Origin of the sequence: Spongiactinospora sp. 9N601, assembly GCF_044326295.1 — a bacterium.
GTDB classification, from domain to species: domain Bacteria; phylum Actinomycetota; class Actinomycetes; order Streptosporangiales; family Streptosporangiaceae; genus Spongiactinospora; species Spongiactinospora gelatinilytica.
Map to the genome: position 1 here is coordinate 281511 of NZ_JBIRBB010000010.1, position 96754 is coordinate 378264.

Consider the following 96754-nt stretch of genomic DNA (forward strand, 5'->3'; position numbering starts at 1 on the left):
GCCGGAGCCACAAGGGAGAGCAAGCGCCTTGAGCAGACTCTACGGAGACCCTATCGAGGTCTGGACCCGAGACGGCGCACCGAGCCAGTTCGTCTGGCGGGATCGGCTCTATGTCGTCCACGGGGTGCTCGACCACTGGGTCGTGGCCCGCGAGTGGTGGAAGACCTCGGAGAACGACCCGGGCGAGCGCAGGTTCTGGCGGGTCGAGGCCCGCGCGGGCGACCAGGGCGGCACCTACGAGCTGCGCTACGACACCGCGAGCGACGGCTGGCTGATGATCAGGGCGTGGGACTGATGTTCGCCCACCTGCACCTGGCCTCCGCCTACTCGCTGCGCTACGGCACCGCCTTCCCGCAGGCGCTGGTCCGCCGGGCCGCCGAGCTGGGCATGGACATCCTCGCGCTGACCGACCGCGACGGCCTGTACGGCGCGATCAAGCACGCCCAGGCGTGCCTGGCCGCCGGCGTGTCGCCGGTCATCGGCGCCGACCTCGCCCTTTCCGCAGACGAAGGCGGCGGGGGCAAGGGCGAGCGGCGGATCACCGTACTGGCCCGCTCGGGCGGCTGGGCCGCCCTGTGCCGTCTGGTCACCGCAGCCCACTACTCCGGGGAGCGCGGTGAGCCCCGGGTGACCCGCGAGATGGTCGCGGCCCACGCCGAGGGCCTGGTGGTCATGCTCGGTCCCGCCTCCGACGTGGGTCACGCCGCCGCGGCCCGGCGCGACGACCTGGCCGCCGGCCTGCTGGCCCGCTGGCGCGCCGCCGTTCCCGACCTGGTGGTCGAACTGGTCGACCAGTACGGCTACCGCGAGGCCAACACCGCCGCCCGGATGCTCGGCCTGGCCGGCGCGGCCGGGGTGCCCGCCGTGCTCACCAACGCCGTACGCCACCTCGCGCCGGCCGACTACCAGGTCGGCGACGTACTCGACGCGGCCCGCCAACTGGTCCCGCTGCACCCCCGCCACCTCCCGCACTCCACCTCGCACGCCTACCTCAAGAGCCCGGAGGAGATGGCCCACGTCGCCGCCCGGATCTGCGGCGGCGACGAAGAACAGGCCGCCCGCCTGCTCGCGACCACCCGCCAGGTCGCCGAGCGCTGCGTCCTCGACCCATTCGACCTGCTGGTCCTGGAGAACGACGAGCCCGAGCTGCACCTGCCCGAGATCGGCAGGAACCCGGTGCCGCTGCTGCGCGACCGCTGCGCCGACGGCCTGTACCGACGCGGGCTGGACCGTTCCAGCGATGCCAGGGAGCGCCTCGCCGCCGAACTCGACGTCATCGAGCGCAAGCGGCTGTCCGGCTACTTCATCGCGGTGGCCGGGATCACCGACATGATCCGCGGCATGGGCGTCCGCTGCGCGATCCGCGGCTCCGGCGCGGGCAGCCTGGTCAACTACCTGATCGGCATCGGCGAGGTCAACCCGCTCGACCACGACCTGCTGATGGAGCGCTTCCTGTCCGAGGGCCGGGTCGGGCTCCCCGACATCGACGTGGACGTGGAGTCCGCCCGCCGCCTGGACTGCTACCGCGCCATCTACGAGCGCTACGGCGAGGCCCGGGTGGCCTGCGTGTCGATGATGGAGACCTACCGGGCCCGCAGCGCGATCCGCGACGTGGGCGGGGCCATGGGGCTGCCCCCGCACGAGATCGACGTGATCGCCAAGGCGTTCCCGCACGTACGCGCCAAGCAGATCCGCGCCGCCCTGTCCGACCTGCCGGAGCTGCGCGAGAGCGGGCTGAACGACCGGGCGCTGGCCACCGTGTTCCGGCTCGCCGAGAAGCTGGACGGCCTGCCCAGGCACATCGCCCTGCACCCCTGCGGCGTGCTGGTCGGCAACGCCGGGTTGCGCGACCGCACCCCGGTCGAGCGCAGCCTGCTGGACTTCCCGATGTCGCAGTTCGACAAGGACGACGTGGAGGAGGCGGGCATGCTCAAGCTGGATGTGCTGGGCGTGCGCATGCAGTCGTCCATGGCCTACACGCTCACGGAGATCGAGCGGGTGGACGGCGTTTCGGTACGGCTCGACGAGGTGTCCCACGACGACACCGAGACCTACGACCTGATCGGCACGGGCCGCACCATCGGCTGCTTCCAGATCGAGTCGCCCGGCCAGCGCGAGCTGGTGGCCAAGATGATCCCCCGCACCATGCACGACCTGATCATCGACATCTCGCTGTTCCGCCCGGGGCCGGTCAACTCCGACATGGTCACCCCCTTCCTGGAGAGCAGGCACGGCTGGCGGCCGGTCCGCTACCCGCACCCCGACCTGCGAGGGGTGCTGGCCGAGACCAACGGCGTGGTCATCTTCCACGAGCAGATCCTCCAGGTCGTGCACGCCATGACCGGCTGCGGCCTGTCCATGGCGGAGAAGATCCGCCGCACCCTCGACACCCCCGAGGGCAGGTCCAGGGTCCGGGTGTGGTGGGAGCTCAACGTGCGGCCGGAGTACGACAGGGAGACCGTCGAGCGGTCCTGGGAGGTGCTCGACGCGTTCGGCGCGTTCGGGTTCTGCAAGGCGCACGCCGCGGCCTTCGCGCTGCCCACCTACCAGTCGGCCTGGCTCAAGCGGCACCACACGGCGGCCTTCTTCGCCGGGGTGCTCACCCACGAGCCGGGGATGTACCCGCAGCGGGTCATCCTCGACGAGGCCCGCCAGTGCGGCGTGTCGGTGCTGCCGCTGGACATCAACCGCTCGGGCCGGCAGTGGCTGGTCGAGCGGGTCGGCCCGCGCGCCGGCCCGCCCGCCGCCGACCCCCAGGGGCCGGCGAGGATCCGCGTCCACCCGGCCGGGCTGGAACCCGCGGGGCGCAGGGCCCCTGCGCCCGCGTGGGTCGGCGAGATGGGCCGGGGGTACGGCCTGCGGGTGCCCTTCTCCGCGGTCAAGGGGGTCAGCGAGGCCGAGGTGGACCGCATCGTCGAGGGCCAGCCGTACACCTCGCTGGCCGACTTCTGGGACCGGGCCCGGCCCTCGCGGCCGATCGCCGAGCGGATCGTCCAGGTCGGCGGCCTGGACGCGCTGCACCGGCTGCGCCCGGGCGGCCCCCGCTGGCGTCCCGGCGAGCTGACCAGGCGCGACCTGATCGCCCAGGTCGGCGTGCTCGAACGGGGCATGCGGTCTGCGGCGCAGCTCCCGCTGGGCTTCACCGAGCACATCGTGCCGGGGGAACTGCCGGAGATGACCGAGAGCGAGATGGTCGAGGCCGAGCTGAGCATCCTGGGCATGGACGTCAGCCGCCATGTGATCAGCTTCCACGACGACCTGCTGGACGCGATCGGCGTGGTCCGGTCGGCGGAGCTGCTGTCCCTGCGCAACGGCGCGGAGGTGCTGGTCGCCGGGGTCAAGGTGGCCACCCAGACCCCGGCGGTGCGGTCCGGCCAGCGGGTGATCTTCACCACCCTGGACGACTCGACCGGCCCGGTGGACCTGACGTTCTTCGAGTCGGTGCAGGGGCACTGCGCGGCCACGGTCTTCGGGTCGTGGCTGCTGGTGGCCCGCGGGGTGGTCAGGCGGACCGGGCCGCGGGCGGTGTCGCTGCGCGCGCTGGACTGCTGGAACCTGCTGGACGTGGACCAGGTGTGGCGCGAGGAGGGGATCGCCGGGGCGCGGGCGCTGCTCGGCGCGGCCCCGGTGTCGGCGGGCGCGGTCGGCGGGCGGCGCATCGAGTACGCCAACGGCTTCCGGCTCTCGCCGTACGCCGACATCGGCCCCGCCCCCGGCGTGCAGGACCCGCCGCGCCGGCTCTGGCACGCCAGCGGCGGAAGCTCCGGGCCCGCGCCGACCCGGCGCAGCGCCTAGCCGCTCGCCTGGTCGCCCGCGGACTGCGGTTGCAGGACCGGGCCGCCCAGCGGGGGCAGGTCGATCACCCGGGCGTCGTGGCCCGCCTCGGCGTACGGGGCGAAGCGGCCGGGGCGCGGCCCGGCGGGCCGGGTGCGGGCGATCTGCCTGATCGTGGCCGTGCACAGCAGCGCGGCCAGGGAGAAGGCGGCGAGCTGGACGAGGCCGACGCCGGTGACCCCGCCCCGCGCGGCGAACCCGGCCCCGATGCTCGCCAGCGCGCCCAGCCAGGCCAGCCACCATGCGGCGAGCAGGGCCAGCCAGCGCCGCCGCCGGGCCGCGGGCAGCCGGCCGCGGGTCTCCCGCCACACGCGGTCGACCAGCAGCGGCGGGACGATCAGGTTGAGCCCGGGCACCAGCCAGCCGGCCAGCACCCCGCCCGACCCGCGGACGCCGGGAACGCTCGCCCGCCTCGCCCTGACCAGCCAGGTCAGGTAGGCGCAGGCGGCGATGACCGCGGTCGCGGCCACCGTGAGCAGGAGCACCGCGAACAGGGTGACGTCGCCGACCAGGGCCTGCCTGCCGGAAGCGTCGGCGCCCAGCAGCGCCAGCCTCCTGGCCAGCCGTTCGCCGCGGGTCGCCTCGAAGATCACCAAACCGGCGAGGGCGGCGAGATGGACCAGGAAGGCCGCGTGGACGGCCAAGGCCGCTCGGTGCGGTGGTGGCGGGGCAAGGCGCATGAGATCTCTCCCCCCGGCATGCGCGCTGAAGGACCTTGTCCTTCTTCTATCCCGTACGCCACTCCGCTAATCCGGGCTGATCCGCGCTGATCCGGGCGGACCCGAGCTTGTCTCACCCCACGATGCCGGACTCCCAGGCCCAGGCCGCGATCTCGACCCGGTTGCGCACCCCGAGCTTGCTCTGGATGCTGCCCAGGTGGGTCTTGACGGTGGACAGCGAGACGAACAGCTCCCCGGCCACCTCCAGGTTGGTGCGGCCCCTGGCCACCAGGCGGACCACGTCCAGCTCCCGCTCGGTCAGCGGCTCGCGGGCCGGCCGTGCCGTACTGGGACGCGGGCGCGCCAGGTGCTCCAGCAGCCGCACGGTGATCGACGGCGACACCAGCGCGTCGCCCACCGCCGCCGCCCGGATGGCCTCCACCAGCAGCGTCGGCCCGCTGTCCTTGAGCAGGAACCCGCACGCGCCGGAGCGCAGCGCGCCGTACACGTATTCGTCCAGGTCGAAGGTGGTGACGATGACCACGCGCAGCGGATCGTCCACCCCGGGGCCCGCGAGGATCCTGGTCACCTCCAGGCCGTCGAGCCGGGGCATGCGGATGTCGAGCAGGCACACATCCGGACGCAGCCGCCTGGCCTGCTCCACCGCCTCAGCACCGTCCGCCACCGCCGCGACCACTTCGAGGTCGGGCTGGGCATCGAGGATCATCTGAAATCCGGTCCGCACCAGCGCCTGGTCATCGGCGATCAGCACCCGAGTAGTCACCCGACCGATTGTGCTGGACCGGCGAGCCGAACGCACATCGCCCGCCTCCCCGGCCCTCGCGCCGGGAGAGCACCGGAGAGCACCGGAGAGCACCGGAGAGCGCCGGGCGTGTGTCGAAAAGACCCGAGGCGGGAAACCTATCCCATGTGAAGAAGGTCGTCGGCTGGCTGGCCTGCGCCGCGATGCTGTTGCTCGCCGGAGCCGGGCCGATACGCGGCGTGCCCGCCGACGCGGGCGCCGCGCCGCGCCCCAACATCATCCTGATCGTCGCCGACGACCTGGAGGCGAGCGACCTGCGCTCGTTTCCCAACATCTGGTCACAGCTCGTCCGCCAGGGCACCTCCTTCGAGCGGTACTTCGTGACCGACTCCTGGTGCTGCCCGTCGCGGGCGTCGATCCTGCGCTCGCAGTACGTGCACAGCCACGGCGTGTTCACCAACACCGCGCCGGAGGGCGGGTTCGCCCGGTTCTACAGATCCGGGCTGGAAAGCTCCACGATCGGCACCTGGCTGAAGGGCGCCGGATATCGCACCGCGCTGATGGGCAAGTACCTCAACCACTATCCGGGCAGGGCCGCGCCGCCCACCCATGTGCCGCCCGGCTGGGACGAATGGTACGTACCGGTCAGGCGGCTCTACGAGGAGTTCGGCTACACGCTCAACGAGAACGGCACCCTGCGCGCCTACGGCGACGAGGAGTCCGACTACCTCTCCGACGTGCTGGCCGCCAAGGCGTCCGCGTTCGTCTCCCAGCCGCGCAAGGAGCCGTTCTTCCTCTACCTGGCCCCGGTCGCACCGCACCTGCCGGCCAACCCGGCCCCCCGGCACGCCGATGCCTTCGCCGAGGCGCGGGCGCCCCGCCCGCCCAGCTTCAACCAGGACGACGTCTCGGCCGAGCCCGAATGGCTGCGTTCGGCCCCCCGCCTGGACGACGACGAGGTGGAGGAGGTGGACGAGCGCCACCGCAGGCGGCTGCGCGCGATGCTCGGCGTGGACGACATGGTGGGCGCCCTCGTGCGGGCGCTCGGCCAGTCCGGGCGGCTGGGCCGGACCTACCTGTTCTTCACCTCCGACAACGGTTTCCACCTGGGCACGCACCGGCTGCCGCTGGGCAAGACCACGCCGTTCGAGGAGAGCATCAAGGTGCCGCTGGTGGCCAGGGGGCCCGGCGTGGCGGCCGGGCGCACGGTCACCGCCATGACCGCCACAGTGGACCTCGGGCCGACGTTCACCGAGCTGGCGGGCACGCGGGTGCCCGGCTTCGCCGAAGGGCGTTCGCTGGTGCCGCTGCTGACCGGGCAGACGCCCGCGGCGTGGCGGAAGAACGTGCTGGTGGAGTTCTACCGGCCGCCGGACTGGTCGCCGGTGCCGGGGGAGGCGCCACCGTATCGGGCGCTGCGCACGGCCAGGCACACCTACGTCGAGTACGCGGGCGGCGAGCGCCAGCTCTACGACCTGACCGCCGACCCCTACCAACTGGACAACATCGTCACCCGCACGCCCGCCGAGGTGGTCGACTCCCTGGCGCGCACCCTGCACGAGATGGCGGCCTGCTCGGGCGCGAACTGCCGCGTCGCCGACACCCGATGACGATCGTTTAGTGTGGTCCGGGTGCGGGTCGCGTTGTTCATCACATGCGTCAACGACACGCTGTTCCCGCGGACGGGCCAGGCGGTGGTGTCGCTGCTGCGCCGCCTGGGGTGCGAGGTGGAGTTCCCCGCCGGGCAGACCTGCTGCGGCCAGATGCACCTGAACACGGGATACCGGGCCGAGAGCACTCGTCTGGCCGGGCGGTTCGTCAGCGTGTTCGCCGGGTACGACGCGGTGGTGGTGCCCTCGGGTTCGTGCGCGGCCATGGTACGCGAGCAGTATCCGCGGCTGGCCCCGCCCGGCGCGCCCGCCCGCGCGGTGGCGGCGACCGTGCCCAGGGTCCATGACCTGTCGGAGTTCCTGGTGGACGTGCTCGGCGTCACCGACGTCGGCGCGTACTTCCCGCACCGGGTGACCTACCACCCGACCTGCCACTCGCTGCGCGGCCTGCGCCTCGGCGACCGCCCCGCCCGGCTGCTGCGCCGGGTCCGCGGCCTGGACCTGGTGCCGCTCCCGGACGCGGACCAGTGCTGCGGGTTCGGCGGCACCTTCGCGGTCAAGAACCCCGCGGTGTCCGCCGCGATGTGCGCCGACAAGGTCCGCGCGGTGCTCGACACCGGCGCCGAGGTCCTGTGCGCCGCCGACAACTCCTGCCTGATGCACATCGGCGGCACCCTCACCCGCCAGCGCGCCGGAGTGCGCACCATGCACCTCGCCGAGATCCTGGCCGCCACCGAGGCCCGCCCGTGAGTTTCGCGGCGAACGCGGGGCGGGCCGTGCGGGATTCGCAGTTGCGGTACAACCTGCGCAAGGCCACCGGCACGATCCGGAGCAGGCGCGCCCAGGTGGTGGCGGAGCTGCCGGACTGGGCGGAGCTGCGGGCGACCGCCAAGGCGATCAAGGACCACACCCTCCGCAACCTGGACACCCACCTCGTCGAGCTGGAGGAGGCCGTCACCCGGGCCGGTGGCCGGGTCCACTGGGCGGAAGACGCCGAGGAGGCCGGCCGGATCGTGACCCGGCTGGTCAAGGCCACCGGCGAGACCGACGTGGTGAAGGTCAAGTCGATGGCCACCCAGGAGATCGGGCTCAACGAGACGCTCGCCGCGCACGGCATCACCGCGCACGAGACCGACCTCGCCGAGCTGATCGTGCAGCTCGGCGACGACCTGCCCTCGCACATCCTGGTCCCGGCGATCCACCGCAACCGCGCGGAGATCCGGGAGATCTTCCTGTCCGAGATGGGCCGCCGGGGCCGCCCCGCGCCCGCCGGCCTCACCGACGACCCCCGCGCCCTGGCCGAGGCCGCCCGCCTGCATCTGCGCGACCGCTTCCTGGCCGCCAAGGTCGCGATCTCCGGGGCCAACTTCATGGTCGCCGAGACCGGTACGCTCGTGGTGCTGGAGTCGGAGGGCAACGGCCGGATGTGCCTGACCCTGCCGGAGACGCTGATCAGCGTGGTGGGCATCGAGAAGGTGGTGCCGTCCTGGCGGGATCTGGCGGTCTTCCTGCAACTGCTGCCGCGCAGCTCCACCGGCGAGCGGATGAACCCCTACACCTCCACCTGGACGGGCGCGGTGGAAGGCCAGGAGTTCCATCTGGTGCTGCTGGACAACGGGCGCACCCGGGTCCTCGCCGACGAGGTGGGCCGCCAGGCGCTGCGCTGCATCCGGTGCTCGGCCTGCCTCAACGTGTGCCCCGTCTACGAGCGGACCGGTGGCCACGCCTACGGCTCGGTCTACCCGGGGCCGATCGGCGCGATCCTCACCCCGCAGCTTCGCGGCATGGAATCCGACCTCGACCGGTCGCTGCCGTACGCCTCCAGCCTGTGCGGCGCCTGCTACGACGTGTGCCCGGTGGCCATCGACATCCCCGAGGTCCTGGTCCACCTGCGGGCCAAGGCCCCGCACCCGCTCGCCGAGCGGGCCGGCATGCGCGCCGCGGGCTGGATCCTCGACCGCCCGGTACGGCTGGCCCGCGCCCAGCGGCTGGCCGCCCGGTTCCGCCGGCTCGCCCCCGGACGCCTGCCCGGCCCGCTGGCGGGCTGGACCGACACCCGCGACATCCCCGACATCCCGCCGGAGTCCTTCAGGGACTGGTGGGCCAGGACGAACGGAGGCCGCCGATGAGCGGGTCCAGGGAGCGCATCCTCGCCCGCGTCCGCGCCGCCGTACGCGACGCGCCCGAGGTGGAGATCCCGCGTGCCCATCACACGGCCGGCAGCCCCGAGGGCGCCGCCGCCGAACGGTTCGCCGAGCGGGTGGGCGACTACCGGGCGTCCGTCCACATCGCGCCGGAGGCCGACGCGCCCGCGCTCATCGCCGAGGCGCTGGACAGACGCGGCGTGCGGCGCATCGTCGTGCCCGGCGGCCTGGACGCGGAGTGGGCCGCGGCAGTGCCGGCCGCCGCCGTGCTGCGCGACGAACCACCGCTGGCCGCGTCGGCCCTCGACGTCGCAGACGGCGTGATCACCGGATGCGCGGTGGCCGTCGCCGAGACCGGCACGATCGTGCTGGACGCCGGTCCCGGGCAGGGCCGCCGCGCGCTCACCCTGATCCCCGACTACCACCTGTGCCTGGTGCGCGCCGCCCAGATCGTCCCCGGCGTGCCCGAGGCGATCGCCGCGCTGGACCCGGCGCGCCCGCTGACCTGGATCAGCGGCCCGTCGGCGACCAGCGACATCGAACTCGACCGGGTGGAGGGCGTACACGGCCCGCGCACCCTGGAAGTCGTGATCGTCACTCAGTAACGCAGCAGCGCGGCGACGTCCGTGCCGAGCGCGTCGCGCCCGGCGAACCACAGCTCGGCGTCGGTCGTCGCGGCGGCCCGGACCAAGGCCGCGTCGGCGCGTTCGCGCACCGGCTCGGCCACGCCGTACGCCCGCAGGTGGCCGGCCTCCAGGGCGAGCTGCGCGCCCTCCTCGCCGATCCACAGCAGGTCGTCGGCCGACTGCTCGTCGGCGATCAGCAGTACCTCCACCCGGCCGTCGCGCAGCGCCGCCACCGTGTCGTCCAGGCCGCGGGACGACGGCCCGACGCCGTAGCGGTCCAGCAGTTCGGCGCGCCTGCCCTCGACCAACGCGTCCACCGCGGCGTCGGCCGCGGCCTCGAAGGCCGCCGGGTCCGCGCCCTCGGCCCTGCTGCCGTGCTCGGCCATCACCACGCGTTCGGCCGCCGCGGCGCCCAGGTGTTCGCACACCAGCGCCCGGGACCTCGGCGCGCCGCCCACCACGACCAGCTCCGCTCCGGTCCTGCGGACCTCATCGTCCACCGCCTCCGCGACCGCGATCGCGTTGCGCTCCCAGGTCTCCTCGACCCCTCGTTCGTAGCGCTTCTGCGACCAGCCGCCCTGCCCGGTCTTGGTCAGCGGCCAGTCCTGTTCCTCCCCGACCGCCGTACGGCGGGGCGCCCCCTGTCCGGCCACGATGACGTCGGCCCCGGTGTGGTCGGCGATCACCCGGACGTGCGGGACGCTCTCGCCGCGCTGGGCCAGCAGCGGCATCAGGTGCGGCAGGGCCGCCCAGCGGGCGATCTCCCGGCGTGGCGGCTCGGGCAGCGCCTCATCGTGCGCCACCTGCCCGTGGGTCGCGAACAGCGCGCGCCCCGGGGCGGCCTCGCCGGGGTCGGTCACCCGCTCCTCGATCGCGTCCAGCGACGCGCCGTCGCTCTCCCCGGCGAGGTGGCCGCGCAGTTCCCGCCAGCGCAGCGCGACCTCCTCCGCGCCGCTCGCGTCGGACCGGCCGGCGTACAGGTAGACCGAGGCGAACGGTCCGGGCTGGTCGTAAAGCGGACGGATCGCGTCGAGCTTCATCTTCCACCCCCAGGATGTCGTTCACGTGCGGCGGGTCTCGACGCCGAGCCCCAGCGCCTGCGCCACCTCGGACACGTTGGCGTACTGCAGGTCGGGCAGTGCCCGCACCGCCTCCAGTACGGCGTCCGGCGCGCCCGCTCCTTCCGCGTGGGCGAGCAGCGCGTCCCGCCCGGCGGGGAAGCTCGCGTTGCTCAGCCATTTGGCCAGGTTGCTGCGCCGTTCCACGTCGGCGGGGCTGATCCCCTGCGGGCTGCCGCGCTCGTGGCCCGGCGGTTCGGGCGGCGGGGCGAGGTCCTTCTCGCCGGGGCGTTCGGTGGGCTCGGGCTCCTTCCACTCCTCCGCGTGTGACGTGCCGCCGCCCCTGACGATGCCCTCGCTCTCCTGCTTTTGATGCTCGTCCAGGCGCGGGCCGTGTTTCGCGCTGCCGCGTTCCATGGCGTCACCCCCTACGCCGAAGTTGTCCGGAACCGGCCCCCTACCCCCGCGCCCGGTGCCAAACCTGGGCCGCCGTCAGCCGGCCGCCTCCGCCGTCGCGAGGCGCGCCCGCACCGCCGTACGGGCCGGGATGGGCCCGACCGCGCCGGGGCCGGTGGTGGTCAGCGCCGCCGCCACCACCGCGTACCGCGCGGCCTCCACCGGGGTGGCCCCTTCCAGCAGCAGCGCGGCGAACGCCCCGTCGAAGGTGTCGCCCGCGCCCGCGGCGTCCACGGGCGTCACGGGGTGGGCGGGCACGTGGGTCGCCCGGCCGTCCGCGCCGACCAGCGCGCCGTCGGCGCCCATCTTGAGCACGACCACCCCGCGGCACCGGGCCGCGAACGCCCCGAGCACCGCCTCTGGATCGCGCTCCCCGGTCAGCAGCCGGCCCTCCTCCAGGTTGGGCAGCGCGATGTCGGCGAGTTCGACGCTGCGGGTCACGATGGCCCGCGCCCGTTCCTCGGGCCACAGCGCCGGGCGGTGGTTGGGGTCGTAGGACACCAGGGTGCCGTGCGCCCTGGCCACCGTCATGGCGTGGAACGCCGCGTCGCACGCGCTCGCCGAGATCGCCTGGGTGATGCCGCTGACGTGCAGCACCCCCGCGCCGGCCACGGCCTCCTCCGGCACGTCCGCGGGTGACAACCGGCTGGCGGGGGAACCGGCCCGGTAGTAGGTGAAGGCGTGCGCGCCGCCGCCGTGCCTGGCTACGAAGTAGATCCCGGTACGGCCGTCCGGCTCGACCACCACATGGCCGGTGTCCACCCCTTCGGCCCGCCAGAGGTCCAGCAGCCTCCTGCCGAACGCGTCGCCGCCGACCCGCGTCACGTACTCCGCCCGCGCCCCGGTGCGCCGTGCGGCGATCACCATGTTGGAGGTGTCGCCGCCGTACCCGACCGCGAAGGACTCCGCCTGTTCCAGCGCTCCCTCCGTGGCCGCGTTGAACTCGACGAGCGGTTCCCCGAGCGCCAGCACCCCGCCCGTTTCGCCGGTCATATCCGGTTGTACTTCGCCAGGCCGTCGCGCAGCGAGCCGGTGTCGAGGATGAGGCGGGTCTGCTCGCGCTCGCGCCGTTCGATCTCGGTGGCCGCGTCGAGCACGGCGGTGATCAGGCGGGCGGGCACCCGTACCACGCCGTCCCGGTCGGCCACGATGAGGTCGCCCGGGTGGACCGACACGCCGCCCAGCACGACGGGCTCGTTCAGCGACACGGTGCGGTAGCGGCCGACCGTGGTGGCGGGCACGCTCCACCGGGAGTAGACGGGGAACTGGGGGTAGTCGCGCTGGATCTCGGTCACGTCGCGTACGCCCGCGTCCAGCACGGCCCCCGCGATCCCCCTGGCCACGGCTCCCGCCGTCATCAGCCCGCCCCAGACAGCGACGTCCGCGCCGCCCGCGTCGATGCACACGACGCTGCCGGGGTCGGACTCGTCGATGGCGGCCAGCGCGTGCGTGGGCGGCTCGGCCTCCTCGGTCGGCACCTCCCGCACGGTCACCGCGGGGCCGGCCAGCGTGCCCGCGCCCGGCGTCTGCATCCGGATTCCGCCGCTCATGTAGCCGCGGACCCCCTGCAGTTCCACCGCGTCGGCCACCGACGCGGTGGAGACGATGCGGAACGCCGCCAGGACATCCTCGGCGATGCTGGTCATACCGGCTGTTCTCCTTCTCTAGGTGTTGGGTCAGGTTTGCTGGGGGGTGGGTGCGGCGTCCGCCGCCGGGCCGGTGGCCGCGCCGCCGAGCGGTGCGATCTTGCCGATGACGAACGCGTAGACGAGGGCGCCGACCAGGGCCACACCGCCGGCGACGGCCAGCGGGGCCACGTACGACCCGCCGGTCGAGTCCAGCAGGATGCCGACCACGAGCGGGCTGACGAACCCGGCGGCGTTGGAGGCGAAGCCCTGGATGCCGGCCAGCGAGGCCACGTTGCCCGGGGCGGGCGCGACGTCGGCGGGCAGCGCCCACAGGCTGGAGGCGGCGAAGCACAGCGCGCACTGGGAGAGGGCGAGCAGGGCCAGCGCCGCGGCCGGGCTCTCCACGATCCCGGCGAAGACGATCACCGAGGACACCACGAGCCCGCTGATGAGGGGCACCTTGCGGGCGTAGGAGACGCTGCGGCCCGCGTTGATCAGCCGGGTCTGCAGCGCCCCGCCCAGCCACTGCGCCGGGATGGCGAGCAGCGCCGGGAGCATGCCGAAGATCCCGAGCTTGAGCAGGTCGAACCCGCGGGCGTCGACCAGGTAGGACGGGAACCAGGTGATGAAGAAGTAGAGCACGAAGGACAGGCAGAAGAAGCCCAGGATCATGCCCCAGGTGGTGCGGTAGCGCAGCAGCCTGCCCCAGGCCATGGGGGGCACGTCCGAGCCCGCGTCGGCCCCGCCGCCCTCCTTGATGTAGGTGTGCTCCTGCGCGGAAAGGCGCGGGTGCGTCTCGGGGTCGCGGTAGACCCGCAGCCACAGCGCGCAGAACAGCAGGCCGAGCAGGCCGGCCGCGACGAACGAGCCGCGCCAGCCGACGACCGCGATGACCACGGTGATCAACGGCAGCGCCAGCGCGGTGCCCGCCCTGCCCCCGCTGTCGAAGATCGACGCGGCCATCGCCCGTTCCCTGGAGGGGAACCAGCGGGCGACGATCTTGGTGCTGGACGGGTAGGAGGGGGACTCGGCCGCGCCGAGCAGCAGCCGCAGCAGGAGCAGCACCAAAAAGCCGCTCGCCGCGCCGATCAGCATGGTCACGATCGACCACCCGGCCACCGCGATCACCATCATCCGGCGCGGCCCGATGCGGTCCACCAGCCATCCAGACGGCAGCAGGGTCACGGCGTAGGTCCAGAAGAACGCGCCGAGCAGCACGCCCGCGCCGGTCTTGGAGAGGTTCAGCTCCTCCGTCATGTACGGGAGCGCGACGCCGAGGTTGGCACGGTCCAGGTAGTTGATCGTCGTGGCGCCGAAGGCCAGCCAGATCATCGTCCAGCGGACGCGTCCCGCGGGTTTGGCCTGGTGGTGGGGGGTCGGTGAACCGGAAAATGCGGTCATGAGCATGACTCCTGCGCGAATGCACGGACGTCGGCGCCGTGAAGGGGGCGTAGGGGGGTGTAGGGGGCGGGCAAAAGGTCACGGGCCTGTCGTTTCCGCGAGCTTATGGTCCATACCGGTCCACTGTTAAGCGCGAATTATGGATGGGATTATTCGGAAGACGGATCAGCGGGCATCCGGTTCACGGCAAGATCTTGTCGCGCTGCGAACGGCGGGGTAAAGCGGATCCATGTTGCGACCGGATGTCCGTCTGGAGTGGTTCGTTTCGTTTCTCGGGGTCGTTGACACGGGGAGTTTCAGTGCGGCGGCCGAAGCCGTGCATCGCTCACAACCCCGGGTGAGCATGCACGTCGCCGCGCTGGAGCGGGAGGCCGGCCTCCCGCTGTTCGATCGGAGCAAGCGGCCGGTCGAGCTGACCGAGGCGGGGGTGGTGCTCGCCGACCACGCCCGTTCCATCCTGCGCGAGCTGGCCTTCGCCGAGGCCGCGATGGCCGACCGGCGCGGGGCCGCCAGGGGCGTGGTCACCCTGGGCAGCTATCCGAGCGCGGGGGCGGCGTTCGTCCCGGCCGTGCTGGACCGGCTGGCCAGGCACAGCCCCGCCATCAAGGTGGTGCTCGTCGAGCGGGCCACGCTGGAACTGGACAGCGCGCTGACCTCAGGGGAGATCGACGTCTACCTACGGCCGATGACCCCGCCGCCGGCGCCCCCGGTGCGCAGCCGCCCGCTGTGGCGCGAACCGCTGGTGGTCGTCCACCCGCCCGGCCACCCGCTGGCCCGCCTGCCCGACCCGCTGCCCGTGGCCGCGGTGGCCGCCTACCCGCTGATCACCATCGGCCGGCTCGGATCGCCGACCGCCATGGGCTTTGAGACCTACAAGGTCTTCCGCAGGCACGGCTTCGAGGTCGAGGCGGTGCAGGCCACCAACCAGCCGCAGACGCTCGTCTCGCTGGTACGGCACGGCCTCGGCGTCGGCGTGACCAACCAGCTCGCCGTCTCCACCGCCGACACCGGCGGCGTCATGGTCCGCCGCCTGGCCGACACCTGCGGACGCCGCGTGGCCGTCCACTGGGACTCCACCCGGCCGCTCACCCCCGCCGCGCGCACCCTGCTGGAGGAGATCCTGGCCGCACCGCCACCGCTCGGCACCGAACCACTGTCCGACCTCGCGGAGGTCCCGCATCCCGGCGAAGTGGTGCCGCTCCGGGCTCCGCATTCGCTGACCGGCGCGTGATACGCCTACCCGAATAGTGGTATTCGGGCACTTTAATACTGATATGACACACCGAAAGGCCGCCGCGTTTCGTCTCCCTCTTCCACCCGCCGGACCTACCGGTTGAGCCCGCCATCGGTAACTGTGGGAGAGGGAGGCGGTGAGCACTGATGATCACTGTGATCGGCAGCGACGGCTCGGAGCTGTCACCGGGGGCACGGGCCAAGGTGGACCAGGCGGCGCTGGTCACCGGCCCGGAACGGGTCATCAGGCGGGTGCGGCCCGATCCCGGCGTGCCCAGGGTCGTCGCCGGCGACGTGCTCCGCGCGCTGGACGAGCACCTGGAGGGCTCGGCGGGCGGGCCCGCCGTCGTACTCGCCGACGGCGACCCCGGGTTCTTCGGCCCGGTGCGCGAGCTGCGCGCGCACGGCCTCGCCCCCGAGGTGCTGCCCGCCGCCTCGCTCGTCTCCCGTGCCTTCGCCCACGCCGGCCTGGCCTGGGAGGACGCCCTGGTGGTCGGCACCCCCGAACTGCGCAGGGCGGCCAACGTGTGCCGCGCCCACCACAAGGTCGCCGTGCTGGCAGCGCCCGGTGTCGGCCCCGCCGAACTGGCCAGGGAGCTGGCCCCCACCACCCCGCGGGCGCTCATCGTCTTCGAAGACCTCGGCGGCCCCGACGAGCGGATCATCCACAGCCGGATGGGCGAGGCCACCACCCGCCCGTGGAAGAACCCCGGCATCGTCCTGGTCGTCGATCCGCGCCACCGCCGCCCCGGCGAGGTGTGGCTCGCCGGGGCCAGGCCGGGGCCGGGGGAGTGGGCCGCCGAATCGCACGGGTCGCCGGGGATCGGCGCCGAGGCCCGCGCGTTCGTGCTCGCCAGGCTCGGCCCGCGGCTCGGCGACCTGGTGTGGGACATCGGCGCGGGCCACGGTGAGGTGTCCGTGGACTGCGCCGGGTTCGGGGCGGCGGTGTTCGCCGTGGAACGGGACGCCGGCCGCTGCGAGGTCATCAAGCGCCGGGTGCTCGCGCACGGTGTCAAGGTCGCCCTCACCCGCGGGCAGGCCCCCGCCGCCCTGGAGCCGCTGCCCGACCCCGACGGCGTGTACGTCGCGGGGGGCGGGCCCGAGGTGGTGGCCGCGTGCGCCAAACGCGGTCCGGCCGCTCTCGTGTGCGCGCTGCGGGAGGCGGAGCGGGCTCCGGCCGTACTGGCGGTCCTGCGGGAGTACGGCTACCGCGCCGAGGGCGTGCGGATCCACGCCGAACGGCTCGCCGAACGCCCTGACGGGACCCTCGCGGCGGCCCCCGCCGACCCCGTGCTGATCCTCCACGGGACCCGCCGCTGAGGCTCACAAGGACCGCATGATCTCCGCCGTCCCACCAGCACCGCCGGTTCCGACATGGCCTGTCAGAACCGTGTCTTTTCGGATATCCTCGCGTGACTTGTCCGAGCATTCGCAGGTCACGCCTGTAAAGAACGATGGAGATTCGTGGATGAAGCCGCCACTGCTGCTCATCGGTCATGGCACGGGCGATGACAGCGGGGCAGCCGAATTCGGCAGATTCGTACACCGGCTGCGGTGCCGGCTCGACCGCAGTACCGACGTCGCCGCAGGCTATCTGGAGCGCGCCCGGCCCCGGCTCGGCGACACCGTCGCGTCGCTGGTGGGCAGGGGCCACCACCGGATGATCGCGCTCCCGCTCACCCTGAACGGCGAGCGCCGCGCCGGGCTGGACATCCCCGCCCACATGGCGGCCGAACAGCAACGCCACCCCACCCTCCTGTACTCCTGCGCCCGCCCGGTCGGCCCCGACCCCCGCATCCTCGCGCTGCTGGGCGACCGGCTCGCCGACGCCGCGACGGAGATGCCCCGGCTGCGCGCGGTCCCGGCCGCCGCGCCGCACGACGAGGAGCCGGAGCCCGCCGGACCCCGCGAGACGGCCGTCGTCCTGGTCGGCGACGGCTCCATCGACGCCGCGGCCAATGCCGACGTCCACCGGGTCTCCCGGCTGTTCTGGGAGACCCACGCCTACGACTACATGACCGTGGAGACCGCCTTCGTCTCCCTCACCCCGCCCGGCGTGCCCGGCGGCCTGGAACGCTGCCGCCGCCTCGGCGCCCGGCGCGTCATCGTCGTGCCGTACCTGCTGTTCGCCGGGGGGCTGCTGGAACGCGTGTGGGCGCAGGCGCTCGCGTACGCGGCCGGGCACCCCGACCTGGACATCCGCTGCGCCGAGGTGATCGGCGACTGCGAGGTGCTGGCCGACGTCGTGCTCGACCGCTACGAGGAGGCCCTGGGCCTCGCCCCCGACCTTGCGCCCCCGCGCCTTTCCACCCCGCTGGCCGTGGCGGCCCCCCGCCTGGCCTCCGGCCGCCCCACCGCCGTGCGATGAGGATGGTTGATGAGCCCCCTGCTTGACGCGACGATCGCCGCCGTACGTCCCGCCGACCCCGCCGTGCTCGCCGAGGCGGCGGCCCACCAGGACCGCCTGACCAAGCCGCGGGGCTCGCTCGGCGTCCTGGAAGAGGTCGCGGTACGGCTGGCCGGCTCGGCCGGCGTCAGCCCGCCCCCCATGCCGGTCCCCGCCGCCCTCGCCATCTTCGCCGCCGACCACGGCGTCTACGTGCGCGGCGTCAGCCCGTGGCCGCAGGAGGTCACCGGCCAGATGGTGGCCAACTTCCTGGCCGGGGGAGCCGTCGCCAACGCGTTCGCCGCCCAGATGGGCGCGTCCGTCACCGTCGTGGACGTCGGCGTGGTGGGCGACCTGCCGCCCGCCGACGGCCTGCTGGTCCGCAAGGTCGCCCGGGGCACGGCCGACCTGTCACGCGGCCCGGCCATGACCCGCGAGCAGGTCGTGACCGCGCTGGAGACCGGCATCACGGTGGCCGCCGACCTGCTGGCGGCCGGCGCCCGCTGCCTCGTCGCGGGTGACATGGGCATCGCCAACACCACCGCCTCCGCCGCGCTGATCTGCGCCTTCTGCGGCGCCGACCCGGCCGTCGCCACCGGCAGGGGCACCGGGATCGACGAGGAGACGCACACCCACAAGATCGACGTCGTCCGGGAGGCCCTGGACGTCAACCGCGCGCTGTGCGAGGCCGGGCCGCTGGACACGCTGCGCGCGCTCGGCGGCCTGGAGCATGCGGCCATCGCCGGGTTCGTCCTGGCGGCGGCGGCCTCGCGGGTCCCGGTGATCTTGGACGGTGTGATCGCCGGGGCCGCGGCGCTGGCCGCCGCCGCGCTCGCCCCCGCCGCCGTGGACCACTGCGTGGCCGGGCACCGCTCGGCCGAACCGGGCCACCGCCTGGCCCTGGACCACCTCGGGCTGCGCCCGCTGGTGGACCTCGAACTCCGCCTCGGCGAGGGGACCGGCGCGCTGCTGGCGCACCCGCTCGTGTGCGCCGCCGTACGCGTCATGCACGACGTCGCGACCTTCGACTCTGCCGGAGTGACCGACAAGGAGGCATGACCCCTTCGCGGGGAATGAGACGCGCGCGCCCGGGAAGGCCGGGAAGGTAGGCCGGTGGCCGGAAGGAGCGCGCGGTGGCCAGATATGGGCCGATGTACGGAGCCGACATCACCTTCCTCGGCGTCGATCGGTGCGATGTCACGGATCCGGGCACGTTCGCCGACGCCGACGTGGTGATCCTCGGCGCGCCGTTCGACGGGGGCACCGTCAACCGGCCGGGTGCCCGGTTCGGCCCCGCGGCCATCCGCCAGGCGTGCTACCTGCCGCACGACGGTTCCCGGCCGAGCCTCGCGCTGCGCGTGGACGCCCTCGCCGACCTGCGGGTGCTCGACGCGGGCGACGTGGAGTGCTACTCCGGCGACGTCGAGGGCTCGATCGCCGCCATCGAGGAGGCGGTGCGGCGCATCGCCTCCAGCGGCGCGGTCCCGGTCGTGCTGGGCGGCGACCACACGATCGCCCTGCCCGACGCCAGGGGCGTGGCGCGGGTCCGCGGCCTGGGCCGCGTCTCGATGATCCACTTCGACGCCCACGCCGACACCGGCAACGTCGCCTTCGGCCACCTGTACGGCCACGGCCAGCCGATGCGCAGGCTCATCGAGTCCGGGGCGGTCCGCGGCGACCGGTTCCTCCAGATCGGCCTGCGCGGATACTGGCCCGGCCCCGAGACGCTGCGCTGGATGGCCGATCGCGACATGCGCTCCTACGAGATGACCGAGATCGGGGCGCGCGGCCTGGGCGAATGCCTGACCGAGGCGTCCGCGGTCGCGCTGGACCAGTGCGAGGGGGTGTTCCTGTCGGTCGACATCGACGTGTGCGACCCCGCCGCCGCCCCCGGCACCGGAACCCCCGAGCCCGGCGGGCTTTCCGCCCGCGGGCTGCTCGACTCCGTGCGCCGGATCTGCTACGAACTACCCGTGGTGGGGATGGACGTCGTCGAGGTCGCGCCGCCGTACGACCAGGCCGGGATCACCGCCGCGCTCGGCAACCGCATCGTGCTCGAAGCCCTGTCCGCGATGGCGCGCCGCAGGCGCGACGTGTCCGGGCACCCGCCGTGGGACCCACGTCAGCCACTGCTGGACGGGCGTTAACGCACGGGCAGCGAAATCCGGCGGACTCAGCCGGTAGGTTTACCTCCTAACATGCAAGTCTCGCGAATGGGAGATCGGCCGCCATGTCCCCCTACCTGCTCGGTCTTCGCCTCTCCGGGCGGCGGGTGCTCGTCGTGGGCGGGGGCCGGGTCGCCCAGCGGCGCATTCCCGCCCTGATCGAGGCCGGCGCCGAGGTCACGCTGGTGTCCCCGAGCGTCACGCCGGCGCTGGACGACCTGATCGCCGCCGGGCGGGTGACCTGGCTGGCCAGGCCGTACGCGGTGGGCGACTGCGACGGCGCCTGGCTCGTGCACGCCTGCACCGACGACCGCCCGGTGAACACCGCCGTGGCGGCCGAGGCGGAGGCCAAACGCGTGTGGTGCGTCCGCGCCGACGACAGAGACGCCTCCGCCGCCTGGACTCCCGCCTCCGGCAGGGTCGGCGAGATCACCGTCGCGGTCACCGCCGGCGGCGACCCGCGCCGGGCCGCCGGCATCAGGGACGCGGTGACCGGGGCGCTGCGCGACGGCACGGTCGACGCCCGGCGCAGCCGTACCAAGCCCGTCGGCGTCGCGCTGGTCGGTGGCGGCCCCGGCGACCCGGGGCTCATCACCGTGCGCGGGCGGCAGCTCCTGTCCCAGGCCGACGTGGTGGTGGCCGACCGGCTCGCGCCCCGCGTGCTGCTCGACGAACTGCCTGCCGATGTGGAGCTGATCGACGCCGCCAAGATCCCCTACGGCCGGGCGCTGGCTCAGGAGAAGATCAACGAGCTGCTGGTCGAGCGCGCCCGCGCCGGGAAGTTCGTGGTCCGGCTCAAGGGCGGCGACCCGTTCGTCTTCGGCAGGGGCGGGGAGGAGATGCTGGCCTGCGCCCGCGCGGGCATCCCGGTGACCGTCGTCCCCGGCATCACCAGCGCCGTCGCGGTGCCCGGGGCCGCGGGCGTGCCGGTCACCCATCGGGGGGTCAGCCAGGAGTTTCACGTGATCTCCGTGCACGTCCCGCCGGGCGACCCGCGCTCCACGGTGGACTGGGCGGCGATGGCGAGGTCGGGCGGAACGCTGGTGCTGATGATGGCCGTCGAACGAATCCGCGACGTAGCCGACGCATTGCAACAAGAAGGACGTTCGCCGGAAACTCCCGTAATGGTGGTACAGGACGGTACTCTTCCGACGCAGCGCGCTCTTTTCGCCACACTGTCCACTGTGGCCGAGCGCGTGACCGCGGCTGGAATACGGCCGCCGGCGATCGTGCTCGTCGGCGATGTCGTGAAGGTCGGGCAGGAGGTCGAGATGGTTCGAGCGGAGCGGATTCCGTGAAGTCAGCAGCCAACAGGCCCCCCGGGCTCGGGGACTCCGCCGACGACGACTCCGGCGTGCCCGAGACGGCCGAGCCGGAGAACGTCGGCGAGCAGACCGTGTCCTTCCGGCCGATCCGCGACGACGAGCCGGACCCGGGAGCGCAGGGCGCCGAGACCGGCGATCCCGCCGAGGCCCCCGACGACGGTGCCGCCTCGGACGAGGCTGACGAGACCGGCGGGGCGGGCTCATGGGGCGACGTGTGGGCCGCCGCCTCCGGCGTCGATCCCGGCGGCCCAGCCGACCCCACCGGCCCCACCGGCCCCACCGGCTCCGAGAAGGAGATCCCGCTGCCCGACGAGGCGGCCGAAGTCCTCGCCGCGGCCCTCGGCTCCCTCAAGGAGACCATCGCCGGCCTGCGCTTCGGCGCGAACGCCCCGGGCGCGCAGGAGGCCGCCAAGGCGCGCGAGGAGATCATCGCCCAGCTCGACAACTACGTCGTGCCCCGGGTGCGGATGAGCACCGCCCCGGCCCTCGTGGTCGTCGCCGGGTCCACCGGCGCGGGCAAGTCCACCCTGGTCAACTCGCTGGCCGGGGCCAAGGTCAGCGCGACGGGCGTACGCCGTCCCACCACCGGCACCCCCGTGCTCGCCTGCCACCCCTACGACCGCGGCCGGTTCGACCAGGGCGGTCTGCTCGGCGGGCTCACCAGAGTCGAGGCCCCCGGCCCCGACACCGGCCCCGGCGACCTCGTCGTGGCCTCCAGCGAGCGGCTGCCGCAGGGCATCGCGCTGCTCGACAGCCCCGACATCGACTCCGTGCGGGAGACTCACCATGACGTGGCGCAGCGCATGCTGGACGCCGCCGACCTGTGGATCTTCGTCACCACCGCCGCCCGCTACGCCGACGCGCCCGCCTGGCGGCTGCTGCGGATGGCCAAGGAGCGTGGCGCACGGCTGGCCATCGTCCTTTCGCGGGTGCCCCCGCGGGCGCGCGAGGTCGTGGTCAAGCACTTCGTCCGGATGCTCACCGAGTACGGCCTGGGCGACGCCGACCGCTTCGTCATCAGCGAGTGCGCGGTCGAGGACGGACGGCTGCCGGAGACCGAGATCGCCGAGCTGCGGATGTGGCTGACCGGTCTGTCGGTGGACGAGGAGCGGCGCGAGCAGGCCGTGCGCGCCATGCTGGGCACCGTCCTGGACAGCTTCCGCACCCGCGTCCCGGCCCTCGCCCGCCACGTGGAGACCCAGGTCGCCTTCCGCGCCGGGCTGCGCGCCGACGTCGACGACGCCTACAGCGGCGCGCTCGCCGAGATCGACGAGGTCACCCGGAACGGCGCGCTGATGCGCGGCGAGGTCCTGGCCCGCTGGCAGGACTTCACCGGCTCCGGCGACCTGGTGCGCACGCTCAGCATGCGCAAGCCCGGCAGGTTCGGCGGCAAGGCCGCCCGGCAGGCCCCCGAACGGCAGCGCGCGCTGAAGTCCGCGCTGCGGGCCGGACTGGAGGCCGTGGTCATCTCTTCCGCGCAGCGCGCCGCGGAGGGCGTGGCCGGGCGCTGGGCCGTTCGCGGCCCGCACGGCGAACGGCTGGCCGCCACCCCCGGCCTCGGCGACGCCACCGACGATCTCGCGCGCCGCACCGGGCGGGCCATCACCGCCTGGCAGGACCACCTCGTCGCGATGATCCGCAAGGAGGGCGTGACGAAGCGGACGGTCGCCAAGACCACCTCCTTCGACGAGGAGTCGCTCGGCCTGGTCTTCACCGTGGGCTTACTCGGGTACGGCATGCCCGAGATCGAGGGCGGTCCCGGCCCGATGCCGCAGCGGCTGCTGCGTGCCCTGCTCGGCGCCGAGTCGCTGCGCAACATCAGCGTCAAGGCCCGCAACGACCTGCGGGCGAGGATCAACACATTGTTCGACGAGGAGACGCTGCGCTACGCCAGGGCACTGGACGGCGCGGGCATCCCCGACGAGACCGCCGCGTCACGTTTGTACCAGGCGACGTACAACCTTGAGGCCGCACGATGAGCACTGCTACCACCGGCACACCCTCGATCCCCGCGGGCGGCGGACGCGCCAGGCCCGGCCTCGGCTCCCGCCTGGCCGCCCTGTCCCGCCTGGTCGAACTCGGCGCGGGCACGGTCGATCCCGGACTGCTCGAAGACGCGACGCAGGTCCTGCTGCGCGCGGGCGACCGGCTGAAGCTGTCCTCCGAGCACACCGTGGTCGCGCTCGCGGGCGGCACCGGCAGCGGCAAGTCCTCGCTGTTCAACTCCGTCTCGGGGCTCGAACTGTCGCCCATCGGCGTACGCCGGCCCACCACGGCCCGCACCCACGCGTGCGTGTGGGGCCTGGAAGGCGCCGGCCCGCTGCTGGACTGGCTGCAGATCGAGTGGCGGCACCGCTTCGCCCGGGCCAGCGCGCTGGACAAGGGCGACGGGCACCTGCACGGCCTGATCCTGCTCGACCTGCCCGACCACGACTCCATCCGCGCGCTCACCGACCACGAGGCCGACCGGCTCATCGGCGTCGCCGACCTGGTGGTGTGGGTGCTCGACCCGCAGAAGTACGCGGACGCCTCCACCCACCTGCGCTACATCGCCGAACTGTCCGGCCACGACGCGGTCACCGTCTACGCGCTCAACCACGCCGACCGGCTGACCCCGGAAGAGCTGACCGAGTGCGTCGCCGACCTCACCCGGCTGCTGGAGAAGGAAGGCGTCAACAACCCCCGCGTGGTCGCCACCTCCGCGGTGGTCCCGCGCGGCTCGGAAGACCTCAAGGCCGTGCTCGCCGACACCGTCTCCCGGCGCAGGGCCGCGATCCAGCGCCTGGAGGCCGACGTCGAGCGGGTCACGCGCGCCATGAACGAGCTTTTGCCGGAGAGCGACCCGGCCGCGAGCCCGGCCACGGTCGACGCCGCCCGCCGGGTGGGGCTGACCGACGCGCTGTGCGACGCCATCGGCGTCCCGGCCATCGGCGAGGCCATGGAGAACGTCTACGCGGCCCGCTCGGCGACCTGGGTCGGCTGGCCGTACGCCCGCTGGGCCGCCCGGCTGCAGGGCGACCCGCTCAAGAACCTCCGGCTGGGCGAGCTGCGCGCCGAGATCGGCGGCGTGCCGGGCGGCGAGGTTAGCGCCCAGCCCGCCGAGGTGGACAACGCCGTCCAGGCACTGGCCGACGGGCTGTCGGCGGGCATGCACGAGTCGTGGCGCAGCCGCGTACGACAGGCCGCGCGCTCGCACGTGCGGGACATCCCGCGCGCGATGGCCGACGAACTCTCCCTCATCGCCCCGCGCCTGGACCGCGTCCCCGGCTCCTGGCGGCTGCTGCAACTGTGGCAGTGGCTGCTGGTCGTGATCTTCGTCGCGGGCCTGGCCTGGTGCGGTGCGAGCCTCGCGTACGGCGAGCTGGGCGCGGGCGCGCCCCCGTCCGCCCTCGGCGCCCTGTCCGATGCGAGCACCCTCCCATGGGTCGGCCTGATCATGGTCTCCGCCCTCGGCCTCGGCGTCCTGTCCGCCGTGGCCGCCCGCAACTTCGTGGTCCTGGCCGCGGGCAAGGAACGCGAACACGTCGAACGCGAGATGCGCCGCCGCGTCGCCGCCCTGTCGGAAAGCCTGGTCATCGCCCCGGTGGAACACGAGCTGCGCCGCCACCACGACTTCTACGAGGCCCTTCGCAGCCTTGAACCATAGCTGTCGTACGGGTGTCAGCGGGGGCCGAAGGCCATGAAGACCGCGCCGTACGGGTTCGGGTAGGTGGGCAGGGGCCAGGGGCCGTAGCCGGACTGGACGTACAGCATGCCGTGCGCGACCACGACCCCGCCGGCCGCGGCGATCTGCCCGCCGCGGCCGGTCAGCCCGTTCACCCCCTGGACGACCTGCATCGTGTCGTACGCCCACAGCACCTCGCCGGTCTCCGCCGAGTAGGCGCGGATCTTGCCGTCCGTGCTGCCCTCCCACACCAGTCCGGGGGTGCTGGAGACGGCCGGGGTGTGACCGAGCCGGCAGATGTCCGGGTACTGCGCCGCGCCGCCGGTGGTGCAGCCGTCGGCCGGGTTGGGCGTCCTCCACAGCAGGCGGCCGGTGGCCGGGTCGAGGGCGAACAGCGTGCCCGGTTCGGCCATGTTGGTGGCCACGTAGAGCCGTTCGCCGTCATGGCTGGAGCCCCAGGGAATCCCGCTCGCTCCCCCGGGCCGTGGGACGGCGAGCGCCCGCTGCCACACGATCCGCCCGGTGCGCGCGTCCAGCACGTGATACACGCCGGACTTCTGGCCGATCCCGACCAGGGCACGCCCACCGGCTCTGAACAGGTTGGGCGCGGCCCCGAGGTCGAAGTCGAGGGCGGTGCCGTCGGGCAGGTTGGGGCAGTATCCGGGGTCTCCCGGCGCGGGATAGAGGCATTCGAGGCGCCAGGTGTCCACGTCGGTCATCTTGCGGGTCCAGCGGGGGCGTCCGGTGTCGGCGTCGATGGCCAGCACGGAGTCGTAGTGTCCGGCGCTGCCGGTGTAGTTCTGGCCGGTGCCGACGTAGACCGTGCGGGTGGCCGGGTCGATGGCGGGACTGCTCCACACGCCGCCGCCCGAAGGGGCGTAGCGGGTCCTGCCGTTCGGCCAGGTGCCGACCTTGACCGGCTCGGGGGTGGTGTAGAACCGCCACACCTGCTCGCCGGTGTCGGCGTCCAGGGCGTTGAGGTGGCCGCGGAACCGGCAGCAGTCGTGGTCCTTGCCCAAGGTGAACTCCCCGCTGGCGACGCCCACGTAGACCCGATCTCCGTGGACCAGGGGGGAACTGGTCACCTCGGCCGACAGCGTGTCATCCAGCCTCCGGGACCAGGCGAGCCTGCCGGTGCGCTGGTCCAGGGCGTAGAAGTAGCCGCGGGTGTCGCCGAAGAAGACCTTGCCCCTGGCGACGGCGGGGCCGTCTTGCACCTTGACCTCTCCCTGGCCGACCGTGGCCAGGTCGAACTCCCACTTGGGGGCGCCGGTCGCGGCGTCCTTCGCGTACATCTTGCCTTCGGGGGAGCCGAAGTAGACGGTGTCACCGACGACGGCGGGCTGGCTGCGCGGGTTGCCCGCGGCCGTCGGGTAGGTGAAGGCCCATTTGAGTTCCAGGCCGGCGACGTTGCGGGGGGTGATGTCGCGCTCGGCCGCGTTGTGCCGCAGGCCCCACGGGCTCTGCTGCCACATCGGCCAGTCCCCGCGGCCCGGCGTGCCTGCCGTGGAGGTTCCGGCCATGGAGGTTCCTGCCCTGGGGGTGGCGATGGCGGGGGTGCCGCTCATGGTGCCGGTCACCGCTAGGCACAGCGTGATCATCGCCGCGGCCGACGCCACCGCCAGTCGAGGAAGCCGTCTACGGGTCGTCATTGACCTCTCCTCGTCCGCTTCGGTATGCGCCTGATTAGGTCTCCCTTGCGAACAGTCACCAACCATCGCCTAGGGTGACGATTCCCTATCGGTTTCCCCTTGGGGTCGGCCCGAACAGTTATCCACAAGCGGGCGGCGTGGGGTCTGTTCATCCACAGAACGGCATTCGGCCGCTCCTCGCCCAAGCCGTCTGGGCCACCGTGGTTGCCGTAGGGCGGGCATGAGGCCCGCCATCCAGGAGGCATCCTCATGAATGACATTCAGGTCACCATCAACGGCCACGTGGTCGCGGCCCCACGCCTGTACACCTTCTCCGACGGTTCCCGGGTGACCTCACTGCGCGTCTGCACCACCAGCCGCTACTTCGACAAACGCACCTCCGAGTGGCGCGACGGCGAAAAGATCTTCTTCGCCGTCCGCTGCCGGCGCGCCCTCGCCGACAACGTCGCCCAGTCCATCCGCATGGGCCAGCCGGTCGTCGTCCAGGGCCGCCTGCGCATCCGCGAGTTCGGCCCCGAGGGCGAGCGCCGCTTCATGGCCGAGGTCGAGGCCACCTCACTAGGCCACGACCTCCGCTGGGGCATCGGCACCTTCAGCAAACCCCCTCGCCTCGGCCCCGCCCCAACCCTCGACCCCGAGGCCCGCGACTCCCTCAACCGCACCCCCCAAGACCGGACCTTCACCACCGTCCCCCCCAACCCCCTCTCTTCACCCCCTTCCACCACCCCCTCCACTTCGCCTGCCCCCCTTCCCAACCCACCAACAGCGCACTCACCCAACACCACCACCCCATCCCCACCACCAACACCGCCATCACCAGCGGTATCCTCTCCTCCCCCGACCCCCACCCCTTCGCCTCCGCCGCCACTAAATCCGCCGCCTATCGCCGCCTCGTCCCCGTCACCGATATCGACGCCGCCACCCCCGACCGTCTCTCTGTCTTCATCGGCCCCCTCTCCGTCGGCTGTGCCGCCCCCCAACCCACCAACAGCACAGTCACCCAACACCACCGTCTCCTCCCCACCACCACCACTACCGACACCGTCGTCAGCAGCGGTCTCCTGTGCCGCCTCGGCCCTCGCCCCTTCGGCTGCGTCGCTGCTCAGTCCGCCGCCTATCGCCGCCTCGTCCCCGTCACCGATAGCGACGCCGCCGCCCCCATCTGTCTCTCTGTTTTCATCGGCCTCCTCTTCTTCGGCTGTGCCGCCCGCCAATCCGCCGTCATCGCAGTCACCCAGCACCACCGTCTCCTCCCCGCCACCACTACCGACACCGCTGTCAGCAGCGGTCTCCTGTGCCTCCTCGGCCCTCGCCCCTTCGGCTGCGTCGCTGCTCAGTCCGCCGCCTATCGCCGCCCCGCCCCTGCCACCAATAGCGACACCGTCGTCAGCAGCGGTCTCCTCTGCCTCGTCGGGCCTCGCCTCTTCGGCTGCGTCGCTGCTCAGTCCGCCGCCTATCGCCGCCTCGTCCCCGCCGCCGATATCGACACCGCTGTCCCCGACCGTCTCTCTGTCTTCATCGGCCTCCTCTCCTTCGGCTGTGTCGCCACCCAGTCCGTCGTCATCGCCCTCACCCAGCGTCGCCGCCTACCCGCCGCCAATACCGACAGCGCCGTCAGCGTCCGTCGCCTACTCTTCTCCGCCCCCTTCCGCCGCGCCCTCCACTTCGGCGGTGCACCCCCTCAACCCACCGCCAATGACGACACCGCCGTCCCCCTTCGTCTCCCCGCCTTCATCAACCCCCTCCACCTCGACGCCCCTCAACCCCCCTCCCACTGCGGCGGCTTTCCCCTCACCGCTGCCGCCAACGGCTCCTGGCCCGTCGCCGCGGCCAGCGTCGGTGTCATCGCTCCCTGGTCCGCCTCCTGCGCCGTCCGGGGTGGGGCCTGAGTCGGCCTCGGCCTCGGCTGTTGCCGATCCGCCCCCCACGCCGCTGCCGAGGGCTTCGGTGCCGGTTGCTGACCCGTTGTGGCCGTCGACACCGGGTTCATCGGCCGCTGGTTCGGCTTCTGTGCCGCTGGCGGCGGGTTCAGCCCCGGATTCGGCTGTTGTCGATCCGCTTCCCGTGCCGCTGCCGACAGGTACGGTGCCGGGCAGATTGGCTCCTGTCTCGTTTTCGCAGCCGACATCGGTTCCATCGGCTGCCGGCTCGGCGCCGCCGCCACTGGCGGCGGGTTCAGCCCCCAATTCGATGCCTGGCCCGGCAGCACCCCGCCCCGTGTCATCACTGACGTCGGTCTCATCTGGCGCTGGCTCGCCCCCTACGTGGCCAGCGATGGAACCAGCGGCTCCTGGTTCACTGCCACCGTCTGGGTCGGATTCATCGGTCGTCAGCCCATTCCGCTCGTCACTGCCAGCGGATTCGGTCTCGGCCACGGCCCTGTCCGACCCGTTGTCAGCTTCCGGGGCGGCTCCACCGGCCGCCCATCCGGGACCTTCTCCAGCGCCGATGGGATCTGCCGCTGGTGCGGCGCTCGCCCCAGGAAGCCTTGATCCGCGTTCAGCATCAGCGTCGGCGTCGGCGTCGGCGTCGGCGGCTGATCGGGTACCAGATCTGGCTGTCCCCGACCCGCTAACGGCTCCGGTGTCGTCGCTCGCCGACTCCTTGCGTTCCGCGATGTCGATGGGATCGGCTGCCGGTTCGGCGTCGGCCCCCGGGGGCGATGATCTCCCTTCGGAGGGATCGGTGCCCGCAGGATCGGTGGGCGGTTCAGCGCCGGATGTAACTGTGACGGGGGCGGCATCGGCTCCGGGGTCGGGGACGGCCTCTGATGGCCGCCCGGCGGCAGGGCCTGGCCGCCCGGGACCGTCCTCAGCGTCGGTGGGATCGGCTGCTGGCTCGGCGTCGGCCCCGGCTGGAGCTGAACTGCCCTCAGCTTCGCCATCGCATCCTGGTAGCACTGCCCCCGCGTCAGCGGATGCCGGATCGCAGCTCTCGTTGGACTCGATACCGCAGGCCGATGGCTCGGCACGATCGTCGATCTCGGCGGAGCCGGCCGTCGGGTCTGTATCACCCCCTGGGGCGTCTGACCCGGTAGGCACCGCCAAGGCGGCGACTACGCGGTCGAAGGCCAGCGCAACGGATCAGCCGGCCTCAGGTACGACACGGCCGCGCCGCCGTACGACCAAGGCCACGCGCGCTGCCTCGACCACTACGTCCGCAACCCGCAAGGCCGCCGCCGAGGAGGTAGCGGCTGCCTGACCACACGGGCGGCCGGTCCTCATCAGCCTCCGTGGCGATCTTCCCGACTGGGGACCGGCCTTCTCGACCGGGAACGGACCAACCCGTACAGAGCTATTGATTTCCATGTCCAGCTTCACCACGTCCCATCAGGTGCCGGAACCAGCGCCACACCAATAAGGCGATCCGGGAAGCGAAGTGCTTAAGCGGACACGCGGTCAAGGAGGTGGCAATATCGGCTTCCCATCTCATTCTGCCCATGCCTCCTGCTGCCGGTGCATGGCTCTCGATCAAGGTCGCCCTTCATGTCCGCGTATGCGCACTGTGGTGTGGCTTCTGGTGACTGGTGTGCGGCGATCTGCCCGTATGGGCGGTTTGTTCGGGAGTCAATGCCAATATCACGCATCTACGGGACTAGTCGCAGCACAGAAGGGAGGTGCGATCGAGGTGCTGGTGTCCACGTGAGGCTTCCGCCTGCGGGTGTTCGGCGCGATGATCGCCTCTGATCGGGTGGTTAGGTGCAATCCGAGGGTTTTGAGGGGGATTTTGGGGTCACCTCCGCCGAGAACGCCTATATTCGCTGGAAATCATTTCGAATGGGCACTACTGGATTTTGTGGCCCGTAGGGAAAAGTGTCGCCTCTTCGGCGCTTTGCGATATCGCCTGCTACGGCTCGGTTTTTGATAACAATGTATGAGGCTATGGAGCGTATCTATGCTCGATCATCCGGCTTATGTATGTCGGTAGCATCAAGGCGGTACGAGAAACGGCTGCGGATTAGCATTATGGGCGGCGACATGCCGCCATTAAACCAGGCGAAGATCGGCCGTTTCTGTGCCTGGGCACCTTCGGGTGGCGCCCGGCTCTGCTCCGAGGCTTGGACGTCGGTGACGTTCCGGTCCTGTCCCGCAGGGGCGACTGGAGGCCAGGTGCGACCCGGGAGCAGTCCCGGATCGGTCGCGCCACCATGGTGGCTGCTCGGCGGCGCGCCGTAGGCGTGGACAAGGAGGATGAGCGTGACCCGACAGGTGCTGGCCGACTGGATGACCATCGTGTTAGGGATCGTGATCGTCTTCCTTGCGGTGATCACCGCGCTGGGGTTCAGGCGCAAGGAGGGCGGGACCGGTTGGCGCTTCACCTGGTGGGCATGGGTGACCGCGGTCGGGAACGTCGCCTTCGGCGTGCTTCTCGTCGCTGTCCGCTTCTGGGGAGGCGGATAGGCGGAGCGATCGGCCGTGACTCGGTCCGGCTCGCGAAGGACATGCCGATCCGGCAAGGCCACGCGTCCCACTCCGCAGGAGGACACACCGTCGGCCGTTGGTGAGGCTCATGCACCTGGCGTGCGCGCTGATGCGTGTTGGCGGGGCCGACGTGCCGCAGCGCGGTAAGTGACTCGGGTGCCATAGGTCTCATGCAGTTCTTGGTTGGGTGCAATAGGGGGTGGGGACGCCTGAGGTGCCCCGGGGTCTCATCGGGCCCCGACCGGTGGCATGGACGGTGACGTGGCAGGTCTTGGTGATCCCCGCCGCGAGGTTGCGTCCACGGAAGTGGTGTACGAGTTTGACCAGGTCACAAGCGCGGCGGCACGACATGAAGTCGGCCATCGCGTGATCCTTCGAATGCTCACATCAAGATCGAAGGAGAACGACGATGGCCGCAGACAGCAGTGTGCCCACCCGCAGTGGCTCGCGCAGCAACTACAGACCGATGACCCCGACATGTTGCGCTCCATGGTGAAGACCATGGCCGAGGCGTTGATGTCGGCCGACGCCGACGGCCTGTGCGGCCTGCGGCCCGTTCCGGGGGAGGCGCTGGCGCTGCTGCCAGCCCGTTCCCGGTGGGGTGGGGGAGGGGCACCCGGTTCACCGAGCTGTCGATCCGCCGTGCAGCGATAGCGAGCGGTCCTCTTCAGCGGGGGCTGGGTCCGGCCCGATTCTGACGATGGCCCGCGCGGTGCCCGGCGATGGGGGAGGTCGTCCGGTTCAGGTGGGGCCAGTGCGGTCTTGATGGTGTGACTGCCAACGAGGGGGCCCTCAGTCACGGGAAGGTGGAGGGCGACGGGGCTGATGGGACCTGCTTGTGGCTGAGGCTCGGTTCCGTCGGAGGCCCGCATGCGCGGTGCTTGCGGTGGGGGAGTCGTGATGTCGCCGAGGGTGGGGAAGGGCGGGGTGTGGTTCTGGCGCAGTGGGGTCAGCGAGGTCGTTGAGAGAACGTGATGCGCGCCGAGGTGGGCTGAGGCCGGGGGGACGGCTGAGCTCAGCTTCTGTGGTGGCCGGCGAGTGCCCTTGGCGATGGCGTGGTGTCGTCGAAGGTAGTGGCTGGCCCAGGGGCGGGGGTTGAGGCTGTGGGAGGGATCGGGATTCGGCTGTGGCGGTGGTGGCGCGGTAGTTGCTGGGGTGTCGGTCGGGCTCGATGTCAGTCCATGCGGTACTGGATGGTGTGGTGTGGTGGGGCGGTGGTGGCTGTCTCGGGGTGGGGTTGTGGGAGGGGTGGGGGTTGGGTTGTGGCGGTGGTTGCTGGTGATGTTGCTGGGGGTGTGGGGTGGGCTTGATGTCAGTCCGTGCGGTCCTGGTGATGGCGGGGGTGGGGTGTTGCCAGGGGGCGAGAGCGGGCGTGGTCATGCTTTGGCTCTGCGCGTGGTGGGTGAGGGGGGTGTCTTGCCCCGGTGGCTACTGTGGGCGTCTGCCCCATGCCTGCCTACGGCCGCCGGGTGGGCCTCGCCTTGGCGTCAGGGGGCCCGGTCGGGGCGGTACTTCGGCTTCGGGAGCGGCGTCTGGTTTGAAAGTGGCGGCTGTGCCGAGATTTGATTGACCCGTTTTTTCGCTCGTCAGCGGCCCCCTTCCAGAGAAGTGCTCGACGAACGTGTCTGTTTGCCTCGCGCATCGCACACTCCGCAATTAGTGTGTTACACATCGTGAGTCAGGGAAGGGGGAATGACGTGGCGACGACACGTCATGTCTCGGCAAAGGCTCGTGACGGCGGTGTCTCGGCGTTGGCCGACCGATGGCCTCTGCTCGGGCAGCGATGGCCGCTGGTCGTCTACCTGTGCGGGATCGTAGTCCTGCATGTGGCCGGGACCGCCTTCTTCGGGTCCGAGACCATCATCCGATGGGTCGATGTGGCGACCTTCGCCGCGTTGATGGCCTGTGGGGCCGTCTGCATCGAGGCCAGCAGACGGCTCGGGATGCCCGCCGGCGTGTCCCGGGACCTTCTGTCGGCATGGTGGTTACCGGTCGCACTGCTCCTCCCGCCGTTCTACGCGTTGCTCGCGCCCATCCCGCTGCAGATTCTGCTGCAGACGCGAGTCCGCCAGACGGTGATCTACCGGCGGGTGTGCAGCAGCGCGGCGATCGGCCTGGCAGGGCTGACGGCGTCGCTCGTGTTCCACGGCAACGTCGAGGAGTTGTCGGAGTTGCGCGCGGCCGCGCCGGCGGCGCTCGGGATGGCCGTGGTGTCCGCGCTGCTGTTCACCGTGATCAACACGGCGTTGATCGCGGTCGCCGCCCACCTCGCCGATCCCGACATGGGGTGGCGCGCGGTGCTGTGGAACAGGGAGAGCCTGCTGCTCGACGGCGTGGAGCTGTGCCTTGGCGTGCTGGTCGGCCTGGCCTGTGGGCTCAATGTGGCGTTGCTCGTGCTGACGCTTCCGCCGGTGGTGCTGCTCCAGCGCAGCCTGCTGCACGCCCAGTTGCAGGCGGCGGCCCGTACCGACCCCAAGACCGGACTGCTCAACGCCGCCACCTGGCAGCGGGAGGCCGACACGGAGATCGTCCGCGCCCGCCGTACCGGCGACACGCTGGGGCTGCTCATCATCGACATCGACCACTTCAAGCGGGTCAACGACCAGTACGGCCACCTGGTGGGCGACCAGGTGCTGATCGAGGTGGCGGCCGTGCTGCGCGGGCAGTTGCGCGAGTACGACGTCGTGGGGCGGTTCGGCGGCGAGGAGTTCGTGGTCCTGCTGCCCGGAGCCGACACGGCGGAGGCGCGGCGCGTCGCCGAGCGGCTGCGGCTGCGGATCGGTTGCATGGCCGTGCCGACAGACCATGAGGTGATCACGGTGACCGTGTCGGTCGGTGTGGCGATCAGCAATGTGCACGGCGACGATCTGCTCGACCTTCTGGCCGCCGCCGACCTGGCCCTTTACCGGGCTAAAGAGCTGGGCCGCAACCGCACCTGCCTGCCCGCCGCGCCACTGGCCGCTTCCTCCGCCCCGGCCGCGGCCCCGATCGGCGAGCTGCCAGGCGACGTGATGGACGACCCCGTGGGGGATCTGAGCGGGGAACTGGTGGGCGAGTTGGTCGGTGAGGCGGCGGCCGAGCAGGCGGAGCAGGGCCCCTGTGCCGACGCCGCTGACGGCGACGGCAACGCCGTACGGGGCGAGACCTCTTGACGTGGGCCCCGCATGGCGAACTCTGAGGAGTTTTCCGTTTGCCATCCGCCACTAAGCTGGGTGGCATGCCTGAGTACATCTACACGTTGCAGCGCGTGCGCAAGGCGCACGGCGACAAGGTTGTCCTCGATGACGTCACGCTGCAGTTCCTGCCAGGCGCGAAGATCGGTGTGCTGGGTCCGAACGGCACGGGCAAGTCGACGCTGCTGAAGATGATGGCGGGCCTCGAACAGCCGTCCAACGGCGAGGCACGGCTGATGCCCGGTTTCACGGTCGGACTGTTGCAGCAGGAGCCGTCGCTCAACGAGTCGAAGACGGTGCTCGGCAATGTCGAGGAAGGCGTCGCCGAGACCAAGGCGGTCCTCGAGCGTTACAACGAGATCGCCAAGGAGATGGAGACCGACTACAGCGACGCGCTGCTGGCGGAGATGGGCAAGCTGCAGGAGCAGCTCGACCACCGCAACGCGTGGGATCTCGACAGCCAGCTCGAACAGGCGATGGACGCCTTGCGCTGTCCGCCGCCCGACGCCGAGGTGTCCAAGCTCTCCGGTGGTGAGCGCAGGCGTGTCGCACTGTGCAAGCTGTTGCTGGAGGCTCCCGACCTGCTTCTGCTCGACGAGCCGACCAACCACCTCGACGCCGAGAGCGTGCAGTGGCTGGAGCAGCATCTGGAGAAGTACGCGGGCACCGTGCTGGCCGTGACCCACGACCGCTACTTCCTGGACAACGTCGCGACATGGATCTTGGAGCTCGACCGGGGGCGCTGCCACCCGTACGAGGGCAACTACTCCACTTACCTGGAGAAGAAGACGGCCCGGCTGCGGGTCGAGGGGCAGAAGGACGTCAAGCGGAAGAAGCGTCTGGAGGATGAGCTGGAGTGGGTCCGCTCCAACCCCAAGGCCCGCCAGACCAAGAGCAAGGCTCGTCTGCAGCGGTATGAGGAGATGGCGGCCGAGGCCGACAAGTACCGCAAGCTCGACTTCGAGGAGATCCAGATCCCGCCGGGGCCGCGACTCGGCACAACGGTGATCCAGGCGCAGAAGCTCACCAAGGGCTTCGGCGAGCGGCTGCTCATCGAGGATCTTTCGTTCAGCCTGCCGCGCAACGGCATCGTTGGTGTGATCGGCCCGAACGGCGTCGGCAAGACCACGCTGTTCCGCATGATCACCGGGAACGACAAGCCGAGCGACGGCTCGATCATCGTCGGCGAGACGGTGCAGATCTCGTACGTCGACCAGAACAGGGCGGGCATCGACCCGGGTAAGAACGTCTGGGAGGTCGTCTCCGACGGTCTCGACCACATCAAGGTCGGGCATGTGGAGATGCCGTCCAGGGCGTACATCGCGGCCTTCGGGTTCAAGGGGCCGGACCAGCAGAAGCCGGCCGGGGTGCTGTCCGGCGGCGAGCGCAACCGGCTCAACCTGGCGCTGACCCTCAAGCAGGGCGGCAACGTGCTGCTGCTGGACGAGCCGACGAACGACCTTGACACCGAGACCCTTTCCAGCCTGGAGAACGCGCTGCTCGACTTCCCGGGCTGTGCGGTGATCACCTCGCACGACCGGTGGTTCCTCGACCGCATCGCGACGCACATCCTGGCTTGGGAAGAGGGCTCGAACTGGTTCTGGTTCGAGGGCAACTTCGCCGACTACGAGAAGAACAAGATCGACCGCCTGGGCGCCGACGCCGCCCGCCCGCACCGGGTCACCTACCGCCAGCTCCGCCGCGACTGACCTCCTGGTTCCCAGGGCCTCGCGCGGTAGAGGCCAGGGGGTGCGGCGGTCGGCTGTTCCACGGGCTGGTGGCCCGGGGATGGCTACTCCTGCCCTTGGCCGGTCGGGCCTGAGGCGGAAGTGGCCGTAGGTGACGCACCAGCATGGTCATGCCGCCGAACGGCTGGACGCAGGCAGCTCAAGAGCCGTCCGGGTGCTGCCTCCAGCAGGTGTGTGGCGACCATGGATGGTGTGAGCCGCTGGGCGATGCTGCGCGGGCGCATTGGCTACCTCGCGCTGGGTGCGTACACGGATGGGTGTTGCTTGTCCGTGTTGTGGTGGCCGTGGCAGATCGGCCCCCGGTTGTGCGGTCGGCGGGACGGAACTCCGCTGTGCGCTGGTAGACGGCGGCTGGGGCTTTGCCAGGGCGAGAAAAATGGCTAAATGTCCGCATTGTGGTTAAGGCGGCGGTTTAAGGAGGGGGCTGCCGGTAGTCATCGGAGGCGGGCGGGTGACCATTGCTCATGTGAGTAATGGGCGACGGCGGTGGTGGATCCTGGCGCTTGGCGTCAACGCGCACACGCTGACCACGGTCGGGATGTTCGGGTTACCGGTGCTGCTTCCGGCCATCCGTGATGAGCTGGGTGTCTCGCTGGTGGTCGCGGGCGTGCTGACCAGTGCGCCGAGTCTGGGGGCGATGGCGAGCCTCATCCTGTGGGGGATGCTCGCCGACCGCCGAGGTGAGCGGCTCGTGCTCGGCAGTGGGGTGGCGGTGTGCGCGGTACTGCTGGCGGTGGCGGCCGTCGTGGAACAGCCGGTCGTACTCGGGGTCGTGCTCGCGCTGATGGGCGCGGCCGGGGCGGCGGCCATCGTCGGTGGGGGCCGGATCGTGCTGCGGTGGTTCCCGGCCGGGCAGCGGGGGATCGCGATGGGGCTGCGGCAGGTCTCGTTCATGCTGGGGATGGGGCTCGCCGCGTTCGTCCTGCCGCCGATCGCCCGCGCCCACGGGCTCGGCGGCGCACTGCTCGCCTGCGCGGCGGCCACGCTGGTCGCCGCGATCCTCGCGGCGTTGTTCGTGGCCGATCCACCCCTTGACCTGCCCGCCGGTACGCCCGGCCGGGCTCCGTCCGCCGCCTCGCCGTATCGGAAGCCGGAGTTGTGGCGGGTACACGCGACCAGTGCGCTGATCGTCATCCCGCAGTTCGTGGTGAGCACGTATGGGGTGAGCGCCTTGGTGGACGCGCATGCCTGGGACGACGTGGACGCCGGCCGGGTGTTCGGGGCGGCGGCCTTGGCGGGGGCGGCGGCACGGCTGGCCGCCGGGTACTGGTCCGACCGCACCGGGCGGCGGATGGGGCCGCTGCGGACGATCGTGGTGGCCACGACGGTTGTGATGGGTGTGCTCGCGGTGGCCGAGCTGGTCAGCCCGTGGGCGGGCGTCGCCGCGCTGGCGCTGGCCGCGGTGGTCACGGTCAGCGGCAACGGCCTGGCCTACCTGGGGGCCGGGGAACTGGCCGGTCCGCACTGGGCGGGGCGGGTCCTCGGCGCGCACAACACCGTGCAGAACGTCGTGACCTTCGGGGGCGTCCCCGTGCTCGGCATGGTGATCGGCGCGTCCGGCTACTGGGCCGGGTTCGCCGTCGGCGCGGTGTGCGCCCTCGCCGCCGTGCCCCTGGTCCCCGTCGCGGCCGAACGGCGCGCGGCGAGAGCCGCCCGGGCCGGCGCGGTGCCGGAGCCGACAGCGACACCGCTGTGTCGGACGGCGGGGCCCGGCCCGTCAGGGAGCTGTTCGGGGTAAGGGGTCGGCGTGGCACGGGGGCGGATGGGCACGCTGTGGTGTCGCTGGCAGGGTCTCGCGGCTGGGGCTAAGGCGGTGCGGGGGTCGATGGGCATGCCGTGGTGTCCGGGGCTCTGCCTGCCACGGGCTGCTCAGGGGGCGAGATCAGTGGGGTGGCGGCGGTGAGAGCCAGGCTGCCGTGTCGGGGGGCAGGGCTTCGCCTGGCAGGGGGCCGCTTGCGATCAGGAGACTGTGGTGTGGGGGCAGCGGGACGGCCCGGTCGCCGCAGTTGAGTACGCAGGTCAGGGGGCCGCGGGTGAACATGAGCACGTCCGCCGGGGCGTCCAGCCAGATGATCTCGGTGGGTAGTGAGCCGCGCAGTTCGCGGCGCAGGGCGATGGCCGCGCGGTGGAACTCCAGCGTGGAGCCCGGATCGCCTTCCTGGCGTCGTACGCTCAGCTCCGCCCACTCGGCGGGCTGGGGCAACCACGGCCGGACGCCCTCCGGCGCGAAGCCGTACGGCTCGGTCGTGCCGGACCACGGCAGCGGCACCCGGCAGCCGTCGCGCCCCTTGATCTCGCCCCCGGTCCTGGTGAAGACCGGGTCCTGGCGGACCTCGTCGGGAAGGTCCAGGATCTCCGGGAGGCCGAGTTCGTCGCCCTGGTAGAGGTACGCCGAGCCGGGCAGGGCCAGCGTGGTCAGCATGGCCGCACGAGCGCGGGGGAGACCCGCCCCAGGGTCGGTCTCGTCGTACCTGGTGCGGTGGCGTACGACGTCGTGGTTGGACAGCACCCACGTCGGCGCGGGGACGATGCGCAGTGTGTCGTCGATCACCTTGCGCAGCGCGGTGGCCGACCAGGGCGCCAGCAGCCAGGGGAAGTTGAAGGTCTGGTGGAGCTCGTCCGGCCGTACGTAACGGGCCAGGTCGGTCACGGAGTCGGTCCAGACCTCGCCTACGGCGACCCGGTCGCCGCGGTAGGAGTCGAGCACCTTGCGCCACTCCCGGTAGACCTCGTGCACCTCAGGGCGGCCCCAGATCGGGGACTCGGCCTTGAACCCCTGCTCGTCCGGGGGCGCGTCGGGCAGGCCGGCGGCCTTGAACAGGCCGTTGGCGACGTCGATGCGGAAGCCGTCCACGCCCCGGTCGAGCCAGAACCGCAGCACGTCCAGGAACTCGGCGGGGACGTCAGGGTCACGCCAGTTGAAGTCGGGCTGCTCGGGCGCGAACAGGTGCAGGTACCACTCTCCGCCGGGAAGCCGGCTCCACGCGGGCCCGCCGAAGGTCGACCGCCAGTTGTTCGGGGGCGCGTCGCCGGAGCCGGTGGCGAACAGGTAGCGGTCGCGCTCGGGGCTGCCGGGCGGCGCGTCCAGGGCCCGCCGGAACCAGGGGTGCTCGGCCGAACTGTGATTGGGCACGATGTCGACGATCACCCGCAGCCCGCGCTCGTGCGCGTCGGAGACGAGCGCGTCGAAGTCGGCGAGATCGCCGAAGAGCGGATCGACGCCCCGGTAGTCGGCGACGTCGTAGCCGCCGTCGGCCATCGGGGAGGGGTAGAAGGGGGTCAGCCAGATCGCGTCCACGCCGAGCCCGGCGAGGTAACCGAGCCGGGAGCGGACTCCCGCGAGATCGCCGACGCCGTCTCCGGAGGCGTCGGCGAAGCTGCGGACATAGATCTCGTACACGATGGCGTCACGCCACCAGGGGAAGGCCATGATTGCGAATTGCCCACTTCGGCCGGCGCTATGCCCCTGGACGCGGGGAGACGCCCCCTTCGGGGGCGTTCACCAGACTGTGCGCCGCATAGACGAGATAGTCCCAAAGCCGGGTGGCGAGGTCTTTCGGCAGATCCAGCGACTCCACCGCGTCGTGCATGTGCCGCAGCCACGCGTCGCGCTCGGCCAGGCCGATGACGAACGGCACGTGCCGCATCCGCAGCCGGGGGTGGCCTCTTTGCCGGCTGTAGGTGTTGGGCCCGCCCCAGTACTGGACCAGGAACATCCGCAGCCGCTCTTCGGCGCCGGTGAGGTCTTCCTCCGGGTACAGCGGGCGCAGCAGCGGATCTTCCGCCACACCCTCGTAGAAGCGGTGCACCAGGCGGTGGAAGGTCTCCTCGCCACCCACCGCCTCGTAGAAGCTCACCGACTCCTCGACGTTGCCTGACATGCCATCCAGCCTAGGTCACCGGGCGGGCTGGTCCGGCCGGGCGGTTCAGGACGAGACCGTCGAGAGCGGGATGGACTCGCGGTCCAGCGCGGCCTTGACCCGCACCCGCAGCTCGCGGGCGACGGCGGCCTGACCGGTGGGGATGGTCTTGGCGCTGATCCGGAAGAGCACTGCCGTCTCCGAGATCTGCTCGATGCCGAAGACCTGGGGCTCCTCGACGATCACCCGGTCGCGGTAGTCGGGGTCGTCCCACAGCTCGGCGGCCACCTGGGTGAGGATTTCGCGTACGGCCGGGATGTCGGCGTCGTAGGCCACCGGCACGTCGAAGGAGGCGCGCGACCAGCCCTGCGACTCGTTGCCGATCCGGGTGATCGTGCCGTTGCGGATGTACCAGACCCGGCCGTCCACGTCGCGCAGCCGGGTGACCCGCAGGGTGACGGCCTCGACGGTGCCCACGGCGGGGCCGGCGTCGATCACGTCGCCCACGCCGTATTGGTCCTCAAGGAGCATGAACATGCCCGCGATGAAGTCCTTCACCAGCTCCTGGGCGCCGAAGCCGACCGCGACGCCGAGGATGCCGACGCTGGTCAGCAGCGGGGCGAGCTGCACACCGAACTGGGAGAGGATCATCAGCACCGCGGTGCCGATGATCACGATGTTGGCGATGTGGCTGAGCACGGAGCCGAGCGTGTCGGCGCGCTGTTTCCTGCGCTCGTTGAGCAGGACCGAGGCCTCGTCGGCCGCGCTCCCGGCGCGCTGGCGCAGCCGTTCGGGGATCACGCCGAGGGCCGCCCGGCGGGCCGCCCGCATGATCAGCCGCCGGACCAGGTTGCGCAGCAGCAGGGCGGCGACCAGGGTCACGACGATGATGACGAGCCAGGCGGCCAGCGGGGCGAGGTTGGCCGGGAGGAAGCTCTCGAACACCGGGCACAGCACGCCGCCTGTTTCACCCATGCAGACCCGCTCAACGGCGCCGGCGACATCTTGTATCGAGGGCACGGCCGGGTCGGTCGGTTTCATGATGGCGAGCAGAGACACGTACGGGATCCTCCGGATCGGTTCGGCCGGCATTGGGGGAAGACTCCTCCATAGTGCCGACCGAACCGGCCGCCGTCACATCACGCCGGGGAAGACGGGGCCGTCCGGTCCCGGCCGAGTACGGCGGGCCGGGCGGCTCCGGTGACGAACGGCTCGGCAGGGACGCGCACCCGGAAGCACGTCCCGTACCGTTTTCCGGGAAAAACTCCCCGGAACCCTCCAGAACATGCTGGAGGGTGCTTTTGTCCTAATTCTTGGGCATAATGGCTATTGGGGATAATTCATGGGATTTCGGATGAATAATCCTTTTGGTGTGCGGAGCCGGCGGGATCCCTGCCCCCCGCGGCCTTCCGGTCGCGGGCGCTCCGCACCGGTCAGCCCGCCGGCTCCAGGAGCCGCAGCAGGCGCGGCGACGGACGGCGGTGGCTCCGCTCCACCGCCCCGTCGCCGCGGTCAGTCGCCCACCGCGGCGAGCACCCTGGCGACCTTCGTCGCCGCCCCCGCCGGATCGTCGGCCCGGTGCATCTTCTCGCCCCAGGACCACCAGTAGTACCAGTCGCGATGCTCGGGAACGGGCACCTGCCTGCAGGTCACGTTCTCCGCGAGGCTGGTCGCGTCCGGGTTGATCACCCGTACGAACGCCCGGCCCTTAGGAGTCCGTACCACTCGGGCGAGCAGTCCACGGGCGTCCAGTTCCGCTACCAACCGCTCCAGACGCCCGGAGTCGTCCTCCCCCACCTCGCGTCCCTCCTCCTGTGTCACTTGCGGGGGCAACGATGTGGCGTGTCTTCCCTAGGCGCCCATCGTGGCCGTTTGAAGTTCCGGTTGGCCCAACATGACTCAGTACGCCGACGCGGTCAACGAGGCTTCCGTCCCTCTCTGTAGAGCGGATCTCACAAGTGGGTTGAAAGAAACCGCTCGGAGAGGGACGATCCTTAGCCGTCACCCTTTGGGAGGACGTTTTCAAGCACTCATTAGTAGTCCATCATTCTCATAGGCGCGGTGTGCAACCTGTGGACTACGCGGCGTCAGCGAGTGAGGACGGTCACGGTAACGGTCCAGCCCGCCTAGCTGGCCATCGGGAGAGGGGCCGGAATGTCCGGCAGGCAACACAGGGAGACCGAGATGGCTCGGCGGATCCGGGCCAAGGGCCTTGCCGCCGGCCGCATCGCGGCCCAGATCGCAGAAGAGATCTATGAGTCCTGTTCCTCGCACTTCGGCACGACCCGGGTCAAGAGCCACCGGCTCGCGCACGGCATCGCGCTCGCCGACGTCATCGAACAGGTGCGCGCGCTGTTCGAGCGGGACGGCAAGTCCGTGCCCGGCATCGGCGAGACACTACTGTCGGCCTACGAGAGCGGGCTGAAACGCCCAGGGCCGGAGTATCTCCACTATCTCTGCTCGGTGTACCGGGTCGAGCCCAAGGCTCTCGGCTATGACGGGCCGTGCATCTGCGGCAACGCCCACAAGGGCCCGCCACCCGGCCGGGCCGAGGCGCACGAGGGCAAGCAGGAACCCTCCGGCGTGCGCGCGTGGGTGCCACCGCCGATCAGCGACCTGTCCGGCCAGGGCGGCGACGAGGACGAGAACGTGCTCCGCCGTACGCTGTTGCTGTTATTGCGCGGCAAGAACGGCATGCTGCTCGACGCCCCGGTGCTCGGCGCGGTGGAGAACATCCGCAGACGGCTGGACGAGACCCTGGTGTCGGCCACGGTCTCACCGGCGATGCTCGACCAGTGGGAGGAGGCCACCGCCGGATTCGGCCGCCAGTACATGAACACCCCGCCCCTGCGGCTGCTGTGCGACGTCATGCTGGAGTTCAGCGCCGTGCGCAAGGCGATGGACAAGCGCCAGCCCATCGACCTTCAGGAGCGGCTGTGCCGGATGGCCGCGCAGCTCGCCGGCCTGGGCGGAATGATCATGATCAACCTCGGCGACCAGCGGCTGGCCCGCTCGTTCTTCCGGACCGGGCGCACGGCCGCCGACGAGACCGGTGACCGCGCGCTGCGCGCCTGGGTGTGCGCCAGGGAGGCGCTGGTCCCGCTCTACTACGGCGACCCGCGCGAGGCGCTGAGCCTGGCCAAGAAGAGCCGCGACCTGGCCGGGCAGACGCCGTGCGCGGCCCAGGCGATGGCCCCGGTCGTGGAGGCCAGGGCGCTCGCCGCGCTGTCCGGCGGCGGCAAGAAGGACGTCATCGACCAGGCCAAGCGGGCGCTGCAACGGGCCCGGGCGGCCTTCTCCCAGATGACACCGAACGAGCAGGACGACTCGGCCTTCGGCTACACCGAGCGGCAGCTCTACTTCCACCAGGGCGACGCGCTGGTCAAGCTGGGGCAGGCGATGGAGGCCGACCTGGTGCTGGAGCAGGCGCTCACCAAGTACGGCCCGACGGAGTGGCTGGACCCTCTGCTGATCCGCTTCGACCGGGCCAAGTGCAAGGTGCTGGAGGGCGATCTCGACGAGGCGATGCGGACCGGCTTCGACATCCTGCGCGATCTGGAGGACAACTACCGCACCGACATCGTGATGAAACGCGCCCACGAACTCGCCAAGATGGTGGAGGCCAAGTCGCCGCACCACCACATGCTCGCGCCGTTCCTCGACCTGGTGAACGCGTTCTCCAACGACGCGCACACGCAACGTTCGGTGCTGCCGCACACGGGCCCCAAACCGGGGGACCAGGTTGAGCCGATCAGCTGAGCCGATCGCCGGCGAATCCGGTCGATCATCGTCGGCGAAGCCGGACATCCGGAACGAGGCCGCATCTGGACGCCGCCGTCCGCCACCCAGGTTCGACACGTCGTACCTGGTCAGAGCGCATCCAGCCGGGCCTCTGGGCGGCTGAGACGAGTCGTATCGTGTGGCGATATGCCACATTTATCCGCTTCTGGTGGTGATAGTTGATTAATCGCCGGAGATAGATAGGTGCCAACCCTTGTGGAATGCCCGGCGGGTCGAATAATTGGACGGGCAAGTGTGTGCGACACGAGGGGCAGCATGAAGAGAATCGTTGTGCGCAAGCCGGGTCTAGCCAAACTGAGCGGCAAGTCCAGCGTGATCCACAAGGGGTGAGCGATCACTCCGGCCATGTCTGGCTCCAGGGGGAGCACTCCAGCGATCGGGCGTCACTGCTCGCCTCCTGGGGCACGCTCCCTCTGGGGGTGCTCGATGCCCACCGCCGGCGCAACGGCCCCTACACGTTCGGCGGCGCCCTGCTCGGCAGGCTCGTCCCGGCCGCGCTCCGGGAGGCTCCGGGCCTGGTCGCCGCACACGACATCGAGATCAGGGCGGCTGCGCCCGGCCTTTGCGGGCTGGTGGCCCCCCGCTGGGAGCCCTCCGACGCCCGGGTGTCCGACGACGAGCGCATCCTGGTTCCCGCACCGCGCCGCACGCTGCGGATCGCCAACGGGATAGCCGAGTTCGTCAGGGAGCGCGTGCCGGAGGGAAGCGTGCTCGCCGTCGAGAACGCCCATCACGCCGACGCCACCGACCGCGAACTGCTGACCGTGCTCGCCCGCCGGATCGCGCCCGGGCGACTGACCCTCGTGGTGTGCTCGGCCGAACCTCCCCCCGCGGACTTCCCGAACCTCGCCCGGCACGCGCGCGCGACCCCCGCCGAGCCGCCGGACGCCCCCGACCAGGACACCGGCAGTGCCGCCGACCGTGCCGCCGCCTACGTCGCCTCCGACTGCACCTCCGACGATCCCCGGCTCGCCGCCGCCTACCTGGCGCTCACCCCGCAGGCGCGGGCCGCGCTGCACGACCGCCAGGCCGGGGAGCTGCTGGCCAGGGCCGAGCCCGCCCCGCTGCTCGGCGCCGTGCCGTACCACCTGGAGCACGGTACGGACCCGCGCGGCGCGGGCGCGCGGGCGCTCTGGGCGGCGGTGGACCACTGCGTGCGCGAGGGCTTCCTGGACACCGTGGCCGAGCTGGGGCTGCGCGGGCTCGCCCTGGTCGAGGAGGGCGGCGACCTCTGGTGGCGGTTCGTCCAGCGCACCGCGACGGCCCTGGGCGCGCTACGGCGGCATCCGGAGGCGCGGGAGCTGTGGGAGCGCGCCAGACGCGGCAGCGCGGAGCCCGCCGTACACGCGGCGGCGGCGTACGGCACCGCCATGCTGGACGCGCGCCACCCCGATCCCGCCGCCCGCGACCTCGGCCGGGCGACCGGCTGGATCAACGAGGCCATCGCCATCTCCACCCTGTTGCCCGACCGGGAGCAGCGGGCGTTCAAGCTGGGCTTCGACCGCAACGGCCGGGCTCTGATCGAACTTCGCCGTGGCCGGCTGCCGCAGGCGCTCGACCTCGTCGAGTCCGCGATCGAGCTGGCCGAACGCGACCTGCCGCCGGGCCGCCACCGCACCCACCGGATGGTCCTGCTGGCCAACCGGGCCCAGTTGCTGGCCGCCCTCGGCCGCGGCAAGGAGGCGCTGGACGACTACAACGCCGCCATCGCCCTGGACCCAGTCTTTCCCGACCACTACCTCGACCGCGGCAACCTGCGCTTTTCGCAGGGCATGCTGGACGACGCGCTCGCCGACTACGAGAGCGCCCTGCGGCTCAGCCCGCCGCTGCCCGAGGCGTACTACAACCGCGCCCAGGTCCACCTGGCCCAGGGCAAGGGGGACGCGGCCCTCGCCGACCTCGCCCACGTGCTCGAACTCGACCCCGGCTACCTCGACGCCTACATCAACCGGGCCGGGCTGCTGGCCGTCGCCGGTCGGGACGCCGAGGCGCGGGCGGACGTGGCCGCCGGACTCGCGATCGACCCGCGCAACGCGCACCTGCGGTGTGTGCTCGGCCAGCTCGAATGCGCGGCGGGCCGGCACGCGGAGGCCCTGGCCGCGTTCGCCGCCGCGCTCGCGGCCGATCCCCGGCTCGGCCCGGCGTGGGCCAACCGCGCCATCGCCCGCTACGAGACGGGCGACCTGGAGGGGGCGGTGGACGACCTGACCCACGCACTGGAGCTGGAGGAGAGCGCCGAGCTGTACTTCAACCGCGCCACCGCGCTGCGCGCGCTGGGCAGGGAGGGGGAGGCCACGGCGGACCTGCACCGGGCGCTCGACCTCGACCCGGACGATCCGGACATCCGTGAGGCCCTGGAAGCGGGCGACACGGACCTGAGGTAGGGGGTCTTTCACTCCTGAGATGAGGCCCGTCCACCTCACGGTAGATGTTCGTCCCCCAAAGTGTGTTCGGTAGAGGTTCGTCCCTCCAGGGCGGAGGTGTTTCCTCCGGCGGGTGTACCGGCCTCTCCCGCGTCATCGCGTCATCGCTTCATGGCGCCGTCGGCGATCGCGTCGGCCGCGTCGCCGATGGCCATCCCGACGATCTCCAGGCGGCGGACCAGCTCGCGTTCCTTCATCGCCTCGGAGGTCAGCTCCTCGGAGAAGATCCGGGCGATCTCGTACTGGTACATGCGGCGGATGTTGCCGCCGATCTTCTTGGCCTCCAGGGCGTCGGTGCCGACCGCCGAGGGGTGCGCGGCCAGCGCGCGCACCGACTCCTCCAGCGCCTCGATCCCCATGACCACCTGGTCCAGCATGGGCGCGAACCGGCGCTGGCCCTTGATCCGGTACAGGTAGGACTCGCGGACGAAGTCGCGCAGTGAGTCCAGCACGTCGTCGATGAATCGGGACAGGCGGAACAGGTCCTCCCGGTCGATGGGCGTGACCAGCGCGCCCGACAACTCCTCGACCAGGGCGGCCCGGTAGGTGTCGCCGCGGTGCTCGATCTCGCGCATCCGCTCGTGCGCGTCGGTGCGGCCCATCTCGCCGCCGATCATGGCCATGGCCAGCCAGGCGCCCTCCTTGGTCGCCTCGAGCTGGCCGATCAGCGCGTCGCTGAGCGCGCTGTCCATCCGCCCGCGCATCAGGTCCAGCATCCGCCGCAGCCGCCGCACCATCTCACCTCCCGCGGGCCCTTCACGCGATCACACCCTTGACGATGAGCGTGCCCGCGGCGGCGAGCAGCCCGCTCGCCGGTAGGGTCACTACCCACGCCAGCACGATCTTCGCGGCGGGGTGCCAGCGCACCCGGCGTGTGCTCTCCGCCACCCCCGCGCCGATCAGCCCGCCGGCGATGGCCTGGGTCATGCTGACCGGCGCTCCGGCCGCCGCGCAGGCGATCACGGTCGGGCCACTGGCCAGTTCGGCCGAGACGCCGTGTACCGGGCGCGAGGCGAGGATCTCCCGGCTCAGCGTACGGCCCGCGCGCGGCAGCCCGTAGATCGTGCCGAGGCCGAACAGCACCGCGATCAGCGCGCAGACGCCAGGGGCCGCGCCGGACGCGCCGAGCGCGATCATGAAGACGGCGAGCATCTTCTGCCCGTCGTTGGCCGCGTAGGCCAGGCACTGGACGGCGAAGCCGGCGCGGTGCCAGCGGGGCAGGCTCGTGCCGTCGGCCAGCCGTACCAGCAGGGGGTTGACCAGTACCGCGACCAGCGCGCCGACGAACGGCGCGGCCAGCCCCACCACCAGCACGAACACCACTCCGCCCGCCGACACCGGCAGCCCCCAGCCCAGCCCCGCCCCGGTCACCCCGCCCACGATCGCCAGCGTCAGGCTGGTCGGCAGCCCGCGTGCGCTGAGCGCGGTCACCACCACGAGGGCGGCCAGCACCGCCAGCGCCATGGCGGCCTGCCCGCCCGGGTCGCGCATGGGCGCGAGGCGGGTGGTGAAGGTCACCGCGACCCGGTGGGTGACCAGCGGCACGACGGCCACGGCGGCCATCAGCAGGGCGATCCCGGTCACCGGCCGCACGCTGGGCAGCTTGATCCCGGTACCGAGCAGCGCGCCGCCGTCGTTGACGCCGGAGACGACCGCGAAGACGCAGGCGAGCGTCAGCAGCGCGATCGTCATGGTCGTTCAGCGTCCCCCTTCGGCGGCGCAAGCGGTTTCTAGCCGCGGTTCTACCCGAAAACGGGGTGATTTCTCCGATCGGGCGGGGGACCGGCCGCGTTCCCCCGCTGAGCACCGTAAACTCTGCCCGGAACCCGGGAGGAGCGGACGATGACCGCGGAGTACGTGCTGACCCTGTCGTGCCCGGACCGCCCCGGGGTGGTGGCGGCGGTGTCCGGGCTGCTGGCGGGGCGCGGTTGCAACATCACCGAGAGCCAGCAGTACGGCGACCGCGTCGCCGACCGCTTCTTCATGCGCGTGCAGTTCCTGTCGGACCTGCCGGACGACGAGCTGCGCACGGCGTTCGCGGCGCTCGCGCCGGAGTTCGGGATGGAGATCAGGCTCCGTGACCTGGGGGTCAAGCCGAAGGCCCTGGTCCTGGTCAGCAAGCTCGGGCACTGCCTGAACGACCTGCTCTACCGGGTGCGGTCCGGGCTGCTGGACATCGAGATCGTCGCGGTGGCCTCCAACCATCCCGACCTGCGCCCGCTCACCCAGTCCTATGGGATCGACTACCACCACCTGCCGGTCACGCCGGAGACCAAGCCGCGGCAGGAGGCGGAGATCCTCACACTGGTCGAGCACTACCAGGCGGACATGGTGGTGCTGGCCCGGTACATGCAGGTGCTGTCGGAGGACCTCTGCGGGAAGCTGGCCGGGCAGGTGATCAACATCCACCACTCCTTCCTGCCGTCGTTCAAGGGGGCCAAGCCGTACCACCAGGCGTACTCGCGCGGGGTGAAGCTGATCGGCGCGACCGCCCACTACGTGACGCCCGACCTGGACGAGGGGCCGATCATCGAGCAGGAGGTCGCCCGGGTGAACCACACCCACTCGCCGGACGACCTGGCCGCCATCGGCCGCGACCTGGAGTGCCAGGCGCTGGCGAAGGCCGTCCGCTGGCACGCCGAGCAGCGCATCCTGCTGGACGGCCACAAGACCGTCATCTTCCCCCGCTGAACCCGCTGAACCCCGCTGATCTCGCCGCCCTGTTCAGGGGCGGTAGGTGCCGAAGTACCAGTCGTTGCCGCCGGGGTCCTTGCAGGCGTACTCCCGCGAGCCGTATGGCTGGTCGGTGGGCTTCAGGGTGATCTCCGTACCGGCCGCCGCCACCCGGTCGTGGTGCGCGTCCGGGTCGTCCACCGCGATGTAGATCCCCGGGCCGCCCGGCCTGCCCTGCCCGACCATGATCATGTCATCGCCGAGCACCAGCTCGGCGTGCGAGATCTGGCCGTCATCTCCCTTCGCCACCGAGTGGGCCGAAAAGCCGATCACGTTCACCAGCCAGTCGACGGTCGCCCCCGGATCTTCGCTGCGCGCCAGCGCGTAGATCGTGCGCATCGTGCCGCTCCCCTTTCGTGCTTGCCTGTGTCCTTCCCCACGATGGCCCGCCTCAGGGTGGTCCGGCTTGGAAAAATCTGACCTCTGCCTGCCGGAACGCCGTGGGTCAGGGGTGTGCCAGGCTGCCCAGTTCGGTCTCGAACAGGCGGGCCGGGTCGAGCTTCATCCCGGTGAAGTGCCCGGCCAGCTCCAGGGAGAGCACGCCGTGGACGCGCGTCCAGAAACTCAGCGCCAGCCGCATCGCCGGAGTCGGCTCGGACCACCCGCCCCCCGTGGGAGCGCCGGGGGAGTCGCCCTGCACTATGGGGCGGCAGGCGGCGAGCAGCACCATCATGATCTCGTTGGCGATGCCGGTGATGTCGTCCGGCGCGTGGTAGCCGGGGATGGGCGTGCCGTAGATGAGCAGGTAGCGGTGGGGGTCGTCGAGCGCCCAGCGGCGGATCGCGTGGCCGATGGCGGTGAGGTCGGGGCCGTCCGTGGCGGTGGCCTGGACGGTGTCGGCCAGGCTGCGGTAGGCGTCCCTGATCAGCTCGGTGATCAGGTCGTCGCGGCCGGCGAAGTAGCGGTAGAGCGCCGGGCCGCTCATCCCCATCTGCTTGGCGATGGCGTTGAGGGAGAGCGCGGACGCCCCCGCGGTGGCGATCTGCTCCCAGGCGCGCTCCTTGATCTCCGCGCGGACCTGTGAGCGGTACCGCTCGCGGGGAGATGTCGGGGACTCGGTCATTGCCGCACCCCTCCCTTCGGACGTTAAGGCTTATCACCAACCCTAGTGCCTGTAACGAACATTGTGCGACCCCTCACTTCGGTAACATCGTCGGGCCAAGGCGCGGACGAGACCCGGATCAGGTGACCCCCATGAGCGATGACGTCCTGTCGGTCATCCCGACCGACCCCTACTGGCAGCCCGAGCGGGCCGCCGCCGACCGCGCCGCGGCGCTCGCCGGCGCCCTCGCGCCCGGCAGACGCGGAGGGCTCGCCCCGGAGATCCAGGTCAACTGGCACGACCGGCCCAACCTCGTCGACTGCGGGGCGTACCTGGAGTGGATCACCTGCCCGCACTGCTCGGACATGCTCGACCCCGGGTGGTGGACCGGCCTGGCGGAGGCCCACGCCACGCGCGGCTTCGACACCCTGGCGGCCGAGCTGCCCTGCTGCGGCGCCGCCTCGACGCTCGACGCGCTGAACTACCACTGGCCGTGCGGATTCGCCCGCTTCGAGATCGCCATCTGGAACACCGTGCGGGAGCCCTTCACCGACGACGAGCTGGCCACGTTCGCCGAAACCCTCGGCCACCCGGTACGCCAGATCATCGCGCACATCTGACCGGCAGCCCCCGCACGTCCGCCTCCGGGACGGCGAAGCCGCCCGCCCGGTAGGTCGCGAGCAGGCGCGCCGGAGCCGACCCGGCCATCGCGCGGAAATCGCGGTTCATGTGCGCCTGGTCGAAATATCCGGCCGTGGCCGCGACCTCGGCCAGCGAGGCCCCCGGCCCGGCGGTGGACATGAGCAGGCGCAGCGCGTGATCGAAGCGCAGCACGCGGGCGGCGGTCTTGGGCGACAGGCCGACCTGGTCTCGAAACCGCGACACCAGGTGACGGTGACTCCAGCCCAGCCGGTCGGCCAGCTCGCCGACGCCTGTCGTGCCGTGGGTGGCGAGCAGCCGGCCCCACGCCCACGGGATCTGCGGGCCCGTCTCGGGGGCCTCGGCCAGGCGGCGGGTGAGCAGCCGGTCGAGCAGCGCCAGGCGTACGGGCCAGTGGGGGGCGTCCGCCAGCCGCTCGACCAGCTCGGTGCCCCATCGGCCGAGCACGTCGTCGATCGGGACGAACCGGTTGGCCAGCTCGCTCATCGGCACGCCGAAGATCCGCCTGGCCCCGACCGGGGTCAGGTTGACCTGCACGCCCTCGGCGCTGCCCTGGGTCACCATGTCGGTGTAGGTGTCGGCCAGGCCGGCGGTGAACGACGCGAGCCGGTACGGCGAGCCGGGCCTGCGCGGGTCGCGCAGGCCCAGCCGTTCGGTGAAGCCGAGGATCAGCACCACCCCGCCGAACGGCGGCTGCCTGCGATGCAGCGGCACCGGGTGGTCCTCCCGGTAGGCGGTGAACTGCGTGACGTAGGGGCGCAGCGCCGGCCCCGGCGTGCCCTCCAGCGCGGTCAGCCCGTCCGGCGCGGGCATGCGCTAGCCCTCGCGCAGCCCGGTGTGCTCGGCCAGGAAACTGAGCTGGTCGGCCGCGAGATCGACCGACTTGCTGACCGCCCGCGCCCCGTGCCCGACCTCGGTCTCGTTGCGCAGCAGGACCGGCCGTGCCGGGTCGGCCTGGGCGTGCTGTAGCGCCGCGCACATCTTCCACGCGTGCATCGGATGCACCCGCGTGTCGGACGCGAACACCGAGAACAGCGTCGCCGGGTAGGAGACCCCCTCGCGCACGTGGTGGTAGGGAGAGTAGGACCACAGCCAGGCGAACTCCTCGGCGACGTCGGCCGAGCCGTACTCGACGTTCCAGGTCGCGCCCAGCCCGAACCGCTCATAGCGGATCATGTCCAGCAGCGGGGCCGAGCAGACCACCGCCGCGTAGAGGTCGGGCCGCTGGGTGAGGGCCGCGCCGACCAGCAGACCGCCGTTGGAGCCCCCGGAGATGCCGAGCGTGGCCGAGGTGGTGACGCCGGTGGCGATCAGATGCTCGGCGGCGGCGTGCAGGTCCTCGTAGACGCGCGGCTTGCCGGCCAGCATGCCCGCCCGGTGCCACTCCTCACCCTGCTCGCCGCCGCCGCGTAGCTGCGCGATGGCGTAGACGCCGCCCGCCTCCACCCACGTCAGGATGCTCGCCGAGTAGCCCGGCGTCATGGAGATGCCGAAGCCGCCGTAGCCGTACAGGATCGTGGGGCGCGGGCTGGTGGTGTCCGGGCGCGAGATCACCAGCATGTGGACCTCGGTGCCGTCGGCCGAGGTGTAGACGACCTGCTCGGTCTTGACGGCCGGGACCTCCACCGCCCCCGGCGAGGACGCCCACAGGGTGGTCTGGCCGGTGCGCGCGTCGTAGCGCTGGATGGTGGGCGGCGTGGTGTTGTCGGTGTAGCTGAACCACGCCTCGTGGCCGCCCTCCGGGCGCTCGATGATCCCCCCGATCGTACCGAGCCCCGGGGTCGGCACATCGCCGGTCTTCGCGCCGGTGGCGAGGTCGTGGACGGTGATCTCGCTGATCGCGTGCCTGGTCCAGCCGACCAGCATGACCGGGGAGCCGAGCTCGTCCAGGATGGCGTAGTCGGACAGCACCGCCTCGGGGTCTTCGGCGATGAGGTCGCGCCAGTGCTCGTGGCCCGGCCGCTGCGGATCGGTCACGCACACCCGGCCGCGCGGGGCGTCGCGGTCGGTGAAGACGTAGAGCCTGCCGTCCCGGCCGAAGTGCAGCGACGTCTGCGCGTCCACGCCCTCCTGCACGGTGACCAGCGCGGGACTCTCAGGCGGGGAGGCCGCGAGGTCGGCCACCCACAGGTCGTTGCGGGGCGCGGTGCCCCTGGACGCCGAGATCGTCAGCCACCGGCCGTCCCGTGAGACGCCGACGCCGTAGTAGTTGGTCTTCTCCATGCCGTGCCCGAAGATCTCGACGTCCTCGTCGCTCGGCGCGCCCACCTGGTGCAGGAAGACGCGGCGGTGGTACTGATCCTCGCCCGCGGGGACCGCCGAGGCCGGGAGCCTGCGCACGTAGTAGAACGCCTCGCCGCCGGGCAGCCAGGCGATCGGCGAGTAGCGGCAGCGGTCGATCGGGCCGTCGATCCGGTCGCCGGACCCGATGTCCAGCACGTAGACGTTGGACTCCTCATCGCCGCCCACCGAGATCTGGTAGGCGAGCAGCCGGCCCTCCTTGTCCGGTTGCCAGGAGTCGAGCGTGGTGAGGCCGGAGGGGTCGAGCGCCATGGGGTCGATCAGCACGCGTTCGGTGCCGTCGGGATCGACGGTGTACAGGACGGAGTGCTCCTGATCGGGCGTGCGGCGCATGAAGAAACTGCGCTTCCCCCGCCATACGGGCACGCCGACGGACCCAGAACGCAGCAGCTCGGCGATCCGATCGCGGAATGCGGGGCGCGAGTCAAGGGTCGCGGTGAACAGCGCCTGCTGTGCGTCCAGCCATTCCTTGGTGGCCGGGTCATCGGGGTCCTCCAGCCACCTGTAGGGATCGGGGACCCTGATGCCGTGCAGCTCCTCGGCCTGGTCGTCGCGGCGTGCGGGTGGGTACGGCATTGGCGTCATGGATCGAACACTACATTCCTCCAGGGACACAAGCCGCTCATGATCGCTGATGGTGGCGAACCCATCCGTCCGCCGCATTGTGGACGGAGTAAAGAGGGGTCCGCGCGGGGATAAAACGGATCAGGTGACTCTCCTGACATTCGCGCCTGCTGTTATGGGGTGGCGGGGGAGCGGAGTGAAACGCCAGACTGGGTGGAGGACGGTGCCGTGGTGACCATCCGCTGGGCCGTCCGGCGGAGGTCCATGTGACGGAAGTAACCGGGCCCCAAGAAAGTGGGCCACAACGCGGGTCGTGCTGCGGTACGGCCCTTGACATGCCGCGCACAGCGAGAAGGGCCCGCTGATGCGCCAGGTCTTACTGCTCAACGCCACTTTCGAGCCGCTTACCACTCTCTCGCTGCACCGCGCGGTGGTCTTGGTGCTGCGGGAGAAGGCCGACGTCGTGCATCGTGATGGACGGGGAGCCGTACTGCGTTCCGCCAGTCGTACGGTGGACGTGCCGTCGGTCATCAGGCTCAAGAGATATGTCCGTATCCCCTATCGGTCACGGATTCCGCTCACCCGGGCGGCGCTGATGCGCCGCGACGACTACCGCTGCGCCTACTGCGGGCAGCGGGCCGAGACCATCGACCACGTCATCCCGCGCTCGCGGGGCGGCACGCACACGTGGGAGAACTGCGTGGCGTCCTGCATGGGGTGCAACCATCGCAAGGCCGACAAGATGTTGGAGGAACTGGGGTGGAACCTTCGGGTCGCCCCGGTGGTGCCACGAGGCGCCCATTGGCGGCTGATCGGCGCCAAGCTGATCGGTGACCCGCAGTGGGCGCCCTACCTTTCGGAGAACGCCGCCTGACGGCCCGGCCTGGACGCGCACACCGGCCCCGCCCCGGGGCCGGTGCCCGCGCCGGGGCGGCGGTGGTGCGATAGCATCCAGGCATGCCGCGTTATGAGTATCGGTGCCGTGCCTGCGGGAGCACGTTCGAGATGTCCCGGCCTATGGCGCAGGCAGGCGACCCGGCCCGTTGCCCCCACGGCCACGACGACACCGTCAAGCTCCTGTCCACCGTCGCCGTGACCGGCACCTCCGGCACCTCGGCCCCCACCCCAGGCGCCGGCGGAGGCTGCTGCGGCGGAGGCTGCTGCTCCTAACAGCCTGCCCCGTGCCGGCGGAGCAGGAGTCCTGCGGCCTACCGGATGGCCCCATGTGGCGGCGCTCGGCCGAGACCGAGTGGTGCCACGCCGTCGCCCGGCACGCCACCGCCACGTCTCCCGAGACGGCGACCCCGATTCCCCCCGGACGGGGCGACCGTGATCCGGATGGAAGGCCATCCGGTGCCGCCGCGCCCCCGATCACGAGCCCCGGCAGCGCCTGCTCCTGACCCGCGCCCCGGCCCCTACGACGGCCCCGCCCTGACGGCACCCCGGTTCTGAGCCCCGGCGGCTGCTTCTGACTCGTGCTGGAGCCCTGCGAAATGCGCCTCGGTTCTGAGCCCCGGCGTGGCTGCTGTTCCTGTAGCAACCTGCTCCCGCGACAGCCGCCCCCGGTCTCAAGCCCGACGGCTGCTGCTCCCGGCCTGCGCCCGATCCCCTGCGAAACCGCGCTCTGTGGCGGGCGTCTCGGTTTTGAGCCTCGGTGGTGGCTGTTTCTGACCCGCTCACGGGCCCCGGTGAGCGGTAGTCCTGGCCTCTGGCCTGAGTGGGGCGGGGCCCGCGCGGGGGCGGGCCCGGGTGGGGTCAGGCGGCTTTGCGGGGGCGGCGTTGGAAGGGGAGGAAGCGGTCGGCGAGGTGGGGGCGGGCGGGGAGGCCGGTGGGCTCGACGGCGATGATCCGGTCGAAGCGGAAGGCGCGGATGGCCCGCCGAAGCCGGCACATGCCCACCAGGTACCAGTGGTCGCGGTGGACGAGGCACGTGACCGGATCGACCTCCCTGACCGAGACGCGGTCGCCCGCGTCGCGGTAGTGGAGCCGGACCACGTGCCTGCCCGTGATGGCGTCGGCGATCAGCTTTGCCCTGGCCGCGGTGTCGGCGGGCAGGGGGGTCGTCAGGGTGGCGAGGGTGGCGGCGACGACGTCATCATCGACGTCGAGGTGGTCGAACGCATGGCGCAGGCCGCGCCGTGCGGTCGTCGACTGCGGCCCGGCGCCCAGGTGCGCGAGCGAGAGGGCGAGCGCAGCGATCTCGGCGGCATTCAGACTGCGAGAAGGGGCCTCCATGACGTTTGTCATACCCACATTTTACGATCCCCTACCGACATTTTTCGAACACAGCGTCGGTAGGGGCCCGTTCACCTGGAGAGTTGGGTGAGGTCGCGCGATGCTCCGGTGGAGGCCGAAGTGGTGAGCGCCGCGTACGCCTGAAGCGCCACGCTGACCGGACGCCGCCGGTCGTGCGGGCGGTATCCCTGCCGCTCGGCGAGCAGCCGCTCGCGCCGGGCCGCCAGCACGCCCTCGGGGACCTTGAGCTCCAGCGTGCGGGAGGGGATGTCGATGTCGATCGTGTCGCCGTCCTCGACCAGCGCGATGACGCCGCCCTCCGCCGCCTCCGGGGAGGCGTGCCCGATGGACAGGCCCGACGTGCCGCCGGAGAAGCGGCCGTCGGTGACCAGCGCGCAGACCTTGCCGAGGCCCTTGCCCTTCAGGAACGACGTCGGGTAGAGCATCTCCTGCATGCCGGGGCCGCCCTTGGGGCCCTCGTAGCGGATGACCACGACGTCGCCGGCCTTGACCCGGTTGTTGAGGATGCCGTCCACCGCGTCCTCCTGTGACTCGAAGACCACCGCCGGCCCGGAGAATTTCCAGATCGACTCATCGACGCCCGCCGTCTTCACCACCGCGCCGTCCAGGGCCAGGTTGCCGTGCAGCACGGCCAGCCCGCCGTCGCGGGTGTAGGCGTGTTCGAGGTCGCGCACGCAGCCCTCCGCGCGGTCCAGGTCGAGCGAGTCCCAGCGGGCCTCCTGGGAGTAGGGCTTGACCGTGCGGACGTTGCCGGGGGCCGCGTGCCACAGCTCCATGGCCTCGGGCAGCACCGACGGCGACATCGGGTCCCATGCCTCGATGTAGTCGCCGAGCGTGGCGGCCGAGATGGTCGGCACGTCACGGTGCAGCAACCCGGCGCGGTCGAGCTCGCCCAGGATGGCCGGGATGCCCCCGGCCCGATGGACGTCTTCGACGTGGTACTTCGCGGTGGCGGGGGCGACCTTGCACAGGCAGGGCACCCGCAGCGACAGCTCGTTGATCTCCTTGAGGCCGAAGTCGACCTCGGCCTCCCTGGCCGCCGCGAGCAGGTGCAGGATCGTGTTGGTGGAGCCGCCCATCGCGACGTCGAGCGCCATCGCGTTCTCGAAGGCCTCGCGCGTGGCGATCGCGCGCGGCAGCGCGGTCTCGTCGTCGCGCTCGTAGTAGCGGCGCGCGAGGTCCACCACGGCATGGCCGGCCCGCTCGAACAGCCCGCGCCGCGCGGCGTGCGTGGCCAGCGTGGTGCCGTTGCCGGGCAGGGCCAGGCCGATCGCCTCGGCCAGGCAGTTCATCGAGTTGGCGGTGAACATGCCGCTGCACGACCCGCAGGTCGGGCAGGCGTTCTCCTCCAGCTCCTGCAACTCCTCGTCGGAGACCGAGTCGTCGGCGGCGGCGATCATCGGGTCGATGAGGTCGAGCTTGCGGCCGGGGGTCTTGCCGGCCTCCATCGGCCCGCCGGACACGAACACGGTCGGGATGTTGAGCCGGAACGCGGCCAGCAGCATCCCCGGGGTGATCTTGTCGCAGTTGGACACGCAGATCAGCGCGTCGGCGCAGTGCGCGTTGACCATGTACTCGACCGCGTCCGCGATCAGCTCCCGGCTGGGCAGCGAGTAGAGCATGCCGCCGTGGCCCATGGCGATGCCGTCATCGACCGCGATGGTGTTGAACTCGCGCGGGATCGCGCCCGCCTCCCTGACCGCGCCGGCCACGACGTCGCCGACCTCGCGCAGGTGGACGTGGCCGGGGACGAACTGGGTGAAGCTGTTGGCCACCGCGACGATGGGCTTGCCGAAGTCGCCGCCCGCTACGCCGGTCGCCCGGAGCAGGGCCCGGGCACCGGCCATGTTCCTGCCGTGTGTGACCGTTCGCGACCTCAGCGGAGGCATGACGCATCTCCCATCGAAGACGAACCTGCGAGAAAACAGGCGAGTCTTCAAATGGTACGGCGTGCGCCCGGTGCATGAGACGTCATGTCCACGCGTCGGACGGACTTGACGTCGTCGCTGCACAGACATACCACCGCATATACGTCAGGGCACACGACAAGTGCCTCCTGGCGCCCGCACGCGCCGGGCGCAGGTGCGCACCCCGCGCGCCAAGGCCCCGGCATGCCTCGCCGTACGGCAGGGCGGGAAGACGGGCGGGCCGCCGCCGGGTCAGCTCTCCGCGTAGCGCGGTGGCAGCACCTCGGTGGCCGCTTCGTAGATCTTCCCGATCTCCTCGTCGGTGAGCGAGTGCTCCCTCTTGGTGATCCACCGGCGCACCCGGCTGCCCTCGAAGACGTCGACGTCGCGGATTGTGAGGATCTTCCATGGAATGGCCGGACCATAAATGGCCAGCGACGGCACCACGACCAGCTCCCTGCCCAGCTTCTCGCCGATCAGCTGGCTGGCCTGGGCCGCCTCCCACGCCGCCTCGACAAGGCGCGGCTTCTGGGTGAACGGTCCGTGGAAGAGCTTCTTGCCCGACTGGACGCGGACGGGCAGCCGCTTGTCCCATTTCTCCGAGTCGACCGCGTACACCCCGGTAGGACCGATGACCAGATGATCGATCTGCGCTTCGCTGCCGGGGATGGCACGGGCGTGCAGTGTGCGATAGCCGCTTCGCTCAAGCTTCTTGAGCTGGGCTTCCGTGCGGCGCTCGGCGACGGAGGGCCGTCGCCACGCGGGCACGGAGGAGGCCGATCGCGCGCGATAGACGGTGTCGGCGATCGCCGCGACCACCGCACCGGTGACTCCCGCACGCCAGTCGGACAGCAGGACGCCGAGCAGAATGCCGCCGAGGAGCGCGATCAGCGCTCGGCGCCTCAGCGGCCGGTACTTCGGCTCCTGCAGCAGACTGCGCAACGACGCGCGCTCGATCGGAGCGAACGTCGAGGGGGCCGCGGTGGGGCGAGCCGACGACTGTGCCGGCCGGTCACTCACCCAAATTGGTGACTGTGTGTGACCGTCTTCTGGAACTTGGCCGAGATCCACGTAACTCACCGTAGCCGAGTCGCTGATAGGTTGCCTAGTCTTCCCTGGTTCACACTTTTGTGGCTGCCTTCACCTGCTTCGCCATGCCGAAAACCGGGTATCTATCCCTATCCTCTCTAGACAACTCCGGAGCCCGGGCACGCTCCGCCCGGCGACGGCGGCCACCGAATCGTGATCCTAACGCGTGGACGCGCCCGCGCCGGACGGTTACGTTCAACGGATGGACGGCGCGATCGGGGTACTGGGCCCCCTCATCGGGATCTCATCGGTCGTGTTCATCGTGATCTCGCTGGTGGTGCTGCTGTCCGCCAAGGCGATGGGCGCGCGGGACGCCAGGGGAGCGCCCGATGGCCCGGTGTGGTTCGGCGGGCCGGGCGGCGGCGAGCACGGGGTGAGCGACTCCGGGGTGGTGCTGCTGGATCGGCGTCCGGCCTGGATCGACGTCCCGGATCATGACTGGCCCGCGCTCGCGGGGGCGGCCGAGCCCGGCCGGGCCTGCGGCGGGGCCTCGGGAGGCTGGTGATCGTGATGCGCCGGTTGTCCATGCCCCAGGCCGACGACGTCCGCCAGGCCGTACGGCAGGCGGAGCGGCGTACGGGCCTGCGGTTCGCCGTCTACATCGGCCCGGCCCCCGCCGGGCACCGCGACTACGCCGAGCGGCTGCACGCCGCGCTGGGCGAGGAGGCGGCCGGCGCGGTGCTCCTGTTCGTCGATCCCGCCGGCCGCGGGCTGGAGATCGTCACCGGCGCCCGCGCCCGCAGGCGACTGCCCGACGCGCGCTGCCAGGCGATCGCCCTGTCCATGGCCACCGCCTTCAGCGGCGGCGACCTGGCCGGCGGCGTGGTCTACGGCCTGAGCGCCCTCGCGCAACACGCGGCCCGCCCCCGGTGAGGCCGGCCGGCCGCCGGGAGGGTCAGCGCGGCCGGTAGTCGTCCATGTACTTCGCGACCTTGCCGAGGTACTCCCGCCACCGCTCCGGCACCCCGTTGTCGCGGTGCATCGGATCGACGCCACTGCGGAACAGCCCGGCCAGGTTGAGCGCCGGGTCGCCGGGGATGTCCTTGATCTTGGGGCCGAGGCCGCACATGAAACGGCCCATGGAAAGGATCGAGAGCTCCGGGCCGAGCGGCGGGGAGGGCTTGGGGCTCTGCAGGCCGCCGGGCTGCCAGTGCCACAGCACGCCGGGGGTCCAGCGGGCGATGCCGTACTCGTCGGCCCGGTGGTCGGTGAGGGCGGGGTCGAAGCCGGACTCCGCCTTCAGCATGGCCGCGATCAGCGGGGGACTCAGACCGGGCTGCGCGCAGTACGTGCCGGCCTGCACGATCAGCGAGCGGTACTCCTTCGGAATGTCGGAGTCCAGCCGCAGCCAGCGGCCCGTCGGGTCGCCCACGGCCTCGCCCCTGGTGGCGGTGGGCGTCGCGGGCGCGGGCCCACCCGCCGTCCCCGGCCCCTCCTGGCCGCTCACGCTGACGGCGACCGCGGCGGCCACCGCCAGCGCGGCGACCGCGGCACCGCCCCCCAGCACCATCCTGCGCCGGTTCGGTGAGCCGCCCGTCTCGGGCTCCGCCCCCTGCCCATGGCCGTCGTCTTCGGAAGCGGGGGCCAGGGGCACGGGGGTCGGCGGGGGCGTGGCGCCGGAGGAGGGGAGGGCGGCGAGGTACGCGCCGGCGTCGGGCCAGCGGTGGTCGCGGTCGGGGTCGAGGGCGCGCATCACGGCCTCGTCGACCTCCGGCGGCACGCCGGGCCGGAGCGCGCTCGGCGGCACCCGCTCCTCCGGCCTGCCCGGCACCTGGCCCGTCAGCATGTGGTAGGTCAGCGCGCCCAGCCCGTGTACGTCCGCGCGGGCGTCCGGGGCGCCGTCGAAGTGGAGTTGCTCCGGGGCCATGTATCCGGGCGACCCGGCGGGCAGCGTGAGGCCGGTCAGGTGGTCGGTGGACCGGGCGATGCCGAGGTCGGCCACCATCACCCGCTCGCCGCCGTGCGCCCGCGAGCGGAACAGCACGTTGGAGGGCTTGAGGTCACGGTGGACCACGCCGATGCCGTGCAGCACCGCCACGCCCTGCGCGATCTCGCCGATGACCCGCAGCGCCTCCTCCACCGCGAGCGCCCCGCCGGAAAGGCGCTCGTGCAGGGTGCCCCGGTCGGCGTAGGTCATCACGAAGTAGGGTCTGCCGTCGTCGAGTTCGCCGATGTCGAAGACCTGGACCAGCCAGTGGGAGTCGGCCCTGCGCAGCAGCCTGGCCTCTTGCAGGAACCGCTCGCGGACGTCGGACTGCCGCGCCCAGTTGTCGGCGAGTATCTTCACCGCGACGGGCGAGCGCAACTCGTCGTCATGTGCCAGATGAACCGTGGCGAACCCGCCCACCCCGATGATCTGCTCGATCCGGTAGCGACCCGCGAAGGAAGGAGCGGTCATTCCCCTCATCATGGCCGATGATCAAGGATTCGTCCACGTGCCCTGGCATCTACCAGGTTCCCTCTTCGCCGCGGCACCATGATGATCGCCCTGCGACCTGCCTCCTGACTCGAAGTAGGGTCATCTACTGATGCGCAGCACGATCCTCATCCAGATGGCCGCCTCGCCGACCGCCGACCGGCCGTACTCCATGGAGCTCGCACCCGGCGAGCACGCGTTCTTCGGACGCGGGACCCCCGAATCGCCCGTGGACATCATGCTGGACGACCCGGCGGTGTCCCGGCGGGCGGGTGAGATCACCGCGATCGCCGACTACTGGCTGCTGTCCAACCTCAACACGACCAAGACCTACGTGGTGGACAACCCGGAGGGCGGCGGTGAGTTCCTGAAGATCCCGCCCGGCCGGATCGGGGCGCCGATCCCGTTCGAGTTCTCCCGGGTCAGCCTGCCGGCCGTGGACGGGACGGTGTCCTTCCTGGTCTTCGCGCCGCAGCACGTACACGCGCCGCCGGGCAGGGCCGAGGGCGGGACCGCCACGCAGGTGGCCTACCCGCTGGACCAGAACGCCAAGTACTTCAGGATCCTGGTGGCCCTGTGCGAGCCGCGGCTGCGCGACCCGGCCAGCTCCCGCATCCCGACCATCCCGGAGATCATGGAGCGGCTGCCGGGGCTCGGGCTGAGCCGTACCGCGGTCGGGTTTCACATCGGCTACCTGGCGGAGAAGAAGCTGCACGTCAAGGACCCGCACGGCGGGGAGGGCAAGGCCGACTGGCAGCGCCACGCGCTGGTCTCGCTGGCCATGAGGTTCGACCTCGTCACCAGCGCGCACCTGGCCCTGCTGCCGGTGCCCGGCCGCTGAGGAGCGCCCCCGGGATCACTCGGTGATCATGGCCGACAGGTACGCGCTGATGTCGGCGAGCAGCGTGGCCGGCGCCACGGGGGCCGCGGCGACGGCGGAGAACAGCGAAGGAAGGCCCGCGAGCGGAAACCCGTCGTCGCGGGCCGCCGTGCTCCCGATCGGGTTCTTGTCCAGCGCCGAACGGCTGCGCTCCCACGCCTCCAGCACCTCCTCGGCGGAGGGCACGCCGAATCCGTGGCCGACCGGGGCGGCGTGGCGCAGCCGTACCAGCGGCGTGTCGGCGAACGCCAGCGCGACCTTGGCCCGCGCCGCGAGGTCGGCCCGGTCGGGGGCCGCCACCCAGTCCATCGCCGCGCAGGGGGCGCGGCACCGCGCCACGCAGGTGGCCAGCGCCCCGGCGACCTGGCTGTGCTGCCGGTCGAAGTAGGCCCGCCAGCCCTCGCCCGGCTCCGCCGCGACCCGCAGCGTGCGGTTGACCGCCGACTGCTCGGCCCTGGTGTGGTCGCACTCGCGGTCGCCGATGACGCCGAACCTGCTGCCCGGAGCCGCCAGCCCCACGGGCCAGGCGGCCGGGTCGCCCGCGTGGCCGAGCGCCGGCTCGAACGCCAGCAGCGGGAGGTACTCGGCCGCGATGTGCACCGCCGCCGTCATCGGGCTCAGCTCCCGCCGCCGCCAGCGGACCGCGATCACCTCCAGCAGCAGGCCGTACGCGGGGACCAGCGTGGCCAGCGCCCCGCGCGGCTGCTCGCGCGGCGTCTGCGGCATGTGGCAGCTCCGGGCTCGCCTGCGCAGCTCCGCGGGCACGGCCCGCGCCTCCGCGGCGAAGTCCTCCGCGTCCAGGGACAGCAGCCGTTGCCCGAACTCGCACACGTCGGCGACCCGCTCGCCCTTCCGCTCGCCGAGGACGCGCGGTGCGAGCGCCCCGAGATCGGCGAAGGCGTGCCGCGCGGCGAGCTCGACCAGCAGGTCACGTGCGGTGTCCGGTGGCGGCGTCACGGGCAGGGCGCGCGGACGCACTGCTGTGGCGGCAACTGCTCGTCCGGGGGCGGCTCCTCGGAGGTCGGCAGCGTGCTCGGCTGTGGCTCGGGGTCGCCGGTCGTGGGCGGCGGGTCGTCCGTCGGCTCGCCGGTGGGCTCGCCGGTCGGCTCCGGCGTCGGTTCGTCGGTCGGCTCCGGCGTGGGCTCCCCGGTGGGCTCTTCCTCGCCCGTAGGCTCAAGAGTCGGGGTCGGCGCGGGCCAGGTCTCCTTGACCTCCCTGGACCTGCGCTCGGCGGGCCTGCGCGGATACTCGCTCGGCTCGCCCGCCTCGGTGGCGCTCGGTACGACCTCGCGCACCTGCGGCTCGCTCGGCCCCGTCGAGCCGGTGGACTGCTGCATCCAGACCACCGCGCCCAGCGTCAGCGTGGCGACCACGGCCGCGCCGGCGCTGGCGAACATGGCCATCGCGCGCTTGCCGCGGCGACCGCCCGCAGGGACGGCCGCGGCGGCCGGGACCGTGGTCGGCTCACGCACGGCCCGGACGGGCTCGGGCGGCGGCTGTGCCGTAGGGTCGTCGACCGCGCGGCGGGCGGCCTCGGCCATCGCCGCGGCCGAGGGCCAGCGGTCGGCGGGCTCCTTGCTGAGCGCGCGCGTCACCACCCGGCGCTGCGCGGCCGGGATCTCCTCGGGCAGCGCGGGCGGCTCGACGTTGAGGTGCTTGACCAGGATCTGGACCGGGGTCTCGCCCTCGAACGGCATGCGGCCGGTGAGGCACTGGTAGCCCACCACGCCGAGCGCGTAGATGTCGGCGGCCGGGGTGATCTCCCCGCCCGTGGCCTGCTCCGGCGCGCAGTAGCCGACCGAGCCCAGCACCATGCCGGTGCTGGTGAGCTGGTTGCCCGCCGCCGAGCGGGCGATCCCGAAGTCGGTGAGGGCCAGCCCCCCGTCCGCGCGGACCAGCAGGTTGCCCGGCTTGACGTCGCGGTGCACGATGCCCTGGCCGTGCGCGGCGGCGAGCGCGTCGCCCGCCTCGGCGACCACCCGCATCGCGGTGGCCGGCGGCAGCGCGCCGCGGCGCAGCACGCGGTCCAGCGACTCGCCGTCCACGTGCTCCATCACCAGGTAGCTGACCTGGCTGCCGTCGGGCAGGGCGCAGGAGCCGTAGTCGTAGACGTCGACCACGCCGGGGTGGTGCAGGGTGGCCATCGCCCTGGCCTCGGCCAGGAACCGGGCCTCGAAGCCGGGGTCATCCATCAGCGCGGGCAGCAGGACCTTGACCGCCACCGTGCGGCCGAGCAGCCGGTCGGTGGCCCGCCACACCTCGCCCATGCCGCCGCCACCGATGCGGTGTTCGAGCCGGTACCGCTCCTCGAGCAGAGTCCCCGGTCCAAGCACGGCCAACCCCCGGAAGTGAGTGCCCCCAAAAAGGATCCTGTCAGCGAAGAATCCCGACAAACGTCAAGCCAAGAGGTTATCAGCAGCTCGTCGATCATCGTCGACGATCGGCCCACCGATGTGGGCCGATCGCCGGGAATCCGGCGGGGACGGCGGTGGCCGCGCGGAAATCCGCCGGATGGATGTTGCGAGGGTCAGGCCACCGTCGCCGCCGCGGCGTCCTTGGCCCGGGCCCGCAGCGCGCGGCTGATCCCGTCGGCCCCTTCGAGGAGCAGGCGGCGCAGCGCGTGCGGCGGGTCGTTGGACGCGATGTACTCGTTGGTCCGCTCCACCGTGCCCTGGTCGATGAGCAGCGCCGGGAAGCAGCCGACCACGAAGTTCTGGGCCATGTCGGAGGTCCAGCTCTTCCAGATGCGGCCGACCTCGGAGAGGTAGCGCTCGGTGTAGGGGAGCAGCAGCGCCGTGTGGTGCGGGTCCATGAAGCCGACGATCGTCGAGCGCAGCAGGGCGCCGCTCAGCTCGCCTGCGACGATGCGGTCCCAGCAGGCGGCCTTGGCCTGCGCGGTGGGGATCGCGGCCCGGCACAGCGCGGCCGAGCGCTCGCCGGTGGCGGTGGGGTCGCGGCGGAGTTCGGCCTCGATCTCGGCCTCGCCGAGCACGCCGCCGGAGACCAGCGCGTGGATGAGCGTCCAGCGCAGGTCGGTGTCGACGGTCAGACCGGCGGGCACCGAGCGGCCGTCAAGGATGTCGCGCAGGTACTCCAGCTCGCCGTCGGAGGTCGCCACCGCGGCGAACGCGTTGACGTAGGCGAGCTGGTGGTCCGAGCCGGGCTCGGCGGAGCCGATCAGGCCGCGCAGCCGCGAGGCCAGCTCGTCCAGGCCGGTGACCCGCCAGGCCGGGTCGGCGTACTGCTGCACCGTCAGCCGTGCCTGGCGCAGCACGCTCTGCGCGACCGTGATGTCCTTGATCGAGGTGACGCCCGAGCAGACCAGCTTGACGTAGTCGCGGGCCGCCAGCTCGGCGTCGCGGGTCATGTCCCAGGCCGCCGACCAGCAAAGGGCGCGCGGCAGCGAGTCGGCGAAGCAGGAGATGCCGCCCTCGACCAGCGTGCGCAGCGACCCCTCGTCCAGGCGGATCTTGGCGTAGGTCAGGTCGTCGTCGTTCAGCAGCACCAGGTCGGGCCGGGCCACGCCGTCCAGCTCGGGTACGGCGGTGCGGGCGCCCACCACGTCCAGCTCGACCCGCTTGGTCCGCCGCAGCACGCCGTTGTCCAGCGAGTAGAGGCCGATCGCGACGCGGTGCGAGCGCAGCGTCGGATGCTCCGGCGGAGCCTCCTGAAGCACCTCGAACCGGGTGAACCTGCCCTCGTCGTCGGTGGTGAAGTCGGGCCGCAGCGTGTTGACCCACGAGGTCTCCAGCCACTCCTTCGACCACGAGGTCAGGTCGCGGCCGGAGGTGCGCTCCAGCGCCGACAGCAGGTCCGACAGGGTGGTGTTGCCCCACGCGTGCTCGTTGAAGTAGTCGCGCACCCCGGCCAGGAAGTTGTCCAGGCCGACGTAGGCGACGAGCTGCTTGAGCACCGACGCGCCCTTGGCGTAGGTGATGCCGTCGAAGTTGACCTCGACCGCCTGCATGTCCACGATGTCGGCGGCGATCGGGTGGGTGGAGGGAAGCTGGTCCTGGCGGTAGGCCCAGGACTTCTCCACGTTGGCGAAGGTCGTCCACGCGCCCTGCCCCCACCGGGTGGCCTCCGCCTGGCACAGCACCGACATGTAGGTGGCGAACGACTCGTTCAGCCAAAGGTCGTCCCACCAGCGCATGGTGACCAGGTCGCCGAACCACATGTGCGCCATCTCGTGCAGGATCGTCTCCGCGCGGCGCTCGACCGTCGCGTCGGTGACCCGCGATCGGAAGACGTAGTCCTCCAGGAAGGTCACGCAGCCCGCGTTCTCCATCGCGCCCGCGTTGAACTCGGGCACGAAGAGCTGGTCGTACTTCCCGAACGGATAACGGATGCCGAAGACCCGGTGGAAGAAGTCGAAGCCCTGCTTGGTGACCTCGAACAGGTTGTCCGGGTCGAGATGCTCGGCGATCGAGGACCTGCAGTAGATCCCCAGCGGGATGCCATCATGCTCGTCGGTGACTTTGTGGTATGGCCCGGCCACCAGCGCGGTGATGTAGGTGGAGATGACCGGGGTGGGCGGGAAATGCCAGCGCCTGGACGCCCGCAGGGTGCCGTGCCTGCCGCGGTGCTCGGGCAGCTCCTCGGGCTCCTCGGCGGCGGCGTTGGACACGACCTCCCAGTCGCCGGGCGCGAGCACGGTCAGCTCGAAGGTGGCCTTCAGGTCGGGCTGGTCGAAACAGGCGTACATCCGGTGGGCGTCGGCCGTCTCGAACTGCGTGTGCAGATAGACCTTCTCGTCCACCGGGTCGACGAACCGGTGCAGACCCTCGCCGGTGCGCATGTACGCGCAGTCGGCGTCGATCACCAGCTCGTTGTCCGCGGCCAGACCGGCCAGCGGGAAACGGCCGCGCTCGGCGTCGTAGGCCGACACGTCGAGATCGGCGCCGTTGAGCACGACCCGTCGCACGTGCGCGCCCGCCAGGTCGATGAAGGTCTCGCCACCGGGCCGCGCCGCGGCGAACCTCACCGTGGTGACGCTCTCGAACCGTTCCTCGCCCTCCGTGAGGTCCAGCTCGACCGTGTAGGAATGGACCTTCAGCAGCCGGGCGCGCTCCCTGGCCTCGTCACGGGTGAGATTGCCTGCCACATGCACTCCTCTTTACACGCCTTGACGCAGCGTCATCACACGGTACTCGCCCGCCCCACTGCGGACGGATGTTCTGAATCCTGCCACGACGGTGGAGGAATGTCGCACCAGGAAGATCGGGTCATGTCAGGTTGACATGGCCCGTCGCGATAGGGGAAGGCCGCCCCTGACTGAGCGTGTTCCCGGCCTTCTGTCCACAAGCCGCCGATCCGCTCGCGAATCGGCACGGCTCGCGCCAGGATGGGGCCATGCGCCACCTGTACGTGAACGGAACCTGGACGCCGTCGGCCTCGGCCGAGGGCATCGACGTCGTCAACCCGGCCACCGAAGAGGTGATCGACCGGGTGCCCGCGGGATCGCCCGACGACGTCGAGGTGGCGGTCGCCGCGGCGCGCGAGGCGTTCGGGGCCTGGTCGGCCACTCCGGCGGCCGAGCGCGGCAAGCTCCTGGCCACCGCAGCGGAGCTGGTGACGGAGCGGGCCGAGCGGATCGCCCGGATCATCGCCACCGATCTGGGCGCGCCGTACGGCATCGCGCTGAAGGTGCACACGGTGATGCCCGCCGGAGTGCTCGCCTCCTTCGCCCGGCTCGCCGAGACCTACGATTTCGACGGCGAGCGGGTCGGCAACTCCCGGGTGCTCAAGGAGCCCGCCGGCGTCGTCGGCGCGATCACGCCCTGGAACTACCCGCTGCACCAGGTCGTGTGCAAGGTCGCCCCCGCCCTCGCCGCCGGGTGCCCGGTGGTGCTGAAGCCGAGCGAGGTCGCCCCGCTGGCGGCGTACGCGCTGGCCGAGATCTTCGACGAGGTGGGGCTGCCGCCCGGGGTGTTCAACATGGTCGCCGGTCTGGGGCCGGTGGTGGGAGAGGCCATCGTCGCCCACCCGGAGATCGACATGGTGTCCTTCACCGGCTCCACGCGCGCCGGGCGCAGGGTCGCCGCGCTGGCGGCCGAGACGGTCAAGCGGGTGGCCCTGGAGCTGGGCGGCAAGTCGGCCTGCGTGATCCTGCCGGACGCCGACCTGGGCACGGCGGTCAAGGCGGCCGTGGCGGGGGCGTACATCAACTCCGGGCAGACCTGCTCGGCGCTGACCCGCATGATCGTCCATCGTGACCAGTACGACGAGGTGGTCGGCCTGGCGGTGGAGGCGGCGGGCCGGTACACGGTGGGCGACCCCTTCGCGGAGGGCACCAGGCTCGGCCCGCTGGCCTCGGCCGCGCAGCGCGAGCGGGTGGTCCACTACATCAACCGCGGCCAGGAGGAGGGCGCGCGGCTGGTGGCGGGCGGCACCGAACGGCCCCTCGACGTGGGCTACTACGTCTCGCCGACGGTCTTCGCCGGGGTCGCCCCCGGGATGACCATCGAGCAGGAGGAGATCTTCGGCCCGGTCGTGTCGATCATCCCCTACGTCCGGGAGGACGAGGCGGTGGAGATCGCCAACGGCACGCCGTACGGGCTGTCCGGCGCGGTCTGGGCGGGCTCCGAGGAGCGCGCGGTGGCGGTCGCGCGCCGGCTGCGCACCGGGCAGGTCGCGATCAACGGCGGCAGATTCAACCCGATGGCGCCGTTCGGCGGGTACAAGCACTCCGGGGTCGGGCGCGAGCTGGGCACCTACGGCCTGGAGGAGTATCTGGAGATCAAGGCGTTGCATCTCTGACCCGGCGGGGCATTGCCCGCGCGCCCCGGTTGGGAGAGCCTGGCGGTGCGGCCCTCGCACGGCGGCGGCCGGTGAGCCGGTTGAGGAGGTGCCGATTGCGCCGGGTGAGCGCCTTCGACGTTGTGGTGATGGCGTGCGGGCTGCTGCTGATCGTGCTGGCCGCGCAGAATCTCGGGGCCGCGCTGGCCGCGGCCAGGGGCGACGGCACGCCCGGCACGTTCACCGCGGCCCGGGTGGAGTGCGTCCTGCACCCGGGGCACGAGCAGTGCACGTGGGTGGGGGAGTTCCGGTCCGATGACGGCACGGTCCGCCGCGACGGCGTCGGGTTCTATGGCAGCGACCGCGCCATGTTCACCCCTGGGCGGCACTCGCGCGCGTTCGACACCGGGAGGCCCGGCCACGTCTACGGGCCGGGCGGGTCCAACGAGTGGATCGTGGTCGCGCTGCTGATGGCGGCCGGGGCCGGGCTGATGGCCTGGCCGCTGAGGCGCCGGCGCGCCCGGCAGTTGCAGGAGAGCTGAGGCCCCGCCTGCCGCTCAGCCCGCCTGGAGCAGCACCCGGCGCGCGGCGTCCTTGGGCAGGTGGTCCACGTAGAGCATGCCGTTGAGGTGGTCGGTCTCGTGCTGGAAGCAGCGGGCCAGCGGCCCTCTGGCGCGCAGGCCGAGCGGGCGGCCCAGCCGGTCCACCCCGGTGATGCTGACACCGGAGGCCCGGGAGGTCGGCGCGTACAGCGGGGTGCGGGTGGCGCGGTCGGGCACCGACAGGCAGCCCTCCTCGTCCACCATGGGCTCGGGATCGTCCACGGTCAGCTCGGGATTGATGACGTGCCCCTTGCGGCCCGCGATGTCGTAGACGAACAGCCGCCGCGACACCCCGATCTGCGGCCCGGCCAGGCCGACGCCGTCCACCGCGTACATCGCGGCGAACATCTCGTCGATGAGCCGGCGCAGATCGCGGTCGAACACGGTCACCGGTTCGGCGGGTGTGCGCAGGACCGGGTCGCCGATCAGCCGGATGTCACGCATCAGTGCTCCTGTAAGGGACGGGAGGGGTAGTCGTCTCTTACTCTACCGGGATCGCCGTCCTCCGCGGCCGGTGAACCTGCCAGACTGGGGCGGTGCGTGTCTACATCGCTGCCGACCATGCCGGCCATGACCTGAAGAACCATCTGTCCTCCTGGCTGAAGGAGCACGGCCACGAGGTGATCGACTGCGGGCCGTTCGTCTACGACGCCGAGGACGACTACCCGACCTTCGTGCTGCGCGCGGCCGAGGGGGTGGCGGGCGACCCCGGCAGCCTGGGCGTCGTGATCGGCGGCTCGGGCAACGGCGAGCAGATCGCCGCCAACAAGGTGCGCGGCATCCGGGCGGCGCTGGCCTGGAGCGAGGACACCGCGAGGCTCGCCCGCCAGCACAACGACGCCAACATCGTCAGCCTCGGCGCGCGCATGCACACCCAGGACGAGGCGACCAGGTTCGTCGAGATCTTCCTGGCCACCGTCTTCTCCGGCGAACCCCGGCACAGCAGGCGCATCGCCCAGATCGACGCCTACGAGACGATCGGCCAGCTTCCTTCACTGCCCTCCTGAGCCTCGCCGGCGCGCGTTCCGCTACTGGTCTCGCCGCTGGTCCCGTTGCTCGTCCCGGCCGCGGCGCGCCTCGCGCCGCGGCATCTCATCGCGCAGCGGACGCCGGTCGGCCCCCTCCTGCTGCTCCTTGGACGGGCGCGACACATCGCGCGCCCGCATCGCCGTGATCGCGGTTATCTGCAGGCTTTGCAACGCCATACCCGAACACTAGAACACCCGGGCGCGGGACGGGCGGGATCGCCGTCGTGGGCGGACGTGGCGCGTGGTGAAACGGCTGGTTCTGATCTTCTATCAGCCGGTTCGCACCCCCTTCGGTGATCAAGGTCTTGGTCAAGTGGGCTGCCCAACTGGGCCGTTGCCCGATACAGTCGAGCGCATCATGAGTTCCCGACCGGCGCCGCTGATCCCTCCGCGGCTCCGTGCGGTCCTGGTCCGTGTGCCGTTTCTGGTACGCATCGTGCGTTTCGCACGGCGCGGCCCGCTGGCTCGCGATCGCAACCTGCTCATCACCTTGTGCGTAGTCGCGCTGGTGATCGGCGGGCTGGCCGCCCGGGTGTCCACGGAGTGGTTCTCCCCATCGCTGCTCATCCTGGTGACGCTGGTCGGCGGCCTGCAGTTACGCCTGCGCAGCCTCGCCGTGCTGATCCTCGCGGTGGTGGTGGCGCTGGGCTTCGTCGCGGTGGTCCACGGGCAGCGGCACGTGGGCCCGGGGCTGCTGGTCACGATGGGTTTCACCAGCGTGCTCGCGGCGATGATGTCGCGGACCCGCGGCAAGCTCGGCGTGCAGGGCCTGCGCGGCGACGCCATGCTGCTGGAGCTTCGCGACCGGCTCAAGAGCCAGAGCGAGCTGCCCGCGCTGCCCCGCGACTGGGGCGCCAAGGTGGTGCTCAAGCAGGCGGGCGGGTCGTCGTTCGGCGGTGACTTCGTGGTGTCCATGCGCGAGGCCGACCGGCTGGAGCTGGCCCTGGTGGACGTGTCCGGCAAGGGCGTGGACGCGGGCACCCGGGCGCTACTGCTGTCCGGCGCGTTCGGCGGCCTGCTCGGCTCGGTGCCCGACTTCCTGCCGGCGTGCAACACCTACCTGCACCGCCAGCGCGAGGGTGAGGGTTTCGTCACCGCCGTCCACCTCAGCCTGGACCTGTCCAGCGGCGCGTACGTGATCACCTCGGCCGGGCACCCGCCCGTGGTGAAGTTCGAGGCGGGCAGCGGGGCCTGGAAGGTGGCCAGCGCCAAGGGCGTGGTCCTCGGTGTGGTGCCCGACCTGCACTGCGAGGCCGACAGCGGGGTGCTGCGCAAGGGCGACGCGCTGCTGCTCTACACCGACGGGCTGATCGAGCAGCCGGGCAGGGACATCGACGCGGGGCTGGACCGGCTGCTGGGCGAGGCCGAACGGCTGCTCGCCTCCGGCTACCGGGAGGGCGCGCGGACCCTGGTCAACGCGATGTCGTCCGGGCACAACGACGACTGTGCGCTGGTGCTCATCTGGCGTCCGTGAGGCTTGTGTACCGAACGGGCTGGCTAGGGCGTGATTCGGTTAGCCTAAGAGGCACGTCCTGTTCTGCTCCACATCGCTTACGGCACCGGGGGTTTCATGGAGCTCTGGCTGAGCATCGCCGGATTCCTCATCTTCCTCGTCGGACTGATGATCTCCATCGGCCTGCACGAGATCGGCCACCTGGTGCCGGCCAAGCGCTTCGGCGTGCGGGTCCCGCAGTACATGATCGGCTTCGGGCCGACCCTGTGGTCCCGGCGTAAGGGCGAGACGGAGTACGGCGTCAAGTGGATCCCGATGGGCGGCTACATCCGCATGATCGGGATGCTGCCGCCCCGGCCGTCCGACGACCCGCGCAAGCTGCGCGAGACCTCCACCGGCATGTTCCAGGGCCTGGTGGACAACGCCAGGGACGCGGCGCTGGAGGAGGTCCGCCCCGGCGACGAGCAGCGCGTGTTCTACCGCAAGCCGTGGTGGCAGAAGGTCATCATCATGGCCGGCGGCCCGGCGATGAACTTCGTGCTGGCCTTCGTGCTGTTCGGGGTGCTCCTGATGGGCTTCGGGGTGCGGGTCAGTCAGCCCGTGGTCGACGTCGTCACGGAGTGCGCGAAGTCCGAGGCCGCGTACCTGCAGAATCCGAAGTGCGGTCCGGGCGACAAGCCGAGTCCCGCGGCGGCGGCCAAGCTGCGGCCGGGCGACCGGATCGTCTCGGTGGACGGCAAGCAGGTCGCCACCTGGGACGCCGCCTCGCGGGCGATCCGCTCCTCCGGCGGCGGGCCGGCCCTGATCGGCATCGAGCGGGCGGGCCGCCCGCTCACCGTGACCGCGAACCTCATCCCCCAGGACCGCGAGAGCCTGGACGAACGCGGCAAGATCGAAAAAGGTGTCGGCTTCCTCGGCGTCAGCCCGGTCGTCACGTTGGAACGCCAGAGCATCGGCGCGGTCGGCGTCTACATGGGGGAGCTGACCGCGGCCACGGCGGGGGCGCTGCTCCGGCTGCCGGAGAAGATGGTCGGCGTGTGGGAGGCCGCGTTCTCCGGCGAGAAGCGCGACCCCAACGGCCCGATCGGCATCGTCGGGGCGGGCCGCATCGGCGGCGAGATCGCCGCCTCCGAGGCGCCGGTGCGCGACAAGATCGCGTTCTTCGTCCAGTTGCTGGCCGGGTTCAACCTGGCGATCGGTGTGTTCAACCTGCTCCCGCTGCTGCCGATGGACGGCGGGCACGTCGCGGGCGCGCTGTGGGAGGGCCTGAAGCGCGGGTTCGCCCGGCTCACCCGGCGGCCCGCCCCTGGTTACGTGGACATCGCCAAGCTGCTGCCGCTAACGTACGGCGTGGCGGCGGTGATGGTCGTGATGGCGGTCCTGCTGGTGTACGCCGACGTGGTGAACCCGGTCCGCCTGTCGGGATGAGCTTATATGTAGGCTACACACAAATGATGGTAGCCTGACAGCGTGGAAGCACAGCGGACCGCGCCTGGTGTCGCGATCGACGTCGCCCTGTTCCGGCTGCGCCGGATGTGGGCCAGGCCGCTTCGCGCGCGCAAGGCCGGCGACCCGGCCCGTCCCATCCAGATGTCCAACGTGATGGTCGTCGGCGCGGTCTCCCGGCTCGGGAAGGAGTCCGCCGAGGTGACCGTGGGCAACGTCGCCGAGCACATGGACGTCGACCCCTCCACCGCCAGCCGGCTGGTCAACGACGCCATCGCGGCGGGCTTCGTGGAGCGCGAGCCGTCCCAGATCGACGCCAGGAGGGTCAGGCTGGTGCCGAGCGCGGCGGGGCGGCGCGTGCTCGACGCCGTCACCCGCCACCGCCGGGCCTACCTCGACAGCCTCATGGCCGACTGGAGCGAGGAGGACCGCGCGGCCTTCGCGCGGCTGATCACCCGCTTCGCGGAGGCGGCCGGAGCCCGCCCCGCCGACCCGGCCCGCCTCGACCACGTGATCGCCGAGGCCCTGGCCGGCTGACACCTAGTGCATCGAGATGTGCACGTGGTCGAAGTGGTTCTGGGTGATGCTGCCGCGGTTCGACATCCCGCGCCAGCCCGAGCCGCCGATCGTGTAGATGCGCTGCTTCCAGATGACGTACTTCACGCCGATCTTGCCGCCGTTCTTGATGGCCCACAGCGCGATGGCGTCGCCGAGCGACTGCCGGGCTGCGGAGGGCATGGTCCCGCCCGTGCTGAGCATGAAGTCACACGCCCGGCCCAGCGGGTGCTCCCCGCCGCCACCTGACCGGTAGCACCCGATCGTGGAGGTCAGCTCGAAGCGCTCCTTGATCTCATCGCGCATCACCCGGGTGCGGGGCGTGATGTTCTCCGCGCCGGTCGGCAACTGGGGAGCCCAGGTTCCGTCGCCGCGCCTGCCCACGCCGGTCGGGATGAGCTTGTCGAGCCGCTTCTCGATCTCGTCGATCAGGTCCTCGGCCTCCTTGCGCCGCTTTTCGACGTCGTCGGCCTGCTCGGCGATGCGGGCGGTCAGCGCCGTCGCCTCCTGCGCGGCCTTCTTCCGCTCGTCTCGCGCGGTGGCGAAGTCCTTCAGGTAGGCGGCTTCCTCGGCGGCCATCTGGGTCAGGACGGCCGCGCCGCCCATCCCCTGGCCGAACATCAGCGTGGGCAGGCTGGTGTCGCTGCCCTGGTAGCGCATCCCGGCGATGTCGCCGATCCGGTCGGCGGCGCCGGCGAAGGCCGACTCGGCCGAGGCCAGCCGCGTCTTGGCCTTCTTCTCGGCCTTCCTGGCGCCGGCGAGTTCGACGCGCTTGGCGTTGTACTGCTCGATCAGCCCGTCCACCTTCTTGCCGAGCTTCTTGAGCTGCGCTTTCAGCTCGGCCTTGCTCGGCTTGGGGGCCGCGACCGCACCGGCCGCGGGAAGCAGGGCGAAGCTTCCGGCGGTGGCCAGCGCGCAGGCCGCGGCGACGGCGCGGGCGCGCCAGGGACGGGACGCGGGGATCGACGTGCGGGACAACGTGGGGGACGATGCCGCCACGCACACTCCTCTCCTGTACGCCTACCGGGTTAGCTGACGGGTTCGGGCAGGAGGGTGCCCTACCACGGACGGGGGGCCGCCGTGGATTCACCCCAGGTGCTTCTGGGTCCCCGGTTCCCGGGCGAGGCGCCCGGGATTAGGCGGTCGGCCGTTGCGGCCGCTGCGTGTGGATAGTAGTGGTAAACGCATGGCAATGCGACATCAAACCGGAATGATCTGGTAATCAGGTTGTGACCATGGCACGCAACAGCCGGGCGGCTTCCTCGGGCGACACGTCATTGACGAACGCGCCCATCGCGGACTCCGACCCGGCCAGGTATTTCAGCTTGTTGGACGCTCTGCGGATGCTGAACAGTTCCATGTGGAGGTGGGAAAGTTCCCGCCCGGTGGCGACCGGCGCCTGGTGCCAGGCCGCGACGTACGGCATGGCCACCCCGAACAACCCGTCCAGCGCGCGCAGCACGCCGGTGTAGAGCGGACCGAACGCCGCCCGCTCCGCCGCGTCCAGCCCGCGAAGGTCGGGCACCCGGCGGTGCGGGTAGATGTGCACCTCGTACGGCCAGCGCGCGGCGGCCGGTACGAACGCCGTCCAGTGGTCGTTCGCCGCGACCACCCGCACCCCCGCCTCCCGCTCGGCGGCCAGCACGTCGGCGAACAGATTGCGCCCGGTGCGCTCGGCGTGCCGGGCGGCCACCTCCAAGGTCCGGCGGGTCCGCGGCGTGACATAGGGATAGGCGTAGATCTGCCCGTGCGGGTGGCCGATCGTGATGCCGATCTCCGGCCCGCGGTTTTCGAAGACGAAGACCTGCTCGACGCCGGGCAGCGCGGACAGTTCCGCCGTACGGTCGGCCCAGGCCGCCATGACCAGCTCGACCTGGCCGGGGGCCAGGTCGGCGAAGGACGCGTCGTGGTCGTCGGTGAAGCACACCACCTCACAGCGCCCGGTCCCCGGCCGCGCCTCGCTCAGCCCGCCCACCACCGGGTGCCCGCCGGGCTGGTCAGAGAAGGACGGGAAGCGGTTTTCGAAGACCACCACGTCGTAGGAGGCGGCCGGGATCTCGGTGAGCCTGCCCGGTTCGGACGGGCACAGCGGGCACTCGCCCGCCGGAGGCAGGAACGTACGGCCCTGCCGGTGGCCCGCGATGGCGATCCACTCGTCGGTGAGCGGGTCGCGGCGCAGCTCGGAGGCGGGCGGGCGGGGCGGCAGGTCGCGCTTGTCCGGCGCGGCGCGGTCGGCGTCCTCGCGCCGGTCGAAGTAGATGAGCTCGCGGCCGTCGGCCAGCTCGGTGACGGTGCGCTTCACAAGCTCTCCCTCGTGTCCGCGGGCTCCCGGGCCGCGATGATCAGCTCCCCGGCGGAGGCCGCCAGCTCGTCTCTGGCATGGGCGGGCAGGCCCTCGTCGGTGATGACCACGTGGGCCTCGGCCAGCTCGGCGATGGTGCTGATGCCCACCAGCCCCCACTTGGTGTGGTCGGCCGGGACCACCAGCCGCCGGGCGCAGCCGACCAGCTCGCGGTCGGTCTCGGCCTCCAGCAGGTTGGGCGTGGTGAAACCGGCCCGCGCGCTCATCCCGTGGACGCCGAGGAACAGGGTGTCCACGTGCAGCTGGCGGATCGTGGCCACCGCCACCGGGCCGACCAGCGCGTCGGAGGGGGTGCGGACCCCGCCGGTGAGCACCACCGTGCGGTCGGCGCGCGGCACCCGGTGGAACACGTCGGCGACCCTGATCGAGTTGGTGATCACGGTCAGCTCGGGGACCTCGACCAGGTGGCGGGCGAGGGTCCAGATGGTGGTGCCGGCCGACAGCGCGATGGCGGTGCCGGGCCGTACCAGCCGGGCCGCGGCACGGGCGATGGCGTCCTTCTCCGGCTGCTGGCGGGCGGACTTGGCGGTGAACCCGGGCTCCTCGGTGGAGCCGGGGCCGGTCGTGGTGGCCCCGCCGTGCACCTTGTCGACCAGCCCGCGCTCGGCGAGGACCTCAAGGTCGCGGCGGATCGTCATGTCGGAGACGCCGAGCTCGCGCACCAGGTCGGCGACGCGGACGCCGCCGGTGGCACGGACCCGCTCAAGGATCGCCTGACGGCGCTGCTGGGCCAGCATCCCACCCCTTCCAACAGATTCCACCAAATTATGACATGTGCTCCGGAGAGCTCTTGTTGGTTTGTGCGCGGTACCGACGGAAACGGCCTGCCCGGGAAGGCTTGCCGGACGGCCTGAGCGGGCAAGGGGTGGAGTATCCGCAACCGGAGGAAAGGGCGGTGTCGCAACGATGGCACGACGCGCGCGCAAGAACCGGGCCCGGAAGAAGAAGAAGGCCAACCACGGCAGGCGGCCCACGGCCCGCTGACAAGGCGCCATCCCGCCGCCGTGCCGGCGGGGCGGCTCAGCCCGACGTGGCGGTGTCCGGGCGGGGGTCCGCGGGCGCCGGCACGGCCCGTACCGCGGCCTCGCCCGCCGGGGCCGGGTCCCGGTACGGCCGGCGCGGGATCATCAGCGCGACCAGCAGTCCCGCCACGGCCGCCGCCGCGGCCAGCAGCATCGCCGCGCGCAGCCCGGCCAGCGTGGGCAGCGGCCCGGCCGGAGTGGCGACCGCCATCTGTGCGAGCAGCGCGCTGATCACCGCGCTGGAGGTGGCCGTGCCCACCGCGCGCATCAGCGCGTTCAGCCCGTTGGCGGCGGCGGTCTCGGTCGCCGGCACCGACGCCATGATCAGGGCGGGCATCGCCGAGTAGGCCAGGCCGAGCCCGGCGGAGGTGATGACCGTGGTGATGACCACCTGCCAGGCGGCCCCCACCAGCCCGACCCCGGCCAGGTACCCCACGGCGAGCACCACGGTCCCCGACACCAGCGCGGCCTTCGGCCCGAACCGGCCGGCGACCCGCGCCGAGACGGGCGAGAGCAGCATCATCACCAGCCCGCTCGGCGCCATGCACAACCCGGTGGCCAGCAACCCCAGCCCGAGCCCGTGGCCGGTGCTCGCCGGGGCCTGAAGGAGCTGGGGCAAGATCAGCGACATCGCGAACAGCGAGAACCCGACCAGTACCGAGGCCACGTTCGTGAGCAGCACCGGCCGCCTGGCCGTGGTGCGCAGGTCGATCAGCGGGTGGCGCACCCGTGACTCCAGCCACCCCCACAGCGGCAGGACGATCGCCGCGGCGCAGAACAGGCCGACGGTGATCGGGCTCCCCCAGCCCCAGTCACCGCCCTTGGAGATGGCCAGCAGCAGGCACAGCAGTCCGGCGGTGAGCCCGGCGGCACCGGCGAAATCGAACCGCCCGGGGGAGCGGACCGGCGACTCCCGCACCACCAGCAGCACCAGCGCCAGGGCGAGCGCGCCCATGCCGGCCGCGGTCCAGAACAGCGCGTGCCAGTCGGCCCGCTGCGCGACGAACGCCGCCAGCGGCATGCCGATCCCGGCTCCCGCGCCCAGCGTGGCGCTCATCAGGGCCATCGCCGGGCCGAGCCGGGCGGGCGGCAGTACGTCGCGCATGATGCTGATGCCGAGCGGGATCACGCCGATCGCGCAGCCCTGGATCGCGCGGCCGGCCACCACGACCCAGAGCGAGTCGCTCAGCGCGCAGACCAGCGATCCGGCGATCATCATGCCCAGGCTGACCAGCATCATCCTGCGCTTGCCGTACATGTCGCCGAGCCGGCCGCCGACGGGGTTGCACACGGCGGCGGAGAGCAGGGTGGCGGTGATGACCCAGGAGGCGGCGGCGGGCGTGGCCGACAGCAGCCGGGGGAGCTCCGGGATGATCGGTACGACCATGGTCTGCATCAGCGAGACGGAGATCCCGCAGAGCGAGAGGACGGCGACGACGCTTCGCGATGATGAAGTGGACAATGCGTCCTTCCCCCACGAACGGCAACATATGCACCGTACATGTGAATTTCCGGAAAGTCTGCATCGCCCTCTGTAAAAGGGGGGATTCCAGGTCAGAGGGACAGTTCGCCGAGCGCGCCCATGATCCCGCGGTGGAAGGTGGGGAAGGCGTAGATCATCTCGTTCAGCCTGGTCACCGGGATGCGGGCGTGTACGGCGAGGGTCAGCAGGCCCAGCGGCTCGCCGCCGCCCGGCCCGGCCGAGGTCGCGCCCACCAGCACGCCGTCGGCGGCGACCAGCTTGAAGAAGCCTTCCGCGCGGTGGATCCAGCCCCGGCTGCCCAGGTCTCCCGTCGCGGTGCGCACGTCGAGGCCCTGCCTGCGGGCCTGAGCCTCGGTGAGGCCGACCGAGCCGATCTCCGGATCGGTGAAGGTGACCCTGGGCACCGCGTGGTACTCGGCCTCGTGGACGGGCTCCCCGAGGATGTCCTTGACCACGATGTCGGCCTGGTACATCGACATGTGCGTGAACGCCCCGCGCCCGGTCACGTCACCGAGCGCCCAGAGCTTGCCGCCCGCGCGCATCCGCCCGTCGGTGGCGATCGTCCGTGCCGACTCGTCCAGCCCGGCCGCGCCCACGCCCAGCGCGGCCAGGTCGCTGTGCCGCCCGGTCGCCACCAGCAGCCGCTCGCCCTCGGCGGTGGAGCCGTCGTTCAGATGCAGGGTGAACCGCTCACCGTCATGGGCGGCCCTCGTGGCCCGCACGCCGGTGCGCAGGCCGATGCCGTCGCCCCGGAAGGCGCCGGCCACCAGCTCGCTCGTCTCCGGCTCCTCGGCCGGCAGGATGCGGTCGGCCGACTCGATCATGGTCACCGACGCGCCGAACCTGGCGAACGCCTGCGCCAGCTCCGCCCCGATCGTCCCGGCGCCGAGCACCACCAGCGAGCCGGGCACCTCCTCGGTCTCAAGGGCCTCGCGGTTCGTCCAGTACGGCGTGCCCGCCAGCCCCTCGATCGGCGGGATGGTCGGCTGCGACCCGATCGCCAGCACGATCCCCCGGGTCGCCCGCAGCACCCGGACCCCGTCGCCCGCCGAGCGCACGGTGATCTCGTCAGGCCCGGTGACATGGCCCCACCCGCGGACGAAGTGCCCGCCCTTGGCGGTGAAGCGCTCGACGGCGGCCTTGTCGTCCCAGTTGTCGGTGGCCTCTTCGCGGATGCGCCGGGCGACCGGCGACCAGTCCGGCGAAACGGTCGAATCACCTGCCATCCCCGGCACGCGCCGGGTCTCGGCGATCAGCTCCGCCGCCCGGACCATCATCTTCGACGGGATGCATCCCCAGTACGGGCACTCGCCGCCGAACAACCGGCCCTCCACGGCGGCGACGTGCAGGCCCGCTTCGGCGAGACGCCCCGCGACGTCCTCGCCGCCGGGGCCGCCGCCCACCACGATCACGTCGAACACGTCCGGCTTGGCACGTTCCGCCATACCTTGAAGCCTAACGTTTTATGACAAATGGTCTGGTCAGGGCAATCTCACCTCACACCAGACAATCTTCCCGGTACTGGTCGGGCGGCTGCCCCAGCGGTAGGAGAAGCGGTTGATCAGGTTGAGCCCGCGCCCGGCCTCGTCGTCCAGGTCGGGCCGCCACATCGCGGGCGGCTGCGGCGAGCGGTCGGCCACCTCGCACAGCAGTGTCGAGCCGCGCAGCAGGCGCAGCTCGATCGGGCCGGTGCCGTGGTTGACGGCGTTGGCCACCAGCTCGCTCACCACCAGCTCGGTCGTGTCCAGCACCCCGGTCTGCCCCCACGAACGCAGCGTGGTGCGGACGAGCCGCCGGGCCTCGCCCGCCGAACGGGCCTCGAACGGCAGCGCCCAGCTCGCGAACTCGGCGGGGGACAGGTCGCGCACCCGGGCCAGCAGCAACGCGATGTCATCGCGCTCGTGCGGCGGGCGCTGGGTGGCGATCGTCGCGTCGCAGAGGTCCTCAAGGTCCTGGTAGCTGCATTCGAGCACGCGCCGGAGGTCTCTGATGCCGGAGTCGAGGTCGCGGTCCCTGCTCTCCACCAGGCCGTCGGTGTAGAAGGTGAGCACGCTGCCGGTCGGCAGCGTCAGCTCGCGCATCTCGAAGGCCTGGCCGCCGATGCCCAGCGGCAGGCCGGGGGGTAACTCGATCAGCTCCGTGCCGCCGTCCGGGCCGAGCAGGATCGGCGGCACGTGACCGGCCCGGCCGATCGCGCAGGTATGGGTGATCGGGTCGTAGGTGGCGTAGACGCAGGTGGCGATCTGGGTGGCGTCGAGGTCCTGGGTCATCCGGTTGAGGCGGAACAGCACCTCCTTGGGGGTGAGGTCCAGGCTGGCCAGGGTGCGCGCGGCCGTACGGAGCTGGCCCATGGTCGCGGCGGCGCGGGTGCCGTGCCCCATCACGTCGCCCACCACCAGCGCGACCCGGTGGCCGGGCAGCGGGATCACGTCGTACCAGTCGCCGCCGACGCCGGTCAGGTCGCTGGCCGGCAGGTAGCGGGAGGCGATCTCCAGGCCCGGCGGCGCGGGCAGGTCGGCGGGCAGCAGGCTGCTCTGCAGGGTCAGCGCGGTGCGCCGCTCCCGGTCGTACAGGCGGGCGTTGTCCAGGCACAGCGCGGTACGACCGGCCAGCTCCTCGGCCAGCGCCACGTCCTTCTCGTGGAAGGCCGGGCTGTCCGGCATCCTGGTGAACACCACGAACCCCAGCACCCGGCCCCTGGCCGACAGCGGGACGATGAGGATCGAGGCGTCCTCCAGCAGCGAGATCTTCACATCCCGCTTCCAGCTCAGCGCGATCTCCCGGGCCGTGCCCACGTCTATCCGGGGGTAGAGGATCGTCTGGGCGGTGGCGATGCACCGCGTGTACGGCGACCACGCCGGATAGGTGGTGACCTCGTCCAGCGGGAACGCCGGCCGGTAGCCGGCCGCCCTGCCGGTCGCGCCCACCGCGATCCTGCGCACGGTCGCCGTGCCGTCCGCCGTCCGCCCCGGGAACTCCCCCTCCGACACCACCCGGTCGTGCACCACGACCCCGGCCACGTCGGCGAACCGCGACACGGCCACCTCCATCAGCTCGCGGGCGGTCTGCCGCAGGTCCAGGGTGCTGCCGATGCGCCGGCTCGCCTCGTTGAGCAAGGAGAGCTGCTCCTCGACGGTCGCGGGGCTGCTCAGCCGCCGCTGCTCGGGGGAGCCGGGGTCGACCACGAAGTCGGCGGTCATCCGGCGGTGCCCCGGTCCGGTGCGGGCCGCGGGGCGGACCACAGGCTGATGTCGGATGTCCCGCCAGAGCGTGCGCCGGCCCCCACGGCCTTCCGCTCGACGGTCGGCGCGCGGCCCGCCGCGGCCGGGCGTGCCGCGCACAGGGACCCACTGTGCCCGCCACCCATCACGAAGCCGTCGAATTCGGTCACAATTTTCTCCTGACTCGCAAACCTGACCATTCGTATGGTCAGTTGACTGAGGTTCCGGCCGGCAGGAGGCGTGCAGGCGGCCCTGACTCCTCACCTCGAAGTCTAGTAACGATGGATCTTCTCAAAGCGCCAAAATCGGGGCTATTTCTAGAAAAAGCTATAACGATAGCGCAGTGTCATGAACGCGGTTCGGTTTCCGCCCGCTGTGGGCGCCGCATCAGGCACCACACGTGATGGAACAAGTGCCACGGACCTCGTCGGGAGCAGCAGGTATTCCGGAGCGAGATCGCCGGGAAATTCGCGGCCCGCACGGCGCTCGCAGATGTCGGCGACGCCTTCCCAGGCCCGCGCCGACAGATCCGGACGGTCCGCAGGTTTTTCGGACTTTACGGACTCTTCGGCCGGTTGTTGCCGGTCAAGAAGGCGTCCGAAGTACAGATTGCGGGCATTCTTCGCGGCATAGCGCGCAACGATCTCGCGGATGGCACGTCCACCGCGGCGGACGTGCCACCAGTGGGAAAGGATGCGTCCTGCGGCCGGAGGGTCAGCGGGCCGGAAGCGCGGCCAGCGCCGCGTCGATCCGCTCCTGCGGAAGGGTGAAGTCCCGTATCTCGCCCGCCAGGTATCTGTCGTAGGCGGCGAGATCGAAGTGCCCGTGTCCGCACAGCGCGGTGAGGATCACCTTCGGCTCCCCGGTCTCCTTGCAGCGCAGCGCCTCGGCGATGGTCTCGGCCACGGCGTGCGCGGGCTCGGGAGCCGGCACGATCCCCTCGGCGCGGGCGAACCGCACGCCCGCCTCGAAGCACTCCGTCTGGCTCCTGGCCACCGCGCCGAACATCCCCAGCTCGTACAGATGCGACAGCAACGGGGACATGCCGTGGTAGCGCAGCCCGCCCGCGTGGATCGGATCGGGCACGAAGCCGTGCCCCAGCGTGTGCATCTTCAGCAACGGCGTGAGCCCGGCGGTGTCGCCGAAGTCGTAGGCGTAGACGCCGCGGGTGAAGGACGGGCACGCGGCGGGCTCCACCGCCCGGATCTCCGGGGCGATCCGCCCGGCCAGCTTCTCCCGCAGGAACGGGAAGGCCAGCCCGGCGAAGTTGGAACCCCCGCCGGTACACCCCACGATCAGATCCGGCGTCTCGCCGAAGGCGGCGAGCTGCTCCAGCGCCTCCTCGCCGATCACCGTCTGGTGCATCAGGACGTGGTTGAGCACCGAGCCCAGCGCATAACGGGTGTCGTCCGCGCCGGCGGCGACCTCCACCGCCTCGCTGATCGCGATGCCCAGGCTGCCGGGGCTCTCCGGGTCATCGGCCAAGATCGCCTCGCCCGCGCGGGTCAGCGGCGACGGGCTGGCGTGCACGGTCGCGCCGTACACGCCCATCAGCGACCTGCGGTGCGGCTTTTGGTCATGGGAGGCGCGGACCATCCAGATCTCGCACTCCAGGCCGTACTGCGCGCAGGCGAACGCCAGCGCCGTCCCCCACTGACCGGCCCCGGTCTCCGTCGTCAGCCGCCTGATCCCCTCCCGCGCGTTGTAGTGGGCCTGCGCCACGGCGGTGTTGGCCTTGTGCGAGCCTGACGGGGAACCGCCCTCGTACTTGTAGTAGATGCGCGCCGGGGTGCCCAGCGCGCGCTCCAGCCGCCTGGCCCTGATCAGCGGCGTCGGCCGCCAGAGCCGGTAGACGTCCAGCACGTCGTCCGGGACCGGCACGAACCGCTCCGCTCCGGCCTCCTGCGCGATCAGCTCCATCGGGAACAGCGGCGCCAGATCGTCCGGGCCGACCGGCCGCCGCGTGCCCGGATGGAGCGGCGGGGGCGGCGGGGCCGGGAGGTCGGCCACGATGTTGTACCAGGTGCGGGGGATGCGGGACTCGTCGAGCAGGACTCGGGTGGCCTCGTGCGCCATGCGGGTCTCCATGAGCTGAGCGGAGTGACCCCACCACTTTCCCCCGCCGTACGGCCGCGAGGAAGCCTGGAGCCTCAGCCCTTGCGTTCTCGCGCCACCCGCGCGCGCACCTCCGGGACGACCTCCTCGGCGAACCGCCGCAACTGCGTCTCCTGGTCGCCCTCGGCCCACAGGACGAAGGAGTCCATCCCGTACGCGACGGCCACGTCGGTCAGCTCCTCGGCCCACTGCTCGGCAGGGCCGTTCAAGAACCCCCCGGACGGCCCGTCGGTGATCGTGCCGTTGATGTTGTAGATCCGCCTGATCGCGCCCGGCTCCCGCCCCGCTGCGGCGGCGGCCTCGTCGATGCGCGCGTTCAGTTCCGGCAGCTTGTCCGGCGGGGCGTAGGGCGAGGAGGGCAGCCAGCCGTCCGCCCGCGCGCCGGTGAGCGCGAGCGCCTTGGGCCCGTACACGCCGAGCCAGATCCCGACCGGATGCGTGGGCACCGGCCCGGAGCGGGCCCCCGCGACCCGGTAGTGCTCGCCCTCGAAGCGCACCGAGCGCTCCCCGGACCACAGGCCCCTGATGATCGTGATCGCCTCGTCCAGCGCCGCCCTGGCCTCGCCCGTGGTGCGGCGCGGCCCGCCGTACGCCTCGATCGCGTCCCAGAACGAACCGGCGCCCAGCCCCAGCTCCACCCGCCCGCCACTGAGCACGTCCAGGCTCGCCGCGGCCTTGGCCAGCACGGCCGGCGGACGCAGCGGCAGGCTCGCCACGTCGGGGAACACCTTGATCCGCTCGGTCACCGCCGCCACCATGCTGAGCAGCGTCCAGGTCTCGACGTACGACCGCTGGTAGGGGTGGTCCTGCACACCGATCAGATCGAGCCCGAGCCGATCGGCCAGCCGCGCGCGTTCGAGCAGCGGATCGCCCACGTTCGGAATGAGAAAGTAGCCGAATTCCAGCGGTAGCCCGTAATCGCCCATCACGTCCTCCTGATGCCCAGCGGTCCCGCACCGCAAGTGCGGTATGTGCGCAAACCCGACCGGCAGTGAGGTTGTTCCCGGACCTGAACATGCCCGTTCACGTGCGCGAACAGAGCGGAATGCGAGCGGAGGAGCCAGGGTTCGATGGGCCCCGGGGTGGTCGTGGAGCGGACGACGGGAATCGAACCCGCGTAGCCAGTTTGGAAGACTGGGGCTCTACCATTGAGCTACGTCCGCGCGAGCCGGTCGTTGTCTGGTCTAGACTTCATCCGGTCGTCAGGGCGTAAGCGTACCGGAGTTCCGGAAGGCTTGCGCACCGGGCGTCGCGGGGCGTGGCGCAGCTTGGCAGCGCGTCTGGTTTGGGACCAGAAGGTCGTGGGTTCAAATCCCGCCGCCCCGACGGGGCCGCCGTTATCGGCGGCCGGTCTCCTCGTGGCTGAACAGCGCCCACACGGCCTTGCCGCCGGTGTCGAGGTGGTTCCAGCCCCAGTCGCGGCTGTAGGTCTGCACGATGTACAGGCCGCGGCCGTTCTCGGAGACGAAGTCGGGCTCCTTGGGCACCGGGATCTTGTCACTCGGGTCGCAGACCGCGAGGACGACGTGCCGGCTGATCCGGACCAGCGTCAGCGTGATCTGCCCGCCGACGAACTGGTCGGGGTAGAGGGCGTAGCGCACCGCGTTGGTGACGAGTTCGGAGACCACCAGGGCCGCGTCGTCGCCGAGGTCGCCGAATCCCCAGGTGCCCAACGTCGCCCTGGTCACGTCGCGGGCGATCTTGACCGAGTCGGCCTGGGGGGACAGCGGAGTGGTGGTCGTCTCGCTGGAGGGGAAGTGCAGCAGGTCGGGAAATCTGACCCAGTGGTGGATCCGTAGACAGTCGGCAGTGGACGTCGGCTGCTCCACCATGCTGCCGTTACCTCCCGCTGTCCCTCGCGAAGATGGGTACCACTACCGCGTTATATGGCTAAGTGCCCTCTTTAGCGCACTATGCACTAGGCCATCATGGGACACCTGATCGCCAGCTGCAAGACCCAAATGCACGTGCAGGTGCATTGTGCAAGCGCATGGGCGGTTACTTGCCGGTACTTGGATAAGCTTGCGAATCGGACACGGGGTTGAGACCTTGCCATAGGCCCGGGAAGTAGTGACACTGTGTGCGCTGGTGCAACGTGACAGGAGGGTGTCGTGACGCACACACAGCCGGGAGCAGGACCCACGGCTCTGCGTATCCTCCTGGGCTCGCAGCTTCGTCGGCTTCGCGAGGCGAAGGGGATATCCAGGGAGGAAGCGGGCCACCTGATCCGCGGCTCGGAGTCCAAGATCAGCCGGATGGAGCTGGGCCGGGTCGGCTTCAAGGAGCGTGACGTCTCCGACCTCCTGACCTTCTACGGGGTCGAGGACGAAGGCGCCCGCCGTCCCGTCATGGACCTGGTGCTCCGGGCCAACGAGCCGGGTTGGTGGCACCGGTACAACGACCTGCTGCCGTCGTGGTTCCAGGCGTACGTCGGGCTGGAGGAGGCCGCCTCCCGCATCCGCACGTACGAGGTCCAGTTCGTCCCCGGCCTGCTCCAGACCAAGGAGTACGCCCGCGCCGTGATCACCGCCGGAGCCGCCACGATCGGCCCGCACGAGATCGCCAGGCGGGTCGACCTGCGGATGGAGCGCCAGCGGGTGCTGGAGACCGACGGCGGGCCGTTCTTCTGGGCGGTGATCGACGAGGCCGCGCTGCGCCGCCCGATCGGCGGGGCCGACGTCATGCGGGCGCAGCTCGAACATTTGCTGGAGCTGATGCGCCAGCCCAACATCACGATCCAGGTCATGCCGTTCAGCTTCGGCGGGCACAGCGCCGAGGGCGGCGCGTTCAGCGTGCTGCGCTTCGCCGACTCCGAACTTCCCGACGTGGTCTACGTCGAGCAACTCGCCAGCGCCCTGTACCTCGACAAGCGCGAGGACGTCGACCGTTACAGCGAGGTCATGGAGCGACTGTGCGCGGTCAGCACCACGCCTGAGGAGACCGTGGAGATCCTCGTTAAGGTCATGAAGGAGATCTGACTGCCGCGCCGTCGCCCATCGCCGCATATCTGCCCTAGACTGGCCTGCGGCGCTGGACATCGCCACGCTGGAGCATGTCCGCAAGCGACAGGGTCCGCGAGGTGACCGACGACAGCGCCGCTCATGTGGGCGCGGCGCGCGAGCTTGCCGCGGTAGCCGTAGAGCGGGAGGGGAGAGCCGAGCCGGAAGCGGCGGGTCGTCCGCGGCCCGATCGTCAGGCGGGGAGGCCGAACCGACCGACAAAGCACGACTTGACGCGCCCGCGATCACTCGAAGCTTGACCAAGGAGACCACCCCGTGAAGACCGCTGTCGAGGAGCTCAGCCCCACCAGGGTGAAGCTCACCGTCGAGGTGCCGTTCGAGGAGCTCGGCGAAAGCATGCAGGCGGCGTACAAGAAGGTCGCGCAGCAGGTGCGCGTCCCCGGCTTCCGCCCCGGCAAGGTCCCTGCCCGCATCATCGAGCAGCGCTTCGGCCGCGCTGTCGTGCTGGAGGAGACCCTCAACGACGCGGTTCCCAAGCTGTACGGCCAGGCTGTGGACGAGAGCGACATCTTCCCGGTCAGCCAGCCGGAGATCGAGGTCACCAAGATCGAGGACGGCGAGCAGGTCGAGTTCACCGCCGAGGTCGACGTCCGGCCCAAGTTCGAGGTCCCCGACTACTCCGACATCGAGGTCACGGTTCCCTCGGCCGAGGTGACCGACGCCGACATCGACGAGCAGCTCGACGGCCTGCGCCAGCGTTTCGCCACCCTCACCGGTGTGGAGCGCCCGGCCGCCGCCGGCGACTACGTCGTGATGGACCTCGCCGCAGCCGTCAACGGCCAGAACATCGAAGAGCAGCAGGCCAGCGAGGTGTCCTACGAGGTGGGCGCCGGTTCGGTGCTGCAGGGCCTGGACGACGCGCTGCTGGGCATGTCGGCCGGTGACCAGAAGGTCTTCACCTCCACCTTGGTCGGCGGCGAGAACGCCGGCGAGGAGGCCGAGATCACGGTCTCGGTGAAGTCGGTCAAGGAGAAGGTGCTGCCCGAGCTGGACGACGAGTTCGCCCAGTTGGCCAGCGAGTTCGACACGCTCGACGAGCTGCGCGAAAGCCTGAGCGGCCAGATCCGCCACAACAAGCTCATCGACCAGGTGGCCCAGACCCGCCAGAAGGCACTGGACGCGCTGCTGGACCGGGTGGAGATCCCGCTCCCTGACAGCGCCCTGAACACCGAGATCGACGCGCGCAAGCACAACCTCCAGCACCAGATCTCCGACAGCGGGCTGAGCAAAGAGGCGTTCTATCGCCTCTACCAGACCACCGAGGACGAGCGCTTCAAGGAGTTCGAGGAGGCCTCGGCCAAGGCGCTGCGGACCGGCTTCGTGCTCGACAAGATCGCCAGGGCGGAGGAGCTCGGCGTCTCCGAGGCGGAGCTGACCAACTTCGTGGTCCGCCGGGCGAGCGAGATGGGCGTCGCGCCCAACGCGCTGGCCAAGCACCTGGCCGACAACGACCAGCTCACGCTGGCCATGGTGGAGATCGTCCGGGACAAGGCCAGAGCCGTCGTCGGCGACGCCGTCACGGTGACGGACGAGGCGGGCAACTCGGTCGACCTCAAGGCCATCTACCGCGAGGTCGGCGGCCCGACGGAGGACGACGCCGAAGGCGCGGAAGCGGCGGAGGCCGTGGAGGTCACCGACGGCGAGGAATCCGCCGAGGCCAAGCCCGCCGCCGAGTAGCGCGTCCCGGCCGCCACCCGTGGCCGCTCGTCGCTCAGCCGCCGGTCGGCCCGTGCACTCGGCATAGCGCCGGTCATGACGACCGGCGGTGTGCCGGGCCGCACCGGGACCTGGTACCGCGACGGGCTTGGGCCTGCGCGGCGACGACCGCGAGGGCCCGCTGTCGCATCGGCTGCGCCGCCGTGAGCCCGCTGCGCCCACCGCATCGCAGCGCCGCGCGGGGCGGGCTCGACGGGCGTGGTCAGGTCCAGGTACGGCAGGGCGCCGCCGAGCACCCGTGCCCTGCGCGGGAGCGGACCGGCGGGCCTCGCCCGCGTGGCTCCCCGTCGGTCGGCCGGTCCGGGCCGTTGCCGTACTCACCCGCCGGTCGGCCATGGTCCACGTGGCTCCATGTAGGCCCGCTGGCGGAGGTGCTGCTGCATTACCGGCGGTGTGGCCGAACGGGCAGAGGACCGGTCGGCCGGGGGTCGCTGTCGTTCGAAGGGGTTCGTACGCCCCCGGATCGTGGTTCGCGGTCCGGGGGCGTTGGCGTTTCGTCGGTGTGGGTGGCCATTCCGGGGGTTTTGAGGTCTTTAATGGCTTTTGTGGGGAATGTGGCCTCTTGGCAATGGAGGGATGGAGCGCGCTGACGAGGTGATGTCGCGGTGAGCGGCGAGGTGTTCGTCATCGGCGTCGTTCTCGCGGTCGCGCTGGTGGCGGCGCGCCTGCTCGGGCGGACGTTCGGGGTGCCCGAGGCGATCGTGCTGGTCGCGCTGGGCGGGGCGGCCAGCTTCCTGCCCGGGGCCACCGCCGTCGATGTGCCGCCCGACGTCGTCCTGTACTTCTTCCTCCCGCCGCTCGTCTACCACGCCGCCTTCGTCACCGCCCCCAGGGAGGCGAAGGAGGACGCGGTCCCCATCGGGGTGCTGGCCTTCGGGCTCACGCTCGTCACCGCGCTGTCGGTGATGGCCGCCGCGCTTCTGGTCGTACCCGGTCTGACCTGGCCGCAGGCGCTGGCGCTCGGCGCGGCGGTGGCGCCGACCGACCCCGTGGCGGCGACCTCCACGCTGCAGAAGCTCGGCGCGCCACGCCGGCTGGTGACCATCCTGGAGGGCGAGAGCCTGGTCAACGACGGGGTGGCGCTGACGCTGTTCGGCCTGGCCCTGGCCGCGATGGCCCACCCGGTCACGGCGGGCGAGACCGCGCTGCTGCTGGTCAAGGTGGCGCTCGGCGGCGTCGGGTACGGCCTGGCGCTGGCCTGGGCGATCGGCAGGCTGCGTCCCCTCATCAAGGACGGCGGCGGCCAGATCGTGCTGTCCCTGGTCACCCCGTTCCTGGCGTACTTCCCGGCCGAGCACTTCGGGTTCTCCGGCGTGCTGGCCACCATCGTCACGGGCTTCATGCTCGGCATCCGCGGCCCCGGCGTGCTCCAGCCCGCCTCGCGCCTGTCCGGACGGGTGTTCTGGGATGTTCTTGTGTTCCTGCTGGAGTCCGCGCTGTTCGTCCTGCTCGGGCTGCAGATCCACAAGGTCTTCGACGGCGTGGCCGGGCAGCCCACCGGGCGGCTGGCGCTGGCGGCGGTGCTGGTCATCGCCGTGGTGGTCACGGTGCGGCAGGCATGGACCTGGCTGGTGTTCCCGCTGGCCAGGTACCTGCCCACCCGCCCGCTGGACTTCGAGCGCCTGGGACCGCGCGATCGGCTGCTGATGGGCTGGGCGGGAATGCGCGGGGCGATCACCCTGGCCATCGCCCTGTCGATTCCGCTCACCGCTGAACATCGCGCCCTGCTGCTGTTCCTGGCCGCGGTGGTCGTCCTGGCGACCCTCGTCGTCCAGGCGTCCACGATCGGGCCGCTGATGCGGCTGCTCGGCCTCCAGGACGGCCGGACGGCCGTGGTCGAGGAGGCCACGGCCAGGGAGGCACTGCTGGAGGTGGCGATGTCCGAGCTGGACCGGCTGGCCGCCGACCAGAAGATCGACGATCAGACGGCCGAAGTTTTCCGGCAGCTTTTCGAACTTCGGCTGGACCGGGTGCGCGCCCTACTCGACCAGGACGGCGACGGACCGGACGCGGACCGCGCGTCACCTGCGCCGGCCACGCCCGGCCGCGAGCTGCGGCGGGAGCTCATCACCGCACAGCGGTCGAAACTCCACGAACTGTACGCCAGCGGCACAATCGGCGCGGACACCCTGCGCCGAATCGGCCACGAGCTGGACCTTGAGGACCGCCGCGGTGGCACGCCCGCGCCGTGACGCGGCCTGGCGCGCCGCTACCTGCGCCGACAGCGAACAGCATCACGGAGGCGGCATGTCCGGTGCGCGGCGCGCGTTAGGGTCACAAGCAAAGCCAATCGATATACGACGCATCGGAAGGTGACGCTGTGACCAGCCCGCCGACCCTCTATCAGCCGGCCGGTTTCGAGCCCGAGTCCAGGAACCAACCCAACGGATCCTTCCGTCTCGAAGACCAGCTCTACCAGCGCCTGCTGCGTGAGCGCATCATCGTGCTGGGCTCCCAGGTCAACGATGAGATCGCCAACCGGATCTGTGCGGAGTTGCTGCTGCTCGCGGCCGACGACCCGGACCGCGACATCTACCTGTACATCAACTCCCCCGGCGGCTCGGTGACCGCCGGCATGGCGATTTACGACATGATGGAGTATGTGCCTAACGACGTGTGCACGGTGGCCATGGGGCTGGCGGCCTCCATGGGCCAGTTCCTGCTGTGCGCCGGGGCACACGGCAAGCGGTACGCACTGCCGCACGCCCGCATCATGATGCACCAGCCGTCCGGCGGGATCGGCGGCACCGCCGCGGACATCGCCATCCAGGCCGAGCAGATGCTCTACGTCAAGAAGACGCTGGCCGAGCGGATCTCCTCGCACACCGGCCAGCCGCTGGAGCAGATCGAAAAGGACTCCGACCGCGACCGCTGGTTCACCGCGGACGAGGCGAAGGACTACGGCTTCATCGACCAGGTCGTGCGCAGCGCACGGCAGGTGCCTTCGTCGGGTGCCGTCTCCTGAAAGGGCAAAAGGTGAGTGAGTTGATCCGGCCGGGAGACATCAACGGCCGCTACATCATCCCTTCGTTCGTCGAACGCACGACGTACGGCGTCAAGGAGATGAACCCTTACAACAAGCTCTTCGAGGACCGCATCATCTTCCTCGGAGTGCAGATCGACGACGCGTCGGCCAACGACGTCATGGCCCAGTTGCTGACGCTGGAGTCGCTCGACCCCGACCGTGACATCAGCATCTACATCAACTCGCCCGGCGGGTCGTTCACCGCGATGACGGCGATCTACGACACGATGCAGTTCGTCAGGCCGGAGATCCAGACGGTCTGCCTCGGCCAGGCGGCCTCGGCGGCGGCGGTGCTGCTCGCGGGCGGCACGCCCGGCAAGCGCTTCGCGCTGCCCAACGCCCGCGTGCTGATCCACCAGCCCTCCACCGAGGGCGGCGGCCAGGGCAGTGACATCGAGATCCAGGCGCGGGAGATCCTGCGGATGCGCAGCCTCCTGGAGGAGATCGTGGCCAGGCACACGGGCAAGTCGCCCGAAGACGTCCGGCACGACATCGAGCGCGACAAGATCCTCAGCGCCGACGAGGCCAAGGCGTACGGGCTGGTGGACGACATCATCCCAACGCGGAAGAAGCAGGCCAAGGCCATCGCTTCCTGACGCGTCGTGTGCACCGGAACGGTGCCCAATTGGGCACCTTCCGGTGCGACTCGCCGCCAGGGGGCTCACTGAGGGCCAGGAAGACGGTAACGTCGAAACCTGAGCGGGATGACTTTTCGCACCCGGTATCCGCCCGGGGCGAAAGAAACGGACCAGGCAGCAGAACGGTCCCACGCAAAGGAGTATCTGGGGTGGCACGCATCGGCGACGGTGGAGACCTGCTGAAGTGCTCGTTCTGCGGGAAGAGCCAGAAGCAGGTCAAGAAGCTCATCGCCGGACCCGGCGTCTACATCTGCGATGAGTGCATCGATCTCTGCAACGAGATCATCGAGGAGGAACTGTCCGAGTCCTCCGAGCTCAAGTGGGACAACCTGCCCAAGCCGCGGGAGATCTACGAGTTCCTCGACGCCTACGTCATCGGCCAGGACAAGGCCAAGAAGGCGCTCTCGGTGGCGGTCTACAACCACTACAAGCGGGTGCAGTCCGGCGAGCGGGGCCGTGACGACGGCGTCGAGCTGTCCAAGTCCAACATCCTGCTCCTCGGCCCGACCGGTTCCGGCAAGACGCTGCTGGCCCAGACCCTGGCCAAGATGCTCAACGTGCCGTTCGCCATCGCCGACGCGACCGCCCTCACCGAGGCCGGATACGTCGGTGAAGACGTCGAGAACATCCTGCTCAAGCTGATCCAGGCCGCCGACTATGACGTCAAGAAGGCCGAGACCGGGATCATCTACATCGACGAGGTCGACAAGATCGCCCGCAAGAGCGAGAACCCGTCGATCACCCGGGACGTCTCCGGTGAGGGTGTGCAGCAGGCGCTGCTGAAGATCCTGGAGGGCACCACCGCCTCGGTGCCGCCGCAGGGCGGGCGCAAGCACCCGCACCAGGAGTTCATCCAGATCGACACCACCAACGTGCTGTTCATCTGCGGCGGGGCGTTCGCCGGCCTGGAGAAGATCATCGAGTCGCGGGTCGGCAAGAAGGGCATCGGCTTCAACGCCATCCTGCACTCCAAGGACGACATCGACTCCGCCGACATCTTCGGCGACGTGATGCCGGAAGACCTGCTGAAGTTCGGCATGATCCCCGAGTTCGTGGGCCGGTTGCCGATCATCACCAGCGTCCACAACCTCGACCGCGAAGCGCTCATCCAGATCCTCACCGAGCCGCGCAACGCGCTGGTCAAGCAGTACCGCAGGCTCTTCGAGCTGGACAACGTCGACCTGGAGTTCGGTGACGACGCGCTGGAGGCCATCGCCGACCAGGCGATCCTGCGCGGCACCGGAGCCCGCGGGCTGCGGGCCATCCTGGAGGAGGTGCTGCTCTCGGTGATGTACGAGGTGCCCAGCCGGCAGGACGTCGCCCGCGTGATCATCGACCGGGCCTCCGTGCTCGAGCACGTCAACCCCACCCTCGTCCCGCGCGACCAGCTCCAGGCCAAGCAGCAGCGCGCGCCCCGGGAGAAGTCCGCCTGACCCCGGCGAGGTCCCTAGAATGTGAGACCGTGACGACGCCGACACCAGAGCCGACAGCCGAGCTGCCCAGCCAGTACACGCCCGCCCAGGTCGAGACCCGTAGCTACGAGCGCTGGGTATCCGCGGGATACTTCACCGCCGACCCGGGCAGCGAGCGGGAGCCGTTCAGCATCGTGCTGCCGCCGCCCAACGTCACGGGCTCGCTGCACATCGGCCACGCGCTGGACCACTCGATCCAGGACGCGCTGGCCCGCCGCGCGCGGATGTCCGGCGCGGAGACCCTGTGGCTCCCCGGCATGGACCACGCGGGCATCGCCACCCAGAACGTCGTGGAGCGCGAGATCGCCAAGGACGGCGTCTCCCGGCACGACCTCGGGCGCGAGGCGTTCGTCGAGCGCGTGTGGCGGTGGAAGGACGAGTCCGGCGGCAAGATCCTCGGCCAGATGACCAAGCTCGGTGACAGCGTCGACTGGTCGCGCGAGCGGTTCACCATGGACGAGAACCTCTCCCGCGCCGTCCAGACGATCTTCAAGAGCCTGTTCGACGACGGCCTGATCTACCGCGCCGAGCGCATCATCAACTGGTGCCCGCGCTGCCTGACCGCCCTGTCCGACATCGAGGTCGAGCACACCGAGGACGAGGGTGAGCTGATCTCCATCCGGTACGGCAGCAGCGACGACGCCATCGTGGTCGCCACCACCCGCGCCGAGACGATGCTCGGCGACACCGCCGTCGCCGTCCACCCGGCCGACGAGCGCTACAGCCATCTGATCGGCCGTGAGGTCGAGCTGCCGCTCACCGGGCGCATGATCCCGATCGTGGCCGACGAGCACGTCGATCCGGCCTTCGGCACCGGCGCGGTGAAGGTGACCCCCGCGCACGACCCCAACGACTTCGAGATCGGCCGCCGGCACTCGCTGCCGTCCATCGCGGTGATGGACGAGCGTGGCGTGATCACCGCGCACGGCCCGTTCGAGGGCCTGGACCGCTTCGAGGCCAGGCCCGCCGTCGTCGCCGCGCTGCGCGCCGAAGGCCGCATCGTCGCCGAGAAGCGCCCCTACCTGCACTCCGTCGGGCACTGCTCGCGCTGCAAGACGGTGGTCGAGCCACGGCTGTCGCTGCAGTGGTTCGTCAACGTCGGCCCGCTCGCCAAGGCCGCGGGCGACGCCGTGCGCGACGGCCGTACCCGCATCCACCCGCCGGAGATGGCCAAGCGCTACTTCGACTGGGTCGATGACATGCACGACTGGTGCATCTCCCGGCAACTGTGGTGGGGGCACCGCATCCCGGTCTGGTACGGCCCGGCGGGCGAGGTCGTGTGCGTCGGCCCCGACGAGGAGCCGCCCGCCGGCTACGTCCAGGACCCTGACGTACTGGACACCTGGTTCTCTTCGGGCCTTTGGCCCTTCTCCACCCTGGGCTGGCCCGCTAAGACGCCCGAGCTGGCCAAGTTCTATCCCACCTCCGTGCTCGTCACCGGCTACGACATCCTGTTCTTCTGGGTGGCGCGGATGATGATGCTCGGCCTGTACGCCATGGACGGCCGCCCGCCGTTCCACGTGGTCGCGCTGCACGGCATGGTCCGCGACCAGTACGGCAAGAAGATGTCCAAGTCCTTCGGCAACGTCGTCGACCCGCTCGACTGGATCGACCGCTACGGGGCCGACGCCACCCGCTTCACGCTGCTGCGCGGCGCCAACCCCGGCGCCGATGTGGCGATCAGTGAGGAGTGGGCGGCCGGATCGCGCAACTTCTGCAACAAGATCTGGAACGCGGCCCGGTTCGCGCTCATGAACGGCGCGGCCGTCGGCGACCTGCCCGCCGACCTCACGGCGGCCGACCGCTGGATCCTGTCCCGGCTCCAGGGCGTCATCTCCTCGGTGGACGCGGCGCTGGCGGAGTTCGAGTTCGCCAAGGCGTGCGACCTGCTCTACCACTTCGCGTGGGACGAGGTCTGCGACTGGTACGTCGAACTGGCCAAGATCCAGATCTCCTCCGGCCGCACGGGCACCCGGCAGGTGCTCGGGCACGTCTTCGACGCGTTGCTACGGCTGCTGCACCCGCTGGTCCCGTTCGTCACCGAGGAGCTGTGGCGGGCGCTGACCGGCCGCGAGTCGATCGTGATCGCACCGTGGCCGGTGGCCGACCCCCGTTTCGACGATCCGGCGGCCGAGGCCGAGATCGCCCAGCTCCAGGATCTGGTGACCGAGGTCCGCCGCTTCCGCAGCGACCAGGGCCTCAAGCCCGGCCAGCGGGTGGCCGCCCGGCTGTCCCTGACCGGCGGCCCTCTGGAGGCGCACGAGCCGGCGATCCGCACCCTCCTGCGCCTGGACCCACCGGGGGACACCTTCACCCCGACGGCCCGCCTCGCGGTCGGCTCCGTGACGGTCGAACTCGACACCGCCGGCGCCATCGACGTCGCGGCGGAACGCAAGCGCCTGGAGAAGGACCTCGCAGCCGCCCGCAAGGAGGCCGCCCAGACGGCGGGCAAACTGGGCAACGAGCAGTTCATGGCCAAGGCCCCCGACGACGTCGTGACCAACGTCCGCACCCGCGCGGCCAAGGCCGCCGACGACATCGCCCGCCTGGAAGCCCAGCTCAGCGCGCTCCCTGCGGCGCACGGCTGAGCGGTCGTCGTCAGGGTGAGCCGTATGGCCGGGGCTCGGCTCGTACGGCTCATCCGGTCCCGGTTTAGCGACCGCCAACCACGGGTAGACCAGAGTGTTACCGGAAGGTGCGCAGGCGCGGCCGTGCGGGGTGATAGAGTTTTTCTCGCAGCGCTCCTCGGCGCTGAACACCTCTGATCGCTCCGGTAGAACGAAGACGCACGGATTTGGTGCGGATCGGACAGCCTGGTAAGTTAGAGGGGTTGCCCTGGAGACGGGGCGACAGAATGAGGAATAGGCTTCAAGCCCCGGAGGGCTGGATCGGTTCGGCTGGTCTGGTTCGACGGTGTACGCGCCCGTTTCTTGAGAACTCAACAGTGTGCTAAAAGCCAGTGCATGTACAACATGTATGA

Annotated in this window: 79 protein-coding genes, 2 tRNA genes, 1 pseudogene and 1 riboswitch; of the genes and pseudogenes, 45 read left to right on the top strand and 37 right to left on the bottom strand. The window is 71.3% G+C overall.

Features of this window, described 5'->3' with window-relative positions; genetic code table 11:
• Nucleotides 1-28: 28 nt before the first annotated feature.
• Nucleotides 29-295 (top strand): DUF6504 family protein, encoded by a 267-nt coding sequence (locus tag ACH34R_RS25275; RefSeq protein ID WP_397563991.1) that lies wholly within the window; start codon nt 29-31, stop codon nt 293-295.
• On the top strand, nt 295-3795 hold the full coding sequence (locus ACH34R_RS25280; RefSeq protein WP_397564076.1) for a DNA polymerase III subunit alpha: 3501 nt from the start codon (nt 295-297) through the stop codon (nt 3793-3795). The genes ACH34R_RS25275 and ACH34R_RS25280 overlap by 1 nt, the downstream gene beginning before the upstream one ends.
• Here ACH34R_RS25280 and ACH34R_RS25285 read toward each other — a convergent pair.
• Together ACH34R_RS25285 and ACH34R_RS25290 are read right to left on the bottom strand one after the other, a co-directional pair.
• Complete coding sequence (locus ACH34R_RS25285; protein ID WP_397563992.1) at nt 3792-4514, bottom strand: DUF4328 domain-containing protein; 723 nt, start codon at nt 4512-4514, stop codon at nt 3792-3794. The genes ACH34R_RS25280 and ACH34R_RS25285 overlap by 4 nt on opposite strands.
• A gap of 112 nt (nt 4515-4626) precedes the next feature.
• A complete protein-coding gene (locus ACH34R_RS25290; protein ID WP_397563993.1) occupies nt 4627-5277 on the bottom strand; it encodes a response regulator in 651 nt (216 codons plus the stop codon).
• 146 nt (nt 5278-5423) lie between these two features.
• On the opposite strand from ACH34R_RS25290, the gene ACH34R_RS25295 reads away from it, so the two are divergent.
• Genes ACH34R_RS25295 through ACH34R_RS25310 form a run of 4 tightly spaced genes read left to right on the top strand, consistent with a single transcriptional unit; the run spans nt 5424 to nt 9615 of the window.
• Entirely contained in the window at nt 5424-6866 is a 1443-nt protein-coding gene (locus tag ACH34R_RS25295) for a sulfatase (RefSeq protein WP_397563994.1), read from the top strand.
• Between the two features lie 21 nt (nt 6867-6887).
• Nucleotides 6888-7616 carry a (Fe-S)-binding protein gene (locus ACH34R_RS25300; protein ID WP_397563995.1) on the top strand — a complete coding sequence of 243 codons (729 nt, stop codon included), beginning with the start codon at nt 6888-6890 and terminating at the stop codon, nt 7614-7616.
• The gene (locus ACH34R_RS25305; RefSeq protein WP_397563996.1) at nt 7613-8995 is read left to right on the top strand and encodes a lactate utilization protein B; all 1383 of its coding nucleotides are present in this window, start codon (nt 7613-7615) and stop codon (nt 8993-8995) included. The genes ACH34R_RS25300 and ACH34R_RS25305 overlap by 4 nt, the downstream gene beginning before the upstream one ends.
• On the top strand, nt 8992-9615 hold the full coding sequence (locus tag ACH34R_RS25310) for a lactate utilization protein C (protein WP_397563997.1): 624 nt from the start codon (nt 8992-8994) through the stop codon (nt 9613-9615). The genes ACH34R_RS25305 and ACH34R_RS25310 overlap by 4 nt, the downstream gene beginning before the upstream one ends.
• Here the strand turns inward: ACH34R_RS25310 and ACH34R_RS25315 are convergent.
• From ACH34R_RS25315 to ACH34R_RS25335, 5 genes are all read right to left on the bottom strand, one after another.
• Nucleotides 9609-10676, bottom strand: a complete 1068-nt coding sequence (locus ACH34R_RS25315; protein ID WP_397563998.1) for a Vms1/Ankzf1 family peptidyl-tRNA hydrolase — start codon at nt 10674-10676, stop codon at nt 9609-9611. The genes ACH34R_RS25310 and ACH34R_RS25315 overlap by 7 nt on opposite strands.
• A gap of 21 nt (nt 10677-10697) precedes the next feature.
• Nucleotides 10698-11111, bottom strand: a complete 414-nt coding sequence (locus ACH34R_RS25320; protein WP_397563999.1) for a DUF2795 domain-containing protein — start codon at nt 11109-11111, stop codon at nt 10698-10700.
• Between the two features lie 75 nt (nt 11112-11186).
• The gene (locus ACH34R_RS25325) at nt 11187-12143 is read right to left on the bottom strand and encodes a sugar kinase (protein WP_397564000.1); all 957 of its coding nucleotides are present in this window, start codon (nt 12141-12143) and stop codon (nt 11187-11189) included.
• Complete coding sequence (locus ACH34R_RS25330) at nt 12140-12796, bottom strand: RraA family protein (RefSeq protein ID WP_397564001.1); 657 nt, start codon at nt 12794-12796, stop codon at nt 12140-12142. Before ACH34R_RS25330 ends, ACH34R_RS25325 begins: the two co-directional genes overlap by 4 nt.
• Before the next feature lie 30 nt (nt 12797-12826).
• Nucleotides 12827-14179: an MFS transporter gene (locus ACH34R_RS25335; RefSeq protein ID WP_397564002.1), complete on the bottom strand. Its 1353-nt coding sequence runs from the start codon at nt 14177-14179 to the stop codon at nt 12827-12829.
• A 229-nt stretch (nt 14180-14408) separates the two neighbouring features.
• Between ACH34R_RS25335 and ACH34R_RS25340 the strand changes: the two genes are divergently transcribed.
• The 8 genes from ACH34R_RS25340 to ACH34R_RS25375 all read left to right on the top strand — a co-directional run bounded on the left by ACH34R_RS25340 (nt 14409) and on the right by ACH34R_RS25375 (nt 24934).
• Nucleotides 14409-15410 carry a LysR family transcriptional regulator gene (locus tag ACH34R_RS25340; protein ID WP_397564003.1) on the top strand — a complete coding sequence of 334 codons (1002 nt, stop codon included), beginning with the start codon at nt 14409-14411 and terminating at the stop codon, nt 15408-15410.
• A gap of 149 nt (nt 15411-15559) precedes the next feature.
• Entirely contained in the window at nt 15560-16732 is a 1173-nt protein-coding gene (locus ACH34R_RS25345) for a precorrin-6Y C5,15-methyltransferase (decarboxylating) subunit CbiT (protein WP_397564004.1), read from the top strand.
• Nucleotides 16733-16880: 148 nt separating this feature from the next.
• Nucleotides 16881-17780: a sirohydrochlorin chelatase gene (locus ACH34R_RS25350; RefSeq protein ID WP_397564005.1), complete on the top strand. Its 900-nt coding sequence runs from the start codon at nt 16881-16883 to the stop codon at nt 17778-17780.
• Nucleotides 17781-17789: 9 nt separating this feature from the next.
• On the top strand, nt 17790-18857 hold the full coding sequence (gene cobT, locus ACH34R_RS25355; protein WP_397564006.1) for a nicotinate-nucleotide--dimethylbenzimidazole phosphoribosyltransferase: 1068 nt from the start codon (nt 17790-17792) through the stop codon (nt 18855-18857).
• 74 nt (nt 18858-18931) lie between these two features.
• On the top strand, nt 18932-19945 hold the full coding sequence (gene speB, locus ACH34R_RS25360; protein ID WP_397564007.1) for an agmatinase: 1014 nt from the start codon (nt 18932-18934) through the stop codon (nt 19943-19945).
• Between the two features lie 83 nt (nt 19946-20028).
• On the top strand, nt 20029-21261 hold the full coding sequence (gene cobA / locus ACH34R_RS25365; RefSeq protein WP_397564008.1) for a uroporphyrinogen-III C-methyltransferase: 1233 nt from the start codon (nt 20029-20031) through the stop codon (nt 21259-21261).
• A complete protein-coding gene (locus ACH34R_RS25370) occupies nt 21258-23267 on the top strand; it encodes an AAA family ATPase (protein ID WP_397564009.1) in 2010 nt (669 codons plus the stop codon). The genes cobA and ACH34R_RS25370 overlap by 4 nt, the downstream gene beginning before the upstream one ends.
• The gene (locus ACH34R_RS25375; protein WP_397564010.1) at nt 23264-24934 is read left to right on the top strand and encodes an ABC transporter; all 1671 of its coding nucleotides are present in this window, start codon (nt 23264-23266) and stop codon (nt 24932-24934) included. The genes ACH34R_RS25370 and ACH34R_RS25375 overlap by 4 nt, the downstream gene beginning before the upstream one ends.
• A gap of 14 nt (nt 24935-24948) precedes the next feature.
• On the opposite strand, the gene ACH34R_RS25380 is transcribed toward ACH34R_RS25375, so the two are convergent.
• The gene (locus ACH34R_RS25380; RefSeq protein ID WP_397564011.1) at nt 24949-26604 is read right to left on the bottom strand and encodes a PQQ-binding-like beta-propeller repeat protein; all 1656 of its coding nucleotides are present in this window, start codon (nt 26602-26604) and stop codon (nt 24949-24951) included.
• A gap of 249 nt (nt 26605-26853) precedes the next feature.
• On the opposite strand from ACH34R_RS25380, the pseudogene ACH34R_RS25385 reads away from it, so the two are divergent.
• The 7 genes and pseudogenes from ACH34R_RS25385 to ACH34R_RS25415 all read left to right on the top strand — a co-directional run.
• Nucleotides 26854-27153, top strand: a pseudogene (locus ACH34R_RS25385) (single-stranded DNA-binding protein); the annotation flags it as partial.
• Between the two features lie 1418 nt (nt 27154-28571).
• Nucleotides 28572-29096 carry a hypothetical protein gene (locus ACH34R_RS25390; RefSeq protein WP_397564012.1) on the top strand — a complete coding sequence of 175 codons (525 nt, stop codon included), beginning with the start codon at nt 28572-28574 and terminating at the stop codon, nt 29094-29096.
• Between the two features lie 1704 nt (nt 29097-30800).
• Nucleotides 30801-31004: a hypothetical protein gene (locus ACH34R_RS25395; RefSeq protein WP_397564013.1), complete on the top strand. Its 204-nt coding sequence runs from the start codon at nt 30801-30803 to the stop codon at nt 31002-31004.
• Nucleotides 31005-31274: 270 nt separating this feature from the next.
• A complete protein-coding gene (locus ACH34R_RS25400) occupies nt 31275-31679 on the top strand; it encodes a hypothetical protein (protein WP_397564014.1) in 405 nt (134 codons plus the stop codon).
• 1097 nt (nt 31680-32776) lie between these two features.
• On the top strand, nt 32777-34177 hold the full coding sequence (locus ACH34R_RS25405; RefSeq protein WP_397564015.1) for a GGDEF domain-containing protein: 1401 nt from the start codon (nt 32777-32779) through the stop codon (nt 34175-34177).
• Between the two features lie 65 nt (nt 34178-34242).
• Nucleotides 34243-35907, top strand: coding sequence for an energy-dependent translational throttle protein EttA (gene ettA, locus ACH34R_RS25410; protein ID WP_397564016.1), 1665 nt, complete (start codon nt 34243-34245; stop codon nt 35905-35907).
• Nucleotides 35908-36412: 505 nt separating this feature from the next.
• On the top strand, nt 36413-37684 hold the full coding sequence (locus ACH34R_RS25415) for an MFS transporter (protein ID WP_397564017.1): 1272 nt from the start codon (nt 36413-36415) through the stop codon (nt 37682-37684).
• Between the two features lie 144 nt (nt 37685-37828).
• On the opposite strand, the gene ACH34R_RS25420 is transcribed toward ACH34R_RS25415, so the two are convergent.
• From ACH34R_RS25420 to ACH34R_RS25435, 4 genes are all read right to left on the bottom strand, one after another.
• Entirely contained in the window at nt 37829-39376 is a 1548-nt protein-coding gene (locus ACH34R_RS25420; protein WP_397564018.1) for a glycoside hydrolase family 13 protein, read from the bottom strand.
• 28 nt (nt 39377-39404) lie between these two features.
• On the bottom strand, nt 39405-39827 hold the full coding sequence (locus ACH34R_RS25425) for a globin (protein WP_397564019.1): 423 nt from the start codon (nt 39825-39827) through the stop codon (nt 39405-39407).
• A 45-nt stretch (nt 39828-39872) separates the two neighbouring features.
• Nucleotides 39873-40781 (bottom strand): mechanosensitive ion channel family protein, encoded by a 909-nt coding sequence (locus ACH34R_RS25430; RefSeq protein WP_397564020.1) that lies wholly within the window; start codon nt 40779-40781, stop codon nt 39873-39875.
• 537 nt (nt 40782-41318) lie between these two features.
• Entirely contained in the window at nt 41319-41627 is a 309-nt protein-coding gene (locus tag ACH34R_RS25435) for a hypothetical protein (protein WP_397564021.1), read from the bottom strand.
• A 333-nt stretch (nt 41628-41960) separates the two neighbouring features.
• Between ACH34R_RS25435 and ACH34R_RS25440 the strand changes: the two genes are divergently transcribed.
• Both ACH34R_RS25440 and ACH34R_RS25445 read left to right on the top strand, forming a co-directional pair.
• Nucleotides 41961-43565, top strand: coding sequence for an XRE family transcriptional regulator (locus tag ACH34R_RS25440; RefSeq protein ID WP_397564022.1), 1605 nt, complete (start codon nt 41961-41963; stop codon nt 43563-43565).
• A gap of 368 nt (nt 43566-43933) precedes the next feature.
• Nucleotides 43934-45991 (top strand): tetratricopeptide repeat protein, encoded by a 2058-nt coding sequence (locus ACH34R_RS25445; RefSeq protein WP_397564023.1) that lies wholly within the window; start codon nt 43934-43936, stop codon nt 45989-45991.
• A 140-nt stretch (nt 45992-46131) separates the two neighbouring features.
• Here ACH34R_RS25445 and ACH34R_RS25450 read toward each other — a convergent pair whose 3' ends face one another.
• Both ACH34R_RS25450 and ACH34R_RS25455 read right to left on the bottom strand, forming a co-directional pair.
• Nucleotides 46132-46767, bottom strand: coding sequence for a DUF47 domain-containing protein (locus ACH34R_RS25450; RefSeq protein ID WP_397564024.1), 636 nt, complete (start codon nt 46765-46767; stop codon nt 46132-46134).
• Between the two features lie 19 nt (nt 46768-46786).
• The gene (locus tag ACH34R_RS25455) at nt 46787-47722 is read right to left on the bottom strand and encodes an anion permease (protein ID WP_397564025.1); all 936 of its coding nucleotides are present in this window, start codon (nt 47720-47722) and stop codon (nt 46787-46789) included.
• Nucleotides 47723-47872: 150 nt separating this feature from the next.
• On the opposite strand from ACH34R_RS25455, the gene purU reads away from it, so the two are divergent.
• Nucleotides 47873-48721 (top strand): formyltetrahydrofolate deformylase, encoded by an 849-nt coding sequence (purU, locus tag ACH34R_RS25460; protein WP_397564026.1) that lies wholly within the window; start codon nt 47873-47875, stop codon nt 48719-48721.
• A 33-nt stretch (nt 48722-48754) separates the two neighbouring features.
• Here purU and ACH34R_RS25465 read toward each other — a convergent pair whose 3' ends face one another.
• Both ACH34R_RS25465 and ACH34R_RS25470 read right to left on the bottom strand, forming a co-directional pair.
• Nucleotides 48755-49102, bottom strand: coding sequence for a VOC family protein (locus ACH34R_RS25465; protein WP_397564027.1), 348 nt, complete (start codon nt 49100-49102; stop codon nt 48755-48757).
• Between the two features lie 106 nt (nt 49103-49208).
• On the bottom strand, nt 49209-49826 hold the full coding sequence (locus ACH34R_RS25470; protein WP_397564028.1) for a WHG domain-containing protein: 618 nt from the start codon (nt 49824-49826) through the stop codon (nt 49209-49211).
• Between the two features lie 131 nt (nt 49827-49957).
• Between ACH34R_RS25470 and ACH34R_RS25475 the strand changes: the two genes are divergently transcribed.
• Nucleotides 49958-50425 carry a hypothetical protein gene (locus tag ACH34R_RS25475; RefSeq protein ID WP_397564029.1) on the top strand — a complete coding sequence of 156 codons (468 nt, stop codon included), beginning with the start codon at nt 49958-49960 and terminating at the stop codon, nt 50423-50425.
• Here ACH34R_RS25475 and ACH34R_RS25480 read toward each other — a convergent pair.
• Both ACH34R_RS25480 and ACH34R_RS25485 read right to left on the bottom strand, forming a co-directional pair.
• Complete coding sequence (locus ACH34R_RS25480) at nt 50409-51278, bottom strand: helix-turn-helix domain-containing protein (protein ID WP_397564030.1); 870 nt, start codon at nt 51276-51278, stop codon at nt 50409-50411. The two genes, ACH34R_RS25475 and ACH34R_RS25480, sit on opposite strands and share 17 nt — an antisense overlap.
• 3 nt (nt 51279-51281) lie before the next feature.
• Nucleotides 51282-53351, bottom strand: coding sequence for a prolyl oligopeptidase family protein (locus tag ACH34R_RS25485; RefSeq protein ID WP_397564031.1), 2070 nt, complete (start codon nt 53349-53351; stop codon nt 51282-51284).
• Nucleotides 53352-53694: 343 nt separating this feature from the next.
• Here ACH34R_RS25485 and ACH34R_RS25490 point away from each other — a divergent pair, with 343 nt between their 5' ends.
• The gene (locus ACH34R_RS25490) at nt 53695-54204 is read left to right on the top strand and encodes an HNH endonuclease (RefSeq protein ID WP_397564032.1); all 510 of its coding nucleotides are present in this window, start codon (nt 53695-53697) and stop codon (nt 54202-54204) included.
• A gap of 83 nt (nt 54205-54287) precedes the next feature.
• Nucleotides 54288-54500, top strand: a complete 213-nt coding sequence (locus tag ACH34R_RS25495) for a zinc ribbon domain-containing protein (protein WP_397564033.1) — start codon at nt 54288-54290, stop codon at nt 54498-54500.
• A 585-nt stretch (nt 54501-55085) separates the two neighbouring features.
• On the opposite strand, the gene ACH34R_RS25500 is transcribed toward ACH34R_RS25495, so the two are convergent.
• The 3 genes from ACH34R_RS25500 to ACH34R_RS25510 form a co-directional block, all read right to left on the bottom strand.
• Entirely contained in the window at nt 55086-55577 is a 492-nt protein-coding gene (locus ACH34R_RS25500) for a helix-turn-helix transcriptional regulator (RefSeq protein WP_397564034.1), read from the bottom strand.
• 59 nt (nt 55578-55636) lie between these two features.
• Entirely contained in the window at nt 55637-57475 is a 1839-nt protein-coding gene (ilvD, locus tag ACH34R_RS25505) for a dihydroxy-acid dehydratase (RefSeq protein ID WP_397564035.1), read from the bottom strand.
• 270 nt (nt 57476-57745) lie between these two features.
• A complete protein-coding gene (locus ACH34R_RS25510) occupies nt 57746-58513 on the bottom strand; it encodes a nuclease-related domain-containing protein (RefSeq protein ID WP_397564036.1) in 768 nt (255 codons plus the stop codon).
• A gap of 271 nt (nt 58514-58784) precedes the next feature.
• Here ACH34R_RS25510 and ACH34R_RS25515 point away from each other — a divergent pair, with 271 nt between their 5' ends.
• Nucleotides 58785-59087, top strand: a complete 303-nt coding sequence (locus ACH34R_RS25515) for a hypothetical protein (protein WP_397564037.1) — start codon at nt 58785-58787, stop codon at nt 59085-59087.
• A gap of 5 nt (nt 59088-59092) precedes the next feature.
• Nucleotides 59093-59455 carry a DUF5130 family protein gene (locus ACH34R_RS25520; RefSeq protein ID WP_397564077.1) on the top strand — a complete coding sequence of 121 codons (363 nt, stop codon included), beginning with the start codon at nt 59093-59095 and terminating at the stop codon, nt 59453-59455.
• A 22-nt stretch (nt 59456-59477) separates the two neighbouring features.
• Here the strand turns inward: ACH34R_RS25520 and ACH34R_RS25525 are convergent, their stop codons facing one another.
• Nucleotides 59478-60980 (bottom strand): serine/threonine-protein kinase, encoded by a 1503-nt coding sequence (locus tag ACH34R_RS25525; protein WP_397564038.1) that lies wholly within the window; start codon nt 60978-60980, stop codon nt 59478-59480.
• Nucleotides 60981-61110: 130 nt separating this feature from the next.
• On the opposite strand from ACH34R_RS25525, the gene ACH34R_RS25530 reads away from it, so the two are divergent.
• Nucleotides 61111-61839, top strand: coding sequence for a winged helix-turn-helix domain-containing protein (locus ACH34R_RS25530; RefSeq protein WP_397564039.1), 729 nt, complete (start codon nt 61111-61113; stop codon nt 61837-61839).
• A gap of 15 nt (nt 61840-61854) precedes the next feature.
• Here the strand turns inward: ACH34R_RS25530 and ACH34R_RS25535 are convergent, their stop codons facing one another.
• From ACH34R_RS25535 to pepN, 3 genes are all read right to left on the bottom strand, one after another.
• Nucleotides 61855-62856: a hypothetical protein gene (locus tag ACH34R_RS25535; RefSeq protein ID WP_397564040.1), complete on the bottom strand. Its 1002-nt coding sequence runs from the start codon at nt 62854-62856 to the stop codon at nt 61855-61857.
• Nucleotides 62832-64211, bottom strand: coding sequence for a protein kinase (locus ACH34R_RS25540; protein ID WP_397564078.1), 1380 nt, complete (start codon nt 64209-64211; stop codon nt 62832-62834). Before ACH34R_RS25540 ends, ACH34R_RS25535 begins: the two co-directional genes overlap by 25 nt.
• A gap of 194 nt (nt 64212-64405) precedes the next feature.
• A complete protein-coding gene (pepN, locus tag ACH34R_RS25545) occupies nt 64406-66982 on the bottom strand; it encodes an aminopeptidase N (protein ID WP_397564041.1) in 2577 nt (858 codons plus the stop codon).
• Nucleotides 66983-67230: 248 nt separating this feature from the next.
• Between pepN and ACH34R_RS25550 the strand changes: the two genes are divergently transcribed.
• Complete coding sequence (locus ACH34R_RS25550) at nt 67231-68637, top strand: aldehyde dehydrogenase family protein (protein ID WP_397564042.1); 1407 nt, start codon at nt 67231-67233, stop codon at nt 68635-68637.
• 95 nt (nt 68638-68732) lie between these two features.
• Entirely contained in the window at nt 68733-69158 is a 426-nt protein-coding gene (locus ACH34R_RS25555; RefSeq protein ID WP_397564043.1) for a hypothetical protein, read from the top strand.
• A 15-nt stretch (nt 69159-69173) separates the two neighbouring features.
• Here ACH34R_RS25555 and def read toward each other — a convergent pair whose 3' ends face one another.
• Nucleotides 69174-69662, bottom strand: coding sequence for a peptide deformylase (def, locus tag ACH34R_RS25560; RefSeq protein ID WP_397564044.1), 489 nt, complete (start codon nt 69660-69662; stop codon nt 69174-69176).
• 92 nt (nt 69663-69754) lie between these two features.
• On the opposite strand from def, the gene ACH34R_RS25565 reads away from it, so the two are divergent.
• Entirely contained in the window at nt 69755-70225 is a 471-nt protein-coding gene (locus ACH34R_RS25565; protein ID WP_397564045.1) for a ribose-5-phosphate isomerase, read from the top strand.
• A 21-nt stretch (nt 70226-70246) separates the two neighbouring features.
• Here the strand turns inward: ACH34R_RS25565 and ACH34R_RS25570 are convergent, their stop codons facing one another.
• On the bottom strand, nt 70247-70423 hold the full coding sequence (locus ACH34R_RS25570) for a hypothetical protein (RefSeq protein WP_397564046.1): 177 nt from the start codon (nt 70421-70423) through the stop codon (nt 70247-70249).
• Between the two features lie 181 nt (nt 70424-70604).
• Here ACH34R_RS25570 and ACH34R_RS25575 point away from each other — a divergent pair, with 181 nt between their 5' ends.
• From ACH34R_RS25575 to ACH34R_RS25585, 3 genes are all read left to right on the top strand, one after another.
• Nucleotides 70605-71720: a PP2C family protein-serine/threonine phosphatase gene (locus ACH34R_RS25575; RefSeq protein WP_397564047.1), complete on the top strand. Its 1116-nt coding sequence runs from the start codon at nt 70605-70607 to the stop codon at nt 71718-71720.
• A gap of 96 nt (nt 71721-71816) precedes the next feature.
• Nucleotides 71817-73127 (top strand): M50 family metallopeptidase, encoded by a 1311-nt coding sequence (locus ACH34R_RS25580; protein ID WP_397564048.1) that lies wholly within the window; start codon nt 71817-71819, stop codon nt 73125-73127.
• 42 nt (nt 73128-73169) lie between these two features.
• Nucleotides 73170-73682 (top strand): MarR family winged helix-turn-helix transcriptional regulator, encoded by a 513-nt coding sequence (locus tag ACH34R_RS25585; protein ID WP_397564049.1) that lies wholly within the window; start codon nt 73170-73172, stop codon nt 73680-73682.
• Nucleotides 73683-73685: 3 nt separating this feature from the next.
• Here the strand turns inward: ACH34R_RS25585 and ACH34R_RS25590 are convergent, their stop codons facing one another.
• The 3 genes from ACH34R_RS25590 to ACH34R_RS25600 form a co-directional block, all read right to left on the bottom strand.
• On the bottom strand, nt 73686-74699 hold the full coding sequence (locus tag ACH34R_RS25590; RefSeq protein ID WP_397564050.1) for a coiled-coil domain-containing protein: 1014 nt from the start codon (nt 74697-74699) through the stop codon (nt 73686-73688).
• Between the two features lie 3 nt (nt 74700-74702).
• Nucleotides 74703-74852, bottom strand: a riboswitch (cyclic di-AMP (ydaO/yuaA leader).
• A gap of 70 nt (nt 74853-74922) precedes the next feature.
• A complete protein-coding gene (galT, locus tag ACH34R_RS25595) occupies nt 74923-76002 on the bottom strand; it encodes a galactose-1-phosphate uridylyltransferase (RefSeq protein ID WP_397564051.1) in 1080 nt (359 codons plus the stop codon).
• Nucleotides 75999-76799, bottom strand: a complete 801-nt coding sequence (locus tag ACH34R_RS25600) for a DeoR/GlpR family DNA-binding transcription regulator (protein ID WP_397564052.1) — start codon at nt 76797-76799, stop codon at nt 75999-76001. The genes galT and ACH34R_RS25600 overlap by 4 nt, the downstream gene beginning before the upstream one ends.
• A 169-nt stretch (nt 76800-76968) precedes the next feature.
• On the opposite strand from ACH34R_RS25600, the gene ACH34R_RS25605 reads away from it, so the two are divergent.
• On the top strand, nt 76969-77046 hold the full coding sequence (locus ACH34R_RS25605) for a 50S ribosomal protein bL37 (RefSeq protein ID WP_397564079.1): 78 nt from the start codon (nt 76969-76971) through the stop codon (nt 77044-77046).
• 36 nt (nt 77047-77082) lie between these two features.
• Here ACH34R_RS25605 and ACH34R_RS25610 read toward each other — a convergent pair whose 3' ends face one another.
• The 6 genes from ACH34R_RS25610 to ACH34R_RS25635 all read right to left on the bottom strand — a co-directional run bounded on the left by ACH34R_RS25610 (nt 77083) and on the right by ACH34R_RS25635 (nt 85066).
• On the bottom strand, nt 77083-78546 hold the full coding sequence (locus ACH34R_RS25610) for an MFS transporter (RefSeq protein ID WP_397564053.1): 1464 nt from the start codon (nt 78544-78546) through the stop codon (nt 77083-77085).
• A gap of 92 nt (nt 78547-78638) precedes the next feature.
• A complete protein-coding gene (locus tag ACH34R_RS25615) occupies nt 78639-80012 on the bottom strand; it encodes a dihydrolipoyl dehydrogenase family protein (RefSeq protein ID WP_397564054.1) in 1374 nt (457 codons plus the stop codon).
• Between the two features lie 36 nt (nt 80013-80048).
• A complete protein-coding gene (locus ACH34R_RS25620) occupies nt 80049-81809 on the bottom strand; it encodes a SpoIIE family protein phosphatase (RefSeq protein WP_397564055.1) in 1761 nt (586 codons plus the stop codon).
• A gap of 693 nt (nt 81810-82502) precedes the next feature.
• Complete coding sequence (locus tag ACH34R_RS25625) at nt 82503-83876, bottom strand: TrpB-like pyridoxal phosphate-dependent enzyme (RefSeq protein ID WP_397564056.1); 1374 nt, start codon at nt 83874-83876, stop codon at nt 82503-82505.
• Between the two features lie 62 nt (nt 83877-83938).
• On the bottom strand, nt 83939-84829 hold the full coding sequence (locus tag ACH34R_RS25630) for an LLM class flavin-dependent oxidoreductase (protein ID WP_397564057.1): 891 nt from the start codon (nt 84827-84829) through the stop codon (nt 83939-83941).
• Nucleotides 84830-84992: 163 nt separating this feature from the next.
• Nucleotides 84993-85066 (bottom strand) — tRNA-Gly (locus ACH34R_RS25635).
• Nucleotides 85067-85155: 89 nt separating this feature from the next.
• On the opposite strand from ACH34R_RS25635, the gene ACH34R_RS25640 reads away from it, so the two are divergent.
• Nucleotides 85156-85229 (top strand) — tRNA-Pro (locus ACH34R_RS25640).
• A gap of 11 nt (nt 85230-85240) precedes the next feature.
• On the opposite strand, the gene ACH34R_RS25645 is transcribed toward ACH34R_RS25640, so the two are convergent.
• Nucleotides 85241-85735: an ATP-binding protein gene (locus ACH34R_RS25645; protein WP_397564058.1), complete on the bottom strand. Its 495-nt coding sequence runs from the start codon at nt 85733-85735 to the stop codon at nt 85241-85243.
• A 279-nt stretch (nt 85736-86014) separates the two neighbouring features.
• On the opposite strand from ACH34R_RS25645, the gene ACH34R_RS25650 reads away from it, so the two are divergent.
• The 7 genes from ACH34R_RS25650 to ACH34R_RS25680 all read left to right on the top strand — a co-directional run bounded on the left by ACH34R_RS25650 (nt 86015) and on the right by ACH34R_RS25680 (nt 96362).
• Nucleotides 86015-86881, top strand: coding sequence for a helix-turn-helix domain-containing protein (locus ACH34R_RS25650; protein WP_397564059.1), 867 nt, complete (start codon nt 86015-86017; stop codon nt 86879-86881).
• Between the two features lie 297 nt (nt 86882-87178).
• Nucleotides 87179-88600: a trigger factor gene (gene tig, locus ACH34R_RS25655; protein WP_397564060.1), complete on the top strand. Its 1422-nt coding sequence runs from the start codon at nt 87179-87181 to the stop codon at nt 88598-88600.
• A gap of 644 nt (nt 88601-89244) precedes the next feature.
• Nucleotides 89245-90831, top strand: a complete 1587-nt coding sequence (locus tag ACH34R_RS25660) for a Na+/H+ antiporter (protein ID WP_397564061.1) — start codon at nt 89245-89247, stop codon at nt 90829-90831.
• Nucleotides 90832-90959: 128 nt separating this feature from the next.
• Nucleotides 90960-91604 (top strand): ClpP family protease, encoded by a 645-nt coding sequence (locus ACH34R_RS25665; protein ID WP_397564062.1) that lies wholly within the window; start codon nt 90960-90962, stop codon nt 91602-91604.
• Nucleotides 91605-91615: 11 nt separating this feature from the next.
• The gene (locus tag ACH34R_RS25670; protein ID WP_111166138.1) at nt 91616-92260 is read left to right on the top strand and encodes an ATP-dependent Clp protease proteolytic subunit; all 645 of its coding nucleotides are present in this window, start codon (nt 91616-91618) and stop codon (nt 92258-92260) included.
• 191 nt (nt 92261-92451) lie between these two features.
• Complete coding sequence (gene clpX / locus ACH34R_RS25675) at nt 92452-93735, top strand: ATP-dependent Clp protease ATP-binding subunit ClpX (protein ID WP_397564063.1); 1284 nt, start codon at nt 92452-92454, stop codon at nt 93733-93735.
• A gap of 29 nt (nt 93736-93764) precedes the next feature.
• On the top strand, nt 93765-96362 hold the full coding sequence (locus tag ACH34R_RS25680) for a valine--tRNA ligase (RefSeq protein ID WP_397564064.1): 2598 nt from the start codon (nt 93765-93767) through the stop codon (nt 96360-96362).
• Nucleotides 96363-96754 lie beyond the last annotated feature (392 nt).

Excerpts from the sequence above, each read along its gene's own strand:
- ACH34R_RS25280 (WP_397564076.1), top strand. The coding sequence starts at position 295 with ATGTTCGCCCACCTGCACCTGGCCTCCGCCTACTCGCTGCGCTACGGC.
- ACH34R_RS25285 (WP_397563992.1), bottom strand. The coding sequence starts at position 4,514 with ATGCGCCTTGCCCCGCCACCACCGCACCGAGCGGCCTTGGCCGTCCAC.
- ACH34R_RS25310 (WP_397563997.1), top strand. The coding sequence starts at position 8,992 with ATGAGCGGGTCCAGGGAGCGCATCCTCGCCCGCGTCCGCGCCGCCGTA.
- ACH34R_RS25315 (WP_397563998.1), bottom strand. The coding sequence starts at position 10,676 with ATGAAGCTCGACGCGATCCGTCCGCTTTACGACCAGCCCGGACCGTTC.
- ACH34R_RS25320 (WP_397563999.1), bottom strand. The coding sequence starts at position 11,111 with ATGGAACGCGGCAGCGCGAAACACGGCCCGCGCCTGGACGAGCATCAA.
- ACH34R_RS25325 (WP_397564000.1), bottom strand. The coding sequence starts at position 12,143 with ATGACCGGCGAAACGGGCGGGGTGCTGGCGCTCGGGGAACCGCTCGTC.
- ACH34R_RS25330 (WP_397564001.1), bottom strand. The coding sequence starts at position 12,796 with ATGACCAGCATCGCCGAGGATGTCCTGGCGGCGTTCCGCATCGTCTCC.
- ACH34R_RS25335 (WP_397564002.1), bottom strand. The coding sequence starts at position 14,179 with ATGACCGCATTTTCCGGTTCACCGACCCCCCACCACCAGGCCAAACCC.
- ACH34R_RS25340 (WP_397564003.1), top strand. The coding sequence starts at position 14,409 with ATGTTGCGACCGGATGTCCGTCTGGAGTGGTTCGTTTCGTTTCTCGGG.
- ACH34R_RS25345 (WP_397564004.1), top strand. The coding sequence starts at position 15,560 with ATGATCACTGTGATCGGCAGCGACGGCTCGGAGCTGTCACCGGGGGCA.
- ACH34R_RS25350 (WP_397564005.1), top strand. The coding sequence starts at position 16,881 with ATGAAGCCGCCACTGCTGCTCATCGGTCATGGCACGGGCGATGACAGC.
- cobT (WP_397564006.1), top strand. The coding sequence starts at position 17,790 with ATGAGCCCCCTGCTTGACGCGACGATCGCCGCCGTACGTCCCGCCGAC.
- cobA (WP_397564008.1), top strand. The coding sequence starts at position 20,029 with ATGTCCCCCTACCTGCTCGGTCTTCGCCTCTCCGGGCGGCGGGTGCTC.
- ACH34R_RS25375 (WP_397564010.1), top strand. The coding sequence starts at position 23,264 with ATGAGCACTGCTACCACCGGCACACCCTCGATCCCCGCGGGCGGCGGA.
- ACH34R_RS25380 (WP_397564011.1), bottom strand. The coding sequence starts at position 26,604 with ATGACGACCCGTAGACGGCTTCCTCGACTGGCGGTGGCGTCGGCCGCG.
- ACH34R_RS25400 (WP_397564014.1), top strand. The coding sequence starts at position 31,275 with ATGGACGGTGACGTGGCAGGTCTTGGTGATCCCCGCCGCGAGGTTGCG.
- ettA (WP_397564016.1), top strand. The coding sequence starts at position 34,243 with ATGCCTGAGTACATCTACACGTTGCAGCGCGTGCGCAAGGCGCACGGC.
- ACH34R_RS25420 (WP_397564018.1), bottom strand. The coding sequence starts at position 39,376 with ATGGCCTTCCCCTGGTGGCGTGACGCCATCGTGTACGAGATCTATGTC.
- ACH34R_RS25425 (WP_397564019.1), bottom strand. The coding sequence starts at position 39,827 with ATGTCAGGCAACGTCGAGGAGTCGGTGAGCTTCTACGAGGCGGTGGGT.
- ACH34R_RS25430 (WP_397564020.1), bottom strand. The coding sequence starts at position 40,781 with ATGGGTGAAACAGGCGGCGTGCTGTGCCCGGTGTTCGAGAGCTTCCTC.
- ACH34R_RS25440 (WP_397564022.1), top strand. The coding sequence starts at position 41,961 with ATGTCCGGCAGGCAACACAGGGAGACCGAGATGGCTCGGCGGATCCGG.
- ACH34R_RS25450 (WP_397564024.1), bottom strand. The coding sequence starts at position 46,767 with ATGGTGCGGCGGCTGCGGCGGATGCTGGACCTGATGCGCGGGCGGATG.
- ACH34R_RS25455 (WP_397564025.1), bottom strand. The coding sequence starts at position 47,722 with ATGACGATCGCGCTGCTGACGCTCGCCTGCGTCTTCGCGGTCGTCTCC.
- purU (WP_397564026.1), top strand. The coding sequence starts at position 47,873 with ATGACCGCGGAGTACGTGCTGACCCTGTCGTGCCCGGACCGCCCCGGG.
- ACH34R_RS25465 (WP_397564027.1), bottom strand. The coding sequence starts at position 49,102 with ATGCGCACGATCTACGCGCTGGCGCGCAGCGAAGATCCGGGGGCGACC.
- ACH34R_RS25470 (WP_397564028.1), bottom strand. The coding sequence starts at position 49,826 with ATGACCGAGTCCCCGACATCTCCCCGCGAGCGGTACCGCTCACAGGTC.
- ACH34R_RS25475 (WP_397564029.1), top strand. The coding sequence starts at position 49,958 with ATGAGCGATGACGTCCTGTCGGTCATCCCGACCGACCCCTACTGGCAG.
- ACH34R_RS25480 (WP_397564030.1), bottom strand. The coding sequence starts at position 51,278 with ATGCCCGCGCCGGACGGGCTGACCGCGCTGGAGGGCACGCCGGGGCCG.
- ACH34R_RS25485 (WP_397564031.1), bottom strand. The coding sequence starts at position 53,351 with ATGACGCCAATGCCGTACCCACCCGCACGCCGCGACGACCAGGCCGAG.
- ACH34R_RS25490 (WP_397564032.1), top strand. The coding sequence starts at position 53,695 with ATGCGCCAGGTCTTACTGCTCAACGCCACTTTCGAGCCGCTTACCACT.
- ACH34R_RS25495 (WP_397564033.1), top strand. The coding sequence starts at position 54,288 with ATGCCGCGTTATGAGTATCGGTGCCGTGCCTGCGGGAGCACGTTCGAG.
- ACH34R_RS25500 (WP_397564034.1), bottom strand. The coding sequence starts at position 55,577 with ATGACAAACGTCATGGAGGCCCCTTCTCGCAGTCTGAATGCCGCCGAG.
- ilvD (WP_397564035.1), bottom strand. The coding sequence starts at position 57,475 with ATGCCTCCGCTGAGGTCGCGAACGGTCACACACGGCAGGAACATGGCC.
- ACH34R_RS25515 (WP_397564037.1), top strand. The coding sequence starts at position 58,785 with ATGGACGGCGCGATCGGGGTACTGGGCCCCCTCATCGGGATCTCATCG.
- ACH34R_RS25520 (WP_397564077.1), top strand. The coding sequence starts at position 59,093 with ATGCGCCGGTTGTCCATGCCCCAGGCCGACGACGTCCGCCAGGCCGTA.
- ACH34R_RS25525 (WP_397564038.1), bottom strand. The coding sequence starts at position 60,980 with ATGACCGCTCCTTCCTTCGCGGGTCGCTACCGGATCGAGCAGATCATC.
- ACH34R_RS25530 (WP_397564039.1), top strand. The coding sequence starts at position 61,111 with ATGCGCAGCACGATCCTCATCCAGATGGCCGCCTCGCCGACCGCCGAC.
- ACH34R_RS25550 (WP_397564042.1), top strand. The coding sequence starts at position 67,231 with ATGCGCCACCTGTACGTGAACGGAACCTGGACGCCGTCGGCCTCGGCC.
- def (WP_397564044.1), bottom strand. The coding sequence starts at position 69,662 with ATGCGTGACATCCGGCTGATCGGCGACCCGGTCCTGCGCACACCCGCC.
- ACH34R_RS25570 (WP_397564046.1), bottom strand. The coding sequence starts at position 70,423 with ATGGCGTTGCAAAGCCTGCAGATAACCGCGATCACGGCGATGCGGGCG.
- ACH34R_RS25575 (WP_397564047.1), top strand. The coding sequence starts at position 70,605 with ATGAGTTCCCGACCGGCGCCGCTGATCCCTCCGCGGCTCCGTGCGGTC.
- ACH34R_RS25580 (WP_397564048.1), top strand. The coding sequence starts at position 71,817 with ATGGAGCTCTGGCTGAGCATCGCCGGATTCCTCATCTTCCTCGTCGGA.
- ACH34R_RS25600 (WP_397564052.1), bottom strand. The coding sequence starts at position 76,799 with ATGCTGGCCCAGCAGCGCCGTCAGGCGATCCTTGAGCGGGTCCGTGCC.
- ACH34R_RS25605 (WP_397564079.1), top strand. The coding sequence starts at position 76,969 with ATGGCACGACGCGCGCGCAAGAACCGGGCCCGGAAGAAGAAGAAGGCC.
- ACH34R_RS25615 (WP_397564054.1), bottom strand. The coding sequence starts at position 80,012 with ATGGCGGAACGTGCCAAGCCGGACGTGTTCGACGTGATCGTGGTGGGC.
- ACH34R_RS25625 (WP_397564056.1), bottom strand. The coding sequence starts at position 83,876 with ATGGAGACCCGCATGGCGCACGAGGCCACCCGAGTCCTGCTCGACGAG.
- ACH34R_RS25630 (WP_397564057.1), bottom strand. The coding sequence starts at position 84,829 with ATGGGCGATTACGGGCTACCGCTGGAATTCGGCTACTTTCTCATTCCG.
- ACH34R_RS25645 (WP_397564058.1), bottom strand. The coding sequence starts at position 85,735 with ATGGTGGAGCAGCCGACGTCCACTGCCGACTGTCTACGGATCCACCAC.